Raw genomic sequence first — 111,572 nt, forward strand, 5'->3', positions numbered from 1 at the left:
TTGGCCGAGGCGCTGGCCCGCGTGCAGAGCCTTGAACAAGAGGGCGAAGCACTGAGCGGCTCGCAGTCGGATCTGCGCGAACGTCTGGCGCAGGCGCTGGCGGCAAAGCTTGCCGCTGAAACGCTGGCCGAGGACAAGACCACCGCCGCCGAGCGCCGCGCCGCCCTACTGGCGCAGGCCGAAGCGACCTTGGCCGACGAGAAGGCGGTCAGCGCCGAGGCGCAGCGTCAGACCGAATTGCTGAACCAGCAGGTCGCGGAACTGCGCGCGCAACTGGGCAACCTACAGGCGCTGCTCGACGATGCCGTGGCGCGGGATGCGGCAAGATCGGTTGAGTTGCAATCGCTCGGGTCCGAGTTGAACACCGCGCTGGCACGGGTGGCGGCAGAGGAACGGCGTCGCGCCGAGCTCGAAGCGGCAGAGCGCAAGCGGCTGGAGGAGGAGAGCAAGAACCTCGCCCAGTACCGCTCGGAATTCTTTGGCCGGTTGCGTGACCTTCTGGGCAATCAGGAGGGCGTGCGGATCGAAGGCGACCGCTTTGTCTTCTCTTCCGAGGTGCTTTTCGGGCCGGGCAGTGCGGTGCTGAGCCAAGACGGGCAGGGCGAGATTGCCAAGGTGGCGGGCATTCTGCGCAGCGTGGTAGACGAGATCCCGGCAGAGATCGACTGGGTGATCCGTGTCGATGGCCATACCGATAATGTGCCGCTTTCCGGCTTTGGGGCGTTCGCGGACAATTGGGAACTGAGCCAAGCGCGGGCGCTGTCGGTGGTCAAATATATGGTCAACTTCCTTGGCATCGCGCCGGATCGTTTGGCGGCCAATGGCTTTGGCCAGTACCAGCCCGTGGCCGAGGGCAATACCGAAGCCGCGCGGGCGCAGAACCGGCGGATCGAGCTTAAATTTACCGAAAAGTGAGCGGGGGAAAGCCGGCCTATTGCAGCGTCAACGCGCCGGTCTTTTCGTCAATCACCCGGCCATCGCGCAGCAGGGTAACCGTGCCGCGATAGCGCCCGGCGGGCCATGTTCCGGCGGCGGCGCGTTTGCCGATGGCACGAAACGACTGCGCCTGCGGTTTCTCTAGCACCACATCCCTTTCGATCACGGTGCCGCTTGGCCCCGCAAGGCTGAGGCGCAGCACGTCGTTCTTTTGGGTGCCATAGCTGTAACCGTAGATGACCAAGGCAGGCGCATCCTTGGGGAGGGTGTCGTGATTGGCATCGCCCGCCTTGATTTCATCATAGCTGGGAATGCGGTCCGCAAAGCCGAGCGCGATCAGCCCACCGGGGCGGTAGGGCGGGGTGTCTTGCCAGAGAGACACAGCTGGTTCCTCGCAGCCGTTGCCTTCGGGGGCGAATGGATCAACCGGATTGCCATTGTGGCGCAACGAAAGGTGAAGATGCGGGAAGGCGGCCTTGCCGGACTGGCCGACCAGCCCGAGAGCGTCGCCGACAGCGACCTCTTGCCCGTCCGTCACGCGCAGTGAGCCGCGTTTCAGGTGGCAGTACTGTGTTTCCCACCCGCGGCCGAGGTCGATCACCACGCCGTTGCCGCATTCGCGCCCTTGGACTTTCGAGAGTGGCGCGCCATCGGCCATGCCGTCTCGTAGCCCTTTGACCACGCCAGCCGCCGCTGCGCGAACGGTGACACCTGCCGCCATCGCTGCTCGGTCGGGCAGGGCGAAATCGGTGCCCTTGTGTCCGTCATAGGTCAGCCTCGAACAGCGGTAATCGTGCGCCGCGGCACTTGGGTCTTGGTCCATATACTGTTGGATGTGGCAATCCTGCCCGAGGGTGCAATCCAGCGGAAAGGCCAGTTGCACATCCTCCGCCAGCGCAGGGCTGGCGGAGGAGAGGATCAGGGCCAGCGCGGCCCGTGTGATCATTCCGCGGTGAGCAGCGGGGGCCGATCACCTGACAGGCGCTTGCTTTCGGTGCCCAAGACCTTGAGCGTCAGCGCGTCGTCCTTGACGCCAACCTTGACCACACCGCCTTTGGCCAGTTTGCCAAAGAGCAGTTCCTCGGCCAGCGGCTTTTTGATGTGCTCCTGGATCACGCGGCCCAAGGGGCGTGCGCCCATCTTGTCGTCGTAGCCCTTGTCGGCAAGCCATTCGGCGGCCTTCTTGCTGAGTTCGATGGTCACGTTGCGGTCCATCAGTTGCGCTTCGAGTTGCAGCACGAACTTTTCGACCACCCGCAGGATCACCGATTTCGGCAGCGGCGCAAAGCTGATGATGGCATCAAGGCGGTTGCGGAACTCCGGCGTGAAGGTCCGCTCGATCGCAGCGGTGTCCTCACCAGTGCGGCGTTCGCGGCCAAAGCCTACGGCCTCTTTCGCCTGCTCGGAAGCACCAGCGTTGGAGGTCATGATCAGTACCACATTGCGGAAATCCACTGTGCGGCCGTTGTGATCGGTCAGCTTGCCGTGGTCCATCACCTGCAACAGGATGTTGTAAACATCCGGATGCGCCTTCTCCATCTCGTCGAGCAGCAGCACGCAGTGCGGATGCTGGTCCACGCCATCGGTCAGCATGCCACCCTGATCAAAACCGACATAGCCCGGAGGCGCGCCGATCAGACGAGAGACGGCGTGTTTCTCCATATACTCCGACATGTCGAAGCGCAGCAGTTCCACGCCCAGCGTGTCGGCCAGTTGCTTGGCCACCTCGGTTTTACCCACACCGGTTGGTCCGGCGAAGAGGTAGTTGCCGATGGGTTTGTCCGGCTCGCGCAGGCCCGCGCGGGACAGTTTGATGGCTGAAGACAGCGCCACGATGGCATCGTCCTGCCCAAAGACCACCCGCTTGAGCGAGCTTTCCAGATCCTTCAGCACCACCACGTCGTCCTTGGAGACGTTTTTCGGCGGGATGCGGGCGATCTTGGCCACCACGGCTTCGACCTCCTTGGTACCGATGGTCTTGCGGCGCTTGGAGGCGGCCACGAGATGCTGTGCGGCACCCGCTTCGTCGATCACGTCGATCGCTGAGTCAGGCAGCTTGCGGTCGTTGATATAGCGGTGCGCCAGTTCGACAGAGGTCTTGATCGCGTCGGAGGTATATTTGACGCTGTGATGCTCTTCGAAATAGGGTTTCAGACCCTTGAGGATCTTGGTGGCGTCTTCGACCGAAGGCTCGCTCACGTCGATTTTCTGGAACCGGCGCGACAGCGCGCGGTCTTTCTCAAAGTGCTGGCGGAACTCCTTATAGGTGGTGGAGCCCATGGTGCGCAGCTTGCCGCCCTGAAGCGCAGGCTTCAGCAGGTTGGAGGCATCCATCGCGCCACCCGAGGTAGCACCGGCACCGATCACGGTGTGGATCTCGTCGATGAACAGCACTGCGTCTTTATGTTCTTCCAGCTCGGTCACGACAGCTTTGAGCCGTTCCTCGAAATCACCGCGGTAGCGGGTGCCAGCCAGCAACGCGCCCATGTCGAGCGAGTAGATCGTGGTGTTGGCCAAAACCTCGGGCGTTTCACCGGCGACGATCTTGCGTGCCAACCCCTCGGCGATGGCGGTTTTGCCCACGCCCGGATCACCCACCAGCAGCGGGTTGTTCTTGCGGCGGCGGCAGAGCACTTGAATGCAGCGCTCAACCTCACCCTCGCGGCCGATCAGCGGGTCGATATCGCCCTCGCGGGATTTGGCGTTGAGGTCCACGCAGTATTTCGCCAGCGCGGATTCCTTCTTGTCGCCATCGGTGACACCTTGGGCCTCTTCTTCGGCTTCTGGTGCGCCTGTGACGGGGCGGGATTCACCATATGCCGGGTCTTTGGCGACGCCATGGGCGATGAAGTTCACCGCATCATAGCGGGTCATATCCTGTTCTTGCAGGAAGTAGGCGGCGTTGCTTTCACGTTCGGCGAAGATGGCGACCAGCACGTTCGCGCCCGTCACTTCGGTCCGGCCCGAGGATTGCACGTGGATCGCGGCGCGCTGGATCACGCGCTGGAAGGCCGCCGTGGGTACCGCTTCGGAACCGTCAATGTCGGTGATCAGGTTGCTCAGATCATCGTCGACGAATTCGACCAGCGTTTCGCGCAGGTCAGAGACATCAACGGAACAGGCTTTCATGACCTGCACGGCGTCGGGTTCGTCGAGCAAGGCCAGCAGCAGATGTTCGAGCGTTGCAAATTCGTGGCGGCGGGCGTTTGCCAGCGCGAGGGCCGCGTGGATTGCCTGCTCAAGTGTAGTCGAGAATGAAGGCACGGGCGTGCTCCTTTTCGATCGGGGTCGGTGAGGTGCTGAGATATCTCAGGCCCCGGTCCGACCATGGCCTCATAGTATTAGAGTTTGGTTGATCATCGCCCATCTTCAAGAAGATTCTGGTCCGAATCGGTCACATTTGCCGTGAGCGAGGACTTTGGGCCATGATTGCAGGCATTCAGAACTGGTCTTTGCGCCTGCGGATTTCGGTGAACACTTCTGTGTCGGTGGCGTCTGGCATCCCCAATGTCGCGCGAATGGCCGGGTCGGAAGGGCGCAGGAAGGGATTGGTTTCTAGTTCCAGTGAAAGCGGCGAGGGGACGGTCGGCTGCCCCTTGGCGCGGGCGCTGTCGATGTCCTTGGCCCTTGATATAAGGGCGGGATTATCCGGATCAACGGTCAGGGCGAATTTTGCGTTGGTGGCGGTGTATTCGTGGCCGGAGCAGATCGTCGTATCGCCGGGCAGGGCGGCCAGCTTTTGCAGACTGTCCCACATCTGCGCGGGCGTGCCTTCGAACAGGCGGCCACAGCCAAGCGCCATGAGGCTGTCGGCGGTAAAGGCCGCTTTGGCATCCGGCACGTGAAAGGCGATATGGCCGACGGTGTGGCCCGAGACATCCAGCACCCCGGCCTTTAGCGCGCCAAGTTCAACGGTGTCGCCCTCTGCCATGTCGCGGTCTAGCGGGGGCAGGCGGTGAGCGTCGGCCTTGGCCCCGATCACTTCGGCGGGGAAGCGGGTCAGGACCTCGGCCAGCCCTTGGACATGGTCGGGGTGGTGGTGGGTCAACCAGACTTGGCTCAGCGTCCAGCCCCGGCGGTTAAGCTCTGCCATGATCGGGGCGGCTTCGGGTACATCGACCAGCGCTACCGCGCCGCTGTCATGGTCGCGCAGCAGGAAAGCGTAATTGTCCGACAGACATGGAATCGTGACCAGATCAAAGGCCATGGCGTCTTACCTCGCTGTGTTGTTATGGTCGGGTCAGAGTGACACTCACCAAGGCGGGCTGCAATGCATCTTGATGTACAGGATCTGCGCAATTTCTATTATCGCAGCGCGTTGGGACGTGCGGCGCAGAAATCCCTGCGCGGGCGCTTGCTGGAACTTTGGCCCGAAGCGAAGGGGCAGACCGTCGTTGGCTTTGGCTTTGCCGCCCCCTCCTGCGGCCCTATCTCGCGGATGCACGAAGGGTGATGGTGTTGATGCCCGGCCCGCAAGGTGTGATGCCCTGGCCTGCGGGGATGCCCAATACATCGGTCCTTACCGAAGAGACACTTTGGCCGATAGAGACGGGGGCGGTCGATAAGCTGGTGCTGATGCACGGGCTTGAGACCTCGGAGCGGCCCAGTGAGTTGTTGGATGAATGTTGGCGCGTGCTGGGGCCGGGGGCAAGGCCCTGTTCATTGTGCCAAACCGGGCAGGCATGTGGGCGCGGCGGGATCGCACGCCCTTTGGCTATGGGCGGCCTTATTCACCGGGGCAGCTGGAGACGCAGCTGCGCAAACATCAATTTTTACCTGAACGGCACCTTGGCGCGCTGTTCCAGTTCCCTTCACAGCAGCGAATCTGGATGAAATCAGCCCCTTTGTTTGAGAAAATCGGTCGCCAAATGCCAACGATGATGGGCGGTGGTGCGATCTTGGTGGAGGCGACGAAACTGGTCTACCCGCCGCGGGGTCGTCCGCAGCGCAGCACCGCGCGGCGCGCGATTGGGGTGTTGGAGGGCATCGGCGAGCCGCAGGCAAAGCCGGTCTAGGCCTTGCCGCTCTGGGCTAAGCTCGTATTGGGACCATGGATTCGCCCTCGGCCCGCGGGCGCGCCCACAACGGCAGCATTTTCCTGCGTCAAAAAGCCGTTTCATGCAGCAGCCCTTGTAATATTGCCGCGCGTGGGAACATTACCTGCCTATACTGTGTTGCCGGGCGCGAACCTGTCTGCTACATCGCCCCTGATTTAGACGTCTTGGGTAACTTCAAGCCGCGCCAACTGCTGGTGACGCGACATCTTCGCATATCCGGCGCTTATTGAACGAGAGGATGGACGTGTCCGAACCTGCTTCCATTTCCACCGGCATCGCGGAACGCTACGCGACAGCCGTGTATGATCTGGCCCGCGAGGCCAATCAGGTCGATGCCATCGAGGGCGATCTTGACGCGCTTGAAGCGGCCTTGACCGACAGCGATGACTTTCAGCGCCTGATCTCTTCGCCGCTCTATACCCGCGATCAGCAGGCCGGGGCGATCAAAGTGCTGGCCGACAAGATGGGCCTGACCAAGACCATGGCGAACACGCTGGCGCTGATGGCGCAAAAGCGTCGTCTGTTTGTGCTGCCCGCGCTGGTTAAATCGCTGCGCGAGACGATTGCCGAAGCCAAAGGCGAGATCACCGCTGATGTCACCACGGCCAAGGCGCTGACCAAGACGCAGGCGGACAAGCTGACCAAGTCGCTCAATGCCTCCACCGGCAAAAAAGTATCACTTCATGCGACCGTTGATGAAAGCCTCATCGGCGGTCTTGTCGTCAAAGTGGGCTCGAAAATGATCGATACGTCGATCCGTTCCAAGCTCAATTCCCTCCAGAATGTAATGAAAGAGGTCGGATAAATGGGTATCCAAGCAGCAGAGATTTCTGCGATCCTGAAAGACCAGATCAAGGATTTCGGTCAGGAAACCGAAGTGGCCGAAGTGGGTCGCGTTCTCTCCGTCGGTGACGGTATCGCCCGCGTCTATGGTCTGGACAACGTTCAGGCTGGCGAGATGGTCGAATTCCCAGGTGGCATTCAGGGCATGGCCCTGAACCTCGAAGCGGACAACGTGGGTGTTGTTATCTTCGGCTCCGACCGTGACATCAAAGAAGGCGACACCGTCAAGCGCACCAACTCCATCGTGGACGTGCCAATCGGTGACGAACTGCTGGGCCGCGTTGTTGACGGTCTGGGTAATCCCATCGACGGCAAAGGCCCCATCGGCGCGACCAAGCGCGGCATCGCCGACGTCAAAGCGCCGGGCATCATCCCGCGTAAATCGGTGCATGAGCCGATGGCAACTGGCCTCAAGTCCGTTGACGCGATGATCCCAATCGGCCGTGGCCAGCGTGAGCTGATCATTGGTGACCGTCAGACCGGTAAAACCGCTGTCGCCCTCGACGCGATGCTGAACCAAGCGCAGGTTAACGCTGCTGCTGGCGACGACGAAGGCAAAAAGATGTACTGCGTGTATGTCGCCATCGGCCAGAAGCGTTCGACCGTTGCTCAGCTTGTGAAAAAGCTCGAAGAAACCGGCGCGATCGACTACTCCATCGTTGTGGCCGCGACCGCGTCCGAGCCTGCGCCGATGCAGTTCCTCGCACCCTATGCCGCCACCGCGATGGCCGAGCACTTCCGCGACAACGGCCGCCACGCGCTGATCATCTATGATGACCTTTCCAAGCAGGCCGTGTCCTACCGTCAGATGTCCCTGTTGCTGCGCCGCCCGCCGGGCCGCGAAGCTTACCCGGGCGACGTTTTCTACCTCCACTCCCGCCTGCTTGAGCGTTCCGCGAAGCTGGGTGACGAAGCTGGCAACGGCTCGCTGACGGCTCTGCCGATCATCGAAACCCAAGGTGGCGACGTTTCCGCGTTTATTCCGACCAACGTGATCTCGATCACCGACGGTCAGATTTTCCTTGAGACCGAACTGTTCTACCAAGGCATCCGTCCTGCTGTGAACACCGGTCTGTCGGTTTCGCGCGTTGGCTCCTCGGCTCAGACCAAGGCGATGTCGAGCGTAGCTGGCCCGGTGAAACTGTCGCTGGCTCAGTACCGCGAAATGGCGGCCTTTGCTCAGTTCGGCTCCGACCTTGACGCCGCAACTCAGCAGCTGCTGAACCGTGGTGCGCGTTTGACCGAACTGATGAAGCAGCCGCAGTACGCGCCGCTGACCAACTCGGAAATCGTCTGCGTGATCTACGCTGGTACACACGGCTATCTCGACAAGGTCGCTCTGGCAGATGTCGGCCGTTTTGAGGCAGGCATGCTGGCGCATTTGCGTAGCAAGCACGACGACCTTCTCAAGGACATCACCAACAATGACCGCAAGGTCAAAGGCGAGTTGGAAGAGAAGATCAAAGCCGCCATTGACGGTTTCGCCGCCGACTTCGCTTAAACGGGAGATAAGGCAATGCCAAATCTCAAGGACCTGAAGAACAGGATCGCGTCGGTCAAATCGACCCGCAAGATCACCAAGGCCATGCAAATGGTTGCCGCGGCGAAACTTCGCCGCGCGCAGGAGGCTGCCGAGGCTTCGCGTCCCTATACTGAGCGGTTCAATGCCGTGATGGCAGGGCTCGCGGCCAGTGTCGGCGGCTCCGATAGCGCGCCCAAGCTGCTTAGCGGCACGGGTGAAGACAAAGTGCATCTGCTGGTGGTCATGACCGCCGAACGCGGGCTGTGCGGCGGCTTCAACAGCAACATCGCGAAGAAGGCGAAAGCCCATGCGCGTGAACTGCTGGCCCAGGGCAAAGAGGTGAAAATCCTCACCGTTGGCAAAAAAGGCCGTGATGCGCTGCGGCGTGACTTGGGCGACCATCTGGTCGGTCACGTTGACCTCAGCGAAGTCAAAAAGATCGGCTATGGTGATGCGCAAAACATCGCGCAGGACGTGCTGAACCGCTTTGACGCGGGCGAATTTGACGTGGCGACGATCTTCTATGCGAAGTTCGTGAACGTGGTGATGCAGACGCCGACGGCGCAGCAGATCATCCCCGCCAAATTCGAAGCAGACGCGGACGAAGACAGCGGTGCGTCCACATTGTTCGACTATGAACCCAGCGAAGAGGCGGTCTTGGCCGATCTTCTGCCGCGCGGGGTCGCCACGGCGATCTTCTCGGCTCTGCTGGAGAATGGCGCGTCCGAGCAGGGTGCGCGGATGTCGGCGATGGACAACGCCACACGCAACGCGGGTGAGATGATCGACAAACTGACCATCCAGTACAACCGCTCGCGTCAGGCTGTCATCACCAACGAGCTGATCGAAATCATTTCCGGCGCGGAAGCGCTGTAAGCAAATCGGAGAAACGACATGGCAAATGCTGTCGGTAAAATCACACAGGTCATCGGCGCTGTCGTTGACGTTCAATTCGAAGGCGACCTGCCGGAGATTCTCAACGCGCTCCACACCGAAAACCAGGGCAAAACGCTGGTTCTCGAAGTGGCGCAGCACCTTGGCGAAAACACGGTTCGCGCCATCGCGATGGACGCGACCGAAGGTCTGGTGCGCGGTCAGGCCGTGACAGACACAGGCGACCAGATCCGCGTGCCCGTGGGCAACGCCACACTGGGCCGTATCATGAACGTCACCGGCGACGCGGTTGACGAACAGGGTCCGGTAAACTCTGACGCGACACGCGCCATTCACGGCGAAGCGCCTGAGTTCGCTGAGCAGTCCACCGAGACACAAATCCTCGTGACAGGCATCAAGGTCATCGACCTTCTGGCGCCTTACACCAAGGGTGGTAAAATTGGTCTCTTCGGCGGTGCCGGCGTGGGCAAGACGGTTCTCATCATGGAACTGATCAACAACATCGCCAAAGTGCACTCCGGTCTGTCGGTGTTCGCGGGCGTGGGTGAGCGTACCCGTGAGGGCAACGACCTTTACCACGAGATGATCGAATCCGGCGTTATCGTCCCTGACAACCTCGTCGATCGAAAATTGCACTGGTCTACGGCCAGATGAACGAACCTCCCGGTGCGCGGATGCGGATCGCCCTGACCGGCCTGACACTGGCCGAGCAGTTCCGCGACGAATCCGGTTCCGACGTTCTGTTCTTCGTCGACAACATCTTCCGCTTCACGCAGGCCGGTTCCGAAGTGTCCGCTCTGCTGGGCCGTATTCCTTCGGCTGTGGGCTACCAGCCAACGCTGGCGACCGATATGGGCGTGATGCAGGAGCGTATTGCGTCGACCAAATCCGGTTCGATCACCTCCGTGCAGGCCGTCTACGTTCCTGCGGATGACCTTACCGACCCGGCGCCTGCGACCTCCTTTGCGCACCTCGACGCGACAACGGTTCTTGACCGTTCGATCTCGGAAAAGGGCATCTACCCGGCGGTTGACCCGCTTGGCTCCACCTCGCGTCTGCTCGACCCGCTGATCATCGGCGACGAGCACTACAAGGTGGCGACAGACGTGCAGCAGGTGCTTCAGCGCTACAAATCGCTTCAGGACATCATCGCCATTCTCGGCATGGATGAACTGAGCGAAGAAGACAAACTGACCGTGGCACGTGCGCGTAAGATCGAGCGTTTCCTCAGCCAGCCCTTCGACGTGGCGAAAGTGTTCACGGGCTCCGACGGTGTTCAGGTGCCGCTGGAAGAAACCATCGCCTCCTTCAAGGCCGTGGTTGCCGGTGAATACGATCACCTGCCCGAGGGTGCCTTCTACATGGTTGGTGGCATCGAAGACGTGAAGGCGAAAGCCGAGAAAATGGCGGCAGACGCCGCTTAAGGAGCGCTGACAATGGCAGACACAATGCAATTCGACCTCGTTTCGCCGGAACGGCGGCTGGCATCGATGCAGGTGACGGCCGTGCAGATTCCGGGCACTGAGGGCGACATGACGGCCATGGCCGATCATGCGCCCACCATCACCACCCTGCGTCCGGGCCTTCTGCGCGTGGAAGGGCCGGAGGGCACGTCTGAATATGTCGTGACCGGCGGTTTCGCCGAAATCGGCGGTCAGGGCGGCGTGTCTGTGCTGGCGGAACGTGCCGTGGCACGCGCCGACATGACGCAGGAGCAGATGGACAGCATGGTGGCAGAGGCGCATGCCGTCTACGCCCGCGCCAAGGACAACTGGGAAAACGAGCCCGGTCCCGTGGATGATGCAGCCAAGCTTTTGGCCGATATGGTTGCCGTTGGCGATCACATCGGATTGTCGAGCAAACAGCCCAGCCTGTAATGCTTTGAAAATCAGTGAAAAGCCCCGCCTCGGCGGGGCTTTTTGCTTTTATGCCTCCCCTGCTGCGGCATCATTGCGCGGTGACCCTAAATTCAAGCAGGCCCGAGATATGAAACGACTTCGCAGCCATACCATCGGCGTGGACAGTGGCGATGTCATGCTGTTTTCTGACTTCGAAGACGGCGGATCGATGTGGACGGGCGAGGGCCAGCGCGAACGCCGCCGCCGGATCAGCTTTTCAGAACCCTTCCGGGAGCCGCCGCATGTTCAGGTGAGCATGTCGCTTTGGGACATCGACGCCAGCACCGTCACCCGCGCCGATATCGGCGCCGAGGCGGTGACCGAGACTGGCTTTGACATGGTGTTCCGCACATGGGGCGACACCCGCGTTGCACGGGCGCGTTTGGCATGGACAGCGATTGGCGCGGTGGGGGGGATGACGACTGGGTCGTCGGCTAGGTGCATCGCTCGGTGAGAGAGAGCGTCCCAGCAGGGGAGGGCGGCCCGCGGAGGCCAGCCCTAGATCACAGTCTGCGGCCTAGCTTGCCGCGTACATCCCGTCATAGATCGGGCCCAGCGTTTCCGCCTCGAACAGAGAAGAGACCGAGGTGCCGTTCCAGATGTTCAAGATCGCTTGGGCAAACATCGGCGCGGTCGGGACGATGCGGATGTTCGGCGCTTTCTTGATCGCAGGGGTCGGCGCGATGCTGTCGGTGATGACCAGCGATTTCATGACCGAGTTCTCGACCCGCTCAACCGCAGGGCCGGACATGACACCGTGGGTGATGTAGGAGTGTACTTCCTTCGCGCCATTCTCCAGCAGGACTTCGGCAGCTTTGCACAGCGTGCCAGCCGTGTCGCAGATGTCGTCTACGATCAGGCAGGTCTTGCCTTTCACGTCGCCGATCACGGTCATTTCAGCCACTTCGCCTGCCTTCTCGCGGCGTTTGTCGACGATCGACAGGGGCGAGTTGATCCGCTTGGCCAGTTCACGCGCACGGGCCACGCCGCCAACGTCGGGGCTGACGACCATCAGCTCATCCATCCGGTCTTTGAAGGCGTCTTTGATATCCAGTGCAAAGATCGGCGAGGCGTAGAGGTTGTCGACCGGGATATCGAAGAAGCCCTGAATCTGCGCCGCATGCAGGTCCATCGTCAGGATCCGTTCAATACCGCTGCCGGTCAGCATATTGGCGACCATCTTGGCGGTGATCGGGGTCCGGGCCTTGGTGCGGCGGTCCTGACGGGCATAGCCGAAGTAGGGCAAAACGGCCGTCACACGCGCCGCCGAGGACCGGCGCAGCGCGTCGGCCATGATCATCAGTTCCATTAGGTTGTCGTTCGCGGGGTTCGACGTGGGCTGGATGATGAACATATCCTCGCCGCGCACGTTCTCATAAACTTCGACGAAAATCTCGCCGTCGTTGAACCGTTCGACCCGCGCATCGACGAGCCCCACGTTAACGCCGCGATGCAGCGACATGCGCCGCGCGATGGCCTTGGCAAGCGGCATATTGGCATTGCCTGAGATCAGTTTTGGTTCTGAAGTGCGTGGCATAGGGGCTCCGGGGCAGCGGTAGGTTGCAGATTCGTGACGTTGACACCGCTTAGCATGCGCTTACGGTCGGGCAAAGCTACACCGCCCCCGAAGGAGAGCCAAATGGCCCGGATCGACTATTTTTTCGCGACCCTGTCACCCTATTGCTACCTCGCCGGGAATCGGCTTGAGGAGATCGCCGAAAAGCACGGTGCTGAGATCGTGTACAAGCCTTTCGACATTATCGCGGCCTTCCCGCGCACCGGCGGCATGCCCCCGGCAGAGCGTCACCCCAGCCGCAATGAGTACCGCGCGCAAGACTTGCCGCGTCAGGCGCGCAAGCTGGGTCTGCCCTTCAACCTCAAGCCCGCGCATTGGCCCACCAACGGCGCGCCTGCGGCCTATGCGGTGATCGCCGCGCAGAATGCCGGGGGCGGTGATCTGGGCAAGCTGACCCATGCCATCACCCGCGCCGTCTGGGCCGAAGAAAAGGACATCGGCCATGACGATGTGGTCCGGGCCTGTTTGGAAGAGGCCGGTTTTGACCCCGATCTGGCGAACAGCGGCTTGCTGCAGGGGGCCGAGACCTATGCCGCCAACCTTGAGGAAGCCGTCACTCAAGGTGTCTTTGGCGCCCCCTTCTATATCGTTGGGGATCAGCGGTTCTGGGGACAGGACCGTTTGGAAGACCTTGATCTGCACCTCGGGGGCAAGCTGTGATCCCAGAGGTCAACGCGCGCCGTTTCGGTCACGGCCCGCGCCCGGCCTTGGCGATCCATTGCTCGCTTGCGCACTCCGGTGCGTGGCGGGGCGTTGGGGCTGCCCTATCGGACGAGCTGACCCTGCGGGCCTTCGATCTGCCGATGCACGGGCGGTCCGGCGATTGGGACGGGCAGGGCAATATCCACGACGTAGCAACCGACATGGCGCTCAGCTTGCTCGAAGCGCCGATGGATCTGATTGGCCATTCCTTTGGTGCGACGGTCGCGCTGCGGCTGGCGATCGAGCACCCCGAATTGGTGCGCAGCATTACCCTGATTGAGCCAGTCTATTTCGCCGCTGCCAAGCAGGACGATCCTGACGCGATGGCTGAATACAATGAACAGAACGCGGCATTTGAGGCCGCCTTGGCCGAGGGCGACAAGGAGACCGCTGCACGGCTGTTCAACCGGGTCTGGGGCGATGGCACGAAATGGGACCAAATTCCCGAACCGACCCGCGCCTATATGGTGGATCGGATCGGTTTCATCCCCGCCTCTTCGCCCTTCCTCGGAGAGGACAGCGCCGGGTTGCTGGCGCCGGGCATGTTCGACCGCGCGTCAATGCCCGCACTGCTGGTGGAGGGGAGCGGGTCGCCCAAAGCTGCGCATGCGATCAATGCGTCGCTGATGCGCCGTCTGCCGAACGCGCGGCGGGTTTCAGTCGATGGGGCAGGGCATATGGTGCCGATCACGCACCCCGCCGAAGTCGCCGAAGCGATACGCGATTTCCTGAACGACGTGCCGCTGGCGTGACTGCTTAGAAGTGGCTTAGGAACTGGTCGATCTGGTCACGGCTGATCGACCAGTCGCAGACCATCCGCGCGGCCAGCATCTCGTTACCATCGCCGTCCAGCGTGCCATCCCAAAGGTAATAGCGCGCGCCTGCGTCATGCAACTTGCGGTGAATGGCGCGGGGGAAGCGGGCAAAGATCATGTTTGCCGCAGGCTCATGTAGGAATTCCGCCCCCGCTTTGCGCAGCCCTTGGGCCAGATGCGCCGCATTTGCGTTGGCCGTCTTGGCCGTTTCCAGCCAAGCCCCATCCGCAAGGTAGCCCGCCATCTGCGCCGACAGAAAGCGGTGTTTGGAAAACAGATGCGCCCCGCGCTTGCGGCGCAGCTCGAATTCCCATGCTTTTTTGGGGTCGAAAAAGACCACCGCCTCGACCCCCATGCAGCCGTTCTTGGTGCCGCCGAAGCTGACCACATCAACGCCCGATCTCCACGTCATCTCAGCCGGGGTGCAGCCCAGAGCCACCACCGCATTGGCAAAACGCGCGCCGTCCATATGTACGGGCAGGTCGTATTCCTTGGCCACCGCTGTCAGCGCCTGCAATTCTTCAAGGCTATGCACCCCGCCGCGTTCCGTAACCTGCGTGATCGACACCGGGCCGCGTTGCGGCGTGTGCACATCGCCCGCCGCCCGCGCGACGATGGCGCGGCGCAGGGCGTCGGGGGACATTTTGTCGTCGGTCTCTACCAGTGTCAGCTTGGCCGCACCTGCGTAGAACTCCGGCGCGTTGCACTCATCCTCTTCGATATGCGCGACCTTGGAGCAAAAGATCGTCTGCCACGGCTGGGTGTAGCAGGCCAGCGCCAGCGCATTGGCCGCGGTGCCGGTGGCGACGAGGTAGACCTCCGCCTCAGGTGCCTCAAACTGTTCGCGAAACTGCGCGCGCACCTCATCCATGATCTGGTCTTTGCCGTAGGGCATCGCGTAGTCGCTATTGGCCGCGATCACGCGCTCCATCACCTTGGGGTGGACGGGGCCAGCGTTGTCAGAGGCGAAAAACATCAGGTGGGCTCCTCGATAATATGGTCTTCCCATTCTTCGAACGGGGTATCAAATTCGGACACGGTATCAAATTGCACGCTGACCCCGGCGTCATGGACGCTGTCGGGAGTGCCGGTCAGCAGGGGGTGCCATTCGGGCAGGGGCTTGCCCTCCCACAGGAGGCGGTAAGCGCAGGTCTGGGGCATCCAATAGGCGTGGGTATCGAGGTTGTCGGGGCGCAGCACGATGCAGTCGGGCACGAATTCATGCCGGTTTTCGTAATGCACACAGCGGCAGGTGCTATCATCAAGCAGGCGGCAGGCGACGCGGGTCAGGGCCACTTCGCCGCTATCTTCGTCTTCTAGCTTGTTCAGGCAGCATTTACCGCAGCCATCGCAGAGCGCCTCCCATTCGGTCTGCGACATCTCTTTGAGCGGCTTCTTCTCCCAGAATTTCGGGGTCAGGCCCTTGCGGGGTATCGGATCGCTCATAGCGCCGCCAGAATGGTTCGAGCGCGGTCGCAGTCGGCCCCCATCTGGGTGATCAGCGCGTCGAGGCTGTCAAACTTTTCTTCGCCGCGCAGGTGTTCGACCAGCCCGACAGACAGCGGCGCGCCGTAGAGATCACCTTTGAAGTCAAAGAGATAGGTTTCCAGGTTGGCTTTGTTCTCACCGAACATGGGCCGCACACCAATGCTGGCCGCACCGTGATAGCTGCCCTTATGCGGCCCCGCGAGCACATCCACCAACACGGCATAGACACCAAAGGCAGGCGGGTGCAGCCCGTCAATCGACATGTTCGCGGTAGGAAAGCCCAACTCGCGCCCGCGCTGCTCGCCCGAGATCACCGGTCCGTCGATGCGGTGCCAGTGACCCAGCATCGCCGCCGCTTCGCGGGTTTCACCACGCGTCAGCGCTTCGCGGATCGCGGTTGAGGACACGGTGAGGTCATCGCGCTCCATCAGCGGGGCGATGGTGACGCCGAAACCATATTGCGCGCCGAAACGGGCGAGATCTTCCGCCGTGCCCGCGCGGCCCTTCCCAAAGCAGAAGTCAGCGCCCACAACCACATGCGCCAGCCCCAGCCCGTCGTGGAGCACGTCGCGGGCGAATGCCTCGGGGCTCAGGCTGGCCAGTGTGCTGTTGAATGCCAGCTCATAGAGCCGCTTAACGCCGATCTTTTCCAGCCGATGCGCGCGGGATTCGCGGCCCATCAGGCGGAAGGGCGGGGCATCGGGGGCGAAATACTCGCGGGGATGCGGCTCGAAGGTGACGACGCCAAGGGGCGCATCGGGGGCGGCACTCTGTGCAAGTTCGATCACCGACCGGTGGCCAAGGTGCACGCCATCAAAATTGCCAATCGCAGCGGTGGCACCGCGATCTGCAAGGTCGACGAATTGATAATCTCGGATGATCCGCATGTGCCTTGCCTAGCTGCGCGGCGGCGCAAGGGCAAGATGCTCAGGCAGCGAAACCGTCCCCTCAGTCTAGCTTGGCCGAGGGGGCAAGCACCGTGGCCTCACCGGCGAGCACCGGTTTGCCATCGACCGAACAGCGGCAGTCCATTTTTACGCGACGTTTGGCGATGTCCATGTCGGTCACTGTGACTTCGGCCAGCACCATGTCGCCGGGGCGCACGGGGCCAAGGAACTTGAGCGATTGCCCGAGGTAGATTGTGCCGTGACCGGGAAGCTGTTCACCAATCACCGCCGAGATCAGCCCGGCGGTCAGCATCCCATGGGCAATGCGCCCTTCAAAGATCGTGTCGCGGGCGTAATCGTCATCCAGATGCACTGGGTTATGGTCGGTAGAGACCTGCGCAAACATCTCGATATCCGTATCGGTCACGACCTTACGCAGATGGCGTGTCATCCCGATTTCGATGTCTTCGATGCAGATCGTCCCGCGTGGCATATTGTCCAACATGACGGCTCCTTGGTAACAAAGTGGCGCGTTCGCGCGTCAAGATGCAACTTTATTACTTTGCAGCTGCAGAAAATCAAGCCCTTTTCTGAGTTAGCGCAGGAATCCGATGGCATAGGTCGGGGCCGAGGCTTCGCGATCGAGATAGGCGCGGAGCTTGTCTTCGTCGGGTTGCTCGGTGGTCGCGGTTTCCGCGGCGGCCAGTCCTCCGGTGATGAACAGCGATCGATGCCTTCGTCCATCGCGCCTTTGACGTCCGTCAGGATGCCGTCACCGATGGCGAGGATGCGATTGTCGGGGATGTCGACCTCAAAGGCGGCAAGGCGACGGCGGGCGAGATCGTAGATCGGGCCATGCGGCTTGCCGAAATAGAGGCTTTCGCCGCCCATCTCGGTATAGAGTGCGGCCAGTGCCCCGGCGCACCATTCGCGCACTTCGCCCCGGTCCACGACGATATCGGGGTTGGCGCAGAGCAGTTTCAGCCCGCGGGCGATGGCCTGTTCGAACTCGGGGCGCATGATCTCGGGGTCGGCCATCGGGTCGACCGGGCCGGTGCAGACGATGCCTTCGGCTTCGGCCAGCCCGACGGTTTCTACATTTACCGGGTTTTCGAGGATCGCAAGCGGCTCGAAAAACTTGCGCTCAGCGGGGTGGCCGATGAACCAGACCTTTTCGCCCACAGCACCGCGGAACATGGCAGAGCGCGCGGAATCGCCGGAGGTGGCGATGCTGTCCCATGCGTCTTCTGGCACGCCAAACTGCTGCAACTGTTTCTCCACGCCCGTGCGGGGGCGGGGGAGTTGGTGACCAGCACGACCTTGCCGCCGGTCTTGCGATAGGCCTGCAAGGCCGCCACCGCATCGGGCAGCGCCTTGCGCCCGTCGTGAACGCAGCCCCAAAGATCGACAAAAAGCGCGTCATATTGATCGGAAACTTGCGGCAGGGCAGAGATAATGCGGGTCATGGGGCGGCCTTTCAAAAAGCGAGGGCGGGCACTTGGCCCGCCCGATTGGCTTACATCTTGAGGTTGGGGATGATCTGCTTTTTGCGGCTCATCACGCCGGGCAGCACGACCGTGTCGCCCGAGACCTCAGCGCCAAAGCTCTGCTCGGCGATATGTTTGACCATGTCGTTGGGCACCAGCAGCGTCGCCTCTTCTTTCAGGATATCGACGATGAACAAGAGCACCTGCGCGGCACCGTCGGCCTCGGCCACTTTCGGCATCTCAGCCATCAGCGCGTCCTTGCGCTCCAGCAGCGGTGCGGGGGAGGTGGTTTCCAGCACGCTCACGCGCAGGTTGGTGCCATCGAGGTCGAATTCCTTGCTGTCCATGCGCAGCAGTTCCGCCTCGCCGAAGGACGAAACGTCGGATTTCGCGGCGAACATCTCTGCAGCGTAGTCGCTGATGTCGACGCCCAGGTCCCGCGCGATGTCTTCGGCAATGGCGCGGTCTTCTTGGGTGGTGGTGGGGCTGCGGAATTCCAGCGTGTCAGACAGGATGCAGGACAAGGCAGCCGCTTTGACGCCGCGCGGGGCTTGCGCCCAGTCTTTGCCGATCATCTTGAACATGATGGTTGCCGTGCAGGCCAGCGGCTGGATGTTGATCTCAATCGGGCCGCGTGTTTCCAGCCCGGCCACCAGACGGTGGTGGTCGATGATGCCGGTGATGTCGGCCTCGTTGATGTTGGCGGGCAGCTCGGCTGGGTTGTTGGTGTCGACGATGACAACCTTGGTGTCGGCCTCAAGCGCGGTCAGGATTTCCGGCTTATCGAGGTTCCATTTGTCGAGCATGAACAGCGCTTCGGTGTTCGGCTCGCCCTGCAGAACGGGTTTGGCGGGGATGCCCTTAATCTCGTTAAGATACCAAGCCCAGACGATCGGGCTGCCGGTGCTGTCGGTGTCGGGGGATTTATGGCCAAAAACAAGCGTTGTCATGGGGTGGTCCTGTCTGTTCGGGTGGATTTGCGGGCCTTATAACAGGTTCAATTGGCTTGTCACCTGCGCCTGCTGCAATGCGGCATTGCGCGCCAGCGGCTAAAGCCCCAGTTCCGCGCGCTTCTTTTTGGAGAGCGCGGCGACGATCATGTCATGAGAGGCGCGAATGTGGTCGCGCAGGCTGTCATCGCTCAGCCCCGGCGCGGCGTAATGCTGTATCCACTTAAGCCCGCGCGAGGCCAGATAGGGCGCGGGCCGCAAGCCGGGGCTGTCGGAGAGCACCTCAAACCCCAGTTCAGTCACCTTGAAAGTAAAGGCGGACGCATCCTCGGCCCAGCCGCAGATGGCAAAGACCTTGCCGCCCACCTTCCAGACATCCGCATTGCCCCATTGCACGACATGGGTTGTTCGGGGCAGGGCGGCGCAGAAGGCGTTGAATTCGTCGCGGGTCATCGCGTCAGTCTAGGGCCGCGCGGCCCCTTTGCATAGCGCCGCGCGATGGGGCAAGTTGCGCGCCATGAGCAACCCGCGCGAAACAGATCTTTACCCGCCGATCAAGGCTTTCCTTGAGGATCAGGGCTATGTGGTAAAGGCCGAAGTCGGCGCGGCAGATGTGGTGGCCCTGCGCGGGGCCGAGCCGCCGGTTGTGGTTGAGCTGAAGCTCGGCTTTTCGCTGGCGCTGTTCCATCAGTGTCTGGCGCGGCTGAAGGTGTCGGATGATGTTTACCTCGCCGTTGCGCGGCAACCGGGCAAACGCTTTGCCAAGGCGGTGAAGGACAACGTCACGCTGGCGCGGCGGCTGGGGTTGGGGCTGATTACCGTGCGGCTGTCGGATGGGTTGGTCGAGGTGCATTGCGATCCCGGCCCCTATGCGCCGCGCAAGAATGCCAAACGGGCGGCGATGCTTTTGCGCGAATTCGCCCGGCGGCAGGGGGATCCGAACGACGGCGGCCAGACCCGCGCGGGGCTGGTGACCGCCTACCGTCAGGATGCGTTGAAAATCGCGGTCTATCTGTTCGAAGCCGGCGCAAGCAAAGGCGCGCATGTGGCCCGCGCAACCGGTGTCTCGGCGGCAACCCGCATGATGCGGGATGACCACTACGGTTGGTTTGAAAAGGTCGACAAAGGCATATACGGACTAACGACAACGGGGGCCGAAGCGGTGGCCACAGCGGGCCGTGTTTTGGGTGCTGGCTAACAGTTCCCGGCCCTGCAAAATTTTTCGAAGCCGTTGTTGACAGAACGCAGACTGCTGCTTAGCTATGCATCGTTATCACTCACAAGGGTTGAGTGCTAACGGCTGCACCCTCGCCCGGAGGGGGTGGCTTGGAAGAGTAACTTTGAGCCTTAAGGAGCTGCAAAGATGGCATTGAAACCGCTTCATGACCGTGTGCTGGTAAAGCGTACCGAAAGCGAAGAAAAAACCGCCGGCGGGTTGATCATTCCTGATTCCGCCAAAGAAAAGCCTTCCGAGGGTGAAGTTGTTGCCGTGGGCACCGGCGCACGCAAAGACAACGGCGAGTTGATCGAAATGGCCGTCGCACCCGGCGACAAAATCCTGTTCGGCAAATGGTCCGGCACAGAGGTCACCGTCGACGGCGAAGAAATGCTGATGATGAAAGAAAGCGACATCATGGGGATCATCGCGTAAGCCACCCGGCTTGCCGACCCTCTGAAGACGCTCACATCAATCCAAGATTTTAGGAGAAGACAACATGGCTGCTAAGGACGTCAAATTTGACACCGATGCCCGTAACCGGATGCTCAAGGGTGTGAACATCCTTGCCGACGCGGTGAAAGTCACACTCGGCCCCAAAGGCCGGAACGTGGTTCTGGACAAATCCTTCGGCGCACCGCGCATCACCAAAGACGGTGTATCCGTGGCGAAGGAAATCGAACTGGAAGACAAGTTCGAGAACATGGGCGCACAGATGGTCAAGGAAGTTGCTTCCCGGACCAACGACGAAGCAGGCGACGGCACCACCACCGCGACTGTTCTGGCCCAGGCCATCGTCAAAGAAGGCATGAAATCGGTTGCCGCTGGCATGAACCCGATGGACCTGAAGCGCGGTATCGATCTGGCAACAGCCAAGGTCGTCGAAGCGATCAAAGCCGCTGCCCGTGACGTATCCGACAGCGACGAAGTCGCGCAGGTTGGCACAATCTCCGCCAACGGTGAAAAAGAGATCGGCCGTCAGATCGCAGACGCGATGCAGAAAGTCGGCAACGAAGGCGTGATCACCGTCGAAGAGAACAAAGGTCTGGAAACAGAGACCGATGTCGTCGAAGGCATGCAGTTCGACCGTGGCTACCTGAGCCCCTATTTCGTCACCAATTCCGACAAGATGACTGTCGAGCTGGAAGACGCGATCATCCTGCTGCACGAGAAGAAACTGTCGAGCCTTCAGCCGATGGTTCCGCTGCTTGAGCAAGTGATCCAGTCCCAGAAGCCGCTTTTGATCATCGCCGAAGACGTTGAGGGCGAAGCCCTGGCGACACTCGTCGTGAACAAACTGCGCGGCGGTCTGAAGATTGCTGCTGTGAAGGCACCGGGCTTCGGTGACCGTCGCAAAGCGATGCTGCAAGACCTCGCGGTTCTGACCGGTGGTCAGGTGATCTCCGAAGACCTCGGCATGAAGCTTGAGTCCGTGACCATGGACATGCTGGGTTCCGCCAAGAAAGTCGCGATCACCAAAGACGAGACCACTGTCGTTGATGGCGCAGGCGAGAAGGCCGAGATCGAAGCACGTGTTGCTCAGATCCGTAACCAGATCGAAGAAACCACCTCCGACTACGACCGTGAGAAGCTGCAAGAGCGCGTTGCCAAACTGGCAGGCGGTGTTGCCGTGATCCGCGTCGGCGGCATGACCGAAGTCGAAGTGAAAGAGCGCAAAGACCGCGTTGATGACGCCCTGAACGCGACACGTGCCGCTGTTCAAGAAGGCATCGTTGTTGGCGGTGGTGTTGCTCTGGTTCAGGCGGGCAAAAAGCTCGAAGGTCTGGCCGGCGACAACAACGATCAAAACGTTGGTATTTCCATCGTGCGCAAAGCACTGGAAGCACCGCTGCGTCAGATTGCTGAGAACGCTGGTGTGGACGGTTCGGTTGTTGCCGGCAAAATCCGCGAAAGCGACGACCTGAAGTTCGGCTTCAACGCGCAGACCGAAGAATATGGCGACATGTTCAAGTTCGGCGTCATCGACCCGGCGAAAGTGGTGCGTACAGCATTGCAAGACGCGGCTTCGATCGCTGGTCTGCTGATCACCACCGAAGCGATGGTCGCCGACAAGCCTGCTAAAGACGGCGCACCCGCCGGCGGCGGCATGCCCGACATGGGCGGCATGGGCGGCATGATGTAAGCCAGCCCTATTGGCTAAAGTTCAGGAGGCGTGCCAGCAATGGCGCGCCTCTTTCCGTTTAAAGGCAGCGACTATCCGGGTTCGATGGCCCTTTATCTGGTTCTCACGGTGATCAAGCTGGCAGTTCTACGATCCGCGAATAGGCATTGAGCATGCCGAGCGCATTGGCAAAGGTCTCTGACGGGTTTTCCTTCACGATATAGCCCGCGACATTCTTGCTATAGGCGGATTGCACGTCCGTGGGCATATCGGAGGTGGTGAAAACAAAAACCACCATCCGCTCCAACGCCGGATCGGCTCGGACAACTTCCAAGAACTCAAGCCCGCCCATGCGCGGCATATTGAGGTCAAGTGTGACGATATAGGGCGGCAATCGCCCATGCCGCTTCACCTCCTCCGCTAAAAATTCGAGCGCATGTTGCCCGTCGTGACAAACCGCCGTTTCGTTGACGATCTTCAACTTGCGCATCGCCCGTTGCATGGCCATCACGCTGACTTTGTCATCGTCTACGATAAGAAATTTCGCGGGCGTCGTTTTCATCCAATATTCCTTTTCGGCTTGGGTCACGCCGCCGCCGCCACGGCCAGATTGCGGTGCGTTTGCGTTGCCAATGGAAGCTCCACAACAAAGGTCGATCCGCGCTTTTTGTTGGGGTCGGAGACCAGCGTGATCTTCCCTTTCTGGTGAGACGCAAGCTTGCTTACGATGGCGAGGCCCAAGCCGCTCCCTTCAACCTCATCACGAGATTTAAGTGTTTGAAACAGTTCAAATATCTTCTCTTGGTGCCGAAGTTCTATTCCAGGCCCGTCATCGCGCACGCTTAGAACAACACGGTCCTGCTGCACCTCGGCATTAACATGGATGGTGCCATGATCCCGGTCATGGTGTTTGATTGCATTTGAGATCAGGTTGCCCAAAATCTGCTGCAACGGCGAAAGCTGTACGTCGATGATCTGGTTTGTCCCGGCAAAGCTAATTTTGAACCGACCCTCGGTGTCGGTATATCGGGCAAGGTCTGCCACCAATCGGGCAAGGTGCACCGGCTCTGGCGCGGGTTGGTCCTGTCCCGCCCGGGCGTAGTCCAAAAGATCGTTAAGAAGGCGGTTGAGCCGATCGATCCGTTGTTGTGACATAAGCAAATAGCTTCGGCTTTCCGCACTCAGCGCATTTTCCTCATCCTCAAGGACCCAAAGGCTTAGTTCATGCACCGCACGGAGGGGAGATCGCAGGTCGTGGGCGGCCACATAGGCGAATTTCTCGAGCTCAATGTTCGAGCGCCGCAACTCTTCCGCAGTTGTGCGGAACACAACTAATGCACGTGCCATCTCTCCTAGTTCGTCCTGCCCTCGCACGGTGACGGGGTGATCAAGGTCACCCTGAGCGATAGCCGTGACGGAATTGGTCAATCGATTGATGCGACGGTTAAACTGCCGCTCAACAACAAAGCCGTTGGTAAGGGCAATCACGAGAAGCGCGCTTCCAACGGTGAGGCCAACAGTCCATATGACCCGATGGATGGTGTCGCGCAGCTCATCTGTCGCGAGATCCACCCGCCGCAAAGTGTTCTGAGTAAGATCGGAGGATATGTCCGAAATCCCCACGATCATGGGCAGGTGTTCGGCTTGTAGCGTTTGAACGCTCTCGTGAAACTGCAGACGTGCCGTTGAATGTGCGAAGAAGCTTTTTTCGGGATCAAGCAGCACGTCGCGCAGCGCGTCGATTTGGCGGGCCAGCGACCGTCTACTGGCTGCTTCATGAATGCGCGGTAACCGGGTGATGGCATCCTGGAAATGCTCTTCGACAAGAAGTCGCGCGCGCTCAAGTTGAAGAAGTTGGTTCTGTAGCCCTTGTGAATTGATGATGTTAATAAGCGTGTCGAGACTTAGCCGAATGTCATTGAGATTAATTGCGCTCAACAACATGTCGGGAAAGCCTGAAGGGCGATTTTCTGGGGCAACATCACCGGATGCAAAGCTTCCTGAGACTTCACTCAGCAGGGCTTCGGTTTGCCGTGAAAGTCGGTAGGCTAACTCATCAATAATAGTATGATTCTGTACTTGGATTTGCTCGACAAGATCAAGCGTTGTGAGGATCTGGCCCTCGGCGCGCCGCATTTCCTGAAGGCTGAAAACTGTCGCATCAGATGCCCGCCGCGCCATATGCAGCCGTCCCTCCAGCCGCTCTGCCAGCGGGAGCGCGATCTCCATTGTCTTCAGATTTTCTAAAAGCTCAAAAGTTTTGTCGATTTTTGTTGTGATGTCTTTCCCGAGCGTATCTGGCGACACGGAGGTATCTAATTGATTAAGCTGCTCAATCGAAAGGAATACACCGTTCAAGGACCGCTCAATTTGCTGGGAAATAGCCAACGTAGGAAGGGCCGATTGGCTCAAATGAGCGTGACTGACCAGCACAGATCGCATCTGACCCGTAGCAGCCCATCCCGCAACGCCAATAATGGCCGCCACGAGAAGGAGCGCTGCCCTTAGGCGGGTGCTGATACGACTGCCGAGAAACTGCCGCAGCGACCATGGGGGATGCATCGTAGCCATGCTGACTGAATAGCTGGGACCAATTAACGCAATGTTAATCGCCACGGCTCTAAAACCGGGTTCATCAAAGCGAGAGGGGGCATCCCCCAGCCGCTGATTGGAGGATTGCAGTGTGTTAGGCGGGCGCAGGTTGACAAGGCGAAGGTTCTCTATCGGCCTGGGTGCCGGTCTTAGCACGCTTATCGCCGGTCCGGCATTTGGGGAGACGATTGATATAAAAGTGGCCGCGCGTGCCCGTGGTTTGGTTGGAGATGCCAGAACGCTCTCTGTGCTGCTTCCGGAAGGGTCACGTGCCAATCTTGAACCGGTCGCGGCGGTGTTTACGGAGCGAACCGGGGTGAAAGTCGACCTTCAAGAGGTGCATGTCGATCAGATCAATGCGGAGCTAATGCTAAATAGTGTACTTGGGGAGGCGAAATATGACGTTGCCCTGCCTGCGACCTTTGGGGTGGCAGACCTCGTTGCCGCAGGGGCAATCCACGCTTTGGATGACTACGCCGCACGCTATGAGCCGACGGGATTTCGCGACCCTATGCTCTATCAGGAAGGGGATAGGTTTGACGGTCAGAACTATGGTTTCCAAACAGATGGCGACGCCTATGTGATGTTTTACCATCGCGAAATGCTTCACGATCCGGATGAGCAGGCGCGCTATGCGGATCGTTTTGGTTATTCTCTCGCCATGCCAGAGACTTGGGTGGAGCTGGATCGGCAAATACGTTTTTTTCATGCGCCAGAAGCGGGTCGATATGGCGGGTTGTTGTTTCGCACGCCGGGGTATCTGGCGTGGGAGTGGTGGATTCGATTTCACGCCAAAGGGTATTGGCCGTTGTCCCCCGATATGACCCCGCAAATCGCTGAAGACCCGGGTGTAGCGGCGTTGGAGGAATTGATTGCGATTTCAGACAGCCTCGTCCCCGATAGCTCTAACCTTGGGCTGTTTGAAAACTGGGCGCGATACGCGAAAGGCGATGTCTATTGCAATATTGGCTGGGGCGGTACGCAGAAATATCTAAATTCTCCCCGGTCGTTGATGAGAGGGCGGATGATTTACGGCCCGACGCCCGGTGGGAAAGTTGGGGGGAACTCCTTGCAACACCCTATTTCAACTGGGGGTGGAGCTTTGTGGTCAGCGCAACATCGGCACAGAAGGAACTCGCCTATTTATTTGCCCTATTTGCCGTCACACCTGAGATGTCGACACTGGCCGTTCGGCAGGCAGATGGCTTTTTCGACCCTTACCGAAAGGAACACTACAGCGATCCGGGCGTAGAAGATGCTTATTCAAAATCGTTTCTTAAGGTACATCGCGCGTCGCTTGACGGGGCAATTCCAGATTTCTACCTAAAAGGGCAATCTGAGTATTTTCAGGCTTTAGGAAGAGGGTTGGATCGGGCGCTGCAGGGCGAGGTTGCGCCGAAAATAGCCCTGAGCCGTGTGGCGCAGCAGTGGCAGCTTATCACCAGCCGGGCGGGGCGGGAGAGGCAAATACAAAGATGGGCGCGCCTTCGTCGAAAGTATCCGCCAAATGCGCGGCGTTTGCTGAGGGATATCACGTAATGGCAGCTTTACTCTTCGATCCGGCAGGTGCGGGGCTCTGTCCAACGGTCAAGCGTAGGGCGTTAGTGATATGACCCATCCCCAGCTATATTCGTCACTCGACGTTGAAATCCCTTTGGGGAAACAGCCAAATACGGCGCCGGACGCAGAGGAGTTTATCCATTTGGTAAGCCATGATCTGCGCGGTTCCATCCGCGCGCTATTGGAACTGCCAGAATGGATTGCCGAGGATATCGAGGAGTCTGGGCTTGAGGTAAGTCCTTCGGTGCATAGTTCCATTACTTTGATGAAGCGGCATACGCAGCGTTTGGATCGGATGCTGTTCGATCTGTTGCAGTATTCCCGCGCAGGGAAGATGGCGAATATACAAGAGGTTAGTCTCCAAGAGAAATTCGATGCTGTGGTAAAGGAAATTGGGCCGACCAGTGGTTTCCGGATCGATCATGACTTTGGTTGCGGCTCATTTCTTATTGATGAAGCAGACCTTCACACGCTCCTTTCGGCATTGATCGGAAACGCGATCAAGCATCATGATAAGTTTTCAGGAAGGGTCAAGGTGGCGGCATGGCGCGAAGGGTCTGCCCTGATGTTGACCGTTTCAGACGATGGGCCGGGGATTCATCCGCGATTTCACGAGCGTGTTTTCAAGCCGATGACCACGTTGCGATCCCGGGACGAGGTGGAAGGCTCCGGGCTTGGGCTGGCTTTGGTTCGAAAAATCGCCGGGAATTATGACGGACATGCCCGTTTGATTTCGACCGGTGCCGAACGCGGTGCGTTGGTAGAGGTGCGTTTGGAGGGAGGCAATATAGGCAGTGCAACATGAAACCCGAATGATCCTGGCAAAGGCATCTGGTTTCACCTGTCGGAATGATGCGCTGATTGGATCCCGTCATCCGATCGCGCTGGTCAAATCGAGGGGTTTGTCATCACGACCCAGTTAGATTGCTATGTAGGGGAAATCAGCGCTTGGCGCAGCTGGGTAGGGGGCTAAGCGAATGGTCATGCAGCTTTTCCTTCTCTCCGCTCTCACCATGTGCGCTTTTGCGGCAAACTCCATTTTAACACGGATGGCAGTAGATGGTGGGCATATTGATCCTGCGGGCTTTGCGCTCGTTCGCGTCGCCGCAGGTGCTTTGGTTTTGGGGGTCATGGTGGCGCTACGGGGCGGGCGACTGCCGCTCTTGCGACGCAACAGGATCGGCGGCGCTGTCAGCCTTGCTGTCTATATGATTGGTTTTAGCCTCGCTTATCTAACGTTGGATGCCGGGCTCGGTGCGCTTATTCTTTTTGGTGTCGTGCAGATTACCATGTTTACCTACGCCGCGATGACCGGCGCGGCCCCCACCGCGCGGCAAATCACAGGCGCCGCCGCGGCCTTTGCCGGATTGGTGCTTGTTCTTTGGCCGGATGGGCAGGGTTCGACAGATATCATCGGCGCTGGGTTGATGGTCGCCGCGGGGATGGGCTGGGCCGCCTATACGATCATTGGTCGCACATCGGGCGATCCCTTAGCAGCGACTTCGGCGAATTTTCTGCTTTGCCTGCCTTTCATGCTTATCCTGCCTGCTTTGACAGGGTCGCATTTCAGTATGACGGGCCTGCTGTTGGGCGCGCTTTGCGGTGGGGTAACTTCGGGCCTTGGGTACGCATTGTGGTATGCGGTGCTGGCCCGGATCGACGGTGGCACGGCGGCGGTGGCACAGCTTAGCGTGCCGATCATCGCCATCCTTGCTGGCGCGCTGCTTTTGGGTGAACCGCTGGACCTCACGCTGCTTATCGCGACGGCGTTGGTTTTGGGCGGGATTGCTTGGGCGATCAGCGCAAGATCGGCTCCAACGGATCGTAGGTGATCGCCGCCTCCGCCGGACCAAAGGCGACTGCGCCGAGGCTGTCGGGCTTGTGTGGAATCTGCGCCAATTCGGATTTGGTGACCCATTGATGTCGGGTGACGATGGCTTCGTGATCCTTCCAGTCTGACGCGATCTGGGCGGGGCCGAGGATATGGCACCTGAAATAGATATCCACCTGATGAAAATCGCCGCTGGGGTCGTGGAATTCGTTGACCAGACAGGGCGCGCCGACCGAGATTGTCAGGCCCGTCTCTTCGAACACTTCGCGGCGCAGGTTGTCGGGCACGGAGGCGCCGGCCTCTACTCCACCGCCGGGGGCGCACATCAAACCCAGTCGATTGTCGGCATAGGCATTGACCAGCAGGAGGCGGTCCTCGTGCAACAAGACAGCGCGGGCGGCTAATCGGGGGCAGGGGCGGGGCATCGGCATACTTTCGTCAGGTAACACGGCAAGACCATTTCACAGTCCCGCCAATCAGTCTATCTGGAGGGCATGATGAAACCTCTCACCTTGCTGATCGCCGCGATTTGGCTGGCGATTCCTCTGCCTGCGGCGGCTGAAACGGCTGCGGGCCGCTGTGTTGTATTGCTGCATGGGCTGGCACGAACCGAGATGTCTTTCGCTGTTATGGAGGCCGCCTTGGCCGCCGAAGGGTACCGCGTGGTGCGCCCCGGCTATCCCTCAACCGAGGCCAATATCGCTGAGTTGACCAAGCAGACCTTGCCACAGGCGGTTGCCGCTTGTGGCACCGCGCAGATTGATTTCGTGACCCATTCTATGGGTGGTATTCTGGTGCGCAAATGGGTGGCAGAGGCTGGCGCCGACCGTGTCGGCCGCGTGGTGATGCTGGGGCCGCCCAATCACGGCAGCGAAGTGGTCGACGAGTTGGTCGAGAACCCCGCCTTTGAGTGGTTGAACGGCCCGGCCGGGGCCGAGATCGGCACCGGGGATGGGGCGCTCCCGAACCAATTGCCGCCTGTGCCGTTTGAGTTGGGCGTGATCGCGGGGTCACAGTCTCTAAACCCGTATTTCTCAAGCCTTTTGCCGGGTCCGGATGACGGGAAGGTCTCGGTCGCGTCGACCCGTGTGGCGGGGATGAAAGAGCATATCGTTTTGCCCGTGACCCACACTTTCATGATGAACAACCCGCGCGTTATCGCCCAGACCATGGCGTTTTTGAGAACCGGCAGTTTTGACCGGTCGATGACCTTTATCGATGGCGTATTGAACGCGATTGGCTGCCCCGAAGGCGGGTGCCTGCCGGGGTTGGGAGGGGACGATGCCAAACCTTGACCTGATGAACGCAGAGGTCCTGCATCCCGAAGGACTTAGCCGCGCGCCGCTGTCTTTTGCCGAGGGGGTGATTAATGACCGCCCGGTGGGGCGGAGCGTTGATTTAACCGGCTTCCAAGTGCTGCCGGGGATTGTCGATCTGCATGGCGATGCGTTCGAGCGGCATTTGGCACCGCGCCGCGGGGCGATGAAGCAGCTTTCCGAAGGGCTGGTCGCCGCAGAGGCGGAACTGGCGGCCAACGGCATGACCACGGCTGTTTTGGCCCAGTTCGTCAGCTGGGAAGGCGGCCTGCGGGGGCTGGGATTTGCCGATCAGGTCTTTAGCGGCATCCGCGACACGGCGCCGGAATTGGTCACTGATATCCGCCCGCAGTTGCGCTTTGAGACCCATATGCTCGACCTCTACGACAGTCTGCCGCGGCGTATGGCGGAGTGGGGCGTGGGCTATGTGGTGTTCAACGATCACTTGCCGCATGACCGCTTGGCGGCGGGTAGGATTCCGAAACGGCTGGTGGGGCAGGCGCTGAAGGCCGGGCGTAGCCCCGAGAGCCATCTGGCGCAGATGCAGGAGATGCACGCTCGGCGCGATGAGGTGCCAGCGGCCTTGGATCGACTGTGCGCAGAACTGGCGCAGCGCGGGGTCAAGATGGGCAGCCATGATGATCAGACCGCCGAGGGGCGCGGTCTGTGGCGGGCGCGGGGTGTGACACTGGCAGAATTCCCCGAAACGCAGGAGGCCGCCGTGGCCGCGCATGGGGCGGGCGATGCGGTGATCATGGGCGCGCCCAATGTGGTGCGCGGCGGGTCGCATAACGGCAATCTGTCGGCGCTGGACCTGATCATCATGGGGCTGTGTCACGCCTTGGCGTCAGACTACCATTACCCTTCGCCGCGCCGTGCCGCCCTCATGCTGGCGCAAAGCGGGCTGCTCGACCTTGCGGGGGCATGGGCGCTGGTCTCATCCGGGCCGGCGCAGGTGCTAGGGCTTACCGATCGTGGCACGCTGGCGCCAGGCAAGCGCGCCGATATCGTTGTGTTGGACAAGGCCACAGGCCGCGTCGCCGCCACTTTCGTGGCGGGGCGGGTAAGCTTCATGTCCGGCGCGGTTGCGGAGCGTTTCGTCGCCTGACCTCAGGCGCGAATGATCTGGTTCACATGGCCCATCTTGCGGCCCGGTTTCACCTCGGCCTTGCCGTAGAGATGCAGCGCTGTGTCGCGCGCGCGGGCAAGCTCTGGCACGCGGTCCATATCGTCACCGATGAGGTTGGTCATCACCACATCCGCATAGCGCTGACCATCGCCCAAGGGCCAGCCCGCGACGGCGCGGATGTGCTGCTCGAACTGGTCGATCGCGCAGCCATTCTGGGTCCAATGGCCCGAGTTATGCACCCGTGGGGCGATTTCGTTCACGATCAGCCCCTGCGGGGTGACGAAAAGCTCAACCCCCATGACGCCGACATACTCAAGCGCGTTAAGCACCCGACCGGCCAGCAAAACCGCATCGGTGCGCTGCGCGTTGCTGATCTTTGCCGGGACGGTGGTGGTGTGCAGGATGCCATCGCGGTGGACGTTCTCACCGGGATCGAAACAGGCGACTTCGCCCGTGGCGCTGCGCGCGGCGATGACGGAAATCTCGGCGCTAAAATTCACGAACCCTTCGAGCACCGAAGGCGCGCCGTTCATCTCGGCCCAAGCGGTGTCGAGGTCGGTATCGTCTTTCAGCCGCGCTTGGCCCTTGCCGTCATAGCCGAAACGTCGGGTCTTGAGGATTGCGGGCGTGCCGATCTGCGCCACGGCGGCCTTCAAAGTCGCGGCGTCGGTGACATCGGCAAAAGGCGCCACCCGCAAACCAAGGTCACCGAGGAAGGTCTTCTCGGTCAGCCGGTCTTGGGAAATGCGCAGGGCTTCGCGGCCCGGACGGAGCGGGGTGATCGCCTCAACCACGTCGAGCGCCTCGGTTGGGATGTTCTCAAACTCGAAAGTGACGATGTCACAGGCGCGGGCGAAAGCCTCTAGCGCGCTGTGGTCGTCATAGCCTGCGGTGGTCACCGCATGGGCCACATCGGCGGCGGGCGGGTTGGCGCCCGGCTCAAAGATATGGGTGCGAAAGCCAAGCCGCGCGGCGGCGACCGAGAGCATGCGCCCCAGTTGACCTCCGCCCAGAATGCCGATGGTGGCGCCGGTTTGCAGTGGCTCAGTCATGCGGCACCTCGGGGATTGAGGCGCTAAGCGCGTCGCGCCAATCGTCCAACCGCTTGGCCAGTTCCGCATCTTGCAAGGCAAGGATGCCCGCCGCCATCAAGGCCGCATTGGCCGCGCCTGCGGCACCGATGGCCATGGTCGCGACCGGAAAGCCGCGTGGCATCTGCAGGATGGAATAGAGCGAATCCACACCCGACAGCGCTTTGGTTTGCACCGGCACGCCAATCACCGGCACGCGGGTTTTGGAGGCCATCATGCCCGGCAAATGCGCCGCACCGCCAGCGCCCGCGATGATAACTTGCAAACCCCGGTCAACTGCCGTTTTGCCATAGTCCCACAGCCGGTCCGGCGTGCGATGGGCGGACACGATGCGCGCCTCAAAGGGGATGTGAAGCTCGTCTAACAGGGTCGCTGCTTCGCGCATGGTGGCCCAGTCGGACTGGGACCCCATGATGATGCCAACCGGGGGCGTGGTCATTGCGCAGGGCCTTCTCTTGGTGGATCAGAGCGCGCACTATACCCATCCCGGCCCATGTGGCAACGATGATTGCCGCAGGCAACAGAGATCAAAGTTTAGGCGATGATATCGGGGGTCAGGCGGTCTTCGATCTGGGCGATAAGATCCTTGAGCCGCAGCTTGCGCTTTTTCAGCCGCTGCAGGGTCAATTGATCGCCAGTTCCTTTTTCAACAAGAGCGTGGATGGCGTCATCCAGATCGCGATGTTCCCGTCGGAAGACCTCAAGCTCAACACGCAGCACTTCATCCGTTTTCATCGACAGATCGGTAGGGGCATTCATGGGTAGGTGATTCCGTTGGGCATCTGAACCTTGAATATAAGCGCTTGAGATCATTTGGCATAGCCCTTGCGCCCCTGCTTAAGCCCCCCATATTCAATGCAACGGGTTGCCGGTTGCGGGGCCTGTGAAACACTGTCGCTTGACCTGATAAGGACGTGTCGCATGACGAAACTAACGCTTGCCTCTTACCCTCACATGCTGGGGTTTGAACAATTGGAACGGGTGCTGGAACGCAGCGCCAAGGCCGGAAACGAAGGTTATCCGCCGTTCAACATCGAGCAGACCTCTGATTACAGCTACCGGATCACACTGGCGGTTGCGGGTTTTTCGGAACAGGATCTCTCGATAACAGTTGAGGATAGACAGCTCGTGATCCGTGGGCGTCAGTCTGACGATGGCGAAGACCGGGTGTTCTTGCACCGTGGGATCGCTGCGCGACAGTTTCAGCGCTCGTTCGTACTGGCCGATGGGGTCGATGTGGGCGAAGCCGTTATGGAGAATGGTCTGCTGCATGTCGACCTGACCCGCGCCAAGCCTGAAACAGTGGTTCAAACCATCAAGATCAAGAAGGGGTAATATCATGCAAGACGCAATCACCCACGGGAATGACCGTATGGTCTATGTCAAAACGATCGCTGTCGCTGATCTGCCGCGCGAAGTGCGCGATCAGGCAGAAGGGCTCGAGCTTCTTTATGCGGTCCATGACGCCGAAGGGCAGCAGTTGGCGCTGGTTGGCGATCAAAAGCTCGCGTTCTCTTTGGCACGTGAGCATGACTACCGCCCGGTCATGGTGCATTGACGCCGACATTCACGACGATACGCTAAGCCCGATGCAAGGCCGCAGTCCGCTGCGGCCTTTTGTTATTGGGAGCGGGCGTATGGATTTCGATTTCGACTGGGTGGATGCTTTCACCGATCAGGTCTTTGGGGGCAACGGCTGTGCCGTGGTGCATGGCGGGGCGGTGCTGCCTGATGCCATTTGCACGGCCTATGTGCGTGAGACATCTTTGGTAGAATGCACCTTTACAGGGCCGTCCGAGATCGCAGACTTCAAGGTGAAATACTACCTCGCCAGCCGAGAGATACCCTTTGCCGGCCATCCGACCATCGCCACCGTCGCGGCCCTGCGCCATCGCGGGCTGATCGGTGAAGGGCCGCTGCGGCTGGAGACGGGCGCGGGTATCGTGGAGATAGAGGTCCGCGGTGCCCAGATCGCAATGACCCAGATCGCGCCGGTTTTCGGGGTCGAAGTGCCTGTCGATCTCGTCGCAGACGTGGGCGGTTTGGAACCGGCCGATATCATCGGGCAGCCGCAGGTGGTCTCTACCGGGTTGCCCTTTTGCATCACGGTCTTGCGCAGCCGCAGGGCGCTGGAAAGGCTGAAACTCGATCCCCGGGCGCTGGCGGATTACAACACCCATCTGGGGCAAGACAGCGATATGATGGAGCCTTTTTGGGTAACACTCGACGGCGCAACTTCGGCGGGCGATACCTATGCGCGGCTGCTATTGGCCCCGCCCAGCCCCGCCGAAGACCCTTTCACCGGATCGGCAACAGGCGCGATGGCGGCCTATCTCTGGGCGCGGGGGCTGATCGATAGCCCCCGATTTGTCGCCGAACAGGGGCACCTCATGGGCCGTCCGGGGCGGGCAGAGGTCGAAGTGCTGGGCCCCCGCGATGCGATCTCCGGGGTGCGCGTCGCGGGGCAGGGGCGTGTGGTGATGTCGGGGCAGGTCTTCATGCCGGAAACGGCCTGACCAAAACGCAAAACGCAGCCCCGAGGGGCTGCGTTTCCATTCTAGGAAGGCCGAGCGGTTTAACCCGCGATCAGCCCCATGTTTTCGAGCTTCAGCAACACCTGATGCGCGCAGTTATCGACCTCAACGTTCTCGGTCTCCAGTACCAGCTCGGCGTTCTGCGGCACATCGTAGGGGTCAGAAATGCCCGTGAACTCTTTGATCTTGCCTTCGCGCGCCAGCTTGTAGAGCCCCTTGCGGTCGCGGCGCTCGCATTCCTCGATAGAGGTCGCGACATGCACTTCGACGAAGGCGCCGAAGTTCTCTACATCCTCACGCACCGCGCGGCGGGTGGTGGCATAGGGCGCGATCGGCGCACAAATGGCGATGCCGCCGTTCTTGGTGATCTCTGACGCGACATAGCCGATGCGGCGGATGTTCAGATCGCGGTGCTCTTTGGAGAAGCCCAACTCAGAGGAAAGGTTCTTGCGCACGATATCGCCATCCAGCAGCGTCACGGGGCGGCCGCCCATCTCCATCAGCTTGACCATCAGTGCGTTGGCGATAGTGGATTTGCCCGAGCCGGAGAAACCAGTGAAGAACACGGTGAAGCCCTGCTTCGAGCGCGGCGGGGAGGTGCGGCGCAGTTCCTTGACGACCTCGGGGAAGGAGAACCACTCAGGGATCTCCAGCCCTTCGCGCAGGCGGCGGCGCAGCTCGGTGCCCGAGATGTTCAGGATGGTGACATCGTCTTTGTCCTTGATCTCATCCATGGCCTCATATTGAGCGCGTTCCTGCACCCAGACCATATGTTTGAAATCGACCATTTCGATGCCCATTTCCTCCTGATGCGCGCGGAACAGATCCTGCGCATCATAGGGGCCATAGAAATCTTCGCCGGCGGAGTTCTTGCCGGGGCCAGCGTGGTCGCGGCCGACGATGAAGTGTGTACAGCCGTGGTTCTTGCGGATCAGCCCGTGCCAGACGGCCTCACGCGGGCCAGCCATGCGCATGGCGAGGTTCAAGAGGCTCATCGAGGTGGTGGCGGCAGGGTATTTATCGAGCACTGCCTCATAGCAGCGCACGCGGGTGAAGTGATCGACGTCGCCGGGCTTGGTCATGCCGACGACCGGATGGATCAGCAGGTTGGCCTGCGCCTCACGGGCGGCACGGAAGGTGAGTTCCTGATGCGCGCGGTGCAGCGGGTTGCGGGTTTGGAAGGCCACGACGCGGCGCCAGCCCAGCTTGCGGAAATAGGCGCGCAATTCGTTGGGCGTGTCGCGGCGGGCACGGAAATCATAGTGCACGGGCTGCTGGATGCCGGTCACCGGACCGCCGAGATAGACGTTGCCCGCTTGGTTGTGCAGATAGTTCACCGCCGGATGCGCATCGTCATCCGCGCCAAAGACCTTCTCGGCCTCGCGTGCCTTATTGGGGGTCCAACGGTCGGTGATGGTCATGGTCGCAAGGATCACGCCCTCTTGGTCGCGCAGGGCGATGTCCTGACCGAGTTCCAGCTTTTCGGCGAAGGCTTCGCTGACGTCGAGGTTGATCGGCATGGGCCAGAGGGAGCCATCGGCCAGGCGCATATTCTCGACCACGCCGTCATAGTCTTCCTCGGACAGGAAACCTTTGAGCGGATTGAAACCGCCGTTCATCAAAAGCTCCAGATCGCAGATCTGACGCGGGGTGAGATCAAGGCTCACCAGATTGCCGGCTTCGATCTTCAGTTTCTGCGAAGACTCGTAAGAGACATAGAGTTCGGGGATCGGCGTCAGGTTGCTGGGCATCATAACTATCACTTTTCTTCAGGGGGCAGGCGGCTTCGGTCTTGGCTGCCATAGCTGCAAAAGGCGTAAAAAGTCTATAGTTCTAGGGGGTAGCGTATCGTTAAAGGCTGATATCCCGTGATCTCGGGATGGCCTGCAATTCGGGTGTGCAAGGGCGGCGGAAACCAGAATTATCTCCGCCGCGCCTTCGGTTGACTTAAACGTCTTCCTTCACTTCGGCCCCATAGCCAAGCGGAAGGGAGGTGTCTTTGCCCTCATCATCGCCCACTTCGGCCAGAAAACGCTCAGCTTCCAGCGCGGCCATGCAGCCCATGCCGGCGCTTGTCACCGCCTGGCGATACTTGTGGTCCGTTAGATCGCCTGCGGCAAAGACGCCGGGAATGGAGGTTTCGGTGCTGTCCGGTTTGGTCACGACATAGCCGCCCATGTGGGTTTCCAACGTGTCCTTAACCAATTCATTCGAGGGCGCGTGACCGATGGCCACAAAGACACCTTTGGCCGGGATATCAGTGATTTCGCCGGTCTTAACGTGTTTAACCTTCACACCTTCGACGCCCAGCGGGCTGTCGGTGCCATAGACTTCCTCAAGCTCGTGGAACCACAGCGGCTCGATCTTGGGGTTCTTCATCAGCCGGTCGATCAGGATTTTCTCAGCACGCAGCTCATCACGGCGGTGTATCAACGTGACTTTTGAGGCGAAATTGGTCAGAAACAGCGCCTCTTCCACGGCGGTGTTGCCGCCGCCGATCACCATAATCTCTTGGCCCCGGTAGAAAAAGCCGTCACAAGTGGCGCAGGCCGAGACGCCGAACCCTTTGAACTTTTCCTCGCTCTCCAGCCCCAGCCATTTGGCCCGCGCCCCGGTGGCAAGGATCACAGCGTCGGCGACATAGGTCGTGCCGCTGTCGCCTTTGGCGTGGAACGGGCGGCTTGAGAGGTCAAGATCGGTGATGATGTCGCCGATGATCTCGGTGCCCATCGCCTTGGCGTGGTCCTGCATGCGGATCATCAGGTCGGGGCCTTGCACCTCGCTGTCGCCGGGCCAGTTCTCGACCTCGGTGGTGGTGGTCAGCTGGCCGCCGGGCTCAATCCCTTGAACGAGGATCGGCTCCAGCATGGCGCGGCTCGCGTAGACCCCGGCGGTGTAGCCCGCAGGGCCGGAGCCGATGATCAGTACCTTGGTTTTACGTGTCTCGGCCATCTGGCGCCCCCGGGCTGTCATTGATATTGCCCGCCTCATATAGCGATAGCGGGGAAGCCGTTAAACCCCCACCGTCACCGCCCTGCCATTACGCTTGCGTGAGCAGGCGGCTGGATCGGCTCGATGGTGTGAGACAAAGAATATTGCGCCTGCGTGAAACTTTATTGCGCGTACCACGCAGGCTGCTATAAGAATCGAAAATTCACTGAGGATGATATGGCGGGTACACGACTAGATCCGATCGACCGGATGATCTTGGCCGAATTGCAATCGGATGGCCGGATGACGAATGTCGAACTGGCCAAGCGCGTGGGCATCTCTGCGCCGCCCTGTTTGCGCCGGGTCCGCACCTTGGAAGAACAAGGCTACATCAAAGGCTATCACGCCGATGTTGATGCGCGCGAACTGGGCTTTGAGGTGCAGGTTTTCGCCATGGTCGGACTTGCCAGTCAGGCCGAGGCCGATCTGAGCGCTTTTGAAGAGAAATGTCGCGGTTGGCCGTTGGTGCGCGAGTGCCATATGCTCAACGGTGAGGTTGATTTCATCCTGAAATGCGTGGCGCCGGACCTGTCGAGTTTTCAAAGCTTCCTCACGGGGCAATTGCTGACGACGCCGAATGTGGAAAGCGTAAAGACGAGCCTTGTGATCCGTGGGGCCAAGGATGATCCCGGCGTGCCCTTCGACGTGCTGGAAGCGCGGCTGTCGACCGCGCCCTGAATCAGTCCTTTGGGCTGTCTTCTGTGGTTTCAGGCGCGCGGGGATGGGCGAGGGGGCCGAAATCCGTCGCATGCGCGATCTGCGGAAACATTGACAGAAACCGATCCCGAAGGTTGGGCGCGGCGTCGCGCAGAGCCTGTGCACCGGGGTGAAAGGTCTCCATCTCCAACCCGCCTGCCTTGATCGCCGCATGGCGCGACAGGCAGATATGGAACAGGCGCACCGGGGTCGGCGGGGCGACCTCAATCACGTTGACCCCATCCAAAAACGCGCGAACCGGGGTCAGCATACGGGTGCTGCCCGCCTCTGCCCGCAGGTGAGGCGGCGTTTGTAGCACCCGTGCGGCGGGACCAAGGGTGAGGAACGAGCTGGGGCGCCCCTCTCCGAAACTGTCGGGCATGATGCGGATCAGCGAAAGCCGCCGCCCGCTGTCCGCCGGGATAAAGCTGCTGGACCCGATCCAGATCAATCGCGCCGGTTCCCCCGATGAGGTATTGATCATGTCGCCGGGCTGAAGGTCCTCAATGGCGATGTCGCCCTGCACCGTCTGGATCAGCGTCCCGCGGGCGAAGGCCGCAAAGGCGGATTCGAAAAGCGGCGCGGCGGGCGCAGTGTCTTGCCCGATATAGAGCGAACCATCGGCGCGCAGGGCGGCAACTTCATAGCTGCGCATTGGCGCAGGCGGCGGAACTTCAAGATCGGTGGCGGCGGTCTGTGTCATGCAAAACCCCTTATCTACCCGGCGCAGCGGGGCGGAACGCGGCCCTTTTGGGCGCGGACTGACAGGTAATTCGCCATGTTCTGCCGGAATTGTCAAAATATCCGGAATATTCACAGCCCATCCCGCGCCAATTTCCGCTAAAATCGCGGTATGTTTCTTGGCCCGGCTCTTGGCTGCCATATTTGCAGGAAAACGCCCCCCGAAACGAATCAACGTCCTGAGGGGCGGTCATTTGTACCGGACGCTTTGGCGCCGGTACCGGGGAAACTTTTCAGGCGGTCTTGCGGACCGGGGCGTTGCCAGCGCGCTTTGCGATAAAGGCGGCGCGGCGCGCGCCACGCGCCCATGGCATGACGGTGTCCGTCTTTGCGGCGGTCTCGACGACGGACTTGATGAAGTGCGGGTTCTTTTTCATGGCTCGGTTCCTCTTCGGTCATGCGGGCATCGTTCCATTCACTATCGCAGTGCAATCGGGCCGGTTTTTGACGATGGGTGAGAAACTTGCGCAAATTTGACGGCTAAGTTGGGCGCTTTGGGGCGCGTAGGCCACAATCTATAAAGTGTTTAAAATCCTACAGTTATCGCCAGATCAGGAAACAATTGAGCAAACCGGATGCGATTACGTCCAGTCTGGCGACAGTAATGCGGCATGAAACGGGCGACCCTCGCCCCAATCTCGCCCCGTTCAGAGCGTGATGGCCGAGAGCAGGCGGCCATAGTCAGCCTCTTTGGCGTGGGTCGTGCGCCGGTAGGAATAGAATCGCGAGGCGTCGGCATAGGTGCAATGCCGCGTCCATTCCGCATGGCCCACACCCGCCGCGCGCAGACGGTTCAGGCCAAAGCCCGGCAAGTCGAAATGCAGACGGTCACCTTCGCCTTGGGCAAAGTAACGGGCAAACTCGGGGTCGGCGCTCATGAAGTTGTCAAGAAACTCTGGCCCGACCTCATAGGCGCGCTGGCTGATCGAGGGGCCGATCACCGCGGTGATCTTTTCGCGCGTGGCGCCCAGATCAACCATCGCATCGACGGTCGCCTCAAGTATCCCATCAAGCGCGCCGCGCCAGCCCGCATGGGCCGCGCCGACCACACCGGCCTGCGCATCCGCAAAGAGCACGGGCTGGCAGTCGGCGGTCAGGATCGACAGGGCGATGCCGGGGGTTTTGGTCACCAGCGCATCGGCGCGGGGCTTGTCGTCGCGCGGTTCTGTCACGGTGACGACGGTGGCAGAGTGGACCTGATGCACCCCGACAAGGTGGTCAGCGGGCAGGCCCATCGCCTCGGCAGCGCGGGCGCGGTTGATGCGCACAATCTCGGACTGGTCCGAGCTGCCGCTGCCGCAGTTCAGCCCGGAAAACACTCCCGATGACGCGCCGCCACGGCGGGTGAAGAACCCGTGCCGCAGAGGGGCAAGCGCATCGGATGTGAGAATTTCGAGCGTCATACTTCTGTCCCCGGGGGCGGGGTCTGACCTTTTTGGTAGAGCCCCATTACTTTGAACAGGTTTCCCATTTCCGCCGGGTGCGTCAACCGCCGATGTGCGGCAATGTGGCTGCCAAGCGCGTCACCGGTCAGGAGTTCGGCCAATTTCTGCGCGCGGGGGTGATGCCCAAACGCTCAAGAAAAACGCCTTGGGTGACGACGCGGCTATGGGGGCAGGGGCAGGCGAGGGCGAGCGCCTCGAAATCGACATGAGCGGTCAGATCGGCATGGCCCGGGCTGGCCAGCGGGTCTACGGGGGCGTGATTCTGCAAGGCTTGCAGGGTGTCGCCCAAGGCCCGCCAATCGCCATAGTCGACGATCAGTGCGGCGCCGCCATGGGCTGCGATGCGGCTGCCGATCTGTTGCATGATCTCTGCCGCTGGGGCGCAACGCTCGACCAGATCGCCGTCCTTCGTATCCTCCAGCCGGTGCGTGAGGGCGGGCTGCGGGGTCACGGGCCCAAGGCCGAAGGCCAGCGCGCCCTCTGCCGCGCCGACCCGCCGCTCCGCCCAGCCTGCGCCTTGGCGGATGAACTGGCGGATCGGGAGCGCGTCAAAAAACTCGTTCGCAATCAGGAAAAGCGGCGCTTCGGGCAAGTCTGCAGCGCTATCCAACCAAGTGATGTCATGGCCTTGCAACGTCTCACGCTGCACGTCGCGCAGAGCGGGGAGGCTTCGACCAGCGTAATCTTCGCAGCGGCCAGAAATCCCGGCACCTGCGCGCAGGCGCGCAGCATATCGGCCATCAATGTGCCGCGCCCCGGCCCAAGCTCGGCCAACGTGAAAGGCGCGGGCGCACCCTGATCCAGCCAACTTTGCGCCAGCGACAGGCCGATCAACTCGCCAAACATCTGGCTGATCTCCGGCGCCGTTATGAAATCCCCCTCTGCGCCAAAGGGCGCTCGGGTCGTGTAATAGCCCCAGTCGGGATGCAGCAGGCAGGACTGCATATAGTCGTCCAGCCGCATCGGCCCTTCCAAGGCGATCCGCGCGAGCAGATGGTCCTTCAGGCTCATGCCTGCCGCCGCGCCCGAATGATCAAAAAGATGCCTACGGCAATCATCGGCAGCGACAGGATCTGCCCCATGGTCAGCCCCCAGCCGCCGATATGCCACGCCAGCCCCAGTGGGTTGCCGGGGGTGACGAATTGCGCATCTGGCTGGCGCAGGAACTCAACCGCGAAACGTGCCGCGCCATAGCCCGCAAGGAAGGTGCCGCCGATCAGGCCGGGCATTTTCAGCGCACCGCGTTTCCATGCCATCCAGATCAGCACGCCGCCCAAGACCAGCCCCTCCAGCAGCGCCTCATAGAGTTGCGAGGGGTGCCGGGCGCAGATGCCGGCCACGTCGGGGCAGAACTGCGCTGCCTCGCCGGGGAAGGCCACGCCCCAAGGCAGATCGGTCGGACGGCCCCAGAGCTCGGCGTTGATGAAATTCGCCAGCCGCCCCAGAAACAGGCCCGGTGCCAACCCCAAACACACCATATCTCCGGTCGAGATCACCGGGATGCGATGCCGCCGTGTATAGAAGAGTCCGGCCAGAATGACCCCAAGCGCCCCACCATGGAAGGACATGCCGCCCTCCCAGAGCTGCAAGATGGCGGCGGGGTTCGACAGGTAATAGGCCGGTTGGTAAAACAGCACATAGCCCAACCGTCCGCCAAGAATGACGCCCAGAATGACCCAAAAGAGCAGGTCCTCGACCTGACCGGGCTTCATGACGGGCGTGTCATTCTTCCACAGTTGTGGGCGTTTGACCGCCGCGGTGGCGATGCGCCAGCCCAGCAGAATGCCCACGATATAGGCCAGCGCATACCAGCGCAGCGCGAAGGTGGCACCAAACAGGTTAACCGAAAAAATTTCCGGCGCGATATCGGGGAAGGGGAGCATGGCTATCATGGTGCTGATTGAGCAAGGCCACGCGGGGAAGTCAACCTTGCGAGTAAGGGCTTCGCGCCCCATATAGAGGCTAACAAACCTCCGGAGGCCAGACATGCAGACCCGTAACAAGTTTTTCGATGACGTCTCACAGATGATGACAAACGCGATGGGCGTCGCCCAAGGTGCCAAGGATGAGGCCGAGACTGCCATGAAGGGCATGCTCGACCGTTGGCTCGCTGATCGTGATTTTGTCACCCGTGAAGAGTTCGACGCGGTGCGTGCCATGGCGCAAAAGGCCCGCGAAGAGAACGAAGCGCTGAAAGCGCGGCTCGACAAGCTCGAAACCAAGGGCTGAGGCCCGACCCTAGGCCAAATCTGATCTGCCGCCCCCAAGGTTGGGGCGGCGATCCTCCGCGCCGACTGAGACTAATTATGCCCCGGCGCAGCACCTCTCTCCAAATTGTAGACGTTTTCCACGATTTACCCACAAGTTATTGCGGTTATCCCCTATCAATTGTGGTTATCCCCAAGAAAAACCTTGCCAGACTGTTCCGCTAGAAGCACCATATCTTGTATAGGTGATGTGAACCTACACGCCTATTTGTGCAGGCTTCCATGAATGGTGGGCCACGTCCCGCCCCGTGGAACAGATTGAGAGGTGGCGAAATGGCCCTGTCCGAGCATTACCTTGAAGAAGACGTTCACCCGATTGATATCGTTGAAAATATCGCGGCGCACCATGATTGGGAGTTTGACCGCGTGGCGGATGACCAGATCGCCATGGCTGTCGAAGGCCAATGGCGAACCTATTCGATCACGCTGGCATGGTCTGCCTACGACGAAACGCTGCGCCTGATTTGCACCTTCGAGATGGAGCCGCCTGCCGAAAAACTGCCGCAGCTTTACGAATTGTTAAACCTCGTCAACGATCAATGCTGGGCGGGGGCGTTCAGTTTCTGGCCGGATCAGCAGTTGATGGTCTACCGTTACGGCTTGGTGCTGGCCGGTGGGCAGGTCGCGGGGCCAGAGCAGATTGATACGATGATCGGTGCCGCTGTCATGAGCGCCGAACGCTACTACCCCGCGCTGCAATTGCTCGTCTGGGGCGATCAAACCCCCAAGGCCGCGATGGACGTCGCCATTGCAGAGGCTTACGGCCGGGCGTAACAAAGTCCCCGAACAACTTCGGGGGATGACGATGAAAGACGGCAGAGTGGCGCGCGACGGCTTGGTTTTGCTGGGCTGTGGCAAAATGGGATCGGCCATGTTGGAAGGCTGGCTGGCAAAGGGACTGCCTGCAAGCTCGGTTTGGGTGGTGGACCCCAAGCCCTCCGATTGGCTGCAAAGCGCGGGCGTGAACCTTAACGCCACGCTGCCTGCCGCTCCGGCCGTGGTGCTGGTGGCGGTCAAGCCGCAGATGATGGCGGATGCGCTGCCGACGCTTCAGGCGATGGGCAACGGCGAGACGCTATTCGTCAGCGTCGCAGCGGGCACCACCATCGGCTATTTCGAAAGCGTCCTTGGCGGCGACACACCCATCGTGCGGGCCATGCCCAATACCCCCGCTGCCATTTCCAAAGGGATCACCGCCATCGTTGGCAACGCCAAGGCGGGCAGCCGATCTTTGGATGAGGCCGAGACCCTGCTCAGCGCCGTGGGTGAGGTCGTGCGTCTGACCGAAGAGGCGCAGATCGACGCGGTCACGGGGGTCAGCGGCTCGGGCCCGGCCTATGTCTTTCACATGATCGAATGCATGGCCGCCGCCGGGGTGGCCCAAGGCTTGCCCGAAGAACTGGCCATGCAATTGGCCAAGGCGACCGTGGCCGGGGCAGGGGCGCTGGCGATGCAGGCCGAAGAAGACCCCGCCCAGCTTCGCGTCAACGTGACCAGCCCCAATGGCACCACCCAAGCGGCGCTTGAGGTGCTGATGGATGAGACCGAGGGCTTCCCGCCTTTGTTGAAACGCGCCGTGGCCGCTGCCGCAGACAGATCGCGGGAGTTGGCCAATGGCTGAGATCACTTTCGACGATTTTCTGAAAGTCGACATTCGCGTCGGCACCGTGACCCGGGCCGAAGCCTTCCCCGAAGCGCGCAAACCGGCGATCAAACTCTGGGTGGATTTCGGCGCTGAGATCGGGGAGCGTAAGACCTCTGCCCAGATCACGGCGCATTATACACCCGAAACGCTGGTGGGGCGGCAGGTCATGGCCGTGGTGAACTTCCCCGCGCGCCAGATCGGGCCTTTCATGTCCGAAGTGCTGGTGCTTGGTCTGCCGGATAAGGACGGAGAGATCGTGCTGTTGTCGCCCGATCAAAAAGTGCCCGAAGGAGGGCGGATGCATTGAAAAAGATACTAATTGCCAGACCCTTGCCCGACGAGGTCACCGTCACCTTGACGGGCTGCGAAGTAACCGTTCGCGAGGAAACCGCGCCCCTCTCGGCCGATGAAATGCGCGCGGCTTTGCGCGACTATGACGGGGTAATGCCGACCTTGGGGGATGTATTCTCGGCCGAAGTCTTTGCCGATGTGCCCGTTCCGCGCTGCAAGATCCTCGCCAATTTTGGCGTCGGCTATAACCACATCGACGCGGCAGCGGCCCGCGCGGCGGGGGTGGAGGTAACTAACACCCCCGGCGCGGTCACCGATGCGACGGCGGATGTCGCCATGACGCTGATGCTGATGTCCGCCCGCCGCGCCGGCGAAGGGGAGCGGTTGGTCCGCTCGGGCGCGTGGGAAGGGTGGCACCCGACCCAGATGCTGGGGCTGCACCTGACCGGCAAGCGGGTCGGCATCGTCGGCATGGGCCGGATCGGGCAGGCCATCGCGCGGCGGTGTCACTATGGCTTCGAGATGCAGGTCAGTTATTTTAACCGCAGCGCGAAGGAGTTGGATTTCCCGGCCACCCGTGTCGAAAGCCTGACTGCGCTGGCCGAGGCCGTGGATGTGCTTGTCGTTGCCGTGCCCGGCGGCGGTGCCACGCGGCATTTGATCGATGAAACCGTGCTCGGCGCGATGCAGCCCCATGCGCATCTGATCAACATCGCCCGCGGCGATGTGGTGCAGGAGGCGGCGTTGATCGCGGCCTTGCACGCGGGGCGCATCGGTGGCGCCGGGCTGGATGTCTATGAATTCGAGCCCAAAGTGCCGCAGGCGCTGCGGGATCTCGACAATGCTGTGCTGCTGCCGCATCTGGGCACGGCGGCGCATGAGGTCCGCGTCGATATGGGGCTGATGGCTGTGGCCAATCTACAAGCCTTCATTGACGGAAGCACCCCGCCGAACCGGGTTTAGCCATCGCCCACGGCGGCGCGCCAGTGTTTGCGGCAGAGGGAGACATAGGTCTCGTTCCCGCCGATCTGCACCTGCGCGCCGTCGCGCATCGCTTGCCCTTCGGCGTCGCGGCGCACGACCATCGTAGCCTTCTTGCCGCAATGGCAAATGGTGCGCACTTCGCGCATCTCATCGGCCAGCGCGAGCAGCGTGGCAGAGCCGGGGAAAAGCTCACCCCGGAAATCTACCCGCAGCCCAAAGCACATGATCGGCACGCCCAGATCATCCACCGCGCGGGCCAGTTGCCAGACCTGCTCGACCTCAAGAAACTGCGCCTCATCGACAAAGATACAGGCGCAGGGGCCTTGCTCTAACCGGCTTTCGATCTTGGCCAAAAGGTCTTCGCCCGGGGCGAAGGTATCGGCCTCTTGCCCGATGCCGATGCGCGAGGCGATGCGCCCTTCGCCTGCGCGATTGTCGAACTGCGCGGTCAGCAAAAAGGGCACCATGCCCCGTTCCACATAGTTATGCGCCGCCTGTAGCAGCACCGTGGATTTGCCAGCGTTCATGGTGGAGTAATTGAAGTAGAGCTTTGCCATGGGCAGGGTGTTACGCCGCCCATGACAGCGGATCAAGATAGAAACCCCGACCCGTTCTCACGAGCGGGCGGGGCAAGGCGCGGGCGGTTAACCGCGCTTTTTAACGATCACCGACCCGACGGAATAGCCCGCCCCGAAAGAGCAGATCAGCCCCGTGTCCCCGTCTTGCAGGTCATCGGAATTCTTCGCGAAAGCGATGATCGACCCAGCGGAGGAGGTGTTGGCGTAGTCTTGTAGAATGTTGGGCTGTTCGCCTAGCTCAGGCTCTCGGCCCAGCACCTTGCGCCCAATGAAATCGTTCATCGATTTGTTCGCCTGATGCAGCCAAATGCGTTTAAGGTCGTCGGACTCCAGCCCATTGTCGGCCATATGCCCGCCGATATGATCGGCCACCATGGGCAACACTTCCTTAAACACTTTGCGCCCATTCTGCATGAACTGCATGTCGCGTCGGTCGCTCAGCCCGTCGGGGCGGGACCGGCGGAGGAAGCCGTTGTTGTTGCGGATGTTGTTGGAGTACTCAGTCGCGCAGCGGGTCGAGATGACATCGAAACAGGGGCCTTCGACATCTTCGGCACGCTCCAGCAGCGTGGCGGTGGCGACATCGCCAAAGATGAAGTGGCAATCCCGGTCGCGCCATTCGAGGTGGGCCGAACAGATTTCCGGGTTCACCACGAGGGCGGAGCGGATGGAGCCGGAGCGGATCATATCCGCCGCCGCCTGAATGCCGAATGTAGCCGAAGAACAGGCCACGTTCATGTCGAAGGCAAAGCCCTTCACGCCCAGAAGCTCTTGAATTTCGATGGCCACGGCGGGGTAGGCGCGCTCAAGATTGGAGGCCGCGCAGATCACCGCATCCACATCATCGGCGGTCTTTCCAGCGGCGGCGAGCGCCTTTTGCGCAGCATCAACGGCCATTTCCGCCATCAGGGAGGGTTCCTCATCCGCGCGCTGGCGCAGCAGGGGATGCATGACATTGGGGTCCAACACGCCGGATTTGTCCATGACATAGCGCTGCTCGATGCCGCTGGCTTTGACGATGAACTCTTCCGAAGAATGCGCCTTGGCCTCTAGGGTGCCCGCGCCGATCGCCTCGGCATTCTCGGCGTTGTAGAGGTCGGCATAGGCGTTGAAGGCTTCGACCAGTTCGGCGTTGGTGATGGTCTGCTGAGGCGTGAAAACGCCCGTGCCGGTGATGGCGGCTTGATACATCGGTGTGATCCCTTTCTCTCCAACGGCGTGGCTGGTCTACTAAAGCTGAGCAGCCCCGGTGGAATTGCAAGGGGCCGTTGTCATGGTCGGCGCACGCTGACGCAGGGGGCAGCAAGGTGCAGGTTCCATACTTTAGCGAAACCGCGCGGGACTTGCCACGGCTTTGAGGTGGCAGGCGTGTGAATGCCGCTACAGTTGAAAAATTTGATCGCCTATGACGATACGCGCTGGCTTGACTATGCAACCAGCAGGGCGCAGTGATCGCTCGTTAGCAATCATTAATTGAACAAGAACAGACAGATTTTTTCAGGGCAGCGGCCATTTCGGTGCGTGATTTACAGGTCCATCAATGGCGGATGCTGCAGCCTAGAGCACAGAATTTGCTCACGAATTCAACCTCCGAAAAAGAGAGGTGTCATGAGGCGCAAAGTTATTAGTCGAATGCTTTTCGATCGGGTGAAGCGTTTTTCCAAGGACGAGACCGGCGGCATGCTGGTCCTCATGTTGGTCGTGTTTTTCGGCATTACGATCTTTGGCGGTCTGGCCGTGGATCTGGCGAACCACGAGCGGACGCGGACCACATTTCAGACCCACCTCGACAATGCCGTGCTGGCCGCGGCCAGCCTGTCGCAAAACCTCGACCCCGAAGAGGTCGTGCGCAGCTACCTGACGTCTGCGGGGCTTGACCCCTCCGAGGTGGCGATCGACACGAGCGAAGAAAAGATCGGCGGCATTCTGGTGGGGCGGACGGTCGAAGCCTCGCTTCCCGCCGGGCTGAACACTTATTTCTTCCGGTTTTTCGACATCGACACGCTCGGCATGACGATCACGTCAGAGGCGACCGAACGGGTGGAAGATATCGAGATTTCGCTCGTGCTCGACGTGTCGGGGTCGATGGGGGAGGAAACCAGCGACCGAAGCGGGATTAAGCTGACCCTGCTTAAGCGCGCGGCCATAGATTTCGTGGAGACAATCCTAAGCGATTCCGAAGAGGGGCGTGTGTCGATTTCGATTGTTCCCTATTCGACGAAGGTTAACGCAGGGGAGGCTCTGCTGGGCCAATATGCAGCAACCACAGAGCATAACTATTCGCATTGCGTAGATTTTGACGCGAATGATTACGGCTCCTTATCGATCGATCCCGACCAACAGATCCAGCGGACCGGACACTTTCAGTTCCAGAGCATGTCGACTTCTGATCGGGATCGTGGCCAGTGGGTTTGCCGTAAAGACGGGGGCTTTGCGATCACGCCACTGTCGGACTCGGTATCGGTACTGAGATCGCAAATTCTTGCCTTGACCGCCGAAGGGTCAACGTCGATCGATGTTGGTGCGAAATGGGGGTTGGCGTTGCTTGACCCCTCCGCGCAAGAGCCAGTGAACGGATTGATCAACGCCGGTTTGGTGGAACCTGAGTTCCAAGGCCGTCCACATCCGCATGGCGCTGAGAACAGCATGAAAGTACTGGTGCTGATGACGGATGGTGAGAACTATCCGGAATATCGACTTGAGCCCGAATATGCATCTGGCGAGTCCGACGTTATCCGCACTGATTACGGTTCGGTCGTGTTTTATACAGCGGATTCGGCGGAACGCTCAAACGAGTACGACGGGGATAATTCCTATCCCGAAGCCTACTTTTACGCGACCCATCCTTGGGGGTCCGACCGGATGTGGCATGACACCACACTGCTTAATCATCCTAGTTTAGAGAAATATAAGAGTCAGGGAGAGGAAGAGCGGCTCGACTGGCCCGAGGTTTGGGCAGAGATGTCCCCCTACTACTACGGATATAATCTCTATGGTCGGCGGCGATCGGTGACCTGGTGGGGCGGATCGCAGGTTTGGAGCTCCCTTGCGAGCAGCTTCTGGGCCAACATGCATAACACAATCAGTGCGAGCGAGAAGGACCGGCGGCTGCGTCAAATCTGCGGTGTCGCGAATACCGCTGGGGTCGTGGTCTATTCCATCGGCATGGATGTCGACAGTACCAACTCACTCAACCTCCTGAAAGATTGCGCCTCATCCGACGCCCATTATTTCGACGTTCAGGGTTTGGAAATCCAAACCGCATTCGACATGATCGCCGCGTCCATCTCTATGCTGAGGCTGACGAAATGATCCGCTTTCTCAAAGACCGCTTTCGCCGATCCGAGGCGGGCGGGGTCACCGTTGAGTTCGTCATCCTGTTGCCGCTGGTCTTTTACTTCTTCTTCCTTGCGCTTGAGACCGGTCTGTGGAGCGCGCGTGAGATCATGCTGCGCCGTGCCACGAATTTGGCCGTGCGGGACGTGCGTTTGGCGACTGGCGCCACGCCGGGCTATGACGCGATGAAAGCGCTGATTTGCGAGCGTTCGGTCTTTGATGCGGGCTGCCTAGAGAATATCCGGATCGAGATGCGCGCCTTGCCGATTGCCGATTGGGCTGACTTGGGCGGCCCTGCGCCTTGCGTGGACCGGGACGAAGATTTCGACCCGGCAAACGGCTTTCTGCCCGGCCAGCAGAACAACCTGATGATGATGCGCGTATGTCGTCTTTTTGAGCCACTTTTGCCGGGGACCGGTTTGGGCCGTCAACTGCCCGAAGGCTCCGACGGGCAATACGGCGTGCGGGTCACAACAGCTTTCGTAACGGAGCCACGCGGATGAGGGCGATTTCTTTAAAGCGTTTTTTCCAGTCCGAAGAGGGCAGCCAGACGATTGCCTTCTTGGTGCTGCTGCCTTTGCTGGTTTGGTCGATCATGGCGATGCTGACCTTCACGGATGCCTTTCGGGTGCGCGGGATGGCGACCGATGCCACCGCCGTCATCGCCGACAGCCTGTCGCGCCAGACGACGCCAATCACCGCCAATGACCTCTTGGGGCTGCAATCGGTCGCAGAGCAACTCACCGGGTATGAGGTCTCTTTGCGGATCACTCAGGTGCGCTGCATTCTGGACTGTGACAGTCTGGGCCGTCGGATCCTCGCGGTGGATTTCTCGCAGGGGATCGGTCTGGACAGCCTGCTTGATCTCGACTTTATCGCCGGTCTCTCGCGTGAGCGCGTGCCGCTGATGGCCGATGGCGACCGTCTGGTGCTGGTCGAGACAAGTTTTACCCACGAACCGATTGCGCAGATCGGCTTGGAAGCCAAAGAGGTCAGCGTGTCGCATGCCACAAGGATGCGTTTCGCGCCCCAGCTTTGCTGGATAAGGTGCGTCATCAGCTAAGCGGGCACTGCGCCGCCTGAAAAAGGGGCTGCCCAATGGACAGCCCCGATTTCTTACCCCTGAAGCGCTTTCACACCGATTGCATCCTCGGCCTGCGCCTTGATCGCCAGTGCCGCGGCATGGGCACCTGCGGCGGTGGTGAAGTAGGGGATCTTGTCGTAAAGCGCGATAGAGCGGATCGACTTGCTGTCTTCGACCGCCTGCGCGCCTTCGGTGGTATTCATCACCAGATGTACATCGCCGTTTTTCATCATGTCGGTGATGTCGGGGCGTCCCTCGTAGACCTTGTTCACCACATCGCAGGCATGGCCATTGGCGGTGAGCCATTCCGCGGTGCCGCGGGTGCCGATCAAGGTAAAGCCTTGGTCCAGCAGGATTTCCGCGGCCTCCAGCATGTTTTGGCCCTTGTCGGCGTCCTTGACCGAGAGGAAGGCACAGCCGTTGCGCGGCAGTGGGTTGCCAGCGCCCATCTGCGCCTTGAGGAAGGCGCGGGGGAAGTCGCGGTCCCAGCCCATGACCTCGCCGGTGGAACGCATTTCCGGCCCCAAAAGCGTGTCGACGCCGGGGAAACGGGCGAAGGGCAGCACCGCTTCTTTGACGGAGAACCACGGCATATTCGGGTCGGCCAGTGTCATCGGATCGCCAAGCGGAAGGGTGTCTTCATATGCGGCCTGATCGGGGTAGGGCGGGCGCTGCGGGAAGTTGCTGAGCGGCTCCCCGGCCATGATCCGCGCGGCGATGGAGGCGATGGCGCTGTCCGTCGCTTTGGCCACGAAGGGCACGGTGCGCGAGGCGCGGGGGTTGACCTCAATGAGGTAAATCTCGCCGTCTTTCACCGCGAACTGGATGTTCATCAGGCCCACGACGTTGAGCGCTTTTGCCAGCGCGCGGGTCTGCTCTTCGACCTCTGCGATGATCTCGCGCGGGAGCGAGTAGGGCGGCAGGGAGCAGGCGCTGTCGCCGGAGTGAACGCCCGCCTCTTCGATATGCTGCATGATGCCCGCGACATGCACATTCTCGCCGTCGCAGAGGGCGTCGACATCCAGTTCCACCGCGCCCGACAGGTAGCTGTCGAGCAACACCGGGCTGTCGCCGGACACGACCACCGCATTGGTGATGTAGCGCTCGAGGCTGGCCTGATCGCGGACGATCTCCATCGCGCGGCCACCCAGAACGTAGGAGGGGCGGATCACCAGCGGAAAGCCGATTTCCTTGGCGATTTCCATCGCTTCGGCGTCGGAATGGGCGATGCCGTTGTGTGGTTGTTTCAAGCCAAGGTTCAGCACAAGCTGCTGGAAACGCTCGCGGTCTTCGGCCAGATCGATCATGTCGGGCGTGGTGCCGAGGATCGGGATGCCGGCCTCTTGCAGGCCATTGGCAAGCTTCAAGGGGGTCTGGCCGCCGAACTGAACGATGACGCCGTGCAGCGTGCCGTTCTCCTGCTCGACGCGCAGGATTTCCATCACGTGTTCAAAGGTCAGCGGCTCAAAGTACAGGCGATCCGAGGTGTCATAGTCGGTCGAGACCGTCTCGGGGTTGCAGTTGACCATGATGGTCTCATAGCCCGCGTCGGTCAGCGCATAGCAAGCGTGGCAGCAGCAGTAGTCGAACTCGATGCCTTGGCCGATGCGGTTCGGGCCCCCGCCGAGGATGACGACCTTCTTGCGGTCTGATGGCCGCGCTTCGCATTCCGCCTCGCCCATCAGCGGGCTTTCGTAGGTGGAGTACATGTAGGGGGTCTGCGCTTCGAATTCGGCGGCGCAGGTGTCGATGCGTTTGAAGACGGCTTTGACGCCGAGAGCCAGCCGCGCGTCGCGAACCTGCGCCTCGCGGCTGTCAGTCAGCATGGCGAGCCGGGCATCGGTGAAGCCCATCATTTTCAACTCGCGGAAGGTATCTGCATCGTCGGGCAGACCGCTGGCGCGGATGCCCTCTTCGGCTTCGATGATCTCGCGGATCCGGGCAAGGAACCACGGGTCGAACATGGTATGCGCGTGCAGATCGTCGTCGAACATGCCGTGACGCATCGCTTGGGCAATGGTGCGCATCCGGTCAGGGGTCGGGGCCGACACGGCTTTGATCAGCGCCGCCATATTCTCTGGCGCGTCGCCGGGCAGGTCGCTGTTGAGACCGGTGATGGCCACTTCGTCAAAGCCGGTGAGGCCCGATTCCATCGACGCCAGCGCCTTTTGCAGGCTTTCGTGGATTGTACGGCCGATGGCCATGGTCTCGCCCACCGATTTCATCGCGGTGGTGAGGTAAGGCTCGGCTCCGGGGAATTTCTCAAAGGCGAATTTGGGGATCTTGGTGACCACATAGTCGATGGTCGGCTCGAAAGACGCGGGTGTGACGCCGGTGATGTCGTTGTCGAGCTCGTCCAGCGTAAAGCCCACGGCCAACTTCGCCGCAATCTTGGCGATGGGGAAGCCGGTGGCCTTGGACGCCAGCGCCGAGGAGCGCGAAACGCGCGGGTTCATCTCGATCACGACCATGCGGCCATCGGCGGGGTTCACGGCCCATTGCACGTTGGAGCCGCCGGTCTCTACTCCGATCTCGCGCAGCACGGCGATGGAGTGGTTGCGCATGATCTGGTATTCTTTGTCCGTGAGCGTCAGGGCTGGGGCCACGGTGATGCTGTCGCCGGTATGCACGCCCATCGGGTCGATGTTCTCGATCGAGCAGACGATGATGGCGTTGTCGGCGGTGTCGCGCACCACTTCCATCTCGTATTCTTTCCAGCCCAGCAGCGACTCATCGACGAGGATTTGCCCCATCGGCGAGGCATCCATGCCCGAGCGGCAGTAGAATTCGTAATCCTCGCGGTTGTAGGCCACGCCGCCGCCGGTGCCGCCCATGGTAAAGGCGGGGCGGATGATCGCGGGAAGGCCGACGTATTCCAGCGCCTCAAGGGCGAGGTTCACGCCAGCGGCGAGGTCTTTCTTGCCGTCCTCGCGCTTGGGCGCGGTGACGATGGTGGCTTTTGGGTTTTCGATGCCCAAACGGTCCATCGCCTCGCGGAAGAGCTTGCGGTCTTCGGCCATTTCGATGGCTTCGCGCTTGGCACCGATCATCTCGACGCCGAATTTCTCAAGCACGCCCATCTCTTCGAGCGCGAGCGAGGTGTTCAGCCCGGTTTGGCCGCCCATGGTGGGCAGCAGCGCATCGGGGCGCTCTTTTTCGATGATCTTGGCGACGATTTCAGGTGTGATGGGCTCGATATAGGTGGCATCGGCGAGCCCTGGATCGGTCATGATCGTGGCCGGGTTGGAGTTGACGAGGATGACGCGGTAGCCTTCCTCTTTCAGCGCCTTACAGGCTTGAGCGCCGGAATAGTCAAACTCGCAGGCTTGTCCGATGACAATCGGCCCCGCACCAATGATCATGATCGACTGGATGTCGGTACGTTTCGGCATGGCGGCCCCCTAAATTTGCAAATTGTCCTGCCTTATAGGCAAGGCGGCTCTGGCTGCAAGGGGGAATGGCCATCACGGCCCGAGAAATAAGGGTGGCGCTGTGGCTTCACCCCCTCAAGGGCAGCGATCGGGGGGGCTTAGGGGGCTGCTGAAGGGATCAGCTTGGCTAGTCAGACCCTTCGGTATTAAGGAAGATGCGCAGCGTCGCCTCGAACTCGCGCGGTTTTTCGGCGTGGAGCCAATGCCCCGCGCCGGGAATTTTGGCAAAGCGCGCTTGCGGGAAAAGCGCCTTGATCGCCTCGCGGTGTTCGGGCTGAACATAGTCCGAGGCCCCCCCGAGAGGAACAGGGTCGGTCCCTCGAATTGCCCGCTCACATCATCGGGCCAGCCGATGATCTTGGGCATCTCAGCCTCGAGTGCGTCAAGGTTCAGCCGCCAGCGTTTTCCGGGCACGTCGAGCGATTGGGTAAAGAAGCTCTGCAACGCGCGCTCTACCCCGGCTGTGGCCAGTTGCGCTTCGGCGTCCGAGCGGCGTTCGATCTGGGTGAGGTCCACGCCGCGCATGGCGTCGATGAACATCTGCTGTGTGTGCCCATAGGTGACGGGCGCGATATCGGCGACGATCACCCGGCGCAGCAGATCGGGCTGGGTCAGCGCCAGCATCATCACCGCCTTGCCGCCCATGGAGTGACCGCAGATGTCCACCGGGCCGCCCAGATGCGTGATAACCTCGGCCAGATCCTGCGCCATCTCGGGATAGCTATGGGTGTCGTGATGCGGGCTGCTGCCGTGGTTGCGCATGTCCACCGTGACGACGTGGCGATTGTCGGAAAGACGTTTCGCGATGACGCCCCAGTTGCGGCCAGAGCCATAGAGGCCATGAACGATAAACAGGGACGGACGGTCGGCGGCGGCTTCGCCATATTCGGTGTAATTCAACATGCGGTCAAATTACGGGCATTGCAGCCCGGGGACCAGAGCGATTAGATGCGCGCATGATTGACCGCCAAGATTTCAACACCCGTGCCGAGGCGCTGCGCCCCCTGTTCGAGGATCGGCTGCGCATCAAAGCCCGCGATTTGCGCGAGGCGTTTCACCGCGCCGGGCCGGAACTGCCGCGCGGCATTCGCGGCGATGGGGTGTTGCTGAGCAAGACCGAACATCTGGTCGCAAACCCTCATATCGCCCGCCAGCTGGAGGATGCCCCCGTTTGGGCGGCCTTCAACCGGGTCACGGCGCATCTGCGTGAGATCGACCCCAAGGCCCGGCAGCGCGGGATCATTCTGGATCGTTTGGCGGTGGTGGCCTTTAACATCCTCGTGGTTTTCGTGGGCTTCGTGATCTGGCTTTGGTGGCGCGGCTACGTTTAAGCTGCCGCGCCCAAGGGCTTAGGCCGGGTCGTAATCCGCGTCCGTCACCTTTTCCATCCATTCGACAGCCTCGCCGACCTGCGCCTCTTGCAGGGCGATATGGGTCATGGCGCTATCTGGCGCGGCGCCGTGCCAGTGTTTCTCTCCGGGGCCGAACCAGACGACATCGCCTTTGTTAAGCGTTTGCACCGGGCTGCCTTCGGTCTGGGCGCGGCCGGTGCCTTCGGTGACGATCAGGGTCTGGCCCAAGGGGTGGACATGCCACGCCGTGCGCGCTCCGGGCTGGAAGGTCACCGTCACCCCGCGCAGGCGGGCGGGGGCCGGGGCAGAGATCAGCGGGGCCATCTCGACCTCTCCGGTGAAGTAATCTTCGGGACCGGGTTCAGAGGGGCGGCTGCCTTTGGGGTGAATGATCATGCGGTTCTCCTTTGCAGAAGAATGTGGCGCGGGGAGGGGGATCGGCAAGGGGGAGCGTGACAGAGCATCAGAGGGCAGCGCCCGCCCATGGGGCGGTCGGGCGCTGCCCGGCGGCGCAGGGCGCCTTGATTCCGGGCAAAGAAAGGCCCCCGCATCGCTGCGAGGGCCAAACTTCTCAGAGGTTCGGATACATCGGGAAACGCTGGCACAGCGCTTCGACTTCGGCGGCGACTTTCGCCTCAACCTCGGCATTGCCTTCAGCACCATTGGCCGCAAGCCCGTCGACCACTTCGATGATCCAATCGGCGATCTGGCGGAACTCGGCCTCACCGAAGCCGCGCGTCGTGCCTGCGGGGGAGCCGAGACGAATGCCCGAGGTTACCATCGGCTTTTCGGGATCAAACGGCACGCCGTTCTTGTTGCAGGTGATATGCGCCCGGCCCAGAGCCTTCTCGGTGTCGTTGCCCTTCACGCCTTTGGGGCGCAGATCGACCAGCACCACATGGGTGTCGGTGCCATGTGTCACGGTGTCGAGGCCGCCTTTGATCAGCTGGTCCGACAGCGCTTGCGCGTTGGCGATGACCTGCTTGGCGTAGGTTTTGAACTCGGGGCGCTGTGCTTCGCCAAAGGCCACGGCCTTGGCTGCGATCACATGCATCAGGGGGCCACCCTGAATGCCGGGAAAAATCGCCGAGTTGATTTTTTTCGAGATCGCTTCGTCATTGGTCAAGATCATGCCGCCGCGCGGGCCGCGCAGGGTTTTGTGGGTGGTTGTGGTGGCCACATGCGCATGCGGGAAGGGGAGGGGTGCTCACCCGCCGCCACGAGGCCCGCGAAATGCGCCATGTCGACCAGCAGGTAGGCGCCCACGCTGTCGGCAATCTCACGCATTTTGGCAAAGTCGATCTGGCGTGGAATGGCGGAGCCACCGGCGATGATCATCTTGGGCTTATGCTCAGCCGCCAGTTCGGCAACTTGATCGTAATCCAACAGGTTGTCCTGTTTGCGTACGCCGTATTGTACAGCGTTGAACCATTTGCCGGATTGGTTCGGCTTGGCCCCGTGGGTCAGGTGACCCCCGGCATCAAGGCTCATCCCCAGAATGGTGTCGCCGGGTTGCAGCAGCGCGGTAAAGACACCTTGGTTTGCTTGGCTGCCCGAGTTCGGCTGGACGTTGGCGAATGCGCAGTCGAACAGCACGCAGGCGCGTTCGATCGCGAGGTTCTCGGCCACGTCGACATGCTCGCACCCGCCATAATAGCGACGGCCCGGATAACCTTCGGCGTATTTGTTGGTCATGATGCTGCCCTGCGCCTCAAGCACCGCAGCAGAGACGATGTTCTCACTGGCGATCAACTCGATCTCGTCGCGCTGGCGGCCCAGTTCGGCATCAATCGCGGCGGCGAGGGCCGGGTCGGAATCAGCAAGAGATTTGGTGAAGAAATCGGACATCAGGGGATCCTCATTGGGGCTGGTTTCGCGTGTTGCCTATCGGAAACGCGGGCCGAGGTGAAGGCTGTAAACCGACAGGTTGCAAGATATGTGCGTCAACACTGGTGGCGCGCGGAATAATGTGATTGTTTTGGCCCCAAACGCCGATGATCGGAAACTTCGCCGGAATGAGCCTGCTGACATGTCTCTAAAGATCGCTTTTGTGGCTAGCCGGGCCAGCGTGGCCCAAACGGCGCGGGCCGCTTTGATCGGGCGCTATGGTGACGTATCCCTGCGTCAGGCCGAGGTGATCGTGGCCTTGGGGGTGACGGTTTCATGCTGCACACGCTGCACAGCACCCAAGACATGGACGCGCCGGTCTATGGGATGAACCGCGGCACCATCGGCTTTTTGATGAACGCTTACCGCGAGGGCGACCTGCAAGCGCGGCTGGCGGCGGCGGAAGAGGCGGTAATCAACCCTCTGGTCATGCGCGCCACCCATATCGACGGGACCATCTCGACCGCGCTGGCGATCAACGAGGTGTCCCTGCTGCGCGCCGGGCCGCAGGCGGCCAAGTTGCGCATCACGATAGACGGGCGGCAGCGGATGGAGGAACTGGTCTGTGATGGGGCGCTGGTGGCGACGCCTGCGGGCTCCACCGCCTATAACTATTCCGCGCATGGGCCGATCCTGCCAATTGGTTCGGATGTGCTGGCCTTGACCCCGATCGCCGCCTTCCGCCCACGCCGCTGGCGCGGGGCGTTGCTGCCGAAACGGGCGACGGTGCGCTTTGACGTGCAAGAACCGCAAAAACGCCCCGTGATGGCGGATGCCGACGGGCAATCGCACCGCGATGTGACCACGGTTGAGGTCTCTTCGGATCCAAGCGTAAGCCATCGGATCCTCTTCGATCCCGGTCATGGGTTGGAAGAGCGGTTGATCTCGGAACAGTTCAACTAACGTCCCCCGTCACTGCGGCCCTGCAGACGGCGTCTTTCCGCCTCTGCGCTCCTCGGACAGGGAACCCTGACTTCGCGCCAGCGTTGTACCTGCAAGAGCGGGACAATCCCGCATCTTCACAGCCTGTGAAAGGAGACCTGACATGAATTGGGACCGTATCGAAGGCAATTGGAACCAGATGACCGGCGCGGTGAAATCGCAATGGGGTGATCTGACCGATGATGAAATCACCGAAGCGCGCGGCAACCGCGAGCAGCTGGTGGGTAAGATTCAAGAACGCTATGGCATCGCCAAAGATGAGGCCGAGCGTCAAGTCGATAACTTCGCTGCGAAATACTGATTTTCGTAGCTGGCATTAAAAAAGGCGACCCCCTCGGGGGTCGCCTTTTGCGTTTCAAGAGAGGCTCAGGCCTCGTGCCAAGCGCGGTCGCCCTTGTCGTCTTTCACGCGGGTCGGCAGACCAATGTCATCCAGCAGACCGAACAGCGGTTTCGGGTCCAGTTCTTCGACATTGACCATGGTGCCGCCATCATAGGTGCCATCGGCGATCAGCATCGCAAAGGCCACGGGCGGCACGCCTGCGGTGTAGGAAATGCCTTGGCTGCCGACCTCGTTATAGGCGTCCTTGTGATCGGCGACGTTGTAGACAAAAACCTCAACCTCTTCGCCGTCCTTCACGCCTTTCACCAGATCACCGATGCAGGTTTTGCCGGTGTAGTTCGGCGCAAGGCTCGAGGGATCGGGGAGTACGGCCTTCACCACTTTCAGCGGCACGACCTCAAGCCCTTCGGCGGTGGTCACGGGCTGTTCGGAGAGCAAGCCGAGGTTTTGCAGCACGGTGAAGACGTTGATGTAGTGATCGCCAAAGCCCATCCAGAAGCGCACGTCGGCATGGGGGTAGTTCGCGGCCAGCGAATGCACCTCATCATGGCCCGACATATAGGCTTTCTGCTTGCCGACGACGGGCAGGTCCCATTCGCGGCCGACTTCGAACATCTTATTCTCTTGCCACTCGCCTTCCTGCCAGCTGTAGACCGTGCCGGTGAACTCGCGAAAGTTGATCTCAGGGTCGAAGTTGGTCGAGAAGTACTTGCCGTGGTCGCCTGCGTTGATGTCGACGATGTCGATGGATTTGACCTCGTCCATGAACTCATCAACTGCGAAACGGGCGAAGGCGTTGACCATACCCGGATCAAAGCCAGCGCCTAGAATCGCGGTCACACCCGCCTCGGCGCAGGCCTCGCGGCGCTTCCATTCGTAGTTGCCATACCACGGCGGGGTCTCGCAGATTTTGCGGGGGTCTTCGTGGATCGCGGTGTCGATATAGGCGGCACCGGTGTCGATGCAGGCCTGCAGCACGGTCATGTTCACGAAAGGCGAGCCCACGTTGATCACGATCTGGCAGCCGGTTTCCTTGATCAAGGCGGCGACAGCGTCGGTGTCCATACCGTCGACTTCGTGCGCCTTGAACACGCCGTCCTGTTTCATCGCGTTTTTCTCATGCACGCTGGCGATGATCGCCTCGCATTTGGAAACCGTGCGGCTGGCGATATGAAGCTCACCCAAACGATCATTATTCTGAGCGCATTTATGCGCCACAACCTGTGCGACGCCGCCCGCGCCGATGATAAGAACATTGCGTTTCATAGTGTTGACCTCTTTCTTGTCACGACAGGGCGGCGGCGAAATCGTCATAGTCGAAATCGCGCACCATTCGGGTGGTTCCGTCCAACTCGCGTACTGCGATGCCGGGCATTTTGACGCCGTTGAACCAGTTTTTCTTGACCATCGTGTAACCGGCAGCGTCTTGGAACGAGAGGCGGTCGCCCGCCTTTAGCGGCGCGTCAAAACGGAACTCGCCAAAGATATCGCCGGCAAGGCAGGACTTGCCGCAGATCATCCATTCGTGGTCGCCGGTGTCGGGCGCGATCTTGGCCGGTTCGCGGTAGATCAGCAGGTCAAGCATATGTGCCTCGATCGAGCTGTCGACGATGGCGAGGTTCTTGCCGTTGTGCATCGTGTCGAGCACGGTGACCTCCAGCGTCGCAGCCCCGGTAATCGCGGCCTCGCCCGGCTCCAGATAGACCTGCACGCCAAAGGCTTCGGCGAAGGATTTCAGCCGCAGCGCCAGATCATCAAGTGGGTAGTCCGCGCCGGTGAAATGGATTCCGCCGCCAAGGCTGATCCAGTCCATCTTGTGCAGCACAGCGCCAAAGCGCTCTTCGATCAGGGTCAGCATCTCGTCGAAACGCGCGAAGTCATCATTCTCGCAATTGTTGTGGAACATTAGCCCGGTGATCCGGTCTGCGACCGCGTCGATCGCCGCCGGGTCATGTTCGCCCAGACGGCTGAAGGGGCGGGCGGGGTCGGCGAGGTCGAAATCCGAGGTCGAGACGCCGGGGTTCACCCGCAGCCCCCGGATATGCCCGCGCGACTGCGCGTCGAACTTGTCGAGCTGGCCAATGGAGTTGAAGATGATCTTGTCGGCGTGGCCCAGCACCTCGTCGATCTCATGCTCGGCATAGGCGACGGAATAGGCGTGGGTCTCACCGGGGAATTTCTCGGCCCCCAGCCGCACTTCGTAGAGCGATGAGGAGGTCGAGCCGTCCATATACTCCGACATGAAGTCGAAGACCGACCATGTGGCGAAACACTTCAGCGCCAGCAGGCAACGCGCGCCCGAAAGCGCGCGGAGGCGGGCGATCTTCTCCATATTGTCGCGGAGATTGGCCTTGTCGATCAGGTAATAGGGTGTCTGCACGTCGAAAACCTTTCTGCGCGGCCGGAGGGCAAGCTCCGGGAGGAAAAGACCCACTGAATGTGCTGTCGTGGTTGGCCCCGTTAGGGGCATTTCCGGTGGCGCTTCGCATATTTCGCGCAAGCAACGCAATTGTAAAAAAACGCGCGGGCTGGACGGCACGCGCGTTTCCTTGGGTCTGAGTTTAGCGCCAGTCCTGCAAAGGTCCACCGCCATAGGTCTGATTGGTTAGCTTTGCGGGTAGCCGATGCCTCTCAGCGCGTCACGAATTTCGTCCAAGATTGCCGGGTCGTCGATGGTTGCGGGCGGCTTGAAATCCTCTCCATCCGCGATTTTCACGATGGTCGCGCGGAGGATCTTGCCCGAGCGGGTTTTGGGCAGGCGGTCCACCACCACGGCCTGTTTAAAGGCGGCAACGGGGCCGATCTGTTCGCGCATTCGGGTGACGCATTCCGCGACGATTTCCTCATGCGGGCGGTCGACGCCTTTGGTGAGGCACAAAAGGCCCACGGGCGACTGGCCCTTGAGGTCATCGCTGACCCCCACCACGGCGCATTCGGCCACATCGGGGTGGCCCGCCAGAACCTCCTCCATCGCGCCAGTCGACAGGCGGTGACCCGCGACGTTGATCACATCATCGGTGCGCGCCATGATCCAGACATAGCCGTCCTCATCAATCCGCCCCGCATCGCCGGTCTCGTAATAGCCGGGGAAGGTTGCGAGGTAGGATTTGCGAAAGCGGTCTTCGGCGTTCCACAGGCCGGGCAGGGTGCCGGGGGGCAGGGGGAGCTTGATGGCAATCGCGCCCAACTCTCCGGCAGGGAGCGGTTCGCCCCGGTCATCCAAAATTTGCACGTCATAGCCCGGCATCGGCACGGTGGGGGAGCCGACCTTGACCGGCAGCGCCTCAAGCCCCGCCGGGTTGCCGACAATGGTATAGCCGGTTTCCGTCTGCCACCAATGATCGTAGACTGGCTTGCCCAGCTTTTCTTGCGCCCATTCGACGGTATCCGGATCGGCCCGTTCCCCCGCGAGGTAAAGCGCACGCAGGCTCGACAGATCGTATTTCTTGATCTCTTCGCCCTTGGGGTCTTCGCGTTTTACGGCGCGGATCGCGGTGGGGGCGGTGAAGAAGCTCGACACGCCATGCTCTTCGATCACTCGCCAGAAGGTGCCTGCGTCGGGGGTGCCCACGGGCTTGCCTTCGAACACCACGGTGGTGTTGCCCGCAATCAGCGGCGCGTAGCAGATGTAGCTGTGGCCCACGACCCAGCCCACGTCCGACGCGGCCCAGAACACCTCTCCCGGATTGACGTTATAGATGTTCTTCATCGTCCAGTTGAGCGCCACCAAATGTCCCGCGGTGGGGCGCACCACGCCTTTGGGCGCGCCGGTGGTGCCGGAGGTGTAAAGGATATAGGCGGGGTGGTTCCCCTCAACCGGAACGCATGGGGCCGGGCGCACGCCGTCTTGGGCGGCATACCAATCGATGTCCCGCTCGGGGTTCAACTCACAGGGTTTCTGGCCGCGTTGCAGGATGATGCAGGTGTCGGGCTTATGCGTGGCCTGTTCGATAGCCCCGTCCAGCAAGGGTTTGTAATCGACCACGCGCGATGGCTCGACCCCGCAAGAGGCGGCGAAGATCGCCTTGGGTTTGCAATCGTCGATCCGCACCGCCAGCTCGCTTGAGGCAAAACCGCCAAAGACCACCGAATGGATCGCGCCAATCCGTGCGCAGGCCAGCATCGCCTCCACCGCTTCGGGGACCATGGGCATATAGATCACCACGCGGTCGCCTTTTTCCACACCTTGCGCCACCAATGCCCCGGCGAGGGAGGCGACATGGGCCTGCAACTCGCTATAGGTCAGGGTCGATTTTTTGCCGGTGATCGGGCTGTCATAGATGATCGCCACGCGCTTGCCGTTGCCCTGTTCGACATGGCGGTCCACAGCGTTGTAGCAGGTGTTTACACTGGCATCCGCGAACCACTCATAGATATGGTCGCCCCGGTCATACAGCGCGCGCGTCGGCGCGATGTCCCAATCGATCGTCTCTGCCTGCTCCAGCCAATAGGCTTCCGGATCGGCCTGCCAGCGGTCGTAGGTGTCACGGTATCCCATGGTGTTCCTCCTCCTGTTGCACTGTGCGGCAAACCCGCGGGCCGGGTATAGCTGTACTGACGCGCAAATATTTCCAGCCACTCTGGCCGCTTAGAAAGATTTCGGCAAGCGGATCGCTATTGTTCCTGTCAGTTGCGGCGCGTCATGCTAGATTGCCCCGAAACCCTATTACCTTTGGAGCCTGCCCACATGCGTCTCGCCCTTTCTCTGCCCCTTGCTTCCTGCCTCGCCATGGTTGCCGCGCTGCCGGTGGCGGCGCAGGACCGTTCCTTCAACTTCGCCCTGCGCGGCGGGGTGGGGGCGGCACCTGATTATCCGGGCGCCAGCAGCTACCGCGCGACGCCGGATTTGGCCTTTACCTTTGGCTCGCTCGAATGGGGCGGGCGCAAGATCGGCACCAACATCGGTGAAGCGCCCAAAACGGGTTTCGGCTTTACTGGCGCGTTCCGCTATCTGGGCGAGCGTGACAGTTCCGATCACCCCGAACTGGCGGGGCTTGAGGACATCGATGCGGCGGTCGAACTGGGCTTTGGCGTGGTCTACCGCGAGGTGAACTGGCAGGTCTTCGGCAAAGTGCGCCAAGGGTTTGGCGGGCATGAAGGCGTGACCGGCGACATCGGCGCTGACCTGATTTTCCGCCCCGATGAGCGTTGGACCATCACCGCAGGCCCGCGTTTCAGCCTTGGCAATGACACCTATGCCGACACTTATTTCGGCGTCGACACGGCCACACCGACCTTGGCGGCCTATGAGGCCGAAGGCGGCCTGCTGGGGGCGGGCGTCGAAGTGCAGGCGACCTACCGTCTGGACGAGGCATGGGCGCTTGAGGGGGCCGTGGCCTATCAGCGTCTGCTGAATGACGCCGCCGACAGCCCGATCACGCAGGCCGGTTCTGATGATCAATGGACCATGCGCATCGGCGTTAGCCGCGCGTTCAACTGGCGGTTCTAAGCGGCATTGCGCCGCCTCTCGGGGCGGCGCGTTGTTTGCGACATCTCGGTCGAAAACGGATCAGTTTGCGGCAGGATTCTTGTCATGATGAGGTTAGGCGCGGCATGAGGCCAGCGCCCCTCGCATGACAAAGGGCCCGACCATGGGTGACAAAATCAGCAACAAGAAGAAGCAAGCCAAGGCCGCGGCAAAACCCGCCGCCAAGGCCCCGTCCTCCGTCGCGGACATCAAACCCGCCACGCCCCGTAAATAAACCTATCCCCGACCACGCAGCGCCGTCCCCCGAAGGGGGCGGCGTTTGGCTTGGGGGCTTAGCCGTAATGCGCGACCGGGGTGCCCGCGATGGCGCCCACATTGAGCAGCCCGCGCGCGGTGATTGAGGGCGAGACGATATGCGCCCGGTTGCCCATCCCCATCAGGATCGGCCCAACCTCAAGCCCATCGCCCTTCATTTTCAGGATGTTACGCACGCCCGAGGCGGCATCGGCATGGGCGAAGACCAGCACATTGGCGGCCCCTTCCATCCGGTTGCAAGGCAGCAGCCGCGCGCGCAATTCTGGATCAAGCGCGGTGTCGATGTTCATCTCGCCTTCATAGACGAAATCGTGGTTGCCTGCGTCGAGGATTTGCAGCGCCGCGCGCAGACGTTTGCCCGACCCTTCGCCCTGATTGCCAAACTGGCTTTGCGAACACAGCGCGACTTTCGGCTCAATCCCAAAGCGCCGGACGTGGCGGGCAGCCCCGATGGCGATCTCGGCGATCTGTTCGGGGGTGGGGTGTAGGTTCACCTGCGTATCCGCGATGAAAAGCGGCCCGTCTTCGAGAATCATCATCGAAAGCGCGCCATGCGGGCGGAAACCGTCGCGGCCCAGCACCTGATTGACGTAGTTCAGATGCCAGCCAAACTCGCCAAAAGTGCCACAGATCAGGCTGTCGGCCTCTCCGCGATGCACCATGACCGCGCCGATGGCGGTGGTGTTGGTGCGCATGATCGCCCGCGCGATGTCGGGACTGACGCCGCGGCGGCACATCAGGCTGTGATAGGTCTCCCAATAGTCGCGGTAGCGCGGGTCGTTTTCGGGGTTCACCAGATCGACGTTCTGACCCAGTTGCAGGTTCAGCCCGGCCTTTTCGATGCGCCGTTCGATCACCTCGGGGCGGCCAATGAGGATGGGCCGTTCCACCGTCTCTTCGATGATCGCTTGCGCTGCGCGCAGCACGCGCTCGTCCTCGCCTTCGGCAAAGACCAGACGGCGGGGGAGGAGCGGGCGGATTCGAAGACCGGCCGCATGATCAGCGCGGATTTGAACACCGACCCGTCAAGTTTGCGTTTGTAAGCGTCGAGGTCTTCGATGGGCCGCGCCGCCACGCCCGTCTCCATCGCGGCCTTGGCCACGGCAGAGGATACCACACCGATGAGGCGCGGATCGAAGGGTTTCGGGATCAGGTATTCCGCGCCAAAGGTCAGCTGTTCGCCTTGGTAGGCCGCTGCCGCCTCAGCACTTGTCGTCGCGCGGGCGAGGGCGGCGATACCATCGATACAGGCGATCTTCATCTCGTCGTTGATCGTGGTCGCGCCCACATCCAGCGCGCCCCGGAAGATGAAGGGGAAGCAGAGCACGTTGTTGACTTGGTTGGGAAAATCGCTGCGCCCTGTGGCGATAATCGCGTCGGGTGCCACGGCGCGGGCAAGATCGGGTAGAATTTCGGGCGTCGGGTTCGCCAGCGCAAAGATGATCGGGCGTTTGGCCATCTTCGCGACCATTTCAGGCGACAGCACGCCGGGGCCCGACAGGCCAAGAAAAAGGTCCGCCCCGTCGATCACATCGTCCAGCGTGCGCAGATCGGACTTCTGCGCATATTCCGCTTTGCTGGGGTTCATGTCCTCGGTCCGGCCTTCATAGACCAGCCCGTTGATGTCACACAGCCAGACGTTCTCGCGCTTCACGCCGAGTTTCAGCAGCATGTTGAGGCAGGCGATCCCCGCCGCCCCGCCACCGGTCGAGACGATCTTGATGTCCTCGAACTTCTTACCCGCCACATGTAGCGCGTTTTTCGCAGCCGCGCCGACGACGATGGCGGTGCCGTGTTGGTCATCGTGGAAAACGGGGATGTTCATTCGCTCACGGCAGATTTTCTCGACGACGAAACAATCGGGGGCTTTGATGTCTTCGAGGTTGATCGCGCCGAAACTCGGCTCCATCGCGCAGACGATCTCGGCCAATTTTTCGGGGTCGGCTTGGTCCAGCTCGATGTCGAAACAGTCGATATTGGCGAATTTCTTAAAGAGCACGGCCTTGCCCTCCATCACCGGTTTCGAGGCCAGCGCGCCGATATTGCCCAGCCCCAGCACCGCGGTGCCATTGGTGACCACGGCCACCAGATTGCCGCGCGAGGTATAGCGGGCGGCGGTGTCGGGGTCGTTCTTGATCTCGATGCAGGCCTCGGCCACGCCGGGCGAATAGGCGCGCGCCAGATCGCGGCCATTGGCCAGTGGTTTGGTCGCGCGGACCTCCAGCTTACCGGGCCGGGGGTGTTCGTGGTAGTCTAATGCTGCTTGGCGCAAGTTGGGGGTGTCGGACATCGTTCATGCTCCTCCCGAATAATGGTTTAGCGTTAAACTAATTTTTGCGCGCAAGCAAAGCGGCATTTGGGCGGGTCGGTCTTGGCGGCGGGTGGCTTTGCCCCAGCGTCGTCCTTGCAGGTCATTTTACGCAGGCTTTATGAGGCGATTGAGGTGACATGTGGTTTTGCATCGCACAGGGCGGGGCAATTTTCTATAGTCCGAGAAAAGGGGAGAGCCTAATGACTGATTTGCGCGAAGCGGCTGTGATGGTGCGGGAAAATGCCCATGCGCCCTATTCGAATTTCAAGGTCGGTGCGGCGATCCGCACGGCGTCGGGCGCGGTATTCAGCGGCTGCAATGTCGAAAACGTCGCCTACCCGCAGGGCACCTGTGCCGAGGCTGGGGCGATTGCCGCCATGGTCGCAGCGGGCGAGCGTGACATCGCCGAGGTCTATGTGGTGGCGGGCAGCGATCTGCCGGTGACCCCCTGCGGCGGCTGCCGTCAGAAACTGGCCGAGTTTTCGGGCGACAAGGTGTCGGTGACCATGGCGACCGTGGCGGGCAAAGAGCAGCAGATGACCATGGGCGACCTGCTTCCGGGGCCTTTGGCGCCGCCCATATGCAGGGTTAACCCCATGAGCGCGCGAGATATTCTGGCGCGGCTGCGCCATGGAGAGGCACTGGACGCAGAGGCGCTGACGTGGATGGCCCGAGCGCTGTCCGACGGCCGTGTCAGCGACGCGCAGGCCGGGGCCTTTGCCATGGGCATCTGCCTCAATGGATTGGACCAGCAGGGCCGGGTGGCCTTGACCCTTGCGATGCGCGATTCGGGGCAGGTGTTGGACTGGGATTTGGACGGTCCGGTGCTCGACAAACACTCCACCGGCGGCGTGGGCGATTGCGTGTCGCTGATCCTTGCCCCGGCGCTGGCGGCTTGCGGCGCTTACGTGCCGATGATCTCGGGCCGGGGTTTGGGGCACACGGGCGGCACGCTGGATAAGCTGGAGGCGATCCCCGGCGTCAGCACCCAGTTGGAAGAGGCGCAGTTTCGCGCGGTCGTGCGGGATGTGGGCTGCGCCATCGTCAGCGCCAGCGGCGACATCGCCCCGGCGGATCGGCGGCTTTATGCGGTGCGGGATGTGACCTCGACCGTGGATCGCTCGATCTGATCACCGCCTCGATCCTGTCGAAAAAGCTCGCCGCTGGGCTGGATGGGCTGGTGCTGGATGTAAAGGTCGGCTCGGGCGCTTTCATGAAAGAACTGTCGCAGGCGCGCGCCTTGGCCGAAGCGCTGAGCGGCACCGCCACGGCGGCGGGTTGCCCCACAACGGCGGTGATCAGCGACATGAACCAGCCGCTGGTGCCGAGCCTTGGCAACGCGCTGGAAGTGGCCGAGGTGATGCGGGTGTTAACCGGAGCGGCCACCGGGCCAATCCTTGATGTAACGGCTGAACTAGGGGTGGTCTGCTTGCCAATGGCGGTTTGGCCGCGAGTGCCGAGGCCGGGGCCGATGCCCTGCGCGCGGCGGTCCGCGATGGCCGCGCATTGGAACATTTCACTCGGATGCTGAGCGCCATGGGCGCGCCCGCCGATTTCGCCGAAAACTGGGGGCGCATCCTGCCCAAAGCTCCGGTGATCCGCGCTGTGCCTGCGCCGCGCGGCGGCACCGTCAGCGAGATCGACGGCGCGGCGCTTGGGATGGCGGTGGTCAATCTTGGCGGTGGCCGGGTGATTGAAGCGTACCAGATCGACCCGGCAGTGGGCCTGTCGGAAGTGCTGCGCTTGGGCGATGAGGTCCCTGCGGGCCAGCCCTTGGCACTGATCCATGCGGCGGGGCCAGAGGCGGCGGATGCGGCAGAGGCGGCGGTTTTGGCGGCAATTACGCTGGGCGATACGCCGATCAAAGCGCCGGAATTGATTTTGGAAAGGATCGGCTGATGGGACGTGCATTCTTGGTCGTGATCGATTCCGTGGGCATCGGCGGCGCGCCGGACGCGGGGGATTTCTTTAACGGCGATCTGCCCGATACCGGGGCCAACACGCTGGGCCATATCGCGCAGTCCTGTGCCGCGGGAGAGGCCGAAGAGGGCCGCAGCGGACCGCTTGTCCTGCCGCATCTTGACCGGTTGGGGCTGGGTGCCGCGCTGACGCTCGCCAGCGGGATGGAAGCGCCGGGTTTGGGGGCGACACCAGAGGGCCGCTGGGGTGCTGCGACGGAGGTTTCGCAGGGCAAGGATACCCCTTCGGGTCATTGGGAATTGGCGGGGTTGCCGGTGCCTTGGGCTTGGCAATACTTCCCGGATGAAACACCGGCCTTTCCGGCCGACCTGACCGAAGAGGTCGCGCGGCTGGCGGGCACCGATGGCATCTTGGGCAATTGTCATGCCTCAGGCACGGCGATCATTGAGCGGCTGGGGGCGGCGCATTGCGAAAGCGGCTGGCCGATCTGCTATACCTCAGCCGACAGTGTTTTCCAGATCGCCGCGCATGAAGAGACCTTTGGCCTCGACCGTTTGCTGAAGCTTTGCGAAGACATCGCACCCCGCCTGCATGAGATGAAGGTGGGCCGTGTCATCGCGCGGCCTTTCACCGGCGAACCGGGCGCATTCCAGCGCACCGCGAACCGCCGCGACTATGCCATCATGCCGCCGAAACCAGTGCTGACCAATTGGGTGCAAAACGCCGGTGGGCGGGTCTATGCGGTGGGCAAGATCGGCGACATCTTTACCATGCAAGGCATTGATGAATTGCGCAAAGGGCCGGATGCCAAGCTGATGGAACACCTGCATGATCTGGTGGAAGAGGCCGAAGACGGCAGCCTGACCTTTGCCAATTTCGTGGAGTTCGACAGCCTTTATGGTCACCGCCGCGATGTGTCGGGCTATGCCCGCGCGTTGGAGTGGTTCGACACCGAGATCGGCAAGGTGATCGCCGCGCTGCGCGAGGGGGACATGCTGGTCGTGACGGCGGATCACGGCAATGATCCGACATGGGCAGGCAGCGATCACACGCGCGAAAGGGTGCCGGTGCTGGTCGCCGGGACCGGGGCAGGGGAGCTGGGTCAGATCGGTTTTGCTGATGTGGCAGCGCTTGTCGCCGGGCATCTGGGGGTAGAGGTGCCAGCCTAGCCGCGCAGCCTTTGCTTGCGAGCGGGGCGCTTGTGCGGCTAGAAGCGAGGCAAATAAAGGAGCCTGCCGCATGACCGATACCCCCAATCATCTGACGATCGTTGACCATCCGCTGGTGCAGCACAAGCTGACCATCATGCGCGACAAAACCACCTCGACCGCCGCCTTCCGGCAATTGCTGCGCGAGATCAGCCAGCTTTTGGCCTATGAGGTAACGCGCGGCCTGCCGATGACGACCAAACGGGTCGAGACCCCGATGCAGGAGATGGACGCGCCGACGCTCGACGGCAAGAAGCTTGCGCTGATCTCGATCCTGCGGGCGGGCAACGGGCTGATGGACGGGGTTCTGGAGCTGATCCCCTCGGCACGGGTCGGTTTTGTTGGTCTTTACCGTGACGAAGAGACACTGCAGCCGGTGCAGTATTACTTCAAGGTGCCCGAGGCGATGGAAGATCGTCTGGTCATTGCTGTGGATCCGATGCTGGCCACCGGCAACTCCTCGGTCGCGGCGATCAACCTGCTGAAAGAGGCCGGGGCCACCAACATCATCTTCCTTTGCCTGCTCGCCTCGCCCGAAGGTGTGGCCACGATGAAGGCCGCGCATCCGGACGTGCGCATCGTCACGGCCTCGCTGGATGAGGCGCTGAACGAGAAGGGCTATATCATTCCGGGTCTGGGCGACGCGGGCGACCGGATGTTCGGCACAAAGTGATCCGGTAAGTTTCGCTATTCAGCGCGTGGTGCTTTACTCAGGCCGCGCGCTGAGGCATCGTTCTACTAGATAGTGTGGGGGCATTAGATGACACTTACCAAAAGTATTGCCATGGCAGTGATCGTGGCCGCTTTGGGCGTCGGCGGATCGCAGACCCAAGCGCAAGACAGCCGCAGCCAGCCAGCGGAGTTTCCGCCGTCTTCCTACAAGGGCAAGCAATATGTCGACAGCGCGGGATGTGTGTTCATCCGTGCGGGCATCGACGGCGATGTGTCATGGGTCCCCCGCATGAGCCGCGCGCGCCAGCAGATCTGTGGTTTCCAGCCCACGAACGGCGTGCAAGTGGCGGCTGCACAGGCGACAACAGCAGCGAAGACCAAGGTCGAAGCCGCCCCCGCCAAAACGCCGCCGACCCGCGTCGCCGAAGTGCAAGCGCCCAAGGTGAAACCGCAAGCCCCCGTGGCCCGGCCCGCACCGCAAAAGGTGGTGCGCCGTGTGGCTCCGGCCCCGGTTCGCGCATCCGCCCCCAAAGTCGTGCGCGAAACCGCACCGCGCCCCGTGCCCGTGGTGCCGAGCAAACCCGTCGCTCTGGCTGCTCCGGCACCGGCTGGGTTCGTCACCGCTTGCCCCGGCGCTTCGCCTCTGTCGCAGCGCTATATGCGGCGCGGGGATGGCTATAGCGTGCGTTGTGGCCCGCAGGCCGAACCTATCGTGACAGGCCGTCTTGCGCCCACCACCCCACAGCGCGGCACGGCCCCTCAGCCTTACCGTAGCGCAGGGATGATGCCCGGCGTGGCTGCAGCGCCCGCACGTGTCGTCGCCCCCGCCGTGGTTGCCGCGCCGGTGGTCAGCGCGCCGCCTGCCCGGGCCGTGGGCACCCAGACACGGATCGTGCCGAAACATGTGGCGATCAACCGTCTGAACACGACAAACGTCAAAGTTCCCCACGGCTATCGTAAGGTCTGGGAGGACGACCGTCTGAACCCGCACCGCGCCGAGCAGACCTTGGAAGGCCGCGCCGATATGCTGCTGGTCTGGACCCAGACCGTGCCGCGCCGTTTGGTGAACAAGGCCACTGGCGAAGATGTGACCGCCAAAGTGCCGCTGATCTACCCCTATCTCGATATCGAAACGCAGCGCCGCAAACTGGGGGTGGTCAAGATTGTTGAACGGGACGGCCAAGTGGTGAAACGTGTTCTGCGCTACCGCAATGCCGCGCCGATCCACCGCGATGCCCGCCCCGTCAAGAGAGCGCCGGTGAAGACCGCGCCGGTTAAGGCTGCACCGGTCTATTCGAGCCGGTCGGCCCCGGCGGCGCAGGTCAGCACCAAGGCAGGCTATGTGCAGGTTGGTGTCTTTGGTAGCCCAGCCAATGCGCAGCGCGCGGCGCGTCAGATCGCATCCATGGGCATGCCTGCCCGCATCGGCAAACAGACACGCGGCGGCAAGACCTATCACAGCGTTCAGGCGGGCCCCATCGCAGGTGGCTCGGCCCAAGCGGCGCTTGGTCAGCTGCGCCGGGCGGGATACCGGGACGCCTATCTGCGCCGCTAAGCGCGTTGCAAGGACAAGCAAAAAGGCCAGCCGTGGTGTCCCCCGGCTGGCCTTTTTTGGCGGATCGTTCAGTCAGCCGCCGCAGATGCTTTGCAGTCGCAGCCAATCGGCATCCGACATCAGCGGCGCGGTCAGCTTGCCGTTCATCGGGTCGCCTTCGATCAGGGGCAGGGTGCTTTCGCCGGTGATGTCGCGGGCAAATGCATAGGGTTTGCTGCGCAACTCGGCCTTGGCAAAACGTGCCAACTGGGCGTCGACTTTCGGTGTCGCGGCGGGGCGCATCAGCAGTTGCTCGGCATAGGCGTCCAGCGCTTCCGAAGAGATATCGCCGGTGGTCAGCAGGCGGAAGTTTTCGCGCAGGCCCACGGCCTCTAGCAGCGCGCGCAGCGGGTCATGTTCGCTGCGTGCCACATCTTCGGTGAGCACATAGCCCGCAGCAACATCGGGTTCTTCGTAATCCTCCAGCACCGCGCGGTCGAGTACGATAAGACGCCCCGGCAGATGCAGGCTGGCGCGGGTCATATCGGGCAGGATCGCCACGCGCCCCACCTCCAAGCGTTTGGTGAGCCGCGACAGCGCGGCACTGCCGCCGGGGCTTTCGCAGGCGGGGCCGGACACCCGTTCAAGCCGCTTCAGCAGCGCCGTGCCCAATGAGACGCGCTTGACCTCTGGGACCACTTTGATCGCGTGATCGCGCAGCGCGCCGGGCATCCAAAAGACCGCCAGCGCCGCCACCACGGCGACAGAGGCGACCATGCCCACCCACCGCAAGCGGCCCGGCTTCGGGCGGCTGCGGCTAATGGCGCGGCGCAGCTTTTCGATGGCCTCAATCATCTCGGTTTCATTGTCGGGCAGTTCCAGCGTCTCTCCCGGATCGCCGTCCGGATGATAGAGCGCGGGGGTCTGGCCGGGATTGGTCCTGTCGACGGCAGCCAGCGACCAATGGGTCAGCGCCTGATCCTTGAGATCGCTGATCACCAGTGTCGCATCACCGATAGAGACGATCACCTCGCGCCGCTGCGCATCGGGCGTGGCGCGCCAAAGGCCCGTCGCTTCGAGCCGGGCGTATTTTGTCAAGGCGGTCATGGGGTTCTGCTGCGGGCCTGTCAGTTTTCGCCACTCTACCACGCGCTGCGGGATCAGCAATGGCAGGTGACATAATGCCCCGCCTTAGAGGTCCGCCGCCTGCTTGCGCAGTTCAAACTTCTGGATCTTCCCGGTGGAGGTCTTGGGCAACTCCCCGAAAATCACCCGCTTGGGCGTTTTGAACCCGGCAAGACGTTCGCGGGCAAAGGCGATCAGCGCCTCTTGGCTGGCCTCCGACCCCGGCTTCAACTCGACAAAGGCGCAGGGCACCTCGCCCCATTTTTCATGCGGTTGGGCCACCACGGCAGCCAGATTGACCGCGCCGTGGCCCATCAGCACGCCTTCGACTTCAACGCTTGAGATATTCTCTCCGCCGGAGATGATGATGTCCTTGGCGCGGTCGGCGATCTGGATATAGCCGTCGGGATGCTGCACCGCGATGTCGCCGGAATGGAAGTAACCGCCCGCAAAGGCTTCGGCGGTGGCCTCGGGGTTCTTGAAGTAGCCTTTCATTACCGCATTGCCGCGGATCATGATTTCGCCCTGTGCGGTGCCGTCGCGCGGGGTCTGGGCCATCTCGGCGTCCATCACCGTGATCTCTTCCATCATCGGCATGGCGATGCCTTGGCGGGCTTTGATCCCGGCGCGCTCAGCCTCGGGCAGCCCGTCCCAATCGCCTTGCCACAGACATTCGGTGACATGGCCAAAGGTCTCGGTCAGCCCGTAGACCTGCGTGACGTTAAAACCCAGTTTCTCGATCTTCGACAAGGTCGCGGGGGCAGGGGCGCGCCTGCGGTGAAGACTTCGACGGGGTGATCGAAGGCGCGTCGGTTTTCCTCACCCGCGTTGACCAGCATGTTCAGCACGATGGGCGCACCGCCGAAATGGGTGACCCCGTGATCCGCGATGGCGTCATAGATCGCGCCCGCTGTGATGTCGCGGCAGCAGACCAGCGTGCCGCCCAGCAGTGGCATCATCCAAGTGTGGTTCCAGCCGTTGCAGTGAAACAGCGGCACGATCTGCATGAAAACCGGGCGCAGCACCATCTGCCAAGAGACGACCGTGCCCATGGTCATCAGATAGGCCCCGCGGTGGTGATAGACCACGCCCTTGGGCCGCCCGGTGGTGCCGGAGGTATAGTTCAGCGCGAGGCTCTCCCATTCGTCGTCGGGCATGATCCAGCTAAAGTTCGGATTGGCCTCAGCCAGCAGGTCTTCGTATTGCGGATGCCGCCCGCTGGGAGGAGGCCGACGGCGGGGTCGGGCACTTCGATGATCGCAGGGCATGTGCCGTCCATCCGCGCGCAAGCGTCTTCGGCCAGCGGCAGGAATTCCGTATCGACGAGCAGCACCTTGGCCCCTCCGTGGTCGAGGATATAGGCCACCGTTTTAGGGTCGAGGCGGATGTTGATGGTGTTGAGCACGGCCCCGCAGGCCGGCACGCCAAAATGCGCCTCGGCCTGCGCGGGCAGGTTGGGGATCAGGGTCGCGACCACGTCGCCCGGAGCCACGCCGATCTCGGCCAACAAGGCGGCAAGGCGGGTGCAGCGGTCATGGTACTGGGCATAGGTGACGCGGTGGTCACCGTAGATCACCGCGGTTTGCCCGGCGAAGACCTCTGCCGCCCGGCGCAGATGCGACAGTGGCGTTAGCGCCACAAAATTCGCTGCGCATTTTTCAAGCCCGCGCTCATCCGTCATCCACCCCATGTGACCCCTCCCAAGGCATTGGTTGCGATTTGGGGTTGAGTATTGCTGCCGCGACGTGACTTTGAAAAGAGGGCAGGAGCGAAAAGGAGGGCAGATGCAAGACGCAGCGGTGAAATCAGGCTTGGCGGCGCTTTGCGCCGTAAGCGGTATGGCGGCTTTGGGGCTTACGGATAACTTCGTCCCCTTCATAACCGAGCGCGGCTCGCTCTGGCAGTTTCATTTTGTGCGCGGTGTTATGGCGGTGGCCATTCTGATGGTGCTGGCGGCCCTTGGTTTCGGCATCCTGCGGCCAAAGCGGTTCTGGGCCGTGGCGGGCCGCAGCCTGTTTCAGGCCGGGGCCATGTTGATCTATTTCGGCTGTCTGGCCTTTTTGCCCATCGGCGTGGTGGTGGCCGGGCTTTTCACCTCGCCGCTCTTCGTGCTGATGATCTCGGCCCTGTTCCAAGGCAAGCGTGTCGGGCCATGGCGGTGGGGGCCGTGGCGGTGGGCTTTGCCGGGGCGTTGATGGTGATCCGCCCCGACCCGAGCGATCTTGACCCCGTGGCCTTTCTGCCGCTCTTGGCCGGGGCGCTCTATGCGATCGGCGCCGTGGCGACGCGGGCATGGTGCGAAGGGGAGAGCACGATGGTCATGACCGCAGGCTTTTTCGGCATGTTGGCGGTCATGGGCGGCATCGGTGTCATGGTTTTGCCGGGTGCGGAGGTGGCAGGGCCCGAAGGTTTCGTCAGCCGCACATGGGGGCCGCTGGATGGCGCGATGTGGTTCTGGATCGCGGTGCAAGCGGTAGGCTCGCTCATCGGCATCGGGTTTCTGGTGCGCGGCTACCAATTGGGCGAGGCCGGACATGTCGCCATTTTCGAATACTCCCTGCTGATTTTCGCCAGCTTTTGGGCCTATGTCCTATGGGACCAGCAGGTGCCGCCCATGGGCTTTGCGGGCATGGCGTTGATTGCACTGGCGGGGGCGGTCATCGCGCTGCGCAGTGATGAGCCGTCTACCCTACGTGCGCCGGAGGCGGTGGAGTGATCATCAGCCGGGGCCGTCGCTATGTCTTTGTGCATATCCCCAAAACGGGGGCACCTCGCTCGCGCTGGCTTTGGAAGGGCGGGCGATGAAGGACGACCTGATGCTGGGTGACACGCCGAAGGCGCTGAAACGGCGGCGGCGGTTGCAAGGCGTGCAGGCGGCGGGGCGGCTCTGGAAACACTCAACGCTGGCGGATGTCGACGGGCTGCTGCGGCCTGAGGAGTTGGATGGGCTGTTTCGCTTCACGCTGGTGCGCAACCCTTGGGACCGGGTGGCGAGCTATTACCGCTGGCTGCGCGGGCAGGGGTTTGATCATCCGGCGGTGGGTCTGGCGAAGCAGTCGGATTTCGCGGGGTTTTTGCGGCATCCGCAGACGCAGGCCAGCCTGCGCGCTTGGCCAGCGCGGCGGTATATGGCGGATGCGGCGGGGCGGGAGCGTTGTGATCTCTATATTCGGTTGGAGCATTTCCCAGCGGATGCGCAGCCGTTGTTCGAGCATCTGGGTTTTGAATTGGAATTGCCGCGAGTGAATGCCTCTGAGGGAGCTGCGGCCTATACGCCTGAGTTGCGCGATATTGTGGCGGAGGTTTGCGCCGAGGATATCGCGCGATTTGGCTACGCTGCCGACGGCCCCTAGGCCCGGAATCAAGCCGCAGGCGCCGGGCCATCGCCTGCCCGCCCCCGGTTAGGCGATTTGGCGAGGCTGGGCGGTACTTTGCGGGCACACATCACTGCTGCGCCATAAAGTGGCACGAGGCCACCTTGGATCGCCGACCCGCGGGCAGGCGATGGCCCTCATAGCTCTACGAAAAAGGGGCGCCGAAGCGCCCCGATCTTTTATGCTGCCTTGCTGGCGTCCGGGTTGAACCGACCGTAGAACGACTGGTTCTTCTGGGCCATCTCGCGCAGCAACTCGGGGCAAGTAAACCGCTCACCGAACTTCTCGGTCAACTGATCACAACGCTCCGCCGCATAGGGCGCGCCGATCATGTCGAGCCAGCTCAGCGGCCCACCGGACCAAGGCGCAAAGCCCCAGCCAAGGATCGCACCGACGTCACCCTCACGGATGTCCATCAACACGCCTTCCTCCAGCGCGCGCACGGCTTCCAGCGTCTGCGAGAACAGCAGACGGTGCTGCACTTCGATCAGATCGGGCTGTTCCTCGGCCACGGGGTATTTGTCGCCCATGCCCTGCCACAGACCGATCCGCTTGCCCTTGGCGTCATAGCTGTAGAAACCGGCATTCGCCTTGCGGCCCAGACGGCCCTCTTTCTCCATCCAGAACACCAGCGGGTCGATATCGTCGTTGGGATAGTCTGCCCCCATCGCCGCCTTGGTGGCACGGGCAATCTTGGCGCCCAGATCGATCGAGGTCTCATCCATCAACTGCAATGGCCCAAGCGGCATGCCGACGAGCTTGGCCGCATTCTCGATCAGCGCAGGCTCAACACCCTCCTGCACCATGCGCACACCTTCGTTGATGTAGGGAATGATGCAGCGGTTGGCGTAGAAAAAGCGCGCGTCGTTGACCACGATTGGGGTCTTGCGGATCTGGCGCACATAGTCGAGCGCCTTGGCCACGGCCCGGTCGCCGGTCTCAGCGCCCTTGATGATTTCCACCAGCAACATCTTCTCGACCGGAGAGAAGAAGTGGATGCCGATGAACTGCTCCTGACGGCTCGACGCCTTCGCCAGATCGGTGATCGGCAGGGTCGAAGTGTTGGAGGCAAAGATGCAATCCTCGGGGATCACGGCTTCGACCTTCTGGGTCATCTCGGCCTTGACCTTGGGGTCTTCAAACACCGCTTCGATGATCAGGTCGCAGCCCTTGAGCGCATCCAGATCGGTGGTCGCGGTGATCAAGTCGAGCGCTTTGGCCTTCTTCTCTTCGGTCGATTTCTTCCGGGCGATGCCCTTGTCGAAATAGCTCGCGGAATAGGCCTTGCCCTTGTCGGCGGCTTCTTGGGTTTGGTCGATCAGCACGACCTCGATGCCCGCCTGAACCGACACCAGCGTAATGCCCGCGCCCATCATGCCCGCACCCAGCACGCCCAGTTTCTTCACGCGCTGGTCCGGCACGCCTTCGGGGCGCACGGCACCTTTCTCAAGCGCTTCTTTGTTAAGGAAGAGCGAGCGGATCATATTGCCCGAGGAGGGGTTCATCAGCACATTGGTGAACCAACGCGCTTCGATTTTCAGAGCCGTGTCGAAAGGCACCAGCGCGCCTTCGTAGACCGCCGACAAAAGCGCTTTGGCCGCCGGGTAAACGCCCTGTGTCTTGCCGTTGACCATCGCACTGGCGCCGACGAACGTCATGAAACCCGCCGGATGATAAGGCGCGCCGCCGGGCATTTTATAACCCTTGGCATCCCACGGCTTCACCATATCGGCGTCCTTGGCATTCAGCACCCAGTCGCGTGCCGCGGCCATCGGGTCTTCGCTGACCTCATCAATAATGCCGGCCTTCTGGGCAGCAGCAGGGGCGACCATTTTGCCTTCCAAGAGGAAGGGCGAGGCCGCCATCGCGCCGAGCTTGCGCACCATCCGCGTGGTGCCACCGGCCCCGGGGAAGATGCCCACAAGGATTTCCGGCAGGCCAATCCGCGCCTTCGGGCTATCCGCCGCAAAGGTGCGATGCGTGGCCAGCGGCAGTTCCAGCCCGATGCCCGCGGCGGTGCCGGGGATCACGCAGGCCATGGGCTTGCCGCCCTTGTTGGTCTTGGGGTCCATGCCCGCGCGCTCGATCTTGCGCAGCAGAGCGTGCATCTGCATCGTGCCCTCGAAAAGCCCCTTGGCCGGATCGTCGCCCGCGTCTTCCTTCATCTTGGCCAGCAGGTTCAGGTCCATCCCCCGGCGAAAGACCCTTCCTTGCCCGAGGTGATGACGATGCCCTTCACGGCGTCATCGGCCAGCGCGTCGTCGATATGCTTCTCCAGATCGCGCAACCCGTCAAAGGACATCACGTTCATGCTTTTGTCCGGCACGTCCCATGTGATCGTGGCGATGCCGTCGGCGTCTTTATTCAATGTAAAATCGGTCATTCTCTTGCTCCCTTACGCGGCTTACACGCGCTCGATGATGGTGGCGGCACCCATGCCGGAGGCGATGCAGAGCGTGGCGAGCCCCACTTCCTTGTCAGCGCGCTCCATCTCATCGAGCAGAATGCCGATGATCATGGCACCGGTGGCGCCCAGAGGGTGGCCCATGGCGATGCCGCCGCCATTCACGTTCACTTTGCTGTCGTCCACATCAAAGGCCTGCATGAAGCGCAGGACCACGGCGGCAAAAGCCTCGTTGACCTCAAACAGATCGATGTCGCCGATGGTCATGCCGTTGTCCTTCAGGATCTTCTCGGTCACCGGCACCGGGCCGGTCAGCATGATGGTCGGATCGGTGCCGATCTTGGCGGTGGCGCGGATGCGGGCGCGGGGCTTAAGCCCGTGCTGCTCGCCGAACTCTTTGTTGCCGATCAAAACAGCCGCAGCACCGTCGACGATGCCCGACGAGTTGCCCGCGTGGTGGATGTGGTTGATCCGCTCCAGATGCGGGTATTTCATCAGCGCGACCTTGTCGAAGCCGGGCATCACTTCGCCCATCTGCTGGAACGCCGGGTTCAGGCCGCCAAGCGACTGCATGTCGGTCTGCGGGCGCATGTATTCGTCACGATCAAGGATCGCGAGGCCGTTCTGGTCGCGCACAGTGATCACGGATTTGTCAAAGCGGCCCTCTTCCCAAGCCCGCGCCGCGCGCTGTTGGGACTGCATGGCCAACTGGTCGGCCTCGTCACGGGTGAAACCGAATTCGGTGGCAATGATATCGGCCGAAATACCCTGCGGCACGAAGTATTTCTCCATCGCCAGCGTCGGGTCCACGGCAATCGCGGCACCGTCAGCGCCCATCGCGACACGGCCCATCATCTCGACACCGCCAGCGATATAACCATTGCCCGCGCCGCCTTTGACTTGGTTGGCAGCAAGGTTCACGGCTTCCATGCCGGAGGCACAGAAACGGTTGATGGCCAAACCGGGGATACGCTCGTCCAAATCGGACGCCAGCACCGCTGAGCGTGCCAGACAGCCGCCCTGTTCCATCACCTGCGTGACGTTGCCCCAGATCACGTCCTCAACGGCATGACCTTCAAGGTTGTTGCGCTCTTTCAGCGCGTTCAATGTCTGTGCCGACAACCGCAGCGAGGTGACTTCATGCAGCGCGCCGTCCTTGCGGCCCTTGCCGCGTGGGGTGCGGATCGCGTCGTAGATGTAAACGTCTTGGGTCATGTTCATGTCCTCCGAGGGTCAGGCGCGGTCAGCAGGGCTGCCGGGCATCAGGTCGTATGGGGCCTTCCAGCCCGGTGTTTCGCTCAAACGCGTGAGCCACGCGTCGATATGGGGCCAGTCGCTGCGGTCAAAGCCAAAAGGCTCGGGGTAATAAAGATACCCGCAGCAGCTGAGGTCTGCGTTGGTCAATTCGTCGCCCACGATCCAGTCGCGGCCGTCGAGATGGTCGTTCAGCACGCCGTACGCCGCCTTGAGCCGCCCTTGGCTAAAGGCAATAACCTCGGCGGGGCGTTTGTCTTCGGGCAGGAAATTCATCAAGAAACGGGTCATCCCAGCAACACCACTCAGCTTGTGGTTATCCCATAGCACCCAACGCATTATTTCACGCCGTTCCGTCGCGTCGCCGCCGCCGAATTTGCCCGCCTTTTCCGCGACGTAATCCTGAATCACGCCTGATTGCGTGAGCCGGAGATCGCCGTCGATCATCACCGGGGCCTCGCCCATGTTGTTGATCTGCGCGCGATAGTCGGGCTGCCGCGTCTGGCCGCCGAAAAAGTCGACCTTCACCGGCTTCCAGTCCAAGCCTGAGAGTTCCAAAGCAAGCGCGGCCTTATAGGCGTTGCCGGATTCGCCAAAGCAGTAAAGCTGGATGGTCACGTATCATTCCTCCTCAATCTGTCATCGTTCGCGGCACGGTCGGACGGTATTTGGTAAAAGGATGAAGAGGGGGTCTTGCGCCCTTATTTTCATCCTTTCTTAAATACCTCTGCGCGGCGGCCGGGGCTGGGCGCGCGGTCAGAGATTGCGCGCGATCAGTTCCTTCATGATCTCGTTGGTGCCGCCGTAGATGCGCTGCACCCGCGCGTCGGCCCACATTTCGCCGACCGCATATTCCTGCATGAAGCCGTAGCCACCGTGCAGTTGCAAGCAGGCATCAAGCACTTCGCCTTGGGTGTCGGTCAGCCAGTATTTTTGCATCGCGGCCTTATCGACGGTTAGCTCCCCGCGCAGATGTTCGCTGATGCATTCGTCGAGGAAGGCGCGGGCCACCATGGTTTTGGTTTTCACTTCGGCCAGTTGGAAGCGGGTGTTCTGGAACTGGGTCAGCGGGCCGCCGAAGGCTTCGCGTTCTTTGCAGTATTGAATCGTGCGCGCCACGGCGCCTTCCATCGCGCCGACCGCACCGCAGCCGATGATCAGGCGCTCTTGGGGCAGTTGTTGCATCATTTGGTAGAAGCCTTGGCCTTCGTCTTGGCCAAGGATGTTTTCTGGTGGGATTTCGACATTGTCGAAGAACAGTTCCGAGGTGTCCGCCGCATGCAGGCCGATCTTGTCGAGGTTGCGGCCGCGTTGAAAACCCTGTGCGCCGTCGGTTTCGACGACAACGAGCGAGACGCCTTTGGAACCTTCCTTGGGGTCGGTTTTGGCCGCGACGATGATCAGATTGGCGTGCTGGCCGTTGGTGATGAAGGTCTTTTGGCCAGAGAGCTTATAGGCGTTGCCGTCGCGGATCGCCTTGGTTTTGATCCGCTGCACGTCCGATCCGGTGGAAGGTTCGGTCATCGCCAGCGCGCCGACCAACTCGCCCGAGACCATCTTGGGCAGCCAGCGTTTTTTCTGGTCTTCGGTGCCATAGGCGAGGATGTAATGCGCGACGATGCCCGAGTGGATGCCATGGCCCCAAGAGGCGAGGTTGGCGCGCGAGCCTTCGATCAGAATCGCGGCTTCGTGGCCGAAATCACCGCCGGCCCCGCCATATTCTTCGGGCACCGAGGGGCAGAGCAGGCCGAGCTCACCCGCCTGTGCCCAAGTCTCGCGGTCCATTTGGCCTTGTTTGCGCCATTTCTCGAACTTGGGCGCCCATTCGGCGTTGATGAATTGCGCCGTCATATCGGCGATCATCTGGTGTTCGTCGGTCATCCAGCTGGATGTCTTGCCTTGCGTCATCCGCCCCTCCCCAGGGTTCAGCGTTTGCGGCTTTCCAGTTCGGCGTTGAACAGGCGCAGCCGCGCGGTCAGGTTTTCTTCGTTCATGACCGAGTTAAAATTCTCGAACAGGAACGACAGTGCTTCCCCTTCATCAAGACCTGCATCCGTGCTGAACTTCTTCAGCCTGCGGTAGCCCTCTTCGGTCATGGCGACGGGGAAGCGGCGGGTCAGGCGGAAGCGTTTTGGCATGGTCTCTCCGGGTGTTGGGCAGGGTGGGGGACAGGCCCCCACCACCCGTTTTAGAAGTTTGCGGCCTCCAGCGCCATGACAGTATCCGCGCCCGATTGGATGCGGGTCAGGTGCAGCGCCGTGGCGGGCAGTTGCCGTGCCATATAGTAGCGCCCTGTGGCCAGCTTCGTCTCATAGAACGTGGCGTCGCCGCTGCCGTTCTTCAACGCCTCTTTCGCCGCCAGACCCATTTTGGCCCACATCAGGCCAAGGCAGACATGGCCGAACATATGCATGAAGTCGTTCGACCCTGCGAGCGCGTGGTTGGGGTTCTTCATGCCGTTCTGCATGAAGTACATACCCGCCGCTTGCAGGTCTTTGCTGGCGGCCTTTAGCGGGTCGAGGAAGGCTGCGTCGAACTCGGCATCCTGACCGGCGTTATCCTTGATGAAGCCTTTGACCAGATCGAAGAACGCCATCACATGTTTGCCGCCGTCCTGGGCCAGTTTGCGGCCCACGAGGTCGAGCGCCTGAACGCCGTTGGCGCCTTCGTAGATTTGGGCGATCCGGGCATCGCGGGTGAACTGGGACATGCCCCATTCTTCGATATAGCCGTGGCCGCCGTAGACCTGCTGGGCCTTCACGGTCATATCGTAGCCTTGGTCGGTCAGGAAGCCTTTGATGACGGGGGTCAGCAGCGACACGAGGCCGTCGGCGTCTTTATCCTCGGCGCGGTGGGCGGCGTCGATCATTGTCGCACCCCAAAGGATGAAGGCGCGGGCGGCTTCGACAAAGCTTTTTGGTCCATCAGCGAGCGGCGGATGTCGGGGTGGACGATCAGCGGATCGGCGGGCTTTTCAGGCGCCACGGCACCGGTCACGGCGCGGCCCTGCAGGCGGTCGTTGGCGTAGATCACAGCGTTCTGATAGGCGACTTCGGCCTGTGCCAGACCCTGCATGCCGACGCCGACGCGGGCTTCGTTCATCATGGTGAACATGGCGCGCATGCCCTTGTGTTCGGTGCCCAGCAGGTAGCCGGTCGCGCCGTCGTAGTTCATCACGCAGGTCGAATTGCCGTGGATGCCCATCTTCTCTTCGATGGAGCCGACGGAGACGCCGTTGCGCTCACCCAAGGAGCCGTCTTCGTTCACCATGAACTTGGGCACGATGAAGAGCGACACGCCTTTGATGCCTTCGGGGCCGCCTTCGATCTTGGCGAGCACCAGATGGATGATGTTGTCGGCCATGTCGTGTTCACCCGACGAGATGAAGATTTTCTGGCCGGAGATTTTGTAGCTGCCGTCATCCTGTGGCGCGGCTTTGGTGCGCATCAGGCCCAGATCGGTGCCGCAATGCGGCTCGGTCAGGTTCATGGTGCCGGTCCATTCGCAAGAGACCATCTTGGGCAGATAGGTGTCTTTCTGCGCGTCGTTACCATGGGCGAGGATCGCCGAGGCCGCGCCGTGGGTCAGGCCCTGATACATGGTGAAGGCTTGGTTCGCGGCGGAGAACATTTCGCCCACGGCGGTGCCGAGGACATAGGGCATGTTTTGCCCGCCATAAGCTTCGGGCATGTCGAGGCCCGTCCAGCCGCCTTCTTTCACCTTTTCAAAGGCTTCTTTGAACCCTTTGGGCGTATAGACGACGCCATTCTCCAAGCGGCAGCCTTCTTGGTCACCCACGGCGTTCAGCGGGGCGAGGACTTCGGAGGTCAGCTTGCCTGCTTCTTCAAGAATGGCGGAGGTGAAATCAGGCTCTAGCTCCTCATAACCGGGGGTCTTGCTTTCGGTCACTTTCAGCACATCGTGCAGAACGAATTGCAGGTCTTTGGTGGGGGCTGTGTAACTGGGCATCTTTGCTCTCCGGGTCGTCTTTTTATGGATGTGGGTGCGGGCCTTGCCGCCGGGGTTATTCGGCTGCGTTTATTCAGCGGCGCGGCGGGGTTGGTTCATGGAGGAGATCATCTTTTCCCCCATTTTAACTGGTCTTTAAGGTCTTCGATTGCTTCATTCAGCTCTTCGCGGCGCGACTCGAGGTCGGCCAGACGGGCGCGGGCTATTTCATAGGCTGCGGCGATTTGCGTCTGCTGCTGGTCGCCCATGTGATAAAGGTCGAGCAACTGACGGATCTCTTCGAGGCTGAAACCAAAGCGTTTGCCGCGCAGGATCAGCTTGAGCCGGGCACGGTCGCTTTTGGTAAAAAGGCGTTTTTGGCCCTCGCGCAACGGAAAGAGCAGCTCTTTCGCTTCGTAGAACCGCAGGGTCCGCGGGGTCACTTCAAAAGCGTCGCACATCTGGCGAATGGTCAGCGTGTCGGCGGTCATCTCTTCACTCTCCAATCGTCGTTTCGAGACTTCAGTTGGGGGCTGACCTTGCTGATACAACGGGAGTTGACGTTGACGTAAGCGATACGTTGCGTCACTTTATACGCGGGGGATTTCCTGTAGGTTGGGACAGGTGGGGCGCCCCCGCCCCCGATGGGCTTGGGCATCAAAATGGGTAGGAGATGGCAAACCTCGATCAAAACGGGCCGAAAACGCTGGACGAACTGGTTCACTGCGCGCAGAACGCCACCTCCGCTGCGGGTATTTTGGCCTGCGGTCTAGGCTATTATCAAGGGCTTGGGATTGATCTGGTCAGCTATCACGGGGACAGCCCCGGCGCACCTGCGATCCTCTACAAGTTCAACGGCAATGGCGCGGAGGGGCCGCAGTGGCATTCGCAATTTCTGGATGTAGAGAAGCTGCGCGAAAGCCCTGTCGAAGCGCTGGCCCGACAACAGGTGATGCCGCTCTATTGGTCGGATGTGGCGGGCGCGGCGCGGCTGACCCCTGCGGAAAGCGTCTATATGAAAGGGTTGATGCGGCGCTACCCGAATGACGGCATCTCCCTCAAAGTGCATGGCCCGGGCGGGGATTCCGCCGTTGTGGGGCTGGGGTTTGCCGCCAAACAGGCGCGTCTGTCGCCGGGGGCCTTGTACCAACTTCTCAGCGCGGCCCAAATCGCGCATCTGCGCTATTGCGCCTTGGCCGAAAGCCAATCGGCACGCGATTTCGGCCTTTCTCCGCGTGAAGTTGAGGTGCTGGAGTGGATCGCCACCGGCAAGAGCAACAGCGTCATTGCCGAAATACTGGGGATTTCGCCTCATACGGTCGATACGATCGTGCGGCGGATCTTTTCCAAGCTTGACGTGAATGACCGCACCACCGCCGCCATCCGGGGTCTGGGCGCGGGGCTGCTGCGCCGTCCAAAAGAAGGGCCGCCCTAGGCGGTATGCTGACCCCGCGTCATTGTCGCGTGACTGCGTGACATGACCCTGCGTCGGACCGGCTGTAGGTGCGGGTCCTTCACCCAAAGAGGTTCGAAGCATGTCACAAAAACAAGAACAGACAGGTAATGGGGCTGGCAACGGTTCCGATGCGCAGACGCGCGTACGCGTGGTCGCGGATTTGAAAGCCGCTTCCGAAACCATCGAGAACAGCGCATTCGATTTGGCGGGCGATGCGAGCCCAGATGTGGTTTCAGACCTCATCCGCATCACCGCGGATTTGCAGATGCTGATCGCGCAGTTGTCGCAGCCCGGCGGCCGCTGAGGCTGCGGGTCAGCCCTCGTTCGAAGCGATTGCCGCGGCGGTGTCGTCGCGCAGCTTTTGCAGTTCCGCCATGGCTTCGTCCAACTGGCGGCGCTGCTCGGCCAGTTCTTCTAGCTGACCATCTGCCATGGTGACCCACGTGCGCATCTGCGCCTCGGTCCCCTCTTTTTCATAGATCAACAGCCACTGCCGGATGTCTTCCAGCGCAAAGCCGAACTTGCGGCCGCGCAGGATCAGCTTCATCCGCGCCCGTTCACGCGGGCCATAGAAGCGCGAGCGCCCCTCGCGGTGCGGTTGCAGCAATTCGATATACTCGTAATAGCGCAACGTCCGTGGCGTCACGTCAAATGCCGCGCACATCTCTTTGAATGTCAGGCGTTCATCGTCCAAAGCATCTACTCCCTTCAGGCAAACTATGGTCACGCGCGGGGATGCGCAACAGGTGGTCTTGCCCTTTCGCCATCCCCCCATGATAAAGGTCAAAACCAGACGCAAAGGGGTGGGCTGCATGTCGGATAAGTTGAAAATGGCGCGACAGTTCATTCAGGCGCTGCCCCATTCCATGGCGCTCGGGATGGAGCTGCAGGAGTTGGGCGATGGCTCTGCCGTGATCACCATGCCCTATGATGACAAACTGGTGGGCGACCCCAAAACCGGAGTGATCAGCGGCGGGGCGGTCTCGGCCTTGATGGACACTTGCTGTGGCGCGGCGGTGATGAGCCACCCCAGCAATCCCTCGGCTACCGCCACCATGGATCTGCGGATCGAATACCTGCGCGCCGCCACGCCGGGCCAAACGATCACCACCCGCGCGACCTGCTATCACGTCACCCGCTCGGTCGCCTTTGTGCGCGCCACGGCGACGGATGAGGACGCCGAGAATTTCGTGGCCACCGCCACAGGAACCTTCACCGTGGAGGGCCACAAATGACCAAACATCGCAAGCCAGAGCCGGTTCAGGTGATCAAGCAACGCCGCGACGGGGTGCTGCGCGCCATGGTCGAAGGTGTGCCCTATATCCGCTTTCTGGGCATCGAGTTTGAGCGCCGTGGGGATGAGCTGACAGGCATCATGCCCTTTTCCGAACAGTTGATCGGCAACCCGATCCTGCCTGCGTTGCATGGCGGTGCAACGGCGGCCTTCTTGGAGGTGACCGCGATCATCACCCTAAGCTGGGGGCTGATCTGGGAGGACATGGAAAGCGGCGCGCTTGATCTGGACAATCTGGATGCCGATCATTTGCCCCGGCTGCCCAAAACGATCGATTTCACCGTGGATTACCTGCGCTCCGGTCTGCCGCGCGATGCCTATGCACGGGCGCGGATCAACCGGTCGGGGCGGCGCTATGCCTCTGTTCATGTTGAGGCGTGGCAGGACAACCGCAGCCGCATTTTCGCTCAGGCCACGGGCCATTTCCTGATGCCGCAGCGGCGTGGCTGACTCTAAATCAGAAGCCGAGCCGCTCAGCGAGGCAGAAGTGCGCGCGGTTAAGCGTGGCACGCTGGTGGCGCGCGATGTGGTGACCCATCGCCGCGTGCTTAAGATCGCCGTTCCCATTGTCATTTCCAACGCCACCGTGCCGATCCTTGGCGCGGTCGATACCGGCGTGGTCGGGCAGATGGGGGCCGCGGCACCCATCGGCGCGGTGGGGCTGGGGGCGATCATCCTGTCGGCGCTTTACTGGATTTTCGGTTTTCTGCGGATGGGCACCGTGGGCCTGACCGCGCAGGCGGCGGGCAATGGCGAAGAGGGCGAGGTCGCGGCGCTGCTTACACGCGGGCTGCTGATCGGCGCGGGCGCCGGACTGGTGCTGATGGCGCTGCAACTGCCGCTCTTTTGGGCGTCGTTTCAACTCGCCCCCGGATCACCGGAGGTAGAGGGGCTGGCGCGGCAATATATGGCGATCCGCATCTGGTCCGCGCCTGCTGCCATCTCGATCTATGCGATCACCGGCTGGCTCATCGCGCAGGAACGCAGCCGTGCCGTGCTGGTGTTGCAGGTCTGGATGAACGGGCTGAACATCCTGCTGGATCTGTGGTTCGTGCTGGGCCTCGGCTGGGGTGTCGAGGGCGTGGCCATCGCCACCTTCCTCGCGGAATGGAGCGGGGCGGCCTTGGGGCTGTGGTTCTGCCGGGCGGCCTTTGCCGGGGTAGCCTGGCGCGACTGGGCGCAGGTCTTTGACGGACCGCGCTGGACGCGCATGATGCGGGTGAATACCGACATCCTGATCCGCTCACTGCTGTTGCAGGCGATCTTTGTGTCCTTCCTCTTCATGGGGTCGGGCTTGGGCGATGTGACGCTGGCGGCCAATCAGGTGCTGCTGCAATTCCTGATGATCACCTCCTACGGGCTGGACGGTTTCGCCTTTGCCGCCGAGGCGATCATTGGCCGGGCCTACGGCGCGGGGCAGCGTGATGTCCTGCGGCGCGGAGCGGTGCTGACCTCCGCTTGGGCGCTGCTGGTCAGCTTGGCGCTGGCGCTGGTCTTTGCCGTTTCGGGCGGGGGGATCATTGATCTGATGGCCAAGGCGCCACAGGTGCAAGACCTCGCGCGGGTCTATCTGCCCTATATGGTCGCGGCCCCGGTTCTGGGCTGCGCGGCCTATATGTTTGATGGCATCTTCATCGGTGCCACGCGGTCGCGTGACATGCGCAATATGATGCTGGTGTCATTTCTGGTCTATGCCGTGACGGCGCTGATTTTGGTGCCTGGCTTGGGCAACCACGGGCTGTGGATATCGCTCTTGGTGTCCTTCGTGGTGCGGGGCATAACCTTGGCGCTGCGCTATCCGGCACTGGAACGCGCGGCGGGCTAGAGCAGCCTTTGCACCGCTTCCGGCGGGCGCCCGATCACGGCGCCGCTTTGGCCAAAGGCGATGGGGCGTTCGATCAGGATCGGATGGGCGGCCATGGCGTCGATCAGCGTCTCTTCGGGGCTGTCCTTGGTCAGACCCATCTCTTTGAACACCTTCTCGCCGGTCCGCACCATCTCAATCGGGCGGAGGCCAAGAGCGTCGCGGGCGGCGATGATCTCATCCCGCGTCGGGGCGTCTTCGAGGTAACGCCGGAGGCTCACGTCCACGCCCGCCTCTTCGATCAAGGCCAGCACCTGCCGCGATTTCGAACAGCGCGGATTGTGCCACAGGGTGATCATAGCCAATCCTCGCGTTTGCTGCCCACGGCCTCGGCCACGGTGGCGAAACCATCGCGCGCCAAAAGCGCATCGAGCCCCGTGGTGATCTCACGCACCAGCCCAAGACCGCCAAAGACCAGCGCGGTGTAAAGTTGCAACGCCGAGGCACCGGCGCAGATCTTGGCATAGGCGGTCTGCGCATCCGACACCCCGCCAACGCCGATCAACGGAATATCCGTTAGCCCCGCCAGCCGCGCCAAGACGCGAGTCGACCGTTCAAACAGCGGCGCACCGGAGAGGCCGCCCGCCTCGGCCGCATGGGCGCTGGCAAGACCCGTCCGGTCGAGCGTGGTATTGGTCGCAATGATGGCAGCAACGCCTGAATTTTGAGCAACCTCGGCCACGTCCTCAATCTCGGCTTCGCTGAGATCGGGGGCGATTTTCAGGAAAACGGGCGTGGCACCGCGCACGTCCATCACCCCTTCGAGCAGGGCCGAAAGCGCCGCCTTGCCCTGAAGATCGCGCAGCTTCTCGGTGTTGGGGGAGGAGACATTGACCGTCGCGAAATCGACGTGATTGCGCGCGGCGGTCATCACCCGGGCAAAGTCGGCAGCGCGGTCTGGGCTGGTCTTGTTCGCACCAAGGTTCAGCCCCACCGGCACACCGGCGCCGCGGCGCGAAAGCCGGGCGCAGATCGCCTCCATCCCCTCGTTGTTAAAGCCGAAGCGGTTGATCGCGGCGCGGTCTTCGGTCAGGCGAAACAGACGCGGGCGCGGGTTGCCGGGCTGGGGCAGGGGCGTGGCGGCGCCCACTTCGATAAAGCCGAAACCGGCGCGGGAAAGCGGGGCGACCGCGGTCGCGTTCTTGTCAAAACCCGCGGCCAGCCCGACGGGGTTCGGCAGATCCAGCCCAGCAACCGTTGTGTGTAAGCGTGCAGAGGTCTGCGGCCCGGGGGCCGGGGCCAGGCCCGCCCGCAAAGCCCGGATCGCCAGCCCATGCGCCGCTTCGGGGTCAATCCGGTGCAGCGCGTTAAGGCCCATTTTTTCGATCACCGGCATCATGCGCCTGCTGCGCCCAGACCGGCGGGGAATTCATGAGCGCCATCCACCAAGGGCAGGGGCTGTGCCCAGACCACGTCTTCGATCTTGAGCGGGCGGTAGAGATGCGGGAAAAGCGCGCCGCCCCGCGACGGCTCCCATTTCAGCGCATCGCCTAAGCTTTCGGCCTCAAGTGCGAGCAGGAAGAGACCCTCTTCGCCTTTGAAATGCTTGGCGGCGGTTTCCTCGGCCTGTTCGGCGGTGGAGAAATGCACGTAGCCATCGGTGACATCAATCGGCGCCCCGTCAGAGACCCCGTTCTTGCGCAGCGCCGCCCATTCGTCGGCGCGGAATATCTTAAAAATCAGCATGACTTCTGATGCCCGCCGGGCGGGGCGGGGTCAAGACCTGCGGGTGACCATAGGGCAGGCGATATGATCTTTGACACAGACCAAACCCCGCGCCACGATACCGGCATAACAACCAACAGGGGAACTATCATGAAACGATTCCTGACTGCGACCGCAGCGCTGGCTCTGACCAGTGGTATGGCGGCAGCTGAATATAACCTCACCATTCTGCACACCAATGATTTTCACGCGCGGTTTGAGCCGATCAGCAAATATGACGGTCCCTGCGGTGCCGAAGACAATACAGCAGGCGAGTGTTTCGGTGGCTCTGGCCGGCTGATGACCGCGATCACCGAGGCGCGCGAGCGGGCAGGCAACAGCATCCTTGTGGACGGCGGTGACCAGTTTCAGGGCACGTTGTTCTACACCCAGTACAAGGGCGCATTGGCCGCCGAGATGATGAACCAGATGGGCTATGACGCGATGACCGTGGGCAACCATGAATTCGACGATGGCCCCGAAGTGCTGCGCGGCTTTATGGACGCCTTGGAATTCCCGGTGCTGATGTCCAACGCTGATGTTACGGCGGAGCCGCTTCTGGCCGACAAGCTGGCCAAATCGACCGTGATCGAAAAGGGAGGCGAACAGATCGGCTTGATCGGCCTGACGCCGCAAGACACGCATGAGTTGGCCAGCCCCGGCGACAATATCACCTTCTCTGATCCTGTTGCCGCCGTGCAGGGCGAGGTTGATCTGCTGATTGCTAGGGGCGTGAACAAGATCATCGTGCTCAGCCACTCAGGCTATAGCGTTGACCAGAAAGTGGCGGCGGAAACCACTGGGGTCGATGTGATCGTGGGCGGCCATACCAACACGCTGCTCAGCAATACGAACGAGCGTGCCGAGGGTCCCTATCCGACGATGGTGGGCGAGACGGCAATCGTGCAGGCCTATGCCTATGGCAAATTCCTTGGCGAGTTGAATGTGACCTTTGACGATGAGGGCAATATCACCAAGGCCGAGGGCGAGCCGCTGATCATGGACGCTGCCGTGACCGAAGATCAGGACACCGTTGACCGTATCGCCGAAGCTGCCAAGCCGCTTGAGGAAATCCGCAACCGGGTGGTGGCCGATGCAGCCGAGGCAATCGACGGGGAGCGCGGCAACTGTCGCGCGCAGGAATGCTCAATGGGCAACCTTGTGGCCGACGCGATGCTTGACCGGGTGAAGGATCAGGGCATCGACGTGGCGATTGCCAACTCGGGCGGGCTGCGTGCCTCTATCGACGCGGGCGAGGTGACGATGGGTGAAGTGCTGACCGTGTTGCCGTTCCAGAACACATTGTCGACCTTCCAAGTCACCGGCGCGCAACTGATCGAGGCGTTGGAAAACGGCGTGAGCCAGCATGAAGAGGGCGCAGGGCGTTTCCCCCAAGTGGCGGGCATGTCCTTTGCCTTTGATCCCAAGGCAGAAGCTGGCAGCCGGATCAGCGACGTGATGGTCGCGGGTGCGCCGATTGACCTTGAGAAAACCTATGGTGCCGTCTCGAACAACTACGTTCGCAACGGTGGCGATGGCTATGCGATGTTCAAGGACGCCGCCAATGCCTATGACTACGGCCCCGATCTGGCGGATGTCACGGCCGAGTATCTGGCCAAGGATGGCACATACAAGCCCTATACCGACGGTCGTATCACCATGAAATAAGGACAGGTTTTGGCCTGATTGACTTGGGCGCGTCCTGAAAGGGGCGCGCCCTTTTGGTTTGGTGATCCTTGAGAAACGCCGCGCTATTGCACCTTCCACCGGGCAGGATACACAGGGGGCAGCAGATAGATAGGAGACCCTCCATGCTCACCCCCTTCCACCTTGCCTATAACGTCCGCCACCTTGATGAGACCCGTGCTTTCTATGGCGATGTGCTGGGCTGCACCGAGGGCCGCTCGACCGAGACTTGGGTCGATTATTCCTTCTTTGGCCACCAAATTTCGATGCATCTGGGGGAGCCTTTCGCCACAGAAGCCACCGGCAAGGTGGGCGAACATATGGTGCCGATGCCGCATCTGGGGGTGGTCTTGCAGATGGACGATTGGAAGGCGCTGGCCGAGCGGCTGAAAGGCGCGAAGGTTGATTTCGTGATCGAACCGTCGCTGCGTTTCGAAGGGGAGCCGGGCGAACAGGCGACCATGTTCTTCCGCGACCCTTCGGGCAACCCGATCGAGGTCAAAGGCTTTGCCGATATGGAACGTGTCTTTGCCCAGTAAGGCCAAGCGATGAAACACCAAAGCCCCGCGGTTGAGGGCGGGGCTTTGGTAAGTCTGAATGGGCCGTGCAACCGCGGGGCCGGTTAGTCGAAACTGATCGCCCCTTCAAAGGCAGGCTCTTCCAAGGTCTGGCCACTGAAGGTCGTCGGGGTCTCTGCCGTAATGTCGAGCGTATAGCTCCCGTTCACGGGGATCGCGTCACTGGTCCAGGCATCGCCTTCACCGGTGATCGTGTGGCTGCCCGTGGCATTGTTGGTAAAGACCACCTGATCGCCCGGCTGCACATGCGAAAGCGCTGGGAAATAGGCACCGTCAACAATCAGCACGTTGCGGTTCTCGGCCATGGCACTGGCGGCGCAAACGCTCAGGGCGAGGGCCAGAGCACCGGCGCTTTTGCGATATGAACTTAGCATCATCTGCTCCTTTGGATCGCCCGATGCGGGCGGGTTAGCCGGTTTTATACAATGTAAATGCGGCATAACTTTGGCCGGTTCGGGCCGGATTATCAGTCTGTCGCGGGCTCTGCCTGCTGGGCGAGCCAGCCGCGGAAAGACGCAAGCGCCGCGGTCTCATCCCGGTCTTCGGGCCAGACGAGGTAGTAATTGCCGATGCTCTGCGTGGTTTGCGACGCGGCCAGCACCAATTGCCCGTCGCGCAGGTAGGGGCGGGCGAAAAAGGTCGGCAGCAGAGCCACCCCCAGCCCGTGGATCGCCGCCTGCGCCATGGTCGAGAATTGGTCGAACATCATCCCGCCCGGCGGCTCATCGGTTACCCCAAGCGAGGACAACCACCGCGCCCACCCGCGCGGGCGGGTTTCCAGATGCAACAACGGCAGATGCCGCACATCGCGCGCATCCTCCAACGGTTCGGCCAGCAAATCAGGCGCACAGACGGCCACCACCGTTTCCGGCAAAAGCGGCAGATAGCGCACGCCGGGCCAGTCTTCATGACCAAAATGAATGGCGGCGTCGAATCGGCTGCCTGCAAAGGCGAAGGGCCGCAACCGGGTGGAGAGGTTGACTGTCACCTCTGGATGATCCCTTGCAAAATCGCGCAGCCGGGGGCCAGCCAATGCATGCCAAAGGCGGGCAAGATCGCCAGATCCAGCGTGCCGCCCGTGGGGTTCGTCCGGGCCGAAACCGAGGCCTGCGCCAGCCGGTTCAGGATGTCGCGCACCTGCGTAACATAATCCAACCCCGCCTGCGTCGGGCTCAGCCGCCGCCCCTGACGGATCATCAGCGACACGCCTAGTTGTTCCTCCAGCGTCTTGATCTGGCGGCTTACCGCGCTCTGCGTCAGGTTCAGTTCCTGCGCTGCCGCCGTGGCGGTGCCCAGCCGCACCACAGCCTCGAAGGACAGCAGGGCCGAGATCGAGGGCAGGAAGCGGCGGGGCGCGATCATATGACTTTTTCTCATGAACTCAGGACAAAGCAGCGATAGAGTTTGCGCCGCCAGTTTGCAATACTGCCGCAAATCACATCACCCGAAAGGATGCATCATGACTGCAGACGCCCCCAAGCTGCGCGCCAAGGACAAACCCGATCTTGGTACCTTCGATTGGCAGGATCCCTTCCGCCTCGACAGCCAGTTGAGCGAAGACGAACGCATGATCCGCGACAGCGCCCGTGCCTATGCGCAGGAAAAGCTGCAACCGCGCGTCATCGAAGCCTTCGCCGAGGAAAAGACCGACCCCGAAATCTTCCGCGAGATGGGCGAGATGGGCCTTCTGGGCGTCACCATCCCCGAGGAATACGGCGGGCTGGGCGGCAGCTATGTCTCCTACGGCCTCGTCGCGCGCGAAGTTGAGCGGGTCGACAGCGGCTACCGGTCGATGATGTCGGTGCAGGCAAGCCTCGTGATGTACCCGATCTATGCCTATGGCTCCGAAGAGCAGCGCCAGAAGTATCTGCCGAAGCTCTGCTCGGGCGAATGGATCGGTTGTTTTGGCCTGACCGAGCCTGACGCAGGTTCCGACCCTGCGGGCATGAAAACCCGCGCCGTGAAGACCGAGAATGGCTATAAGCTGACCGGCTCCAAGATGTGGATCTCAAACTCCCCCATCGCCGATGTCTTCGTGGTCTGGGCCAAGTCCGAGGCGCATGACGGCAAGATCCGCGGCTTCGTGCTGGAGAAGGGCATGAAGGGTCTGAGCGCGCCGAAAGTGGGCAACAAGCTGTCCTTGCGCGCCTCGATCACCGGCGAGATCGTGATGGACGGCGTCGAAGTGGGCGAAGACGCGCTGCTGCCCAACGTGCAGGGTCTGAAGGGGCCGTTCGGCTGTTTGAACCGCGCGCGCTATGGCATCTCTTGGGGTGCAATGGGTGCTGCGGAATTCTGCTGGCACGCCGCGCTGCAGTACGGGTTGGACCGCAAGCAGTTCAACAAGCCACTGGCCCAAACCCAGCTTTTCCAGAAGAAGCTGGCCGACATGATGACCGAGATTTCGCTCGGCCTGCAGGGCTCGCTGCAGGTGGGCCGTTTGATGGACGCCGCCAATGCCGCGCCCGAGATGGTTTCGATCGTCAAGCGCAACAACTGTGGCAAGGCGCTCGACGTGGCGCGCATGTCGCGTGACATGCACGGCGGCAACGGTATCTCGGGTGAATTCCAAGTGATCCGTCACATGATGAACCTTGAGACGGTGAACACCTATGAGGGCACCCATGACGTGCACGCCCTGATCCTGGGCCGCGCCCAGACCGGCCTGCAGGCGTTCTTCTAAAGACCGGCATCGGGGGAATTGTTCCCCCGGCCACTCCCAAATACTTATGGCCAGAAAGAGAGGCGGCGCCTTTCTTTCTGGCCGAAATACTTTCGCCATCGGCGTTTAATTCCTATTCCAAGAGGCCCCATGGACCGCGTTGCCATCGTTCATGAAAACTTCCTCCGTCGCGTCGCGGCGGGGATTTTCCCGTTTCCACCTCCGACAAAAAGGCGCTTGATCGTGCCGCATTGGAGCGGCTCTACCGCGCGCAGGTCCTGAGCCGCGCGCTCGACCTGCAAAGCCGCGTGATGCAGAAAGAGGGGCAGGGGTTTTACACCATCGGCTCGTCCGGGCACGAAGGCATGGCGGGGGTGGCGGCGGCGCTGCGGGTCGATGACATCGCCTTCCTGCACTACCGTGATGCGGCGTTCCAGATCGCCCGCGCCGATCAGGCCGAGGGGCAGGACATGCTGCGCGATATGCTCCTGAGTTTCGCCTGTTCGGCTGAGGATCCGATCAGCGGCGGGCGGCATAAGGTGCTGGGCTCGCGCCCGCTGATGATCCCGCCGCAGACCTCGACCATTGCCAGCCACCTGCCCAAGGCCGTGGGGGCCGCGCATTCCATCGGCATGGCACGGCGCAACCGGCCCGAGCATGCGATCCTGCCGCGCGATGCAATCGCCATGTGTAGCTTTGGCGATGCCTCGGCCAACCACTCCACCGCGCAGGGCGCGATCAATGCCGCCTGTTGGACCGCCGTACAGGGCGTGCCGCTGCCGCTGCTTTTCGTCTGCGAGGACAATGGCATCGGGATTTCGACGAAGACCCCGACGGGCTGGATCAAAGCCTCCATGTCTGCCCGTCCGGGCTTGAAGTATTTCGAGGGCGACGGGCTGGACCTTCATGCCGCTTTCGCTGCGGCGAAAGAGGCGGCGGATTACGTGCGGGTGCACCGCAAGCCCGCCTTCCTGCATCTGCGCACTGTGCGGCTCTATGGTCATGCGGGGGCGGATGTGGCGACTTCCTATCTGCCGCGTGCAGAGGTCGAGGCAGATGAGGCGAACGATCCGCTGCTGCATTCCGCGCGCCTGTTGGTGGAGGCCGGAATGAACGCCGATGAGGCGCTGGCGATTTACCGTGAGACCCAAGATGCCGTGGCGAAAGCGGCGGCAGAGGTGGTCAAACGCCCGCGGCTCAAGACTGCATCGGATGTGATGGCGAGCCTCGTGCCGCCCAAACGCGACTGCGCGCCGAGCAATGGGCCGAGCGCGGAAGTGCGGGCCGAAACCTTTGGCAGCGACATGGCGCAAATGGACAACCCGCAGCCGATGTCACGGCTGATCAACTGGGCGCTGCATGATCTGATGCTCTCGCATTCCGAGACCATGTTGATGGGCGAGGACGTGGGCCGCAAGGGCGGGGTCTATGGCGTGACACAAAAGTTGCAGGGCCGTTTCGGGCCGGGGCGTGTGATCGACACGCTGTTGGATGAACAGAGCATTCTGGGCCTCGCCATCGGTATGGCGCATAACGGTTTCGTGCCGATGCCTGAGATTCAGTTCCTCGCCTATCTGCACAACGCCGAAGACCAGTTGCGCGGTGAGGCGGCCACCCTGCCGTTCTTCTCGGACGGGCAATGGACCAATCCGATGGTACTGCGCATCGCCGGTTTGGGCTATCAAAAGGGCTTTGGCGGGCATTTCCACAACGACAACTCACTGGCCGTGCTGCGCGACATTCCGGGGATCGTCATTGCCTGCCCCTCGGCCGGGGATGACGCCGCGATGATGCTGCGCGAGGCGCACCGTTTGGCGCGTGAGGACCAGCGGGTGGTGGTCTTTGTCGAGCCCATCGCGCTTTACCCGATGCGGGATTTGTTGGAGGCCGGGGACGGCGGCTGGATGCGGCACTACCCGGCGCCGGACCAGCGGATTGGTCTGGGCGAGGTTGGTGTCACGGGCGAGGGGGCCGATTTGGCGATCGTGAGCTATGGTAACGGGCATTACCTGAGCCAGCAGGCTGCGCATGATCTGGCAGAGCAGGGTGTCGCGGCGCGGGTGATTGACCTGCGTTGGCTGGCTCCGATGCCAGATGAGGCGTTGATGGCGGCCATCGGGGATCGGCCTGTGCTGATCGTTGATGAATGTCGCCGCACCGGCGGGCAGGCCGAAGCGTTGATGGCGCTGATGGCAGAGCGCGGGGTTGAGCGTTTTGCGCGGCTAACGGCGGAGGACAGTTTTATCGCGACGGGTCCGGCCTATGCGGCGACCCTGCCCTCGCGCGAGGGTATTGTGGCGGCGGCGCGGGAGTTGTTGGGGTAGTTGAGGGTCAGCGCCTGCCCGCGGGTCGGCGATCCGCGGGCGCGTTAAGCCACTTTATGATGCAATCTCGGTGCGCCTTCGCGAAGTTGTGCCAAGCCCGGCCAAATCGCCTGCCCGGTCACACCAGAGGTGGGCCAGTATCTGCCGGCACGCCTTCGGCGTGACGGGCGGGCAGGCGATGGCCCGGCGCCTGCGGCTTGAATCCCGCCCGGGTGGGCGCGCCTAGTGGCTATCCGCTGGCGCACCGCCCTGAAAATTATTCCCATTCACATAATCGCAAGGCGCTTCGCGCATCTCGAGATGCAGGCCATCGCCTGTGTAGGGATGCGCGCGGGCGAGGTCTTCGTCCACTTCGATCCCCAGACCGGGCGCTTCGGGTGCGGTGATGAACCCATCCTCCACCCGGATCGACCCTTTGATCAGCTGGTCATGAAACGGCGTCTCAATGCACTCGCACATCAGAATATTCGGGATCGACACGGCAAGCTGCACATTCGCCGCCCATTCCACCGGCCCGGCATAAAGATGCGGTGCGATCTGCGCGTTATAGACTTCGGCCATGGCTGCGATCTTCTTGGCCTCTGCAATGCCGCCCACGCGGCCAAGTGCCGGTTGCAAAATCTCTGCCGCACCGGCGCGCAACAGGGGCGCGAACTCGGCCTTCGTCGTCAACCGCTCGCCCGTTGCCACCGGGATGCGCACGCCGCGCGCGACCTTGGCCATCTGCTCAGGCGCGTCTGGGGGGATCGGCTCTTCGTACCAGAGCGGGCTGTAGGGTTCGATCGCTTGGCCCAGCCGGATCGCGCCTGCGGTGGTGAACTGTCCGTGGGTACCGAACAGGAGATCGGCACGGTCGCCCACGGCCTCGCGAATGGCTTTGCAGAACGCCGCCGAGGTGCTGATATCCGACATCGCAGGCATATGCCCACCGCGCAGCGTATAGGGGCCAGCGGGGTCGAATTTCACCGCCGTATAGCCGCGGGCCACGCAATCCGCCGCCGATTCCGCCGCCATCTCGGGCGAGGTCCAAAACTCCGCCATATCGTGATGCGGCAGGGGGTAGAGGTAGGTATAGCCGCGCACCCGGTCATTGGTGCGCCCGCCGATCAACGCATGCACCGGACGGTCGCGGTCTTTGCCAAGGATGTCCCAGCAGGCGATTTCAAGACCTGAAAACGCGCCCATTACAGTCAGGTCTGGCCGCTGGGTAAAGCCCGCGGAATAGGCGCGGCGGAACATCAGCTCGATGTTCTCGGGGTTCTCGCCCTGCATATGACGGGCAAAGACATCTTTGATCACCGCGCGCATCGCATCGGGCCCGACGCTGGCGGCGTAGCATTCGCCCCAGCCGGTCACGCCGGTGTCGGTGGTCACCTTGACCAATATCCAATAGCGCCCGCCCCAGCCGGGGGCGGGCGGGGCCGTCACGATGATATCGAGGTCTTGTAGCTTCATGACGGTCCCTCCTCGGAGCCTGATCAGGTCTCTTTTTTGTCGTCGACGATGGTCATCTGCGCGATGCCGCTTTCGCCCAGATCGACCTTGGCGAAGGGGCCGCCGTGGCACATCTGGCCGGGGTCGGTGATGTCGACAGGGCCTTCTTCGGCCAGCACTTTTTCGGCGAATTGCTCTGCGTTGTCCTTGGGCCGGTAACCGAGGAACGCGGCCTTGGCATTGTCCACCGGCGCGCGGTCATTGTTCGACACGCCGTAGATGACCGAGAAACCGACCGAGGGGGTGTCAACTGCGCGGGTCACCAGTTGGATCAGATCGTCATAGCTGAGCCACGAGCCAAGCGCGCGGGAGTTGTTGACCTGCGCGGCGCTGAGGATGCGCAGATGCACGGACTCAAGCTGGCGTTTGTCCCAATACATTGAGCCGAGGTCTTCGGTGAAGCATTTGGCGAGGCCGTAGAATGTGTCAGGCTTGTGGGGGCGTCAATGCCGATGAAATCGGATTTCTTGTGCATCCCCACGGCATGGATCGAGGAGGCATAGACGACGCGGCGTGCGCCTGCTTGATAGGCCGCTTCCCACACGTTGTAAGAGCCGACGAAGTTCGGGCCGAGCAGCTCCATAAAGGGTTTTTCGTCCACGATGGCACCGAAATGCACCACCATGTCGGCCCCTTCCATCAGGGCGGCGACCTGATCGTATTCTGCCAGATCGGCCTTCTGATAGCGCTCGCCCTCATAAAGCTTGCCGATGTCGTCGGCGATGTCGGAGCTGACCAATTCTTCGCACATCGCGGCCAGCGGCTCACGCAGGTAAGAGCCAAGCCGACCGGCAGCACCTGTCAGGACCAGTTTCTTAAATTTCATAATATCTTCCTTTCACGTCTCAGAAATCTTGTCGCGCACTTGGGCGCGCAGCGCATCGGCCCCTTTGGCCAAAAGACCGACGTCCGTGCCGCAGGCGACAAAGGTGAAGCCTTCGTTCAGCAATTCGGCGGCGAAATCGGGGTCGGTGACCAGCGTGCCCACAGGAATGCCCTTGTCCATCAGCAGCTTGGCGGCGGGGCGGATGACCTCCCACACTTCGGGGTGCAGGGTCTGGCCCAGATGGCCCATGTCAGCAGCGATGTCGGCGGGGCCAAAGAAGATGCCGTCGATCCCCTCAACCTCGGCAAAGGCGGCGGCGTTTCCGACGGCGGCGCGGGTTTCAAGCTGGATCAAGATCGCGGTCTGGTTCTCGACCTCGGTGTTGTAATCCTCGACCCGGCCAAACTGGTTGGCGCGGTTCAGCCCGGCCACGCCCCGGATACCGCGCGGCGGGTAGCGGCAGGCGGCAACAGCGGCGCGGGCCTCGTCAGGCGTCTGTACCATCGGAAACAGCAGCCCCGGCGCGCCGAGGTCCATCAGGCGTTTGACCTTGACCGCGTCGTTCCAATCAGGCCGCACCATCGCCGTTGTGTCGCTGCCCGAGAATGCCTGTAGCTGCCCCAGCACCGATTTCATGTCGCTCGGCGCGTGCTCCATATCCAGCATTACCCAGTCATAGCCCGCATGGGCCACCACCTCGGCGGCATAGCCATCCGAGAGGGAGGCCCAGAGGCCCAACTGCTTTTTCCCGGCGCGGATGGCCGTCAGGAATGCGTTCTCGGGGTGCTTCATATCACGGCCTTTTCGATAAATTTCTCCGACCGCGTGATGCGCCCGTAGTCCAATGGAGTGAGGTCCAGCGTGCGATAGGCGCCATGGGTAATCAACTCAGCCGTGCCGCGCCCGATGGCGGGGGCTTGCTGCAACCCATGGCCGGAAAATCCGTTCATAAAGACGAAGTTTTCGACCTTGTCGTGCCGCCCGACGATTGCGTTTTGATCCACAGTGTTGAAGGCGTAGTGGCCGACCCATTCATTGATCACCTTGACCCGTTCAAAGGCCGGAACGCGGGTGGCAATGATGGGCCAGACTTTCTCCTCCCAGATCGAATGATCAAAGGCAAAGTCATCATAGGCCGCGTCATAGTCATCTTCGGGCGGGCAGCCGGCCATATAATACTTGCCCTCTTGGCGCATATGCACGCCGCTGGGGTCGATGGTCAGCGGCAGGTCCATCTCTAGCGGCTCGGCGGCGTCAAAGATGAAGGTGTAGCGTTTGCGTGGCACGACGGGCAGGGTGATGCCCGCCATCTGCGCCGTCGCCGCCGCGCGGGGGCCAGAGGCGTTGACCACCGTGCCACAAGCGACCACTGCGCCGGATTTCAACGTCACCGCATCCACCGCGCTGCCTGCGGGGTTCAGGGTCATGCCCGTCACCTCATCATGGATAAAGGTCACGCCCCGGCGCCTGGCCATACGCTTGAACCAATCAAACATGGTGCCGCCGTCGAAATAGCCCTCGTTCACCGTGTTGTGGTTGCCCGCGATCACGTCGTCGAGCATGTAAAACGGATAGCGCGCGGCGATTTCATCCTTGGTCATATGCTGGGTATGCGCGCCCATGGAGGCCTGAATGCTCTGCGCCTCGCGCAGGGTCTGGGCAAACGCGGGCGTGTCGGCAAGGTAGAGGTAGCCAAAGCTCTGCAGCGCCAGTTCCGGCACCTCGGGATCGTCATGCATGAACTGGCGGAAGTTGCGGATGAACTCGGCCCCGAACTGCGAAATCTGGATGTTCACCGGCGCGGTGAACTGCTGGCGGATGCAGGAATTCGTGTGGCTGGTCGAGGCGAATTCATAGGTCGGGTCACGTTCGACCACCAGCACTTCGCCGTCAAACCCCGGCGTGTTGGTCAGCCACCAAGCCAGTGCCGAACCGTAGATGGCCCCGCCCACGATCACCACGTCATATGACGTCTCAAGCGCGTTTTGCATGCACAGTCTCCCTTTGCGCATTCCCCTCTGAATTGTGGGTAGCCTAAGCATCCAGAGCCTGCAATCTTTGTGAACGGCGGGGCGATTTTTCGTTTTTCCGCGATGGGTTGCGCGACTGCCCTAGGTTGGGGCAGTGTGGCATTCAAAAGATGCGGTTCTATTGCATCGTTGACTTTTGTAGCGGCTGTCGCACCATGATCGATGTGCCGCAAAAGATATCACCGCCCGAAGGAGTGGCCCTTGGACAGCGACCGTGAAGAGATTGAACGTCTGATTGCACAGGTTGCATTGGGGGATCGTGCCGCCTTTGAGGCGCTTTATGATCGGGTGTCTGCGAAACTATTCGGGGTCTGCCTGCGTGTGTTGGATACACGGGCCGCAGCAGAGGACGCCATGCAGGACAGTTTCGTCAAAATCTGGAACCACTCCGACCGCTATCAGGCCAATGGCCTGTCGCCGATGACGTGGCTGATCACCATTGCGCGCAACACTGCGATCGACCGGCTGCGCGCCACCCGCAAAGGCCATCAGAATATCGACACGCCGGGGCTGGAACTGGCCGCGCCGGGGCCGAACCCCGAGCAATCCGCCGTGGCCGCGTCCGAGGCCACGCGCCTCAGCAACTGTCTGGACGACCTTGAGGCAGATCGCAGTGCCGCAGTGCGCGGTGCCTATCTCGACGGCGACAGCTATGCCGACCTTGCGCAGCGTTTCAACGTGCCGCTCAATACCATGCGCACTTGGCTGCGTCGCGGGTTGATGAGCCTGCGGGAGTGTATGAGCGCATGAGTGACACCCCCATCATTCCAGCCGGAGACGACGATCTTCTAGCCGCCGAAGTGGCCTTGGGCCTGCTGGAAGGCGAAGACCGTGTGGCGGCGCGCGCGCCTACTTCAAGACCGTGATTTTTCCCGCAGCGTCGCCGATTGGCAGGAGCGTTTCGTGGCGATGACCGACGATATCGCGCCCGTCGACCCGCCTGCGAAACTGCGCCGCACGCTGATGTCGCGGCTCTTCCCCGCGCGGCAGGTGCCGTTGATGCAGCGGCTCTGGCTCTGGCAAGTGATATCGGTTGCGGCACTCGCCACTGTGGCCTTCCTTGCCTTGCCGATGCTGCGCGAGGCACCGGTTCAGTCGCCGGGCGAGGTCTATGCCACCCGCATGGCCGCCGAAGACAGCGCGCTGGAACTGCTGGCTGTCATGGACATGTCGCGCGGCGATATCGCGCTGCGCCGGGTCTCGGGCACCGCACCAGAAGGCCGCGTTCTGGAGCTTTGGGCCATCTTGCCGGACCGCGCGCCGATCTCTTTGGGCGTGTTGCCTGAGGGTGAAGTCAACCGCGTGGTCTTGCCCGCCGATTTGGCACCCGAGGCAGCGCAGATCACACTGGCCATCACGGATGAGCCACCGGGCGGCGCCCCCGACGGCGCCCCTACCGGCACCATCATGGCTGCCGGTACCGTCGCCGAACTTTAGACCCCGAAACGCCCTTCTCTGATCGAGCGGGGCGTTTCACTTTTCTAGGGTAAAACAACGCGCTACATTTTTATTCCGAATTTTTTGAACCATTCTGAAACTCCTCTCACTCTTGGCCCGTGGGTCCAGTATCGCCGCCCACAACGGGGGGCATCTGAGGAGGAAACCAGATGAAAACGCTCAAGACATTTGCCGCCGCGACCGCCACTGCTGTCCTGTTGGCCACCGGTGCCATCGCTGCCAATCCCGAGGTGGGCGGCGCGCCCATGTTCGAGAACAAGAACATCGTCGAGAACGCCGTGAACTCCGCCGATCACACCACACTGGTCGCCGCTGTGAAGGCCGCCGGTCTGGTCGACACGCTGGCCTCCGAAGGTCCGTTCACCGTTTTCGCCCCGGTCAATTCCGCCTTTGATGCGCTGCCCGCTGGCACCGTCGATACGCTGCTCAAGCCCGAGAACAAAGACATGCTGACCAAAGTGCTGACTGCGCATGTGGTCGCGGGCAACTGGTCTGCTGCCGACATCGCCGCCAAGGCGCGCGCCTCCAGCGATGGGTTCTACCACTTTAACGCCGTGTCCGGCGACGCGCTGTCGGCGCAGGTGAAGGGTAAAAACGTCTACATCATCGACGAGAGCGGCAACGCATCGCGCGTGACTATCGCAGATGTGAACCAGTCCAACGGCGTTATCCACGTTGTAAACAGCGTGCTGGTGCCCAAGTAATAGGCAACCCGCACGATGTGGCCGGACCAGTACCTCCATGCTGGTCCGGCGTTGACCTAATCCGAAAGCGAGGAGTAACACCATGAACAGACGTCATTTTCTGACATCGACCTTTCTGGGCGCCACCGCCATCGGGTTGGGCGCACGCGGCGCTTTGGCAGCCTATGTCGAAGGCGATTTTGAGGTTGAGCGAACGGAAACCGAGTGGCGCGCCATGCTGAGCGATACCGAATATGCGGTCATGCGCGAAGGCGATACGGAACGCGCCTTTACCAGCCCCCTGAATGATGAGACGCGCGCCGGGACATTCATTTGCAAAGGCTGTGACCAGCCGCTCTACGATGCCGCGACCAAGTTCAAAAGCGGCACCGGCTGGCCGAGCTTTTACCAACCGCTAGAAAATGCGGTCGAGACGATGTCCGACAACAGTTTCTTTATGCGCCGGACCGAGGTGCATTGCGACCGTTGCGGCAGCCATCTGGGCCATATCTTTGACGACGGGCCCGAGCCTACGGGTAAGCGGCATTGCATCAACGGTGTCTCGTTGAAATTCACCGCCGCCTGAGTACGGACGCTCTGACGATTAGACCGCGCGCCGCTTTCGGCGCGCGTTGTCGTTTCAGGTGCCGCGCGGTTTGGCCCGCAGGGTCGGGTCCGCGACCGTGGGGTCTTCGGGCCACGGGTGGCGGGGATAGCGCCCGCGCATGTCTTTGCGCACATCCCCGTAGGAACTTGCCCAAAATCCGGGGATGTCCATCGTGACCTGCACCGGGCGCTGAGCGGGGAGAGCAGGGTGACCTGCAATGGCTGCCCGCCCACCGTCGGATGCCGGGTAACGCCGAACATCTCTTGTAGGCGCAAGGCGATGCCGGGGGTCTCACCGCTGTAGTCAATGGCCACGCGCCGCCCCAATGGGGTTTCGAAATGCGCGGGCGCGTTGCGGTCCAACTCTTGCTGTTGCTCCCACGTCAGCCGCGCCTTGAGCGCCGAGGTGATGTCGAGCGCTTTCCAATCGCCAGTGCTGCGCACACCGGCCAGATGCGGCAGCAGCCAGTCGTCCAGCGTCTCCATCAGATGCGCTTCGCTGAAATCAGGGAAGGGCGCGGGCATCAACCGGGCGCGGGCCAGAAACAGCGCCGCCGCCTTGCCGGGGTTCAGCCCCAATTGCCGCACACCGTCAAGCATCGCGACCGCCACCGCATCCGCGGGCGCATCGGGCCATGTGCGGTCTTCGAGTACCAGCGCACCGAACACCTCCTGCCGCCGGGTCAGCACGCGCCCCTCGCGGCGCGACCAGATGCAGACCTCCTGCCAATGGATTTGGTCGGCAAAAGTGCTGCGCAGCTCAGCGTCCGAGATCAGCGCCGCCTGCCGGATACGCGCCTCTCGCGGGTCGCCGTCAAGGTCGGTGGCCACCAGCAATCGCGTGCCTGCCATCGGGTCGGCCGCGGGCAGGATCGCGCCCTTGCCGCCCGATAGGACATAGCGCGGTGCCTCGCCCTTGCGGCGCAGCCCGACGCGGTCTGGGTAGGCAAGGGCCGCCAGCACGCCCAGTCCGTCCGGTCCGTCGCCCTTTGTCATCCGGCCCAGCCGCTTGGCCTCGGCCTTGATCCGCGCCAGTGTCGGGGCATGGGGCGGGGTGGCGCTGCGCTTTCCGTCCAATGCATCCATCCTGAGCGACAGGTCCACCGGCGCGCCGCGCATCGGGTCACGCTCTGCCAAAAGTGCGGCCAGCAGCGGCGCACGCGGCCCGCCGCGGGCCACCATATGCGCCAGACGGGGGTGCAGGGGCAGCTTGGCCAATTTGCGGCCATGGTCGGTGATGCGGCCTGTGTCGTCCAACGCACCGAGCATGCGCAACACCGCCTGCGCTTCGGCCAAACGGCCCGGATGGGGCGGGGTGACAAAGCTTAATTCTTCGGCCTGCGCGCCCCAAAGCGCCAGTTCCAGCGCGAAGCCGGTGAGGTCCCCCGCCTCAATCTCGGCTGGGGGAAGGCGGCGAGCGCGCCCTCTTCGCCGCGTGTCCAGAGCTTGTAGGCCACACCCGCTTCGACCCGTCCGGCACGGCCCGCGCGTTGGGTGGCCTCGGCGCGGGTCACACGTTCGGTCACCAGTCGCGACATGCCAGAGGCCGGGTCGAACAGCGCGCGGCGCGAGCGGCCAGCGTCGACGACGATGCGAATGCCTTCGATGGTGAGCGAGGTTTCCGCGATGGAGGTCGCCAGCACGACCTTCCGCCCCGACCGCACAGGCGCGATGGCGGCCTGCTGCGCTTTGAATTCCAGCGCGCCGAAGAGCGGGGCCAAGGTGCAATCCGGCGGCAGCGCAGGACGCAACAGCGCCTCGACCCGCCTGATTTCACCTTCGCCCGGCAAGAAGACCAGCGCCGATCCGGGGGCTTCGGCGAGCGCCGTCAGCGTCAGGTCGGCCACCGCATTCTCAAGCCGTTGCTTGCCCATGGGCTTGTCGAGCCAGCGCGGCTCTACCTCAAAACTGCGGCCTTCGGAGGTGACGATGGGGGCTTCCATCAACTCTGCCACCGGGGCGGCATCAAGCGTGGCGGACATGGCGACCAGCAACAGGTCGTCGCGCAAGGCGCCCGCCACTTCAAGGCAGAGCGCGAGGCCCAGATCGGCGTTCAGCGAGCGTTCGTGGAATTCGTCAAAGATCACCGCGCCGATGCCGGGCAGGTCGGGGTTGTCTTGCAACATGCGGGTCAGGATGCCTTCGGTGACGACTTCGATGCGGGTGTTCTTCGATACCGCCGAAGCGCCGCGCACGCGAAAACCCACCGTCTGGCCGGTCTCTTCGCCAAGGCTTTCGGCCATGCGCGCGGCAGCGGCACGGGCCGCAAGGCGGCGCGGCTCCAGCATCAGGATGCGGCCCTTGGTCAGGCGAGCGTCGAGCATTGCCAGCGGCACGCGGGTCGTCTTGCCCGCGCCGGGGGGCTTGCAGCACCACGCGGCCCGTGTCGCGCAGGGCGGCGATCACGTCAGGCAGAACGGCGTCGATGGGCAGGGCGAAATCAGCGTTGGACATGGCGCGGTTATCGGGCAAAGCCGCCGCCGCGCCAAGGGTGGGGATGGACAATTCCGCGCCACCCCCGCAAAAGTTGGCCCATGGATATCGACGATCTGGCCAAGGGCATCATAGCAGGCGAGCGCCGCGCGCTGGCGCGGGCGATCACGCTGGTGGAATCGGGCCGTGCGGATCACCGTGCGGCGGCGGCGGACCTGCTGGCGAAGCTGCCCACCGACCGGCAGGCGCTGCGCATCGGGCTCTCAGGCACGCCGGGGGTGGGCAAATCCACCTTTATCGAAAGCTTTGGCATGATGCTGACGGGGCAGGGCAAGCGCGTGGCGGTGCTGGCGGTGGATCCCAGTTCGGCGCGTTCGGGCGGGTCGATCTTGGGCGACAAAACGCGGATGGACCGGCTCAGCCGTGAGCCGCGCGCCTTCATCCGTCCTTCGCCCAGCCAGACCCATCTTGGCGGTGTCGCCCGCCGCTCGCGGGAGGCGGTGCGGCTCTGTGAGGCGGCGGGTTTCGACGTGGTACTGATCGAAACCGTGGGCGTTGGCCAGTCCGAGACCGTGGTGGCCGAGATGTCGGACGCCTTTGTGTTGCTCTTGGCCCCAGCGGGCGGGGATGAGTTGCAGGGCGTGAAACGCGGCATTATGGAGATTGCCGATCTGATCGTGATCAACAAGGCCGATGGTGATCTGAAATCCGCCGCTGCGCGTACCCGCGCCGACTATGCCGGTGCCCTGCGTCTGCTGCGCAAACGCCCGCAAGACCCCGAAGGCTTTCCGCGCGCCACGGCGGTTTCGGCGCTGGAGGAAAACGGTCTGGAGGAGACTTGGGCGGCCTTGCAGGAATTGACCGACTGGCGCCGCGCGCAGGGCTTTTGGGACCGCACCCGCGCCGCGCAGGCGCGCTATTGGTTCGAGCAGGATGTGAAGCACCGGCTCTTGGCGCAGTTGGAGACACCGCAGGCGAAGGACGATCTGGCACGGCTCAGTGACGCCGTGGCCGAGGGCGCGCGCGATCCGGCAGAGGCGGCGGCTGAGTTCGTCAGCCGCCTGCGCGCCGATTAAGACGGGCGGGCAGGCTCTGGCACCGGGAAGAGCACGTCGTAAACCCAGTTAAAAACAAAGGCGTAGATCAGGTAGAACAGCGCGAAGCTCACGTCGATGAGGAAGGCCTCCATCAGCGAAATGCTCAGGTACCACGCGATGAAGGGCATCAGCACGAAGAGCAGGCCAATCTCGAAGGTCACGGCGTGAAGTACCCGGATCGGCACCGTCTTGCGGACCGTGCCGCGCAGACGGCGCAGGGCGTGATCGAAGCCAAGGTTGTAGAGGTAGTTCCACCCCGTCGCGATGCTGGCGCTGACGATGGTGACGACGCCAATCTCATGCAGTGGCTTGTCAAACAGCCAAGCGCCCATGGGCGTGACGATCAACAGGGCGAGAACTTCAAAGCTGATGGCGTGGCGGATGCGGTCTGCGGTGCTGCGCATGGGGTGGTCCCGGTATTGGTCGGGTCGTCCCGAGTGGCTGCCCAAATGGGGGAGGTCGTCCTCGCTTGGCCCCAATATGGCGATTGGCTCGCGGGGCGCAAGGGCTCAGCGGCCCGCTTTGGGATGGGCGTTGTTATAGACTTCCATCAGCCGCGCGGTGTCGACGGCGGTATAGGCCTGCGTGGTCGAGAGCGACGCATGGCCCAGCAATTCCTGAATCGCGCGCAGATCACCGCCCGCATCGAGCAGATGCGTGGCAAAGCTGTGGCGCATGGCATGGGGCGTAGCCGTCGCCGGAAGGCCCAGTTGCATCCGCGCATCGGCCATCACCTGCGCCACGGCCCGCGCGCCCAATGCGCCGCCGCGAATGGCACGAAACAGCGGCGCCTGCGGCTCTTGCGGGTAGGGACAGACAGCGAGGTAATCTTCGACAGCGGCGCGTGCAGCAGGCAACACCGGTACGACCCGTTCCTTGCCGCCTTTGCCGATGATACGCAGGCTATTCGGCAGGGGCGCATCGCCGCCCTTGAGCGCCAGCGCCTCGGAGATCCGCAGCCCGCAGCCCCAAAGCATCGTCAGAACAGCGACATCGCGCGCCGCGACCCATGGGGCGCGGGCTTGGGTTTCGACGCAGTCGATCAGCGCGCGGGCGGCATCTTCGGCCAGCGGGCGAGGGAGTTTTTTCTGAAACTTGGGCGACCGGGCAAGCAGAACGGCGGTGGGCTCAAACCCCTCCCGCTCGGCCAGCCAGCGGTAGAAGGCTTTCACCGCCGAGAGTTTGCGCGCCACAGAGCGTGAGCCGACCCCGCCGCTGCGCGTGCTGGCCATCCAAGCGCGCATGTCGCTGATGGTGATTTTCGCCAGCGCGCCAAGGCCTTGGGTGTCGCCCTTATGCAGGGTCATGAAGGTAAGGAACTCGGTCACATCGCCCCGATAGGCGATGATGGTATTCTCTGCGGCGTCCTTCAAGGCGCTCTGGTGCTCCAGCCATGTCTGAAGCGCGTCCCGCGCGGCGGGGCTGATCAGCAGGGGATTTGCCTTCTCGCTCAAGACAGCCAGCGGCGCATGGATCGCTCCAGCACGCCGGTAAAGAAAGTGAGCAGATCGGTGCCCTGCTGCGGGCCGAACATATGCGGGTCTTCGGCCCCCATGACCAGCAGACCCGGAAGGCGGCCCGCGCCGAAATCGAGCTTCAGGCAGGCTTCGGAGCGGATCCACCCTGCCTTGGTGCCATAGAGCGCCTCGGCACCATCCTGAATCGCACGCAGGGTCACTTGCCGCACCAGACCACCGCGGCCCTGGCTGAGGTAATCGTCGATGAAGCCGGGCTCGGCCACGGTCAACACGTCGCCCAGCCGCTGCACCGCCGGGTCATTGTCGTTCTGGGTTGATTCCAGCACCAGCTTCACCGCGTCGACGCGCAGAATGTCGGCAACTTCGCCACCCAGATTGCGTAGGAAGGTCTCGAATTCCACCGGGTCTAGCATTTGCAGGATCGCGCGGTGGATCTGGTTGGTCCCGGCGAGGTTTTCATAGGCCGCGGCGATGACGCTGCGGTGGGTGTCTTCCAACCGATCAAGCCGGGTTTCCAAACGCTCCATCGCGATGCCGCGCAGGTCGACGATGTTGCCGCCCATGGCCTTCTCATTCGCTGCAATCAGCGCCTGCATCACATCGCTGTCGTCAAGGATGACATCGGGCGCTGAGATGATCGCCTCACGCAGGGCGTCGTCGATTTTGGGGCTGCTGCTCATGGGCGTCTCTTTTTGATTTGCGGTGTCATAGCATGGTGGGGCGTCAAGATCTGCCCCCAATTGGTCACGGGTCTTGCCGCCTGCGGTCTTTGTTGCCGCCTTGCGTCAGGCCGGGATGTAGAACGAAGCCCACGGGAACAAAAGCGGCGCGGGTGTGTTGGCCCCGGTCGACGCGCGGATTTCAGCCGCAAGGCGCGCGCGCCTGATCGAAGCCTGCTGCATATCCCCGGATGCGGCGAAATGGCCCTTGCCGGGAGAGGAAATCTTACATGGAACATGTCTCTGTCGATCTTTGGGCCGCCAACCTTCAGGTCACGCCGGATTCGCTGCAAAGCTGGCTTGCCAGTGTGGAACTGCGTCTGCAACAAGCCGCCGCGCGCGAGGCACAGCTTTTGGTGATGCCTGAGTTTTGCTGCGCACAATGGCTGAGTTTTGCCCCGGCGGACCTGCCCGCAGAGCAGCAACTGGGCTGGCTCGCGCAGACCGCCGCGCTGGCGCTCGACCCGATGCGCCGCATGGTGGAGCAGACAGGCGTCGCCCTGCTGCCCGGCACATTTCCTGTGGCCTTTCCATCGGTCGACGCGCCCGAGGGGTATCTCAATCAGGCGTGGTTCCTGACGCCGGATGGTGGGATGCAAGTTCAAAACAAACTGAGCCTGACGCCGCTTGAGGCAAATGGCGCCAGCGGCGTGACCATCGCGGGCACCGGGATCAACCTGTTCGACTGGAACGGGCTGCGCTGTGTCATCGCGATCTGTCTGGATGCGGAATATACCGCGCTTTGGTCGAAACTGGGCGAGCTGGACCTTGATCTGGTGATCATCCCCGCCAAGACCGACATGATCACCGGCTACAACCGCGTGTTTAGCTGTGCACGGGCGCGGGCGATCGAATTGCAAACCGCCGTGTGCTGTGTCGGCGCGGTCGGCGCGCCGTTGACCCCCTGGCAAGAGGATACCGGCGTGGGCGGGGCGAGCGTCTATCTGCCCTGCGATGTGTCGGTGGCCTTGGACGGGATGCACGCGGCCTTGCCGCCCCAGACGGCGGCGCAGGGCATGGATCTGGTGTTGCAGGCTCCGGCGATTCCCGTGGGGCAGTGCCGTCGCATCCGCGCAGGCGCGGCCGAGGCCGAGGTGCGCCCCGGCCTGTGGTCGGGCGATCACCTGACTGTCGAAGGCAACGCCGCATAGGGCAAAGAAAATCCCCCTCCGCCAGGGACTGAAGGGGTTTGATGTCTTGGCGCTAAGGCCGGATCAGAGGATGTTCTG

The 111,572-nt window shown here is 61.9% G+C and carries 99 protein-coding genes and 19 pseudogenes (2 of these 118 running past the window's edge); 58 read left to right on the forward strand and 60 right to left on the reverse strand.

The annotated features are described in order from the left end of the window. Positions 1–915 (forward strand): annotated as a pseudogene (locus tag ACFQAU_RS10790) (peptidoglycan -binding protein) (it extends 1,021 nt beyond the left edge of the window). 16 nt (positions 916–931) lie between these two features. On the opposite strand, the gene ACFQAU_RS10795 reads toward ACFQAU_RS10790, so the two are convergent. The 3 genes from ACFQAU_RS10795 to gloB form a co-directional block, all read right to left on the reverse strand. Next, positions 932–1,882, reverse strand: coding sequence for a M23 family metallopeptidase (locus ACFQAU_RS10795; RefSeq protein WP_132444274.1), 951 nt, complete (start codon positions 1,880–1,882; stop codon positions 932–934). Beyond that, positions 1,879–4,200, reverse strand: coding sequence for an ATP-dependent Clp protease ATP-binding subunit ClpA (clpA, locus tag ACFQAU_RS10800; protein WP_132444275.1), 2,322 nt, complete (start codon positions 4,198–4,200; stop codon positions 1,879–1,881). Before clpA ends, ACFQAU_RS10795 begins: the two co-directional genes overlap by 4 nt. Positions 4,201–4,375: 175 nt before the next feature. Further along, on the reverse strand, positions 4,376–5,143 hold the full coding sequence (gene gloB / locus ACFQAU_RS10805) for a hydroxyacylglutathione hydrolase (protein WP_132444276.1): 768 nt from the start codon (positions 5,141–5,143) through the stop codon (positions 4,376–4,378). A 63-nt stretch (positions 5,144–5,206) separates the two neighbouring features. Here gloB and ACFQAU_RS10810 point away from each other — a divergent pair. From ACFQAU_RS10810 to ACFQAU_RS10840, 7 genes and pseudogenes are all read left to right on the forward strand, one after another. Beyond that, positions 5,207–5,951: pseudogene (locus ACFQAU_RS10810) on the forward strand (hypothetical protein). Positions 5,952–6,237: 286 nt separating this feature from the next. After that, the gene (locus ACFQAU_RS10815) at positions 6,238–6,798 is read left to right on the forward strand and encodes a F0F1 ATP synthase subunit delta (protein WP_206054286.1); all 561 of its coding nucleotides are present in this window, start codon (positions 6,238–6,240) and stop codon (positions 6,796–6,798) included. Beyond that, positions 6,799–8,337 carry a F0F1 ATP synthase subunit alpha gene (atpA, locus tag ACFQAU_RS10820; protein WP_132444279.1) on the forward strand — a complete coding sequence of 513 codons (1,539 nt, stop codon included), beginning with the start codon at positions 6,799–6,801 and terminating at the stop codon, positions 8,335–8,337. Between the two features lie 15 nt (positions 8,338–8,352). Then, positions 8,353–9,234: a F0F1 ATP synthase subunit gamma gene (locus ACFQAU_RS10825; RefSeq protein WP_067629562.1), complete on the forward strand. Its 882-nt coding sequence runs from the start codon at positions 8,353–8,355 to the stop codon at positions 9,232–9,234. Between the two features lie 18 nt (positions 9,235–9,252). Continuing rightward, a pseudogene (atpD, locus tag ACFQAU_RS10830) lies at positions 9,253–10,676 on the forward strand (F0F1 ATP synthase subunit beta). Positions 10,677–10,688: 12 nt separating this feature from the next. Beyond that, positions 10,689–11,129, forward strand: coding sequence for a F0F1 ATP synthase subunit epsilon (locus ACFQAU_RS10835; RefSeq protein WP_093927008.1), 441 nt, complete (start codon positions 10,689–10,691; stop codon positions 11,127–11,129). Between the two features lie 109 nt (positions 11,130–11,238). Continuing rightward, positions 11,239–11,604 (forward strand): H-type lectin domain-containing protein, encoded by a 366-nt coding sequence (locus ACFQAU_RS10840; RefSeq protein WP_386282196.1) that lies wholly within the window; start codon positions 11,239–11,241, stop codon positions 11,602–11,604. A gap of 63 nt (positions 11,605–11,667) precedes the next feature. On the opposite strand, the gene ACFQAU_RS10845 is transcribed toward ACFQAU_RS10840, so the two are convergent. Further along, complete coding sequence (locus ACFQAU_RS10845; protein WP_120351729.1) at positions 11,668–12,687, reverse strand: ribose-phosphate pyrophosphokinase; 1,020 nt, start codon at positions 12,685–12,687, stop codon at positions 11,668–11,670. A 102-nt stretch (positions 12,688–12,789) separates the two neighbouring features. Between ACFQAU_RS10845 and ACFQAU_RS10850 the strand changes: the two genes are divergently transcribed. Beyond that, positions 12,790–13,386 (forward strand): 2-hydroxychromene-2-carboxylate isomerase, encoded by a 597-nt coding sequence (locus tag ACFQAU_RS10850; protein WP_120351728.1) that lies wholly within the window; start codon positions 12,790–12,792, stop codon positions 13,384–13,386. Beyond that, positions 13,383–14,180, forward strand: a complete 798-nt coding sequence (locus tag ACFQAU_RS10855) for an alpha/beta fold hydrolase (RefSeq protein ID WP_120351727.1) — start codon at positions 13,383–13,385, stop codon at positions 14,178–14,180. The genes ACFQAU_RS10850 and ACFQAU_RS10855 overlap by 4 nt, the downstream gene beginning before the upstream one ends. A 4-nt stretch (positions 14,181–14,184) precedes the next feature. Here the strand turns inward: ACFQAU_RS10855 and ACFQAU_RS10860 are convergent, their stop codons facing one another. The 7 genes and pseudogenes from ACFQAU_RS10860 to ACFQAU_RS10890 form a co-directional block, all read right to left on the reverse strand. Continuing rightward, positions 14,185–15,219 carry a threonine aldolase family protein gene (locus ACFQAU_RS10860; protein WP_132444281.1) on the reverse strand — a complete coding sequence of 345 codons (1,035 nt, stop codon included), beginning with the start codon at positions 15,217–15,219 and terminating at the stop codon, positions 14,185–14,187. After that, complete coding sequence (locus ACFQAU_RS10865) at positions 15,219–15,689, reverse strand: YcgN family cysteine cluster protein (RefSeq protein WP_120351725.1); 471 nt, start codon at positions 15,687–15,689, stop codon at positions 15,219–15,221. The genes ACFQAU_RS10860 and ACFQAU_RS10865 overlap by 1 nt, the downstream gene beginning before the upstream one ends. After that, positions 15,686–16,618, reverse strand: coding sequence for a bifunctional riboflavin kinase/FAD synthetase (locus ACFQAU_RS10870; protein WP_132444282.1), 933 nt, complete (start codon positions 16,616–16,618; stop codon positions 15,686–15,688). Before ACFQAU_RS10870 ends, ACFQAU_RS10865 begins: the two co-directional genes overlap by 4 nt. A gap of 61 nt (positions 16,619–16,679) precedes the next feature. Further along, positions 16,680–17,123: a MaoC family dehydratase gene (locus ACFQAU_RS10875; RefSeq protein ID WP_067940580.1), complete on the reverse strand. Its 444-nt coding sequence runs from the start codon at positions 17,121–17,123 to the stop codon at positions 16,680–16,682. Positions 17,124–17,213: 90 nt separating this feature from the next. Beyond that, positions 17,214–18,084, reverse strand: a pseudogene (locus tag ACFQAU_RS10880) (TIGR01459 family HAD-type hydrolase). Positions 18,085–18,134: 50 nt separating this feature from the next. Then, positions 18,135–19,055 (reverse strand): manganese-dependent inorganic pyrophosphatase, encoded by a 921-nt coding sequence (locus ACFQAU_RS10885; protein ID WP_132444284.1) that lies wholly within the window; start codon positions 19,053–19,055, stop codon positions 18,135–18,137. A gap of 99 nt (positions 19,056–19,154) precedes the next feature. After that, positions 19,155–19,508 carry an MmcQ/YjbR family DNA-binding protein gene (locus ACFQAU_RS10890; protein WP_132444285.1) on the reverse strand — a complete coding sequence of 118 codons (354 nt, stop codon included), beginning with the start codon at positions 19,506–19,508 and terminating at the stop codon, positions 19,155–19,157. Between the two features lie 64 nt (positions 19,509–19,572). Here ACFQAU_RS10890 and ACFQAU_RS10895 point away from each other — a divergent pair, with 64 nt between their 5' ends. From ACFQAU_RS10895 to groL, 3 genes are all read left to right on the forward strand, one after another. Beyond that, positions 19,573–20,253: a DUF2161 domain-containing phosphodiesterase gene (locus ACFQAU_RS10895; RefSeq protein WP_132444286.1), complete on the forward strand. Its 681-nt coding sequence runs from the start codon at positions 19,573–19,575 to the stop codon at positions 20,251–20,253. 165 nt (positions 20,254–20,418) lie between these two features. Further along, on the forward strand, positions 20,419–20,706 hold the full coding sequence (gene groES / locus ACFQAU_RS10900; RefSeq protein ID WP_067267338.1) for a co-chaperone GroES: 288 nt from the start codon (positions 20,419–20,421) through the stop codon (positions 20,704–20,706). A 64-nt stretch (positions 20,707–20,770) separates the two neighbouring features. Then, positions 20,771–22,414, forward strand: coding sequence for a chaperonin GroEL (gene groL / locus ACFQAU_RS10905; protein ID WP_132444287.1), 1,644 nt, complete (start codon positions 20,771–20,773; stop codon positions 22,412–22,414). A gap of 112 nt (positions 22,415–22,526) precedes the next feature. On the opposite strand, the gene ACFQAU_RS10910 is transcribed toward groL, so the two are convergent. Further along, a complete protein-coding gene (locus tag ACFQAU_RS10910; RefSeq protein WP_067629591.1) occupies positions 22,527–22,955 on the reverse strand; it encodes a response regulator in 429 nt (142 codons plus the stop codon). A gap of 23 nt (positions 22,956–22,978) precedes the next feature. After that, positions 22,979–25,009 (reverse strand): sensor histidine kinase, encoded by a 2,031-nt coding sequence (locus tag ACFQAU_RS10915; RefSeq protein WP_132444288.1) that lies wholly within the window; start codon positions 25,007–25,009, stop codon positions 22,979–22,981. 175 nt (positions 25,010–25,184) lie between these two features. Between ACFQAU_RS10915 and ACFQAU_RS10925 the strand changes: the two genes are divergently transcribed. From ACFQAU_RS10925 to ACFQAU_RS10935, 3 genes are all read left to right on the forward strand, one after another. Continuing rightward, on the forward strand, positions 25,185–26,237 hold the full coding sequence (locus ACFQAU_RS10925; RefSeq protein ID WP_386282210.1) for an ABC transporter substrate-binding protein: 1,053 nt from the start codon (positions 25,185–25,187) through the stop codon (positions 26,235–26,237). A 357-nt stretch (positions 26,238–26,594) separates the two neighbouring features. Further along, complete coding sequence (locus ACFQAU_RS10930; RefSeq protein ID WP_132444289.1) at positions 26,595–27,350, forward strand: sensor histidine kinase; 756 nt, start codon at positions 26,595–26,597, stop codon at positions 27,348–27,350. Positions 27,351–27,528: 178 nt separating this feature from the next. Further along, positions 27,529–28,377, forward strand: coding sequence for a DMT family transporter (locus ACFQAU_RS10935; protein WP_132444290.1), 849 nt, complete (start codon positions 27,529–27,531; stop codon positions 28,375–28,377). Here ACFQAU_RS10935 and ACFQAU_RS10940 read toward each other — a convergent pair. Continuing rightward, positions 28,343–28,807, reverse strand: coding sequence for an NUDIX domain-containing protein (locus tag ACFQAU_RS10940; protein WP_132444428.1), 465 nt, complete (start codon positions 28,805–28,807; stop codon positions 28,343–28,345). The genes ACFQAU_RS10935 and ACFQAU_RS10940 overlap by 35 nt on opposite strands. A 63-nt stretch (positions 28,808–28,870) precedes the next feature. On the opposite strand from ACFQAU_RS10940, the gene ACFQAU_RS10945 reads away from it, so the two are divergent. Next, a complete protein-coding gene (locus ACFQAU_RS10945; RefSeq protein ID WP_132444291.1) occupies positions 28,871–29,671 on the forward strand; it encodes an alpha/beta fold hydrolase in 801 nt (266 codons plus the stop codon). Next, positions 29,658–30,800 carry an alpha-D-ribose 1-methylphosphonate 5-triphosphate diphosphatase gene (locus tag ACFQAU_RS10950; RefSeq protein WP_132444292.1) on the forward strand — a complete coding sequence of 381 codons (1,143 nt, stop codon included), beginning with the start codon at positions 29,658–29,660 and terminating at the stop codon, positions 30,798–30,800. The genes ACFQAU_RS10945 and ACFQAU_RS10950 overlap by 14 nt, the downstream gene beginning before the upstream one ends. 2 nt (positions 30,801–30,802) lie before the next feature. On the opposite strand, the gene ACFQAU_RS10955 is transcribed toward ACFQAU_RS10950, so the two are convergent. The 3 genes from ACFQAU_RS10955 to ACFQAU_RS10965 form a co-directional block, all read right to left on the reverse strand. Next, positions 30,803–31,873 (reverse strand): 5-(carboxyamino)imidazole ribonucleotide synthase, encoded by a 1,071-nt coding sequence (locus ACFQAU_RS10955; protein WP_132444293.1) that lies wholly within the window; start codon positions 31,871–31,873, stop codon positions 30,803–30,805. Further along, positions 31,866–32,351: a 5-(carboxyamino)imidazole ribonucleotide mutase gene (gene purE, locus ACFQAU_RS10960; RefSeq protein ID WP_206054287.1), complete on the reverse strand. Its 486-nt coding sequence runs from the start codon at positions 32,349–32,351 to the stop codon at positions 31,866–31,868. Before purE ends, ACFQAU_RS10955 begins: the two co-directional genes overlap by 8 nt. Positions 32,352–32,446: 95 nt before the next feature. Continuing rightward, the gene (locus ACFQAU_RS10965) at positions 32,447–32,671 is read right to left on the reverse strand and encodes a YdcH family protein (protein ID WP_007119020.1); all 225 of its coding nucleotides are present in this window, start codon (positions 32,669–32,671) and stop codon (positions 32,447–32,449) included. Between the two features lie 162 nt (positions 32,672–32,833). On the opposite strand from ACFQAU_RS10965, the gene ACFQAU_RS10970 reads away from it, so the two are divergent. The 3 genes from ACFQAU_RS10970 to ACFQAU_RS10980 all read left to right on the forward strand — a co-directional run bounded on the left by ACFQAU_RS10970 (position 32,834) and on the right by ACFQAU_RS10980 (position 34,428). Then, positions 32,834–33,247 carry an Hsp20 family protein gene (locus tag ACFQAU_RS10970; RefSeq protein WP_067267324.1) on the forward strand — a complete coding sequence of 138 codons (414 nt, stop codon included), beginning with the start codon at positions 32,834–32,836 and terminating at the stop codon, positions 33,245–33,247. A gap of 4 nt (positions 33,248–33,251) precedes the next feature. Beyond that, complete coding sequence (locus tag ACFQAU_RS10975) at positions 33,252–33,470, forward strand: DUF1150 family protein (RefSeq protein ID WP_007119022.1); 219 nt, start codon at positions 33,252–33,254, stop codon at positions 33,468–33,470. Between the two features lie 79 nt (positions 33,471–33,549). Further along, complete coding sequence (locus tag ACFQAU_RS10980) at positions 33,550–34,428, forward strand: PhzF family phenazine biosynthesis protein (RefSeq protein ID WP_120351713.1); 879 nt, start codon at positions 33,550–33,552, stop codon at positions 34,426–34,428. Between the two features lie 59 nt (positions 34,429–34,487). Here the strand turns inward: ACFQAU_RS10980 and ACFQAU_RS10985 are convergent, their stop codons facing one another. Together ACFQAU_RS10985 and trxB are read right to left on the reverse strand one after the other, a co-directional pair. Further along, the gene (locus ACFQAU_RS10985) at positions 34,488–36,200 is read right to left on the reverse strand and encodes a bifunctional sulfate adenylyltransferase/adenylylsulfate kinase (RefSeq protein WP_132444294.1); all 1,713 of its coding nucleotides are present in this window, start codon (positions 36,198–36,200) and stop codon (positions 34,488–34,490) included. A 193-nt stretch (positions 36,201–36,393) separates the two neighbouring features. Next, entirely contained in the window at positions 36,394–37,398 is a 1,005-nt protein-coding gene (trxB, locus tag ACFQAU_RS10990; RefSeq protein ID WP_132444295.1) for a thioredoxin-disulfide reductase, read from the reverse strand. A 216-nt stretch (positions 37,399–37,614) separates the two neighbouring features. Between trxB and ACFQAU_RS10995 the strand changes: the two genes are divergently transcribed. Next, positions 37,615–38,115, forward strand: coding sequence for an Lrp/AsnC family transcriptional regulator (locus tag ACFQAU_RS10995; RefSeq protein ID WP_040700523.1), 501 nt, complete (start codon positions 37,615–37,617; stop codon positions 38,113–38,115). 1 nt (position 38,116) lies between these two features. Here the strand turns inward: ACFQAU_RS10995 and ACFQAU_RS11000 are convergent, their stop codons facing one another. From ACFQAU_RS11000 to lgt, 5 genes and pseudogenes are all read right to left on the reverse strand, one after another. Beyond that, entirely contained in the window at positions 38,117–38,836 is a 720-nt protein-coding gene (locus tag ACFQAU_RS11000; protein ID WP_132444296.1) for a Hint domain-containing protein, read from the reverse strand. Positions 38,837–39,107: 271 nt separating this feature from the next. Then, complete coding sequence (locus ACFQAU_RS11005) at positions 39,108–39,251, reverse strand: hypothetical protein (RefSeq protein WP_165935549.1); 144 nt, start codon at positions 39,249–39,251, stop codon at positions 39,108–39,110. A 270-nt stretch (positions 39,252–39,521) separates the two neighbouring features. Further along, the gene (gene pgeF, locus ACFQAU_RS11010) at positions 39,522–40,277 is read right to left on the reverse strand and encodes a peptidoglycan editing factor PgeF (protein ID WP_120351709.1); all 756 of its coding nucleotides are present in this window, start codon (positions 40,275–40,277) and stop codon (positions 39,522–39,524) included. Then, positions 40,274–41,330, reverse strand: a pseudogene (locus tag ACFQAU_RS11015) (class I SAM-dependent methyltransferase). The gene pgeF and the pseudogene ACFQAU_RS11015 overlap by 4 nt, the downstream one beginning before the upstream one ends. Beyond that, positions 41,327–42,211 carry a prolipoprotein diacylglyceryl transferase gene (gene lgt, locus ACFQAU_RS11020; protein WP_132444298.1) on the reverse strand — a complete coding sequence of 295 codons (885 nt, stop codon included), beginning with the start codon at positions 42,209–42,211 and terminating at the stop codon, positions 41,327–41,329. The pseudogene ACFQAU_RS11015 and the gene lgt overlap by 4 nt, the downstream one beginning before the upstream one ends. Before the next feature lie 94 nt (positions 42,212–42,305). Between lgt and ACFQAU_RS11025 the strand changes: the two genes are divergently transcribed. The 5 genes from ACFQAU_RS11025 to ACFQAU_RS11045 all read left to right on the forward strand — a co-directional run bounded on the left by ACFQAU_RS11025 (position 42,306) and on the right by ACFQAU_RS11045 (position 45,485). After that, positions 42,306–42,548, forward strand: coding sequence for an accessory factor UbiK family protein (locus ACFQAU_RS11025; protein WP_067622764.1), 243 nt, complete (start codon positions 42,306–42,308; stop codon positions 42,546–42,548). A 311-nt stretch (positions 42,549–42,859) separates the two neighbouring features. After that, positions 42,860–43,360 (forward strand): type III secretion system chaperone family protein, encoded by a 501-nt coding sequence (locus ACFQAU_RS11030; protein WP_067622761.1) that lies wholly within the window; start codon positions 42,860–42,862, stop codon positions 43,358–43,360. Positions 43,361–43,391: 31 nt separating this feature from the next. Continuing rightward, positions 43,392–44,207, forward strand: a complete 816-nt coding sequence (proC, locus tag ACFQAU_RS11035) for a pyrroline-5-carboxylate reductase (RefSeq protein WP_132444299.1) — start codon at positions 43,392–43,394, stop codon at positions 44,205–44,207. Beyond that, entirely contained in the window at positions 44,200–44,538 is a 339-nt protein-coding gene (locus ACFQAU_RS11040; RefSeq protein WP_067935119.1) for a tRNA-binding protein, read from the forward strand. The genes proC and ACFQAU_RS11040 overlap by 8 nt, the downstream gene beginning before the upstream one ends. Then, positions 44,535–45,485, forward strand: coding sequence for a 2-hydroxyacid dehydrogenase (locus tag ACFQAU_RS11045; protein WP_132444300.1), 951 nt, complete (start codon positions 44,535–44,537; stop codon positions 45,483–45,485). Before ACFQAU_RS11040 ends, ACFQAU_RS11045 begins: the two co-directional genes overlap by 4 nt. Here ACFQAU_RS11045 and ACFQAU_RS11050 read toward each other — a convergent pair. Both ACFQAU_RS11050 and ACFQAU_RS11055 read right to left on the reverse strand, forming a co-directional pair. Beyond that, a complete protein-coding gene (locus ACFQAU_RS11050; protein ID WP_120351703.1) occupies positions 45,482–46,063 on the reverse strand; it encodes a thymidine kinase in 582 nt (193 codons plus the stop codon). The two genes, ACFQAU_RS11045 and ACFQAU_RS11050, sit on opposite strands and share 4 nt — an antisense overlap. A gap of 87 nt (positions 46,064–46,150) precedes the next feature. Further along, on the reverse strand, positions 46,151–47,275 hold the full coding sequence (locus tag ACFQAU_RS11055) for a beta-ketoacyl-ACP synthase III (protein ID WP_132444301.1): 1,125 nt from the start codon (positions 47,273–47,275) through the stop codon (positions 46,151–46,153). 441 nt (positions 47,276–47,716) lie between these two features. On the opposite strand from ACFQAU_RS11055, the gene ACFQAU_RS11060 reads away from it, so the two are divergent. The 3 genes from ACFQAU_RS11060 to ACFQAU_RS11070 are packed head-to-tail and all read left to right on the forward strand — an operon-like array spanning position 47,717 to position 50,483. After that, positions 47,717–49,396, forward strand: a complete 1,680-nt coding sequence (locus ACFQAU_RS11060) for a TadE/TadG family type IV pilus assembly protein (RefSeq protein WP_386282235.1) — start codon at positions 47,717–47,719, stop codon at positions 49,394–49,396. Beyond that, the gene (locus ACFQAU_RS11065) at positions 49,393–49,923 is read left to right on the forward strand and encodes a TadE/TadG family type IV pilus assembly protein (RefSeq protein WP_120351700.1); all 531 of its coding nucleotides are present in this window, start codon (positions 49,393–49,395) and stop codon (positions 49,921–49,923) included. Before ACFQAU_RS11060 ends, ACFQAU_RS11065 begins: the two co-directional genes overlap by 4 nt. Then, positions 49,920–50,483, forward strand: a complete 564-nt coding sequence (locus ACFQAU_RS11070) for a TadE/TadG family type IV pilus assembly protein (protein ID WP_132444303.1) — start codon at positions 49,920–49,922, stop codon at positions 50,481–50,483. The genes ACFQAU_RS11065 and ACFQAU_RS11070 overlap by 4 nt, the downstream gene beginning before the upstream one ends. A 53-nt stretch (positions 50,484–50,536) precedes the next feature. Here the strand turns inward: ACFQAU_RS11070 and carB are convergent, their stop codons facing one another. Both carB and ACFQAU_RS11080 read right to left on the reverse strand, forming a co-directional pair. After that, a complete protein-coding gene (gene carB, locus ACFQAU_RS11075; RefSeq protein ID WP_132444304.1) occupies positions 50,537–53,896 on the reverse strand; it encodes a carbamoyl-phosphate synthase large subunit in 3,360 nt (1,119 codons plus the stop codon). Between the two features lie 114 nt (positions 53,897–54,010). Beyond that, positions 54,011–54,838, reverse strand: coding sequence for an alpha/beta fold hydrolase (locus tag ACFQAU_RS11080; protein WP_386282242.1), 828 nt, complete (start codon positions 54,836–54,838; stop codon positions 54,011–54,013). A gap of 53 nt (positions 54,839–54,891) precedes the next feature. On the opposite strand from ACFQAU_RS11080, the gene ACFQAU_RS11085 reads away from it, so the two are divergent. Continuing rightward, positions 54,892–55,266: a hypothetical protein gene (locus ACFQAU_RS11085; RefSeq protein WP_132444305.1), complete on the forward strand. Its 375-nt coding sequence runs from the start codon at positions 54,892–54,894 to the stop codon at positions 55,264–55,266. Between the two features lie 18 nt (positions 55,267–55,284). On the opposite strand, the gene ACFQAU_RS11090 is transcribed toward ACFQAU_RS11085, so the two are convergent. Both ACFQAU_RS11090 and glyA read right to left on the reverse strand, forming a co-directional pair. Continuing rightward, on the reverse strand, positions 55,285–55,683 hold the full coding sequence (locus ACFQAU_RS11090) for a (R)-mandelonitrile lyase (RefSeq protein ID WP_067916484.1): 399 nt from the start codon (positions 55,681–55,683) through the stop codon (positions 55,285–55,287). Positions 55,684–55,858: 175 nt separating this feature from the next. Further along, positions 55,859–57,135 (reverse strand): annotated as a pseudogene (gene glyA / locus ACFQAU_RS11095) (serine hydroxymethyltransferase). A 181-nt stretch (positions 57,136–57,316) separates the two neighbouring features. On the opposite strand from glyA, the pseudogene ACFQAU_RS11100 reads away from it, so the two are divergent. Both ACFQAU_RS11100 and ACFQAU_RS11105 read left to right on the forward strand, forming a co-directional pair. Next, positions 57,317–58,077 (forward strand): annotated as a pseudogene (locus ACFQAU_RS11100) (NAD kinase). A 142-nt stretch (positions 58,078–58,219) separates the two neighbouring features. Beyond that, the gene (locus tag ACFQAU_RS11105; protein ID WP_132444307.1) at positions 58,220–58,417 is read left to right on the forward strand and encodes a CsbD family protein; all 198 of its coding nucleotides are present in this window, start codon (positions 58,220–58,222) and stop codon (positions 58,415–58,417) included. A 65-nt stretch (positions 58,418–58,482) separates the two neighbouring features. Here the strand turns inward: ACFQAU_RS11105 and ACFQAU_RS11110 are convergent, their stop codons facing one another. The 3 genes from ACFQAU_RS11110 to ACFQAU_RS11120 all read right to left on the reverse strand — a co-directional run bounded on the left by ACFQAU_RS11110 (position 58,483) and on the right by ACFQAU_RS11120 (position 62,956). Further along, complete coding sequence (locus ACFQAU_RS11110) at positions 58,483–59,724, reverse strand: saccharopine dehydrogenase family protein (protein WP_132444308.1); 1,242 nt, start codon at positions 59,722–59,724, stop codon at positions 58,483–58,485. A 19-nt stretch (positions 59,725–59,743) separates the two neighbouring features. Next, positions 59,744–60,838: a carboxynorspermidine decarboxylase gene (locus tag ACFQAU_RS11115; RefSeq protein ID WP_132444309.1), complete on the reverse strand. Its 1,095-nt coding sequence runs from the start codon at positions 60,836–60,838 to the stop codon at positions 59,744–59,746. Between the two features lie 225 nt (positions 60,839–61,063). Next, positions 61,064–62,956 (reverse strand): propionyl-CoA synthetase, encoded by a 1,893-nt coding sequence (locus ACFQAU_RS11120; protein WP_132444310.1) that lies wholly within the window; start codon positions 62,954–62,956, stop codon positions 61,064–61,066. Positions 62,957–63,145: 189 nt separating this feature from the next. Here ACFQAU_RS11120 and ACFQAU_RS11125 point away from each other — a divergent pair, with 189 nt between their 5' ends. Together ACFQAU_RS11125 and ACFQAU_RS11130 are read left to right on the forward strand one after the other, a co-directional pair. Then, positions 63,146–63,907, forward strand: coding sequence for a MipA/OmpV family protein (locus ACFQAU_RS11125; protein WP_132444311.1), 762 nt, complete (start codon positions 63,146–63,148; stop codon positions 63,905–63,907). Between the two features lie 142 nt (positions 63,908–64,049). Further along, entirely contained in the window at positions 64,050–64,160 is a 111-nt protein-coding gene (locus ACFQAU_RS11130) for a malic enzyme (protein ID WP_120351690.1), read from the forward strand. Positions 64,161–64,218: 58 nt separating this feature from the next. On the opposite strand, the pseudogene ACFQAU_RS11135 reads toward ACFQAU_RS11130, so the two are convergent. Next, positions 64,219–66,491: pseudogene (locus ACFQAU_RS11135) on the reverse strand (NADP-dependent malic enzyme). 248 nt (positions 66,492–66,739) lie between these two features. Here ACFQAU_RS11135 and ACFQAU_RS11140 point away from each other — a divergent pair. The 5 genes and pseudogenes from ACFQAU_RS11140 to ACFQAU_RS11160 all read left to right on the forward strand — a co-directional run. Continuing rightward, positions 66,740–67,021: pseudogene (locus ACFQAU_RS11140) on the forward strand (cytidine deaminase); the annotation flags it as partial. Positions 67,022–67,108: 87 nt separating this feature from the next. Further along, positions 67,109–68,411 (forward strand): annotated as a pseudogene (locus ACFQAU_RS11145) (thymidine phosphorylase). Beyond that, complete coding sequence (locus tag ACFQAU_RS11150; protein ID WP_132444313.1) at positions 68,411–69,601, forward strand: phosphopentomutase; 1,191 nt, start codon at positions 68,411–68,413, stop codon at positions 69,599–69,601. The pseudogene ACFQAU_RS11145 and the gene ACFQAU_RS11150 overlap by 1 nt, the downstream one beginning before the upstream one ends. A gap of 70 nt (positions 69,602–69,671) precedes the next feature. Beyond that, the gene (gene upp, locus ACFQAU_RS11155) at positions 69,672–70,313 is read left to right on the forward strand and encodes a uracil phosphoribosyltransferase (protein ID WP_067626049.1); all 642 of its coding nucleotides are present in this window, start codon (positions 69,672–69,674) and stop codon (positions 70,311–70,313) included. A gap of 87 nt (positions 70,314–70,400) precedes the next feature. Further along, positions 70,401–71,867 carry an SPOR domain-containing protein gene (locus tag ACFQAU_RS11160; protein WP_120351686.1) on the forward strand — a complete coding sequence of 489 codons (1,467 nt, stop codon included), beginning with the start codon at positions 70,401–70,403 and terminating at the stop codon, positions 71,865–71,867. Positions 71,868–71,939: 72 nt separating this feature from the next. Here the strand turns inward: ACFQAU_RS11160 and ACFQAU_RS11165 are convergent, their stop codons facing one another. The 4 genes and pseudogenes from ACFQAU_RS11165 to ACFQAU_RS11180 form a co-directional block, all read right to left on the reverse strand. Continuing rightward, complete coding sequence (locus tag ACFQAU_RS11165; RefSeq protein WP_132444314.1) at positions 71,940–72,953, reverse strand: hypothetical protein; 1,014 nt, start codon at positions 72,951–72,953, stop codon at positions 71,940–71,942. An 84-nt stretch (positions 72,954–73,037) separates the two neighbouring features. Continuing rightward, complete coding sequence (locus tag ACFQAU_RS11170) at positions 73,038–73,529, reverse strand: AMP-binding enzyme (protein ID WP_386283881.1); 492 nt, start codon at positions 73,527–73,529, stop codon at positions 73,038–73,040. Next, positions 73,512–74,128 (reverse strand): annotated as a pseudogene (locus ACFQAU_RS11175) (AMP-binding protein); the annotation flags it as partial. The pseudogene ACFQAU_RS11175 and the gene ACFQAU_RS11170, both read right to left, overlap by 18 nt. After that, entirely contained in the window at positions 74,095–74,661 is a 567-nt protein-coding gene (locus ACFQAU_RS11180; RefSeq protein WP_386282256.1) for an AMP-binding protein, read from the reverse strand. The gene ACFQAU_RS11180 and the pseudogene ACFQAU_RS11175, both read right to left, overlap by 34 nt. Positions 74,662–74,755: 94 nt before the next feature. Between ACFQAU_RS11180 and ACFQAU_RS11185 the strand changes: the two genes are divergently transcribed. The 3 genes and pseudogenes from ACFQAU_RS11185 (at position 74,756) to ACFQAU_RS11195 (ending at position 76,324) form a co-directional block, all read left to right on the forward strand. Continuing rightward, entirely contained in the window at positions 74,756–75,166 is a 411-nt protein-coding gene (locus ACFQAU_RS11185; RefSeq protein WP_386282259.1) for an EamA family transporter, read from the forward strand. Beyond that, entirely contained in the window at positions 75,124–75,687 is a 564-nt protein-coding gene (locus ACFQAU_RS11190) for a DMT family transporter (RefSeq protein ID WP_386282262.1), read from the forward strand. Before ACFQAU_RS11185 ends, ACFQAU_RS11190 begins: the two co-directional genes overlap by 43 nt. Then, a pseudogene (locus tag ACFQAU_RS11195) lies at positions 75,684–76,324 on the forward strand (sulfotransferase family 2 domain-containing protein). Before ACFQAU_RS11190 ends, ACFQAU_RS11195 begins: the two are co-directional and overlap by 4 nt. A gap of 200 nt (positions 76,325–76,524) precedes the next feature. On the opposite strand, the pseudogene ACFQAU_RS11200 reads toward ACFQAU_RS11195, so the two are convergent. The 7 genes and pseudogenes from ACFQAU_RS11200 to ACFQAU_RS11230 form a co-directional block, all read right to left on the reverse strand. Next, positions 76,525–78,728 (reverse strand): annotated as a pseudogene (locus tag ACFQAU_RS11200) (3-hydroxyacyl-CoA dehydrogenase NAD-binding domain-containing protein). Between the two features lie 21 nt (positions 78,729–78,749). Next, positions 78,750–79,964, reverse strand: coding sequence for an acetyl-CoA C-acetyltransferase (locus tag ACFQAU_RS11205; RefSeq protein WP_067630090.1), 1,215 nt, complete (start codon positions 79,962–79,964; stop codon positions 78,750–78,752). 18 nt (positions 79,965–79,982) lie between these two features. Further along, entirely contained in the window at positions 79,983–80,621 is a 639-nt protein-coding gene (locus ACFQAU_RS11210; RefSeq protein WP_067940122.1) for a glutathione S-transferase family protein, read from the reverse strand. 138 nt (positions 80,622–80,759) lie between these two features. Continuing rightward, the gene (locus ACFQAU_RS11215; RefSeq protein ID WP_132444317.1) at positions 80,760–81,911 is read right to left on the reverse strand and encodes an acyl-CoA dehydrogenase family protein; all 1,152 of its coding nucleotides are present in this window, start codon (positions 81,909–81,911) and stop codon (positions 80,760–80,762) included. Positions 81,912–81,928: 17 nt separating this feature from the next. After that, entirely contained in the window at positions 81,929–82,141 is a 213-nt protein-coding gene (locus tag ACFQAU_RS11220) for a hypothetical protein (protein WP_067630099.1), read from the reverse strand. Positions 82,142–82,191: 50 nt separating this feature from the next. After that, positions 82,192–83,972 (reverse strand): annotated as a pseudogene (locus tag ACFQAU_RS11225) (acyl-CoA dehydrogenase C-terminal domain-containing protein). 69 nt (positions 83,973–84,041) lie between these two features. Next, a pseudogene (locus ACFQAU_RS11230) lies at positions 84,042–84,442 on the reverse strand (MerR family transcriptional regulator). 182 nt (positions 84,443–84,624) lie between these two features. On the opposite strand from ACFQAU_RS11230, the gene ACFQAU_RS11235 reads away from it, so the two are divergent. Further along, on the forward strand, positions 84,625–85,386 hold the full coding sequence (locus ACFQAU_RS11235; protein WP_132444319.1) for a helix-turn-helix transcriptional regulator: 762 nt from the start codon (positions 84,625–84,627) through the stop codon (positions 85,384–85,386). 100 nt (positions 85,387–85,486) lie between these two features. Further along, positions 85,487–85,711, forward strand: a complete 225-nt coding sequence (locus tag ACFQAU_RS11240) for a hypothetical protein (protein ID WP_067630108.1) — start codon at positions 85,487–85,489, stop codon at positions 85,709–85,711. A 9-nt stretch (positions 85,712–85,720) separates the two neighbouring features. Here ACFQAU_RS11240 and ACFQAU_RS11245 read toward each other — a convergent pair whose 3' ends face one another. Next, complete coding sequence (locus ACFQAU_RS11245) at positions 85,721–86,101, reverse strand: MerR family transcriptional regulator (RefSeq protein ID WP_067630178.1); 381 nt, start codon at positions 86,099–86,101, stop codon at positions 85,721–85,723. A gap of 118 nt (positions 86,102–86,219) precedes the next feature. Here ACFQAU_RS11245 and ACFQAU_RS11250 point away from each other — a divergent pair, with 118 nt between their 5' ends. From ACFQAU_RS11250 to ACFQAU_RS11260, 3 genes are read left to right on the forward strand one after another with little or no spacing between them, the layout of a single operon-like run. After that, positions 86,220–86,642 (forward strand): PaaI family thioesterase, encoded by a 423-nt coding sequence (locus ACFQAU_RS11250; RefSeq protein ID WP_067938691.1) that lies wholly within the window; start codon positions 86,220–86,222, stop codon positions 86,640–86,642. Next, positions 86,639–87,151, forward strand: a complete 513-nt coding sequence (locus tag ACFQAU_RS11255; protein WP_067938682.1) for a PaaI family thioesterase — start codon at positions 86,639–86,641, stop codon at positions 87,149–87,151. The genes ACFQAU_RS11250 and ACFQAU_RS11255 overlap by 4 nt, the downstream gene beginning before the upstream one ends. A gap of 37 nt (positions 87,152–87,188) precedes the next feature. Next, positions 87,189–88,526 (forward strand): MATE family efflux transporter, encoded by a 1,338-nt coding sequence (locus tag ACFQAU_RS11260; RefSeq protein ID WP_206054292.1) that lies wholly within the window; start codon positions 87,189–87,191, stop codon positions 88,524–88,526. On the opposite strand, the gene arsC is transcribed toward ACFQAU_RS11260, so the two are convergent. From arsC to ACFQAU_RS11275, 3 genes are read right to left on the reverse strand one after another with little or no spacing between them, the layout of a single operon-like run. Continuing rightward, on the reverse strand, positions 88,523–88,864 hold the full coding sequence (gene arsC / locus ACFQAU_RS11265) for an arsenate reductase (glutaredoxin) (RefSeq protein WP_132444321.1): 342 nt from the start codon (positions 88,862–88,864) through the stop codon (positions 88,523–88,525). The two genes, ACFQAU_RS11260 and arsC, sit on opposite strands and share 4 nt — an antisense overlap. Continuing rightward, positions 88,861–89,901: a quinone-dependent dihydroorotate dehydrogenase gene (locus ACFQAU_RS11270; RefSeq protein WP_120352272.1), complete on the reverse strand. Its 1,041-nt coding sequence runs from the start codon at positions 89,899–89,901 to the stop codon at positions 88,861–88,863. Before ACFQAU_RS11270 ends, arsC begins: the two co-directional genes overlap by 4 nt. Then, positions 89,901–90,251: a DUF952 domain-containing protein gene (locus ACFQAU_RS11275; protein WP_132444322.1), complete on the reverse strand. Its 351-nt coding sequence runs from the start codon at positions 90,249–90,251 to the stop codon at positions 89,901–89,903. The genes ACFQAU_RS11270 and ACFQAU_RS11275 overlap by 1 nt, the downstream gene beginning before the upstream one ends. 129 nt (positions 90,252–90,380) lie before the next feature. Here ACFQAU_RS11275 and ACFQAU_RS11280 point away from each other — a divergent pair, with 129 nt between their 5' ends. Next, entirely contained in the window at positions 90,381–91,937 is a 1,557-nt protein-coding gene (locus ACFQAU_RS11280; protein WP_132444323.1) for a bifunctional metallophosphatase/5'-nucleotidase, read from the forward strand. Positions 91,938–92,080: 143 nt separating this feature from the next. Next, entirely contained in the window at positions 92,081–92,494 is a 414-nt protein-coding gene (locus tag ACFQAU_RS11285) for a VOC family protein (protein WP_132444324.1), read from the forward strand. A gap of 83 nt (positions 92,495–92,577) precedes the next feature. Here the strand turns inward: ACFQAU_RS11285 and ACFQAU_RS11290 are convergent, their stop codons facing one another. Further along, entirely contained in the window at positions 92,578–92,910 is a 333-nt protein-coding gene (locus tag ACFQAU_RS11290) for a cupredoxin domain-containing protein (RefSeq protein ID WP_150120555.1), read from the reverse strand. 89 nt (positions 92,911–92,999) lie between these two features. Further along, positions 93,000–93,895, reverse strand: a pseudogene (locus ACFQAU_RS11295) (LysR substrate-binding domain-containing protein). Between the two features lie 97 nt (positions 93,896–93,992). On the opposite strand from ACFQAU_RS11295, the gene ACFQAU_RS11300 reads away from it, so the two are divergent. Both ACFQAU_RS11300 and ACFQAU_RS11305 read left to right on the forward strand, forming a co-directional pair. Next, on the forward strand, positions 93,993–95,216 hold the full coding sequence (locus tag ACFQAU_RS11300) for an acyl-CoA dehydrogenase (RefSeq protein WP_067630156.1): 1,224 nt from the start codon (positions 93,993–93,995) through the stop codon (positions 95,214–95,216). A 129-nt stretch (positions 95,217–95,345) separates the two neighbouring features. Further along, positions 95,346–97,519, forward strand: a pseudogene (locus tag ACFQAU_RS11305) (thiamine pyrophosphate-dependent enzyme). A 222-nt stretch (positions 97,520–97,741) separates the two neighbouring features. Here the strand turns inward: ACFQAU_RS11305 and ACFQAU_RS11310 are convergent. The 4 genes and pseudogenes from ACFQAU_RS11310 to ACFQAU_RS11325 all read right to left on the reverse strand — a co-directional run bounded on the left by ACFQAU_RS11310 (position 97,742) and on the right by ACFQAU_RS11325 (position 101,830). Next, positions 97,742–98,974: a mandelate racemase/muconate lactonizing enzyme family protein gene (locus tag ACFQAU_RS11310; protein WP_132444326.1), complete on the reverse strand. Its 1,233-nt coding sequence runs from the start codon at positions 98,972–98,974 to the stop codon at positions 97,742–97,744. 23 nt (positions 98,975–98,997) lie between these two features. Further along, positions 98,998–99,839, reverse strand: a pseudogene (locus ACFQAU_RS11315) (NAD-dependent epimerase/dehydratase family protein). Positions 99,840–99,851: 12 nt separating this feature from the next. After that, a complete protein-coding gene (locus ACFQAU_RS11320) occupies positions 99,852–100,631 on the reverse strand; it encodes an HpcH/HpaI aldolase family protein (RefSeq protein ID WP_132444327.1) in 780 nt (259 codons plus the stop codon). Continuing rightward, positions 100,628–101,830: an NAD(P)/FAD-dependent oxidoreductase gene (locus tag ACFQAU_RS11325; RefSeq protein WP_132444328.1), complete on the reverse strand. Its 1,203-nt coding sequence runs from the start codon at positions 101,828–101,830 to the stop codon at positions 100,628–100,630. The genes ACFQAU_RS11320 and ACFQAU_RS11325 overlap by 4 nt, the downstream gene beginning before the upstream one ends. Positions 101,831–102,031: 201 nt before the next feature. Here ACFQAU_RS11325 and ACFQAU_RS11330 point away from each other — a divergent pair, with 201 nt between their 5' ends. From ACFQAU_RS11330 to msrB, 4 genes are all read left to right on the forward strand, one after another. After that, positions 102,032–102,619, forward strand: a complete 588-nt coding sequence (locus tag ACFQAU_RS11330; protein WP_132444329.1) for a sigma-70 family RNA polymerase sigma factor — start codon at positions 102,032–102,034, stop codon at positions 102,617–102,619. An 81-nt stretch (positions 102,620–102,700) separates the two neighbouring features. Continuing rightward, positions 102,701–103,306, forward strand: coding sequence for an anti-sigma factor (locus ACFQAU_RS11335; protein WP_386282284.1), 606 nt, complete (start codon positions 102,701–102,703; stop codon positions 103,304–103,306). Between the two features lie 170 nt (positions 103,307–103,476). Then, the gene (locus ACFQAU_RS11340; protein ID WP_120351662.1) at positions 103,477–104,031 is read left to right on the forward strand and encodes a fasciclin domain-containing protein; all 555 of its coding nucleotides are present in this window, start codon (positions 103,477–103,479) and stop codon (positions 104,029–104,031) included. Positions 104,032–104,113: 82 nt separating this feature from the next. Next, complete coding sequence (gene msrB / locus ACFQAU_RS11345; protein ID WP_067625832.1) at positions 104,114–104,596, forward strand: peptide-methionine (R)-S-oxide reductase MsrB; 483 nt, start codon at positions 104,114–104,116, stop codon at positions 104,594–104,596. Between the two features lie 54 nt (positions 104,597–104,650). Here msrB and hrpB read toward each other — a convergent pair. Next, positions 104,651–107,070: pseudogene (gene hrpB / locus ACFQAU_RS11350) on the reverse strand (ATP-dependent helicase HrpB). 80 nt (positions 107,071–107,150) lie between these two features. Here hrpB and meaB point away from each other — a divergent pair. After that, positions 107,151–108,125, forward strand: a complete 975-nt coding sequence (meaB, locus tag ACFQAU_RS11355) for a methylmalonyl Co-A mutase-associated GTPase MeaB (RefSeq protein WP_132444330.1) — start codon at positions 107,151–107,153, stop codon at positions 108,123–108,125. Here the strand turns inward: meaB and ACFQAU_RS11360 are convergent. The 3 genes from ACFQAU_RS11360 to ACFQAU_RS11370 all read right to left on the reverse strand — a co-directional run bounded on the left by ACFQAU_RS11360 (position 108,122) and on the right by ACFQAU_RS11370 (position 110,304). Further along, positions 108,122–108,550 (reverse strand): PACE efflux transporter, encoded by a 429-nt coding sequence (locus ACFQAU_RS11360; RefSeq protein WP_067935974.1) that lies wholly within the window; start codon positions 108,548–108,550, stop codon positions 108,122–108,124. The two genes, meaB and ACFQAU_RS11360, sit on opposite strands and share 4 nt — an antisense overlap. Before the next feature lie 105 nt (positions 108,551–108,655). Continuing rightward, the gene (locus ACFQAU_RS11365) at positions 108,656–109,600 is read right to left on the reverse strand and encodes a tyrosine recombinase XerC (RefSeq protein WP_206054288.1); all 945 of its coding nucleotides are present in this window, start codon (positions 109,598–109,600) and stop codon (positions 108,656–108,658) included. Next, complete coding sequence (locus tag ACFQAU_RS11370) at positions 109,597–110,304, reverse strand: DUF484 family protein (protein ID WP_132444331.1); 708 nt, start codon at positions 110,302–110,304, stop codon at positions 109,597–109,599. Before ACFQAU_RS11370 ends, ACFQAU_RS11365 begins: the two co-directional genes overlap by 4 nt. 269 nt (positions 110,305–110,573) lie before the next feature. Between ACFQAU_RS11370 and ACFQAU_RS11375 the strand changes: the two genes are divergently transcribed. Next, positions 110,574–111,494, forward strand: coding sequence for a nitrilase-related carbon-nitrogen hydrolase (locus ACFQAU_RS11375; protein WP_162931871.1), 921 nt, complete (start codon positions 110,574–110,576; stop codon positions 111,492–111,494). Positions 111,495–111,557: 63 nt separating this feature from the next. On the opposite strand, the gene fsa is transcribed toward ACFQAU_RS11375, so the two are convergent. Then, a protein-coding gene (fsa, locus tag ACFQAU_RS11380) for a fructose-6-phosphate aldolase (protein ID WP_067623130.1) crosses the window boundary here: on the reverse strand, positions 111,558–111,572 show its end. The gene runs 639 nt beyond the window's last position; the window shows 15 of its 654 coding nt (coding positions 640–654); its start codon lies beyond the right edge, outside the window; it ends in the stop codon at positions 111,558–111,560.

The sequence above is a fragment of the Sulfitobacter profundi genome, assembly GCF_042661425.1.
Lineage (GTDB): Bacteria > Pseudomonadota > Alphaproteobacteria > Rhodobacterales > Rhodobacteraceae > Sulfitobacter > Sulfitobacter profundi.

What these genes read in the sequence shown, in the direction of transcription:
- ACFQAU_RS10795 (WP_132444274.1), bottom strand. Translation starts at nt 1,882, where the DNA reads ATGATCACACGGGCCGCGCTGGCCCTGATCCTCTCCTCCGCCAGCCCT.
- gloB (WP_132444276.1), bottom strand. Translation starts at nt 5,143, where the DNA reads ATGGCCTTTGATCTGGTCACGATTCCATGTCTGTCGGACAATTACGCT.
- atpA (WP_132444279.1), top strand. Translation starts at nt 6,799, where the DNA reads ATGGGTATCCAAGCAGCAGAGATTTCTGCGATCCTGAAAGACCAGATC.
- ACFQAU_RS10825 (WP_067629562.1), top strand. Translation starts at nt 8,353, where the DNA reads ATGCCAAATCTCAAGGACCTGAAGAACAGGATCGCGTCGGTCAAATCG.
- ACFQAU_RS10835 (WP_093927008.1), top strand. Translation starts at nt 10,689, where the DNA reads ATGGCAGACACAATGCAATTCGACCTCGTTTCGCCGGAACGGCGGCTG.
- ACFQAU_RS10840 (WP_386282196.1), top strand. Translation starts at nt 11,239, where the DNA reads ATGAAACGACTTCGCAGCCATACCATCGGCGTGGACAGTGGCGATGTC.
- ACFQAU_RS10845 (WP_120351729.1), bottom strand. Translation starts at nt 12,687, where the DNA reads ATGCCACGCACTTCAGAACCAAAACTGATCTCAGGCAATGCCAATATG.
- ACFQAU_RS10850 (WP_120351728.1), top strand. Translation starts at nt 12,790, where the DNA reads ATGGCCCGGATCGACTATTTTTTCGCGACCCTGTCACCCTATTGCTAC.
- ACFQAU_RS10860 (WP_132444281.1), bottom strand. Translation starts at nt 15,219, where the DNA reads ATGTTTTTCGCCTCTGACAACGCTGGCCCCGTCCACCCCAAGGTGATG.
- ACFQAU_RS10865 (WP_120351725.1), bottom strand. Translation starts at nt 15,689, where the DNA reads ATGAGCGATCCGATACCCCGCAAGGGCCTGACCCCGAAATTCTGGGAG.
- ACFQAU_RS10870 (WP_132444282.1), bottom strand. Translation starts at nt 16,618, where the DNA reads ATGCGGATCATCCGAGATTATCAATTCGTCGACCTTGCAGATCGCGGT.
- ACFQAU_RS10875 (WP_067940580.1), bottom strand. Translation starts at nt 17,123, where the DNA reads ATGTTGGACAATATGCCACGCGGGACGATCTGCATCGAAGACATCGAA.
- ACFQAU_RS10885 (WP_132444284.1), bottom strand. Translation starts at nt 19,055, where the DNA reads ATGACAACGCTTGTTTTTGGCCATAAATCCCCCGACACCGACAGCACC.
- ACFQAU_RS10890 (WP_132444285.1), bottom strand. Translation starts at nt 19,508, where the DNA reads ATGACCCGCGACGAATTCAACGCCTTCTGCGCCGCCCTGCCCCGAACA.
- ACFQAU_RS10895 (WP_132444286.1), top strand. Translation starts at nt 19,573, where the DNA reads ATGAGCAACCCGCGCGAAACAGATCTTTACCCGCCGATCAAGGCTTTC.
- groES (WP_067267338.1), top strand. Translation starts at nt 20,419, where the DNA reads ATGGCATTGAAACCGCTTCATGACCGTGTGCTGGTAAAGCGTACCGAA.
- groL (WP_132444287.1), top strand. Translation starts at nt 20,771, where the DNA reads ATGGCTGCTAAGGACGTCAAATTTGACACCGATGCCCGTAACCGGATG.
- ACFQAU_RS10910 (WP_067629591.1), bottom strand. Translation starts at nt 22,955, where the DNA reads ATGAAAACGACGCCCGCGAAATTTCTTATCGTAGACGATGACAAAGTC.
- ACFQAU_RS10930 (WP_132444289.1), top strand. Translation starts at nt 26,595, where the DNA reads ATGACCCATCCCCAGCTATATTCGTCACTCGACGTTGAAATCCCTTTG.
- ACFQAU_RS10935 (WP_132444290.1), top strand. Translation starts at nt 27,529, where the DNA reads ATGCAGCTTTTCCTTCTCTCCGCTCTCACCATGTGCGCTTTTGCGGCA.
- ACFQAU_RS10940 (WP_132444428.1), bottom strand. Translation starts at nt 28,807, where the DNA reads ATGCCGATGCCCCGCCCCTGCCCCCGATTAGCCGCCCGCGCTGTCTTG.
- ACFQAU_RS10945 (WP_132444291.1), top strand. Translation starts at nt 28,871, where the DNA reads ATGATGAAACCTCTCACCTTGCTGATCGCCGCGATTTGGCTGGCGATT.
- ACFQAU_RS10950 (WP_132444292.1), top strand. Translation starts at nt 29,658, where the DNA reads ATGCCAAACCTTGACCTGATGAACGCAGAGGTCCTGCATCCCGAAGGA.
- ACFQAU_RS10955 (WP_132444293.1), bottom strand. Translation starts at nt 31,873, where the DNA reads ATGACTGAGCCACTGCAAACCGGCGCCACCATCGGCATTCTGGGCGGA.
- purE (WP_206054287.1), bottom strand. Translation starts at nt 32,351, where the DNA reads ATGACCACGCCCCCGGTTGGCATCATCATGGGGTCCCAGTCCGACTGG.
- ACFQAU_RS10965 (WP_007119020.1), bottom strand. Translation starts at nt 32,671, where the DNA reads ATGAATGCCCCTACCGATCTGTCGATGAAAACGGATGAAGTGCTGCGT.
- ACFQAU_RS10970 (WP_067267324.1), top strand. Translation starts at nt 32,834, where the DNA reads ATGACGAAACTAACGCTTGCCTCTTACCCTCACATGCTGGGGTTTGAA.
- ACFQAU_RS10975 (WP_007119022.1), top strand. Translation starts at nt 33,252, where the DNA reads ATGCAAGACGCAATCACCCACGGGAATGACCGTATGGTCTATGTCAAA.
- ACFQAU_RS10980 (WP_120351713.1), top strand. Translation starts at nt 33,550, where the DNA reads ATGGATTTCGATTTCGACTGGGTGGATGCTTTCACCGATCAGGTCTTT.
- ACFQAU_RS10985 (WP_132444294.1), bottom strand. Translation starts at nt 36,200, where the DNA reads ATGATGCCCAGCAACCTGACGCCGATCCCCGAACTCTATGTCTCTTAC.
- trxB (WP_132444295.1), bottom strand. Translation starts at nt 37,398, where the DNA reads ATGGCCGAGACACGTAAAACCAAGGTACTGATCATCGGCTCCGGCCCT.
- ACFQAU_RS10995 (WP_040700523.1), top strand. Translation starts at nt 37,615, where the DNA reads ATGGCGGGTACACGACTAGATCCGATCGACCGGATGATCTTGGCCGAA.
- ACFQAU_RS11000 (WP_132444296.1), bottom strand. Translation starts at nt 38,836, where the DNA reads ATGACACAGACCGCCGCCACCGATCTTGAAGTTCCGCCGCCTGCGCCA.
- ACFQAU_RS11005 (WP_165935549.1), bottom strand. Translation starts at nt 39,251, where the DNA reads ATGAAAAAGAACCCGCACTTCATCAAGTCCGTCGTCGAGACCGCCGCA.
- pgeF (WP_120351709.1), bottom strand. Translation starts at nt 40,277, where the DNA reads ATGACGCTCGAAATTCTCACATCCGATGCGCTTGCCCCTCTGCGGCAC.
- lgt (WP_132444298.1), bottom strand. Translation starts at nt 42,211, where the DNA reads ATGATAGCCATGCTCCCCTTCCCCGATATCGCGCCGGAAATTTTTTCG.
- ACFQAU_RS11025 (WP_067622764.1), top strand. Translation starts at nt 42,306, where the DNA reads ATGCAGACCCGTAACAAGTTTTTCGATGACGTCTCACAGATGATGACA.
- ACFQAU_RS11030 (WP_067622761.1), top strand. Translation starts at nt 42,860, where the DNA reads ATGGCCCTGTCCGAGCATTACCTTGAAGAAGACGTTCACCCGATTGAT.
- proC (WP_132444299.1), top strand. Translation starts at nt 43,392, where the DNA reads ATGAAAGACGGCAGAGTGGCGCGCGACGGCTTGGTTTTGCTGGGCTGT.
- ACFQAU_RS11040 (WP_067935119.1), top strand. Translation starts at nt 44,200, where the DNA reads ATGGCTGAGATCACTTTCGACGATTTTCTGAAAGTCGACATTCGCGTC.
- ACFQAU_RS11050 (WP_120351703.1), bottom strand. Translation starts at nt 46,063, where the DNA reads ATGGCAAAGCTCTACTTCAATTACTCCACCATGAACGCTGGCAAATCC.
- ACFQAU_RS11055 (WP_132444301.1), bottom strand. Translation starts at nt 47,275, where the DNA reads ATGTATCAAGCCGCCATCACCGGCACGGGCGTTTTCACGCCTCAGCAG.
- ACFQAU_RS11060 (WP_386282235.1), top strand. Translation starts at nt 47,717, where the DNA reads ATGCTTTTCGATCGGGTGAAGCGTTTTTCCAAGGACGAGACCGGCGGC.
- ACFQAU_RS11065 (WP_120351700.1), top strand. Translation starts at nt 49,393, where the DNA reads ATGATCCGCTTTCTCAAAGACCGCTTTCGCCGATCCGAGGCGGGCGGG.
- ACFQAU_RS11070 (WP_132444303.1), top strand. Translation starts at nt 49,920, where the DNA reads ATGAGGGCGATTTCTTTAAAGCGTTTTTTCCAGTCCGAAGAGGGCAGC.
- carB (WP_132444304.1), bottom strand. Translation starts at nt 53,896, where the DNA reads ATGCCGAAACGTACCGACATCCAGTCGATCATGATCATTGGTGCGGGG.
- ACFQAU_RS11080 (WP_386282242.1), bottom strand. Translation starts at nt 54,838, where the DNA reads ATGTTGAATTACACCGAATATGGCGAAGCCGCCGCCGACCGTCCGTCC.
- ACFQAU_RS11085 (WP_132444305.1), top strand. Translation starts at nt 54,892, where the DNA reads ATGATTGACCGCCAAGATTTCAACACCCGTGCCGAGGCGCTGCGCCCC.
- ACFQAU_RS11090 (WP_067916484.1), bottom strand. Translation starts at nt 55,683, where the DNA reads ATGATCATTCACCCCAAAGGCAGCCGCCCCTCTGAACCCGGTCCCGAA.
- ACFQAU_RS11105 (WP_132444307.1), top strand. Translation starts at nt 58,220, where the DNA reads ATGAATTGGGACCGTATCGAAGGCAATTGGAACCAGATGACCGGCGCG.
- ACFQAU_RS11110 (WP_132444308.1), bottom strand. Translation starts at nt 59,724, where the DNA reads ATGAAACGCAATGTTCTTATCATCGGCGCGGGCGGCGTCGCACAGGTT.
- ACFQAU_RS11120 (WP_132444310.1), bottom strand. Translation starts at nt 62,956, where the DNA reads ATGGGATACCGTGACACCTACGACCGCTGGCAGGCCGATCCGGAAGCC.
- ACFQAU_RS11125 (WP_132444311.1), top strand. Translation starts at nt 63,146, where the DNA reads ATGCGTCTCGCCCTTTCTCTGCCCCTTGCTTCCTGCCTCGCCATGGTT.
- ACFQAU_RS11130 (WP_120351690.1), top strand. Translation starts at nt 64,050, where the DNA reads ATGGGTGACAAAATCAGCAACAAGAAGAAGCAAGCCAAGGCCGCGGCA.
- ACFQAU_RS11150 (WP_132444313.1), top strand. Translation starts at nt 68,411, where the DNA reads ATGGGACGTGCATTCTTGGTCGTGATCGATTCCGTGGGCATCGGCGGC.
- upp (WP_067626049.1), top strand. Translation starts at nt 69,672, where the DNA reads ATGACCGATACCCCCAATCATCTGACGATCGTTGACCATCCGCTGGTG.
- ACFQAU_RS11160 (WP_120351686.1), top strand. Translation starts at nt 70,401, where the DNA reads ATGACACTTACCAAAAGTATTGCCATGGCAGTGATCGTGGCCGCTTTG.
- ACFQAU_RS11165 (WP_132444314.1), bottom strand. Translation starts at nt 72,953, where the DNA reads ATGACCGCCTTGACAAAATACGCCCGGCTCGAAGCGACGGGCCTTTGG.
- ACFQAU_RS11170 (WP_386283881.1), bottom strand. Translation starts at nt 73,529, where the DNA reads ATGGCCCAGACCCCGCGCGACGGCACCGCACAGGGCGAAATCATGATC.
- ACFQAU_RS11180 (WP_386282256.1), bottom strand. Translation starts at nt 74,661, where the DNA reads ATGGGGTGGATGACGGATGAGCGCGGGCTTGAAAAATGCGCAGCGAAT.
- ACFQAU_RS11185 (WP_386282259.1), top strand. Translation starts at nt 74,756, where the DNA reads ATGCAAGACGCAGCGGTGAAATCAGGCTTGGCGGCGCTTTGCGCCGTA.
- ACFQAU_RS11190 (WP_386282262.1), top strand. Translation starts at nt 75,124, where the DNA reads ATGGCGGTGGGGGCCGTGGCGGTGGGCTTTGCCGGGGCGTTGATGGTG.
- ACFQAU_RS11205 (WP_067630090.1), bottom strand. Translation starts at nt 79,964, where the DNA reads ATGACCCAAGACGTTTACATCTACGACGCGATCCGCACCCCACGCGGC.
- ACFQAU_RS11215 (WP_132444317.1), bottom strand. Translation starts at nt 81,911, where the DNA reads ATGACGCAAGGCAAGACATCCAGCTGGATGACCGACGAACACCAGATG.
- ACFQAU_RS11220 (WP_067630099.1), bottom strand. Translation starts at nt 82,141, where the DNA reads ATGCCAAAACGCTTCCGCCTGACCCGCCGCTTCCCCGTCGCCATGACC.
- ACFQAU_RS11235 (WP_132444319.1), top strand. Translation starts at nt 84,625, where the DNA reads ATGGCAAACCTCGATCAAAACGGGCCGAAAACGCTGGACGAACTGGTT.
- ACFQAU_RS11240 (WP_067630108.1), top strand. Translation starts at nt 85,487, where the DNA reads ATGTCACAAAAACAAGAACAGACAGGTAATGGGGCTGGCAACGGTTCC.
- ACFQAU_RS11250 (WP_067938691.1), top strand. Translation starts at nt 86,220, where the DNA reads ATGTCGGATAAGTTGAAAATGGCGCGACAGTTCATTCAGGCGCTGCCC.
- ACFQAU_RS11255 (WP_067938682.1), top strand. Translation starts at nt 86,639, where the DNA reads ATGACCAAACATCGCAAGCCAGAGCCGGTTCAGGTGATCAAGCAACGC.
- arsC (WP_132444321.1), bottom strand. Translation starts at nt 88,864, where the DNA reads ATGATCACCCTGTGGCACAATCCGCGCTGTTCGAAATCGCGGCAGGTG.
- ACFQAU_RS11270 (WP_120352272.1), bottom strand. Translation starts at nt 89,901, where the DNA reads ATGCCGGTGATCGAAAAAATGGGCCTTAACGCGCTGCACCGGATTGAC.
- ACFQAU_RS11275 (WP_132444322.1), bottom strand. Translation starts at nt 90,251, where the DNA reads ATGCTGATTTTTAAGATATTCCGCGCCGACGAATGGGCGGCGCTGCGC.
- ACFQAU_RS11280 (WP_132444323.1), top strand. Translation starts at nt 90,381, where the DNA reads ATGAAACGATTCCTGACTGCGACCGCAGCGCTGGCTCTGACCAGTGGT.
- ACFQAU_RS11285 (WP_132444324.1), top strand. Translation starts at nt 92,081, where the DNA reads ATGCTCACCCCCTTCCACCTTGCCTATAACGTCCGCCACCTTGATGAG.
- ACFQAU_RS11290 (WP_150120555.1), bottom strand. Translation starts at nt 92,910, where the DNA reads ATGATGCTAAGTTCATATCGCAAAAGCGCCGGTGCTCTGGCCCTCGCC.
- ACFQAU_RS11300 (WP_067630156.1), top strand. Translation starts at nt 93,993, where the DNA reads ATGACTGCAGACGCCCCCAAGCTGCGCGCCAAGGACAAACCCGATCTT.
- ACFQAU_RS11310 (WP_132444326.1), bottom strand. Translation starts at nt 98,974, where the DNA reads ATGAAGCTACAAGACCTCGATATCATCGTGACGGCCCCGCCCGCCCCC.
- ACFQAU_RS11320 (WP_132444327.1), bottom strand. Translation starts at nt 100,631, where the DNA reads ATGAAGCACCCCGAGAACGCATTCCTGACGGCCATCCGCGCCGGGAAA.
- ACFQAU_RS11325 (WP_132444328.1), bottom strand. Translation starts at nt 101,830, where the DNA reads ATGCAAAACGCGCTTGAGACGTCATATGACGTGGTGATCGTGGGCGGG.
- ACFQAU_RS11330 (WP_132444329.1), top strand. Translation starts at nt 102,032, where the DNA reads ATGTGCCGCAAAAGATATCACCGCCCGAAGGAGTGGCCCTTGGACAGC.
- ACFQAU_RS11340 (WP_120351662.1), top strand. Translation starts at nt 103,477, where the DNA reads ATGAAAACGCTCAAGACATTTGCCGCCGCGACCGCCACTGCTGTCCTG.
- msrB (WP_067625832.1), top strand. Translation starts at nt 104,114, where the DNA reads ATGAACAGACGTCATTTTCTGACATCGACCTTTCTGGGCGCCACCGCC.
- meaB (WP_132444330.1), top strand. Translation starts at nt 107,151, where the DNA reads ATGGATATCGACGATCTGGCCAAGGGCATCATAGCAGGCGAGCGCCGC.
- ACFQAU_RS11360 (WP_067935974.1), bottom strand. Translation starts at nt 108,550, where the DNA reads ATGCGCAGCACCGCAGACCGCATCCGCCACGCCATCAGCTTTGAAGTT.
- ACFQAU_RS11370 (WP_132444331.1), bottom strand. Translation starts at nt 110,304, where the DNA reads ATGAGCAGCAGCCCCAAAATCGACGACGCCCTGCGTGAGGCGATCATC.
- ACFQAU_RS11375 (WP_162931871.1), top strand. Translation starts at nt 110,574, where the DNA reads ATGGAACATGTCTCTGTCGATCTTTGGGCCGCCAACCTTCAGGTCACG.